The 115343-nt window shown below is 68.5% G+C and carries 96 protein-coding genes, 1 pseudogene and 1 riboswitch (2 of these 98 running past the window's edge); of the genes and pseudogenes, 47 read left to right on the top strand and 50 right to left on the bottom strand.

Going from position 1 to position 115343, the window contains the following annotated elements; genetic code table 11:
• The 5 genes from ACZ5PO_RS17300 to nikR all read right to left on the bottom strand — a co-directional run.
• On the bottom strand, positions 1–299 hold the start of the coding sequence (locus ACZ5PO_RS17300) for a FecCD family ABC transporter permease (protein WP_464195647.1). It extends 742 nt beyond the left edge of the window; only the first 299 of its 1041 coding nucleotides appear in the window; the start codon lies at positions 297–299; its stop codon lies off the left edge, out of view.
• Positions 296–1231: an ABC transporter substrate-binding protein gene (locus ACZ5PO_RS17295; protein WP_464195645.1), complete on the bottom strand. Its 936-nt coding sequence runs from the start codon at positions 1229–1231 to the stop codon at positions 296–298. The genes ACZ5PO_RS17300 and ACZ5PO_RS17295 overlap by 4 nt, the downstream gene beginning before the upstream one ends.
• Positions 1225–3234 carry a TonB-dependent receptor plug domain-containing protein gene (locus tag ACZ5PO_RS17290; RefSeq protein WP_464195643.1) on the bottom strand — a complete coding sequence of 670 codons (2010 nt, stop codon included), beginning with the start codon at positions 3232–3234 and terminating at the stop codon, positions 1225–1227. The genes ACZ5PO_RS17295 and ACZ5PO_RS17290 overlap by 7 nt, the downstream gene beginning before the upstream one ends.
• 110 nt (positions 3235–3344) lie before the next feature.
• A riboswitch (cobalamin riboswitch) is annotated at positions 3345–3540 on the bottom strand.
• Between the two features lie 27 nt (positions 3541–3567).
• Positions 3568–4065, bottom strand: a complete 498-nt coding sequence (locus tag ACZ5PO_RS17285) for a type II toxin-antitoxin system HicB family antitoxin (RefSeq protein ID WP_464195641.1) — start codon at positions 4063–4065, stop codon at positions 3568–3570.
• Between the two features lie 119 nt (positions 4066–4184).
• The gene (gene nikR, locus ACZ5PO_RS17280) at positions 4185–4643 is read right to left on the bottom strand and encodes a nickel-responsive transcriptional regulator NikR (protein WP_464195639.1); all 459 of its coding nucleotides are present in this window, start codon (positions 4641–4643) and stop codon (positions 4185–4187) included.
• Between the two features lie 191 nt (positions 4644–4834).
• Here nikR and ACZ5PO_RS17275 point away from each other — a divergent pair, with 191 nt between their 5' ends.
• Positions 4835–5884: a HoxN/HupN/NixA family nickel/cobalt transporter gene (locus ACZ5PO_RS17275; RefSeq protein WP_464195637.1), complete on the top strand. Its 1050-nt coding sequence runs from the start codon at positions 4835–4837 to the stop codon at positions 5882–5884.
• A 77-nt stretch (positions 5885–5961) separates the two neighbouring features.
• Here the strand turns inward: ACZ5PO_RS17275 and ACZ5PO_RS17270 are convergent, their stop codons facing one another.
• Genes ACZ5PO_RS17270 through ACZ5PO_RS17260 form a run of 3 tightly spaced genes read right to left on the bottom strand, consistent with a single transcriptional unit; the run spans position 5962 to position 9790 of the window.
• Positions 5962–6291 carry a phasin family protein gene (locus ACZ5PO_RS17270; protein WP_464195635.1) on the bottom strand — a complete coding sequence of 110 codons (330 nt, stop codon included), beginning with the start codon at positions 6289–6291 and terminating at the stop codon, positions 5962–5964.
• A gap of 56 nt (positions 6292–6347) precedes the next feature.
• Entirely contained in the window at positions 6348–9041 is a 2694-nt protein-coding gene (mgtA, locus tag ACZ5PO_RS17265) for a magnesium-translocating P-type ATPase (RefSeq protein WP_464195633.1), read from the bottom strand.
• Complete coding sequence (locus tag ACZ5PO_RS17260) at positions 9041–9790, bottom strand: CBS domain-containing protein (protein WP_464195631.1); 750 nt, start codon at positions 9788–9790, stop codon at positions 9041–9043. Before ACZ5PO_RS17260 ends, mgtA begins: the two co-directional genes overlap by 1 nt.
• A gap of 237 nt (positions 9791–10027) precedes the next feature.
• On the opposite strand from ACZ5PO_RS17260, the gene ACZ5PO_RS17255 reads away from it, so the two are divergent.
• The gene (locus ACZ5PO_RS17255) at positions 10028–10387 is read left to right on the top strand and encodes an Ig-like domain-containing protein (RefSeq protein ID WP_464195629.1); all 360 of its coding nucleotides are present in this window, start codon (positions 10028–10030) and stop codon (positions 10385–10387) included.
• Between the two features lie 113 nt (positions 10388–10500).
• Here ACZ5PO_RS17255 and ACZ5PO_RS17250 read toward each other — a convergent pair whose 3' ends face one another.
• Both ACZ5PO_RS17250 and ACZ5PO_RS17245 read right to left on the bottom strand, forming a co-directional pair.
• On the bottom strand, positions 10501–11535 hold the full coding sequence (locus ACZ5PO_RS17250; protein ID WP_464195627.1) for an aldo/keto reductase: 1035 nt from the start codon (positions 11533–11535) through the stop codon (positions 10501–10503).
• 45 nt (positions 11536–11580) lie between these two features.
• Positions 11581–12765 (bottom strand): MFS transporter, encoded by a 1185-nt coding sequence (locus ACZ5PO_RS17245; RefSeq protein ID WP_464195625.1) that lies wholly within the window; start codon positions 12763–12765, stop codon positions 11581–11583.
• A 102-nt stretch (positions 12766–12867) separates the two neighbouring features.
• On the opposite strand from ACZ5PO_RS17245, the gene ACZ5PO_RS17240 reads away from it, so the two are divergent.
• Entirely contained in the window at positions 12868–13773 is a 906-nt protein-coding gene (locus ACZ5PO_RS17240) for a LysR family transcriptional regulator (protein ID WP_464195623.1), read from the top strand.
• A gap of 29 nt (positions 13774–13802) precedes the next feature.
• Here the strand turns inward: ACZ5PO_RS17240 and ACZ5PO_RS17235 are convergent, their stop codons facing one another.
• Both ACZ5PO_RS17235 and ACZ5PO_RS17230 read right to left on the bottom strand, forming a co-directional pair.
• On the bottom strand, positions 13803–14795 hold the full coding sequence (locus tag ACZ5PO_RS17235; RefSeq protein WP_464195621.1) for a Dyp-type peroxidase: 993 nt from the start codon (positions 14793–14795) through the stop codon (positions 13803–13805).
• A 157-nt stretch (positions 14796–14952) separates the two neighbouring features.
• Positions 14953–15837 carry a helix-turn-helix domain-containing protein gene (locus ACZ5PO_RS17230; RefSeq protein ID WP_464195619.1) on the bottom strand — a complete coding sequence of 295 codons (885 nt, stop codon included), beginning with the start codon at positions 15835–15837 and terminating at the stop codon, positions 14953–14955.
• Between the two features lie 319 nt (positions 15838–16156).
• Here ACZ5PO_RS17230 and ACZ5PO_RS17225 point away from each other — a divergent pair, with 319 nt between their 5' ends.
• The 4 genes from ACZ5PO_RS17225 to ACZ5PO_RS17210 are packed head-to-tail and all read left to right on the top strand — an operon-like array spanning position 16157 to position 22378.
• A complete protein-coding gene (locus tag ACZ5PO_RS17225; protein ID WP_464195617.1) occupies positions 16157–18337 on the top strand; it encodes a TonB-dependent siderophore receptor in 2181 nt (726 codons plus the stop codon).
• Positions 18338–18364: 27 nt separating this feature from the next.
• Entirely contained in the window at positions 18365–19258 is an 894-nt protein-coding gene (locus ACZ5PO_RS17220) for an iron-siderophore ABC transporter substrate-binding protein (protein ID WP_464195615.1), read from the top strand.
• A complete protein-coding gene (gene fhuB / locus ACZ5PO_RS17215) occupies positions 19251–21281 on the top strand; it encodes a Fe(3+)-hydroxamate ABC transporter permease FhuB (RefSeq protein ID WP_464195612.1) in 2031 nt (676 codons plus the stop codon). Before ACZ5PO_RS17220 ends, fhuB begins: the two co-directional genes overlap by 8 nt.
• A gap of 5 nt (positions 21282–21286) precedes the next feature.
• Entirely contained in the window at positions 21287–22378 is a 1092-nt protein-coding gene (locus ACZ5PO_RS17210) for a DUF2218 domain-containing protein (protein WP_464195610.1), read from the top strand.
• On the opposite strand, the gene ACZ5PO_RS17205 is transcribed toward ACZ5PO_RS17210, so the two are convergent.
• A complete protein-coding gene (locus ACZ5PO_RS17205; RefSeq protein WP_464195608.1) occupies positions 22375–23373 on the bottom strand; it encodes a GlxA family transcriptional regulator in 999 nt (332 codons plus the stop codon). The genes ACZ5PO_RS17210 and ACZ5PO_RS17205 overlap by 4 nt on opposite strands.
• Before the next feature lie 128 nt (positions 23374–23501).
• Between ACZ5PO_RS17205 and ACZ5PO_RS17200 the strand changes: the two genes are divergently transcribed.
• The gene (locus ACZ5PO_RS17200) at positions 23502–24068 is read left to right on the top strand and encodes a cysteine hydrolase family protein (RefSeq protein ID WP_464195606.1); all 567 of its coding nucleotides are present in this window, start codon (positions 23502–23504) and stop codon (positions 24066–24068) included.
• A gap of 5 nt (positions 24069–24073) precedes the next feature.
• On the opposite strand, the gene ACZ5PO_RS17195 is transcribed toward ACZ5PO_RS17200, so the two are convergent.
• Positions 24074–24211: a hypothetical protein gene (locus ACZ5PO_RS17195; RefSeq protein ID WP_464195604.1), complete on the bottom strand. Its 138-nt coding sequence runs from the start codon at positions 24209–24211 to the stop codon at positions 24074–24076.
• Positions 24212–24421: 210 nt separating this feature from the next.
• Here ACZ5PO_RS17195 and ACZ5PO_RS17190 point away from each other — a divergent pair, with 210 nt between their 5' ends.
• The 6 genes from ACZ5PO_RS17190 to ACZ5PO_RS17165 all read left to right on the top strand — a co-directional run bounded on the left by ACZ5PO_RS17190 (position 24422) and on the right by ACZ5PO_RS17165 (position 30850).
• A complete protein-coding gene (locus ACZ5PO_RS17190) occupies positions 24422–24961 on the top strand; it encodes a FeoA family protein (protein WP_464195602.1) in 540 nt (179 codons plus the stop codon).
• Positions 24958–27330 carry a Fe(2+) transporter permease subunit FeoB gene (feoB, locus tag ACZ5PO_RS17185; RefSeq protein WP_464195600.1) on the top strand — a complete coding sequence of 791 codons (2373 nt, stop codon included), beginning with the start codon at positions 24958–24960 and terminating at the stop codon, positions 27328–27330. The genes ACZ5PO_RS17190 and feoB overlap by 4 nt, the downstream gene beginning before the upstream one ends.
• On the top strand, positions 27327–27671 hold the full coding sequence (locus tag ACZ5PO_RS17180) for a FeoC-like transcriptional regulator (RefSeq protein WP_464195598.1): 345 nt from the start codon (positions 27327–27329) through the stop codon (positions 27669–27671). The genes feoB and ACZ5PO_RS17180 overlap by 4 nt, the downstream gene beginning before the upstream one ends.
• Before the next feature lie 113 nt (positions 27672–27784).
• Complete coding sequence (locus tag ACZ5PO_RS17175; RefSeq protein WP_464195596.1) at positions 27785–28129, top strand: hypothetical protein; 345 nt, start codon at positions 27785–27787, stop codon at positions 28127–28129.
• A gap of 46 nt (positions 28130–28175) precedes the next feature.
• Entirely contained in the window at positions 28176–28673 is a 498-nt protein-coding gene (locus tag ACZ5PO_RS17170; protein ID WP_464195595.1) for a hypothetical protein, read from the top strand.
• An 8-nt stretch (positions 28674–28681) separates the two neighbouring features.
• Positions 28682–30850, top strand: coding sequence for a heavy metal translocating P-type ATPase (locus ACZ5PO_RS17165; RefSeq protein ID WP_464195593.1), 2169 nt, complete (start codon positions 28682–28684; stop codon positions 30848–30850).
• 5 nt (positions 30851–30855) lie between these two features.
• On the opposite strand, the gene ACZ5PO_RS17160 is transcribed toward ACZ5PO_RS17165, so the two are convergent.
• Positions 30856–31746, bottom strand: a complete 891-nt coding sequence (locus tag ACZ5PO_RS17160) for a LysR family transcriptional regulator (RefSeq protein WP_464196878.1) — start codon at positions 31744–31746, stop codon at positions 30856–30858.
• Positions 31747–31878: 132 nt separating this feature from the next.
• Between ACZ5PO_RS17160 and ACZ5PO_RS17155 the strand changes: the two genes are divergently transcribed.
• The 3 genes from ACZ5PO_RS17155 to ACZ5PO_RS17145 all read left to right on the top strand — a co-directional run bounded on the left by ACZ5PO_RS17155 (position 31879) and on the right by ACZ5PO_RS17145 (position 35853).
• Complete coding sequence (locus ACZ5PO_RS17155) at positions 31879–32862, top strand: NAD(P)H-dependent flavin oxidoreductase (protein WP_464195591.1); 984 nt, start codon at positions 31879–31881, stop codon at positions 32860–32862.
• A gap of 271 nt (positions 32863–33133) precedes the next feature.
• The gene (locus ACZ5PO_RS17150; RefSeq protein WP_464195589.1) at positions 33134–34330 is read left to right on the top strand and encodes an ABC transporter substrate-binding protein; all 1197 of its coding nucleotides are present in this window, start codon (positions 33134–33136) and stop codon (positions 34328–34330) included.
• 8 nt (positions 34331–34338) lie between these two features.
• Positions 34339–35853, top strand: a complete 1515-nt coding sequence (locus ACZ5PO_RS17145; RefSeq protein WP_464195587.1) for an acyl-CoA synthetase — start codon at positions 34339–34341, stop codon at positions 35851–35853.
• Between the two features lie 45 nt (positions 35854–35898).
• Here ACZ5PO_RS17145 and ACZ5PO_RS17140 read toward each other — a convergent pair whose 3' ends face one another.
• The gene (locus tag ACZ5PO_RS17140; protein ID WP_464195585.1) at positions 35899–36798 is read right to left on the bottom strand and encodes a LysR family transcriptional regulator; all 900 of its coding nucleotides are present in this window, start codon (positions 36796–36798) and stop codon (positions 35899–35901) included.
• A gap of 122 nt (positions 36799–36920) precedes the next feature.
• Between ACZ5PO_RS17140 and ACZ5PO_RS17135 the strand changes: the two genes are divergently transcribed.
• The 4 genes from ACZ5PO_RS17135 (at position 36921) to ACZ5PO_RS17120 (ending at position 41955) form a co-directional block, all read left to right on the top strand.
• Positions 36921–37646, top strand: coding sequence for an SDR family oxidoreductase (locus ACZ5PO_RS17135; RefSeq protein ID WP_464195583.1), 726 nt, complete (start codon positions 36921–36923; stop codon positions 37644–37646).
• Between the two features lie 69 nt (positions 37647–37715).
• A complete protein-coding gene (locus ACZ5PO_RS17130) occupies positions 37716–38132 on the top strand; it encodes a carboxymuconolactone decarboxylase family protein (protein WP_464196876.1) in 417 nt (138 codons plus the stop codon).
• Positions 38133–38158: 26 nt separating this feature from the next.
• Complete coding sequence (locus tag ACZ5PO_RS17125; RefSeq protein WP_464195581.1) at positions 38159–38497, top strand: Atu4866 domain-containing protein; 339 nt, start codon at positions 38159–38161, stop codon at positions 38495–38497.
• A gap of 473 nt (positions 38498–38970) precedes the next feature.
• Positions 38971–41955 carry a DNA translocase FtsK gene (locus ACZ5PO_RS17120; RefSeq protein ID WP_464195579.1) on the top strand — a complete coding sequence of 995 codons (2985 nt, stop codon included), beginning with the start codon at positions 38971–38973 and terminating at the stop codon, positions 41953–41955.
• A 116-nt stretch (positions 41956–42071) separates the two neighbouring features.
• On the opposite strand, the gene vapC is transcribed toward ACZ5PO_RS17120, so the two are convergent.
• The 3 genes from vapC to ACZ5PO_RS17105 all read right to left on the bottom strand — a co-directional run bounded on the left by vapC (position 42072) and on the right by ACZ5PO_RS17105 (position 43674).
• On the bottom strand, positions 42072–42461 hold the full coding sequence (vapC, locus tag ACZ5PO_RS17115; protein WP_464195577.1) for a type II toxin-antitoxin system VapC family toxin: 390 nt from the start codon (positions 42459–42461) through the stop codon (positions 42072–42074).
• A complete protein-coding gene (locus tag ACZ5PO_RS17110) occupies positions 42458–42667 on the bottom strand; it encodes a type II toxin-antitoxin system VapB family antitoxin (protein ID WP_464195575.1) in 210 nt (69 codons plus the stop codon). The genes vapC and ACZ5PO_RS17110 overlap by 4 nt, the downstream gene beginning before the upstream one ends.
• An 89-nt stretch (positions 42668–42756) precedes the next feature.
• The gene (locus tag ACZ5PO_RS17105) at positions 42757–43674 is read right to left on the bottom strand and encodes a LysR family transcriptional regulator (protein ID WP_464195573.1); all 918 of its coding nucleotides are present in this window, start codon (positions 43672–43674) and stop codon (positions 42757–42759) included.
• 214 nt (positions 43675–43888) lie between these two features.
• On the opposite strand from ACZ5PO_RS17105, the gene ACZ5PO_RS17100 reads away from it, so the two are divergent.
• From ACZ5PO_RS17100 to ACZ5PO_RS17085, 4 genes are all read left to right on the top strand, one after another.
• Entirely contained in the window at positions 43889–44368 is a 480-nt protein-coding gene (locus tag ACZ5PO_RS17100; protein WP_464195572.1) for a carboxymuconolactone decarboxylase family protein, read from the top strand.
• A gap of 81 nt (positions 44369–44449) precedes the next feature.
• Positions 44450–45205, top strand: coding sequence for an SDR family oxidoreductase (locus tag ACZ5PO_RS17095; RefSeq protein WP_464195570.1), 756 nt, complete (start codon positions 44450–44452; stop codon positions 45203–45205).
• 44 nt (positions 45206–45249) lie between these two features.
• A complete protein-coding gene (locus tag ACZ5PO_RS17090; RefSeq protein WP_464195568.1) occupies positions 45250–45666 on the top strand; it encodes a cupin domain-containing protein in 417 nt (138 codons plus the stop codon).
• 201 nt (positions 45667–45867) lie between these two features.
• Positions 45868–47373: a mechanosensitive ion channel domain-containing protein gene (locus tag ACZ5PO_RS17085; protein ID WP_464195566.1), complete on the top strand. Its 1506-nt coding sequence runs from the start codon at positions 45868–45870 to the stop codon at positions 47371–47373.
• Positions 47374–47692: 319 nt separating this feature from the next.
• Here ACZ5PO_RS17085 and ACZ5PO_RS17080 read toward each other — a convergent pair whose 3' ends face one another.
• The 3 genes from ACZ5PO_RS17080 to ACZ5PO_RS17070 all read right to left on the bottom strand — a co-directional run bounded on the left by ACZ5PO_RS17080 (position 47693) and on the right by ACZ5PO_RS17070 (position 50287).
• Positions 47693–48181 (bottom strand): RrF2 family transcriptional regulator, encoded by a 489-nt coding sequence (locus ACZ5PO_RS17080; protein WP_464195564.1) that lies wholly within the window; start codon positions 48179–48181, stop codon positions 47693–47695.
• A 153-nt stretch (positions 48182–48334) separates the two neighbouring features.
• On the bottom strand, positions 48335–49057 hold the full coding sequence (locus ACZ5PO_RS17075; RefSeq protein WP_464195562.1) for a DNA helicase: 723 nt from the start codon (positions 49055–49057) through the stop codon (positions 48335–48337).
• 231 nt (positions 49058–49288) lie between these two features.
• Positions 49289–50287: a helix-turn-helix transcriptional regulator gene (locus ACZ5PO_RS17070; protein WP_464195560.1), complete on the bottom strand. Its 999-nt coding sequence runs from the start codon at positions 50285–50287 to the stop codon at positions 49289–49291.
• Positions 50288–50467: 180 nt separating this feature from the next.
• Here ACZ5PO_RS17070 and ACZ5PO_RS17065 point away from each other — a divergent pair, with 180 nt between their 5' ends.
• Together ACZ5PO_RS17065 and ACZ5PO_RS17060 are read left to right on the top strand one after the other, a co-directional pair.
• Complete coding sequence (locus tag ACZ5PO_RS17065) at positions 50468–51301, top strand: acid phosphatase (RefSeq protein WP_464195558.1); 834 nt, start codon at positions 50468–50470, stop codon at positions 51299–51301.
• Positions 51302–51416: 115 nt separating this feature from the next.
• On the top strand, positions 51417–51908 hold the full coding sequence (locus tag ACZ5PO_RS17060; RefSeq protein ID WP_464195556.1) for an AAA family ATPase: 492 nt from the start codon (positions 51417–51419) through the stop codon (positions 51906–51908).
• 183 nt (positions 51909–52091) lie between these two features.
• On the opposite strand, the gene ACZ5PO_RS17055 is transcribed toward ACZ5PO_RS17060, so the two are convergent.
• Entirely contained in the window at positions 52092–52451 is a 360-nt protein-coding gene (locus tag ACZ5PO_RS17055) for a GatB/YqeY domain-containing protein (protein ID WP_464195554.1), read from the bottom strand.
• A 101-nt stretch (positions 52452–52552) separates the two neighbouring features.
• Between ACZ5PO_RS17055 and ACZ5PO_RS17050 the strand changes: the two genes are divergently transcribed.
• Both ACZ5PO_RS17050 and ACZ5PO_RS17045 read left to right on the top strand, forming a co-directional pair.
• On the top strand, positions 52553–52972 hold the full coding sequence (locus tag ACZ5PO_RS17050; protein WP_464195552.1) for a helix-turn-helix domain-containing protein: 420 nt from the start codon (positions 52553–52555) through the stop codon (positions 52970–52972).
• Positions 52972–53844, top strand: a complete 873-nt coding sequence (locus tag ACZ5PO_RS17045) for an alpha/beta fold hydrolase (protein WP_464195550.1) — start codon at positions 52972–52974, stop codon at positions 53842–53844. The genes ACZ5PO_RS17050 and ACZ5PO_RS17045 overlap by 1 nt, the downstream gene beginning before the upstream one ends.
• Positions 53845–53914: 70 nt before the next feature.
• Here ACZ5PO_RS17045 and clcA read toward each other — a convergent pair whose 3' ends face one another.
• Positions 53915–55288, bottom strand: a complete 1374-nt coding sequence (clcA, locus tag ACZ5PO_RS17040; RefSeq protein ID WP_464195548.1) for a H(+)/Cl(-) exchange transporter ClcA — start codon at positions 55286–55288, stop codon at positions 53915–53917.
• A gap of 256 nt (positions 55289–55544) precedes the next feature.
• A complete protein-coding gene (locus tag ACZ5PO_RS17035; protein WP_464195546.1) occupies positions 55545–56048 on the bottom strand; it encodes a hypothetical protein in 504 nt (167 codons plus the stop codon).
• A 629-nt stretch (positions 56049–56677) separates the two neighbouring features.
• On the opposite strand from ACZ5PO_RS17035, the gene ACZ5PO_RS17030 reads away from it, so the two are divergent.
• Positions 56678–57895: a DUF3644 domain-containing protein gene (locus ACZ5PO_RS17030; protein WP_464195544.1), complete on the top strand. Its 1218-nt coding sequence runs from the start codon at positions 56678–56680 to the stop codon at positions 57893–57895.
• 181 nt (positions 57896–58076) lie between these two features.
• Here ACZ5PO_RS17030 and ACZ5PO_RS17025 read toward each other — a convergent pair whose 3' ends face one another.
• The 3 genes from ACZ5PO_RS17025 to ACZ5PO_RS17015 all read right to left on the bottom strand — a co-directional run bounded on the left by ACZ5PO_RS17025 (position 58077) and on the right by ACZ5PO_RS17015 (position 63071).
• Positions 58077–59537 (bottom strand): hypothetical protein, encoded by a 1461-nt coding sequence (locus ACZ5PO_RS17025; protein ID WP_464195542.1) that lies wholly within the window; start codon positions 59535–59537, stop codon positions 58077–58079.
• A complete protein-coding gene (locus ACZ5PO_RS17020) occupies positions 59497–62046 on the bottom strand; it encodes a hypothetical protein (RefSeq protein WP_464195540.1) in 2550 nt (849 codons plus the stop codon). Before ACZ5PO_RS17020 ends, ACZ5PO_RS17025 begins: the two co-directional genes overlap by 41 nt.
• A 302-nt stretch (positions 62047–62348) precedes the next feature.
• Entirely contained in the window at positions 62349–63071 is a 723-nt protein-coding gene (locus tag ACZ5PO_RS17015) for an autotransporter outer membrane beta-barrel domain-containing protein (protein ID WP_464196874.1), read from the bottom strand.
• A 132-nt stretch (positions 63072–63203) separates the two neighbouring features.
• Here ACZ5PO_RS17015 and ACZ5PO_RS17010 point away from each other — a divergent pair, with 132 nt between their 5' ends.
• On the top strand, positions 63204–64484 hold the full coding sequence (locus tag ACZ5PO_RS17010) for a cystathionine gamma-synthase family protein (protein ID WP_464195538.1): 1281 nt from the start codon (positions 63204–63206) through the stop codon (positions 64482–64484).
• 176 nt (positions 64485–64660) lie between these two features.
• Here the strand turns inward: ACZ5PO_RS17010 and ACZ5PO_RS17005 are convergent, their stop codons facing one another.
• The 6 genes from ACZ5PO_RS17005 to ACZ5PO_RS16980 form a co-directional block, all read right to left on the bottom strand.
• Positions 64661–65545, bottom strand: coding sequence for a Hint domain-containing protein (locus ACZ5PO_RS17005; RefSeq protein WP_464195536.1), 885 nt, complete (start codon positions 65543–65545; stop codon positions 64661–64663).
• A 312-nt stretch (positions 65546–65857) separates the two neighbouring features.
• Complete coding sequence (locus ACZ5PO_RS17000; protein ID WP_464195534.1) at positions 65858–72106, bottom strand: hypothetical protein; 6249 nt, start codon at positions 72104–72106, stop codon at positions 65858–65860.
• Between the two features lie 439 nt (positions 72107–72545).
• Positions 72546–74477 carry an FAD-binding monooxygenase gene (locus ACZ5PO_RS16995; protein ID WP_464195532.1) on the bottom strand — a complete coding sequence of 644 codons (1932 nt, stop codon included), beginning with the start codon at positions 74475–74477 and terminating at the stop codon, positions 72546–72548.
• A 263-nt stretch (positions 74478–74740) separates the two neighbouring features.
• Complete coding sequence (locus ACZ5PO_RS16990) at positions 74741–75523, bottom strand: 3-hydroxybutyrate dehydrogenase (protein ID WP_464195530.1); 783 nt, start codon at positions 75521–75523, stop codon at positions 74741–74743.
• A 120-nt stretch (positions 75524–75643) separates the two neighbouring features.
• The gene (locus ACZ5PO_RS16985; RefSeq protein ID WP_464196872.1) at positions 75644–76321 is read right to left on the bottom strand and encodes a nitroreductase; all 678 of its coding nucleotides are present in this window, start codon (positions 76319–76321) and stop codon (positions 75644–75646) included.
• A 412-nt stretch (positions 76322–76733) separates the two neighbouring features.
• The gene (locus tag ACZ5PO_RS16980; RefSeq protein ID WP_464195528.1) at positions 76734–78344 is read right to left on the bottom strand and encodes an ABC transporter substrate-binding protein; all 1611 of its coding nucleotides are present in this window, start codon (positions 78342–78344) and stop codon (positions 76734–76736) included.
• A gap of 620 nt (positions 78345–78964) precedes the next feature.
• Between ACZ5PO_RS16980 and ACZ5PO_RS16975 the strand changes: the two genes are divergently transcribed.
• The 12 genes from ACZ5PO_RS16975 (at position 78965) to ACZ5PO_RS16920 (ending at position 92883) form a co-directional block, all read left to right on the top strand.
• Positions 78965–80770: a hydantoinase B/oxoprolinase family protein gene (locus ACZ5PO_RS16975; RefSeq protein WP_464195526.1), complete on the top strand. Its 1806-nt coding sequence runs from the start codon at positions 78965–78967 to the stop codon at positions 80768–80770.
• Entirely contained in the window at positions 80767–82851 is a 2085-nt protein-coding gene (locus ACZ5PO_RS16970; protein WP_464195524.1) for a hydantoinase/oxoprolinase family protein, read from the top strand. The genes ACZ5PO_RS16975 and ACZ5PO_RS16970 overlap by 4 nt, the downstream gene beginning before the upstream one ends.
• Positions 82848–84248: an amidase gene (locus ACZ5PO_RS16965; protein WP_464195522.1), complete on the top strand. Its 1401-nt coding sequence runs from the start codon at positions 82848–82850 to the stop codon at positions 84246–84248. Before ACZ5PO_RS16970 ends, ACZ5PO_RS16965 begins: the two co-directional genes overlap by 4 nt.
• The gene (locus tag ACZ5PO_RS16960) at positions 84245–85012 is read left to right on the top strand and encodes an SDR family NAD(P)-dependent oxidoreductase (protein ID WP_464195520.1); all 768 of its coding nucleotides are present in this window, start codon (positions 84245–84247) and stop codon (positions 85010–85012) included. Before ACZ5PO_RS16965 ends, ACZ5PO_RS16960 begins: the two co-directional genes overlap by 4 nt.
• Before the next feature lie 28 nt (positions 85013–85040).
• Positions 85041–85817 (top strand): SDR family NAD(P)-dependent oxidoreductase, encoded by a 777-nt coding sequence (locus ACZ5PO_RS16955; protein ID WP_464195518.1) that lies wholly within the window; start codon positions 85041–85043, stop codon positions 85815–85817.
• Positions 85818–85820: 3 nt separating this feature from the next.
• Positions 85821–86762 (top strand): ABC transporter permease, encoded by a 942-nt coding sequence (locus ACZ5PO_RS16950; RefSeq protein WP_464195516.1) that lies wholly within the window; start codon positions 85821–85823, stop codon positions 86760–86762.
• 3 nt (positions 86763–86765) lie between these two features.
• A complete protein-coding gene (locus tag ACZ5PO_RS16945) occupies positions 86766–87650 on the top strand; it encodes an ABC transporter permease (protein WP_464195514.1) in 885 nt (294 codons plus the stop codon).
• A 2-nt stretch (positions 87651–87652) separates the two neighbouring features.
• Positions 87653–88654, top strand: coding sequence for an ABC transporter ATP-binding protein (locus ACZ5PO_RS16940; RefSeq protein ID WP_464195512.1), 1002 nt, complete (start codon positions 87653–87655; stop codon positions 88652–88654).
• A complete protein-coding gene (locus ACZ5PO_RS16935; RefSeq protein ID WP_464195510.1) occupies positions 88651–89628 on the top strand; it encodes an ABC transporter ATP-binding protein in 978 nt (325 codons plus the stop codon). The genes ACZ5PO_RS16940 and ACZ5PO_RS16935 overlap by 4 nt, the downstream gene beginning before the upstream one ends.
• Before the next feature lie 72 nt (positions 89629–89700).
• A complete protein-coding gene (locus ACZ5PO_RS16930; protein WP_464195508.1) occupies positions 89701–90471 on the top strand; it encodes an SDR family NAD(P)-dependent oxidoreductase in 771 nt (256 codons plus the stop codon).
• Between the two features lie 43 nt (positions 90472–90514).
• On the top strand, positions 90515–91642 hold the full coding sequence (locus ACZ5PO_RS16925) for an LLM class flavin-dependent oxidoreductase (RefSeq protein WP_464195506.1): 1128 nt from the start codon (positions 90515–90517) through the stop codon (positions 91640–91642).
• A gap of 89 nt (positions 91643–91731) precedes the next feature.
• The gene (locus tag ACZ5PO_RS16920; RefSeq protein WP_464195504.1) at positions 91732–92883 is read left to right on the top strand and encodes an NADH:flavin oxidoreductase; all 1152 of its coding nucleotides are present in this window, start codon (positions 91732–91734) and stop codon (positions 92881–92883) included.
• Between the two features lie 160 nt (positions 92884–93043).
• Here the strand turns inward: ACZ5PO_RS16920 and ACZ5PO_RS16915 are convergent, their stop codons facing one another.
• The 10 genes and pseudogenes from ACZ5PO_RS16915 to ACZ5PO_RS16870 form a co-directional block, all read right to left on the bottom strand.
• Entirely contained in the window at positions 93044–93985 is a 942-nt protein-coding gene (locus tag ACZ5PO_RS16915; protein ID WP_464195502.1) for a LysR substrate-binding domain-containing protein, read from the bottom strand.
• Between the two features lie 963 nt (positions 93986–94948).
• A pseudogene (locus ACZ5PO_RS16910) lies at positions 94949–95443 on the bottom strand (ABC transporter ATP-binding protein); the annotation flags it as partial.
• The gene (locus tag ACZ5PO_RS16905; RefSeq protein WP_464195500.1) at positions 95440–97254 is read right to left on the bottom strand and encodes a branched-chain amino acid ABC transporter ATP-binding protein/permease; all 1815 of its coding nucleotides are present in this window, start codon (positions 97252–97254) and stop codon (positions 95440–95442) included. The pseudogene ACZ5PO_RS16910 and the gene ACZ5PO_RS16905, both read right to left, overlap by 4 nt.
• Positions 97251–98288, bottom strand: coding sequence for a branched-chain amino acid ABC transporter permease (locus ACZ5PO_RS16900; protein WP_464195498.1), 1038 nt, complete (start codon positions 98286–98288; stop codon positions 97251–97253). The genes ACZ5PO_RS16905 and ACZ5PO_RS16900 overlap by 4 nt, the downstream gene beginning before the upstream one ends.
• Before the next feature lie 301 nt (positions 98289–98589).
• The gene (locus ACZ5PO_RS16895; protein ID WP_464195496.1) at positions 98590–99747 is read right to left on the bottom strand and encodes an ABC transporter substrate-binding protein; all 1158 of its coding nucleotides are present in this window, start codon (positions 99745–99747) and stop codon (positions 98590–98592) included.
• Positions 99748–99922: 175 nt separating this feature from the next.
• Positions 99923–100699, bottom strand: coding sequence for an enoyl-CoA hydratase/isomerase family protein (locus ACZ5PO_RS16890; RefSeq protein ID WP_464195494.1), 777 nt, complete (start codon positions 100697–100699; stop codon positions 99923–99925).
• Positions 100696–101529 carry an SDR family NAD(P)-dependent oxidoreductase gene (locus ACZ5PO_RS16885; protein WP_464195492.1) on the bottom strand — a complete coding sequence of 278 codons (834 nt, stop codon included), beginning with the start codon at positions 101527–101529 and terminating at the stop codon, positions 100696–100698. The genes ACZ5PO_RS16890 and ACZ5PO_RS16885 overlap by 4 nt, the downstream gene beginning before the upstream one ends.
• Entirely contained in the window at positions 101522–101974 is a 453-nt protein-coding gene (locus ACZ5PO_RS16880) for a MaoC/PaaZ C-terminal domain-containing protein (protein ID WP_464195490.1), read from the bottom strand. Before ACZ5PO_RS16880 ends, ACZ5PO_RS16885 begins: the two co-directional genes overlap by 8 nt.
• On the bottom strand, positions 101971–102429 hold the full coding sequence (locus ACZ5PO_RS16875; RefSeq protein WP_464195488.1) for a MaoC family dehydratase N-terminal domain-containing protein: 459 nt from the start codon (positions 102427–102429) through the stop codon (positions 101971–101973). Before ACZ5PO_RS16875 ends, ACZ5PO_RS16880 begins: the two co-directional genes overlap by 4 nt.
• Before the next feature lie 4 nt (positions 102430–102433).
• Positions 102434–103615, bottom strand: coding sequence for a lipid-transfer protein (locus ACZ5PO_RS16870; protein WP_464195486.1), 1182 nt, complete (start codon positions 103613–103615; stop codon positions 102434–102436).
• Positions 103616–103723: 108 nt separating this feature from the next.
• Between ACZ5PO_RS16870 and ACZ5PO_RS16865 the strand changes: the two genes are divergently transcribed.
• From ACZ5PO_RS16865 to ACZ5PO_RS16850, 4 genes are all read left to right on the top strand, one after another.
• Positions 103724–104479 carry a TetR/AcrR family transcriptional regulator gene (locus ACZ5PO_RS16865; RefSeq protein ID WP_464195484.1) on the top strand — a complete coding sequence of 252 codons (756 nt, stop codon included), beginning with the start codon at positions 103724–103726 and terminating at the stop codon, positions 104477–104479.
• Between the two features lie 22 nt (positions 104480–104501).
• The gene (locus ACZ5PO_RS16860; protein ID WP_464195482.1) at positions 104502–106055 is read left to right on the top strand and encodes a long-chain-fatty-acid--CoA ligase; all 1554 of its coding nucleotides are present in this window, start codon (positions 104502–104504) and stop codon (positions 106053–106055) included.
• 267 nt (positions 106056–106322) lie between these two features.
• Positions 106323–106679 (top strand): DMT family protein, encoded by a 357-nt coding sequence (locus ACZ5PO_RS16855; RefSeq protein WP_464195480.1) that lies wholly within the window; start codon positions 106323–106325, stop codon positions 106677–106679.
• Positions 106680–106736: 57 nt separating this feature from the next.
• Complete coding sequence (locus ACZ5PO_RS16850; protein ID WP_464195478.1) at positions 106737–107384, top strand: TIGR02466 family protein; 648 nt, start codon at positions 106737–106739, stop codon at positions 107382–107384.
• 190 nt (positions 107385–107574) lie between these two features.
• Here the strand turns inward: ACZ5PO_RS16850 and ACZ5PO_RS16845 are convergent, their stop codons facing one another.
• The 6 genes from ACZ5PO_RS16845 to ACZ5PO_RS16820 form a co-directional block, all read right to left on the bottom strand.
• Entirely contained in the window at positions 107575–108489 is a 915-nt protein-coding gene (locus tag ACZ5PO_RS16845) for an aldose 1-epimerase family protein (protein WP_464195476.1), read from the bottom strand.
• Between the two features lie 50 nt (positions 108490–108539).
• Positions 108540–109763, bottom strand: a complete 1224-nt coding sequence (locus tag ACZ5PO_RS16840; RefSeq protein WP_464195474.1) for an MFS transporter — start codon at positions 109761–109763, stop codon at positions 108540–108542.
• Positions 109764–109845: 82 nt separating this feature from the next.
• Positions 109846–109992, bottom strand: a complete 147-nt coding sequence (locus ACZ5PO_RS16835; RefSeq protein WP_464195472.1) for a hypothetical protein — start codon at positions 109990–109992, stop codon at positions 109846–109848.
• Positions 109993–110090: 98 nt separating this feature from the next.
• Positions 110091–112094, bottom strand: coding sequence for an RNA polymerase sigma factor RpoD (rpoD, locus tag ACZ5PO_RS16830; protein ID WP_464195470.1), 2004 nt, complete (start codon positions 112092–112094; stop codon positions 110091–110093).
• Between the two features lie 637 nt (positions 112095–112731).
• On the bottom strand, positions 112732–114720 hold the full coding sequence (gene dnaG / locus ACZ5PO_RS16825) for a DNA primase (protein ID WP_464195468.1): 1989 nt from the start codon (positions 114718–114720) through the stop codon (positions 112732–112734).
• Positions 114721–115037: 317 nt separating this feature from the next.
• Positions 115038–115343: the 3' portion of a GatB/YqeY domain-containing protein gene (locus tag ACZ5PO_RS16820; protein ID WP_464196870.1), read on the bottom strand. Its footprint extends 153 nt past the window's final position; 306 of the gene's 459 nt are visible here — the last part of the coding sequence; its start codon lies beyond the right edge, outside the window — the gene reads right to left on this strand; the stop codon is at positions 115038–115040.

Genomic DNA, 115343 nt, shown 5'->3' with positions numbered 1-115343 from the left:
GGGTTGCGGAGCAGGCCCTGCATGGCCGCTCCGGTGATGCCGAGGCTGAAGCCGACGAGGGCGCCCAGGATGGCCCGCGGCAGCCTGAGCTCCAGCAGCACCAGGGCTGGCAGGGTGTCGCGTCCCGCAAGCAGGTCCGCGAAGGCGGCCGGCACATCGAGCGGCGCGTAGCCGGCGAGGAGGGACACGGCGGCGCAGCCGATCGTCGCCAGCGCAAGGGTCGCGACCAGCGCGGCATAACGCCCGCCGTCGGACCAGTCCCAGCGGCCGGTGGCCGCGACCGATGCCGGCGCGCTCATGACGACGAGCGGCCCGATGGCAGGGCGCGCAGGTCGCGCGTGGCCGCGGCCAGCTGCTCGATGGCGTCGACGACGGCGGGACCGGCGCAGGTCCACAGGCGCGACGGCAGCGAGACGATCCGGAGTCGGCCCGCGAGCTTGCGCACGACCGGGTGGTGCAGCACCTCGGTGGCGAGCGCCGGGCCGCTGCCCGGCTCGCCGTCGATGATCAGCACGTCGGCCCCCTCCAGCACCAGCGTTTCGAGCGGCACCTGGGCATAGGTGGTGGCGCCGAGCTCGGCGGCGAGGTTGACCAGGCCCGCCCTGCTGATGATGTCGTCGACGAGCGAGCCCTTGGCGGCAGTGAAGCCGTTGGGCCGCAGCACGATGGCCCGCGGCTTGCGGACGGGCGGCGCAACGGCGAGCCCGGCCAGCCGCCTGTCCATGTCGGCGATCAGCTCCTCGCCGCGCGTCGGCTCGCCCAGCAGCCGCGCCATCTGGCGGATGTTGTCACGCACCTCGCCGAGCGAGCGCGGCACGCCGAAGTCGACGACGCGAAGACCCACGTGCCGCAGCATGGCGACGGCGGCGCGCGACGTGTAGACGCCGGCGAGGACCAGATCGGGCCGGTAGGACAGCACCTCCTCGGCAAGCCCGTGATTGGCCGGATGCCGCCGCGCTTCGCCCGCCATATTGGCGTTGCGGGGATCCTGCGACAGCCAGGTGACCGAGGCGATGCGGTCCTTCTCGGCGAGCCGCAGCAGCAGCTCGTCGGTGCACATGTTCACCGACACGATGCGCTCGGGCCGCGGCGCGTCCGCGGCCCGATCCTGGCCCCGCGCCGTGACGGCGGCCAGGGCGACGACGGACGCGAGCGCCAGCCCGCCGACGAGTCGGACGCCGGCCGCCGCCTGCGGCCCGTTCCGCGCGAGCGACGGCCGCTGCGTCACCATGTGAACCTGGCACCGCCATAGGCCGCGAAGCCGCGGCCGAGGAAACCGGTCGGATCCTCGTAACGGCGGTCGAGAAGGTTATCGATGCGGGCGAAGACCATGATGGCATCGCTGTACTGGTAGTTCGCCGCCAGGTTGACGGTGGCGTAGCCCGGCGCCTTCAGCCGCGAGATGGAAAAGTCGCGGTTGCCGTCGACCCACGAGCCCAGCGCCACGGCGGTCGCCGACAGGGTGAGCTTCTCGACGGGCAGCCAGGTCAGCGTGGTGCTCACCTTGTTCTTGGGCCGGCGCAGCAGCTCCTGGTTGGCATCCTCGTCCTTGGCGATCGTGAAGGTGTAGTCCATGCGCGCCGAGAGCGTATCGGAGAAGGCGATCTCCAGGAAGGACTCCATGCCGCGGGTCCTGGCATGGCCGACGTTGGCATAGGACGTGCCCGTGGTGTTGGTGACGATCAGGTTGTCGATCTTGATGTCGAAGTAGGTCGCGCCGAAGCGCACCCTGTCGCCCACCGGCTGCTCGAAGCCGGCATCCCAGCCAATGCTTTCCTCCGGCTTCAAATTCGGGTTGCCGTAGAAGTTGAAGGCCGGAAAGTCCTGGTAGAGCTGGCTCAGGGACGGCGGCTTGAAGCCAGTGCCGACGCTGGCCTTCAGCTTGGTCTCGGAGCCCGGCACGATCACCGCGGGCGCGACACGCCAGGTGGTGTGGCCGCCGTACTGGTCGTTGTCGTCGTAGCGGATGTTGGAGACGATGAAGACGCGGTCAGCGAAGTTCGATTGCAGCTCGATGAAGCCGGCCTTGTTGCGGTTCTCCGCCGTGAGCGCGCTGGTGTCGATCCGGTTGGTCTTCTGCTCCAGGCCGAAGACCAGGGTCTGGCCGTGCATGAGGGCCAGCTCGCCGCGCCAGTCGAACTTCAGCTGCTCGCCCAGGCTGTCGCTCGGCATCGCCGGCCCCGTGATCGTCGGCGGCCCCTCGTTGCGGCTCCACAGATTGGTGTAATTCACGCCGAACACGTTGCGGAAGCGCCCGTCGAGCAGCGTCCACACCGCCTCGGCCCGGCCGTAGTAGTTGCGGTTGTCCTGCGTGCTGCGGAAGGCATTGGGCGTGCTGGGATAGCCACCGTCGCCGGTGAACAGCAGCCGCGAGTCGGTATAGCGGTTGATCAGGTTGATCTCGAGGTTGTCGGCGACGTTGACGCCGACGCGGCTCGACGCGGTCCAGTTGTCGTAGAAGTTGGGGTTGATGCGCCGGCCGGCCGGCACCAAGTCCTCCGGCGTCACCGGCGTCGCTTCGGCGCGGAAATGGGACACGTTGAAGGCGTAGTTGATGCGGTCGTTGCCGCCGCTGAGCGAGCCGGACTGGTTGAAGGTGCCGAAGGAGCCGCCTTCGACCAGCACCGATGCCCTGGGCGGACCTTCCCCGGCCTTGGTGGTGAGCGAGATCACCCCGCCGATGGCATCGGCGCCGTAGAGGCCGCTCTGCGGCCCGCGCAGCACCTCGACGCGCGCCAGGTCGTAGGTCAGCAGTTGGCCGAAGTCGAAGGCCCCGTTGGGGACCGACGGGTTGTTCGCCTCGATGCCATCGATCAAGACCTTGACGTGATTGGAATTGGTGCCGCGGATGAACACCGACGTCTGCCCGCCGGGCCCGCCGGTGGACACGACGTTGAGCCCGGGCACGACGGTCAGCACCTCCGGCAGCGTCCGCTGCTGGCGCTCGTCGATCTCCTGCGCCGTGATCACGGTGACGGAGTTCGGGATCAATCGCGCATCGGTCGGAATGCCCGTAGCGCTGACGACGATGGTGTCCAACGCCACTGCGGCGGTGGCCGGACCGGTCGACGCAGGGGCGGCGGCCTGCTGGGCCAAGGCCCCGCCGGACACGGCCGCCGTGCCGCCAAGGGCCAGAGCGGCGGCAAGGGCGCGGCGGCTGCAGGCAAGCGCGGTCGGCCGCGGACGAACGGAGAACGAGCTGCTCCCGGCAGCGGACGAAAGGGCAAGAATCAAAACAGCCTCGGGCGGTCACGGCAGTGGCACGTCACCGCGAACGAAGCCTCGTCGCGCAGCTCAGCTGCGCGACTCAACCACCATCGAGAATCCCCGCCCGATGTGTCCGCGTGTGACCACGGCTGACGGCAGGTCTCCTGGCTCGCGGGTCAGTGCCTCTGCGCCGCCTTCCCAGGACCCGAGATCCCAGTGGCATCGGTGCGCAAGGCTCGCCGCTTACAGTTGCGGGGGCAGCCGCAGCATCGGGTTGCCCCTCACTGCGTTCCCTTTTGATCCCCGAAGGGAACCGTCGGCGCGACCGTAGACTGGCGCCGCAGCCGACGTCAATCCACCTCACCGGGCCGGATGGGGCTCGATGGCCGCCAGGTGCGCGAACGATGCCGCGGCGGTCAGACGGACGTCCACACCCCGGCCGAGCGCCGCCAGGGCCGCCTCTACCTGATCGATGCGCGAGCGGTGGTCGAGATTGAGCAGGCGATCGACGGTCACCGGCTTGCAGCTCATGCGGCGGGCCAGCTCCGCGCGCCGGATGCCGGCGTTGCTGAGCGACACGTAGAGCAGCACCTTCAAGGCCGTCAGGAGCGGGAGCGCCAGGAACCGGTCGCCCGGCTCCTCGTCCCGCAGCGCGATGCTCGCCCCGTCGTCGATCATGCCGTCGAGAACGGACCTGATCGCATCCGCGGCGTCCCGGCGCGCGTCCTCCTCGGACCTGCCGAACGTCACCACCGCCGGCAGGTCCGGGCAGGTCAGGACCCAGAAGCCATCGTCGCCTGCCGTCAGTTCGATGCGGTGGCCGAGCATCACGTCCGTCCCGGTCGGCGGCGCCGCCACGCGCGGCGACGATCTTCGCGCATCCCCGATTATTGGCACGATGCCACGTATGAAGAAAGATACAAAAGATCCTACCGTCGGGAGCGGACGACGCGGCCCAGCCCGAGGCCGTCGGGAGGTCAGGGATGGTCGTGATCGTCGACGTGTGGATGGGTGTGGCCTGCCTCATCACCGTGGGCGTCGGCCGTTACGATGTGAAGGTTGCCGTGGCGGACGCCGCGCTGGGAGATGACGCCGTCGGCGAACGCCTTCACCTCCCCCACCGTCCCCTTCAGGACGGCGACCTCCAGGCAGTCGCGACTGCCGACATGCACGTGCAACGTCGAGACGGACAGGTCGTGGTGGTGATGCTGCACGGTCGTCAGCCGCCGCGCCAGGTCCCGCGTCTCGTGCTCGTAGACGTAGGAGAGCGCCGCGTAGCAGGGGGCGTCACCGGCTCCTGACACCTGTTCCCGGGTGATCGCCTCACGGACGATGTCGCGAAGGGCTTCGGATCGGCTCGTGTAGCCGCGCTGCTCGCTGAGCCGGTCGATCGTCTTGAGCAGGTCGTCGTCGATGCTGATGGTGATGCGCTGCATGCTCGGGCCTCGGATCGTCTCGCCTCGCCTGGCGCCGAATAGCTACACCAGATGGCGATCGCGCAACCGCTTGCGAGCCGATGGGCACGCAAAGCCGTGACCAAGGACCGCGCCTCGGCGGCCAGATCGGGCTATCGCTCCGTAATCACTTCCATGCAAACGTGATTACCAGCCAAGGCTGGGGCGAAGGCATGCTTCCCAATCCGTTCGATGATCGACCGCTCAAGGTGCGCACCAAGGCGGCGATCACCTACGCGCTCCTGATCGCCGCCAATGTCGGCGCCTGGATCTGGGCATGGATCGCCTTCGCCGACAAGCCCGCGCTGCTGGGGACGGCCTTCCTGGCCTACATGTTCGGGCTGCGGCACGCCTTCGACGCGGACCATATCGCGGCCATCGACAATGTCGTGCGCAAGCTGATGCAGGAGGGCAAGTCGCCCTATGCGGTGGGCTTCTTCTTCTCGCTCGGACATTCCACGATCGTCGTCCTCGCCTCGGTCGCCATCGCCGCCACCGCGGCCGCCATGCAGGGCAAGCTCGAGGCCTTCCACGACATCGGCGGCGTCATCGGCACGGCGGTGTCGGCGCTGTTCCTGCTCGTGATCGGCATCGCCAATCTGTTCATCCTGACCGGCGTATGGCGGGCCTTCGTCCGGGCCCGGCGCGGTGAACTGATCGTGGACGAGGATCTCGACGCGCTGCTCGCCGGAGGCGGCCTGCTGGCGCGCCTGTTCCGCCGGACCTTCAAGGTCGTCTCCCGATCCTGGCACATGTACCCGATCGGTTTCCTGTTCGGCCTCGGCTTCGACACGGCGACGGAGATCGGCCTGCTCGGGATATCCGCCACGCAGGCGGCCCAGGGCCTGTCGTTCTGGACGATCCTGGTCTTTCCGGCGCTCTTCACCGCCGCCATGTCGCTGATGGACACCACCGACAGCGTGCTGATGACCGGCGCCTATGGATGGGCCTTCGACAAGCCGATCCGCAAGCTGTGGTACAATTTGACGATCACTGCGGCGTCCGTGGTCGTCGCCATTTTCATCGGCGGCGTCGAAGCGCTCGGGCTGATCGGCGACAAGCTCGACCTGCGGGGCGGGTTCTGGAGCTTCATCGGTGCGCTCAACGACAACCTGGCCCATTTCGGCTACGCGGTCGTCGGCCTATTCCTGTTGAGCTGGGTCGTCTCGATCGCGATCTACCGCATCAAGGGGTACGATAATTTGCACGTCGAGCACGGATAATCGGGAATGCCCTGCCGCCCCGCCGTCGCAAAGACTTTTACGCGGGGCGGAAGGACGATCGCGTGTGGTGGCGTCCGTCAGGCCGCCTTGACCGATATCGCCTCGCGCACGTCGTGGGCGACCTTCTCGCCTTCGGCCTGATAATCCGAGACGGCGCGGCTGTTGAACTCCGCCTGTAGCTGGGCCGCTTCCGACACCGACGTGCAGCGTCCGAGCGCGCCGATGTAGTCCGCCTGCGCCTGCAGGCGCTTTCCGGCGAAGTTGAACGCCTCTGCCGTCAATGTCAGCGGCAGTTCGACGAAGACGGGCCGCCATCCCGCTGCCAACAGCGGGAACAACTCGAACGGCGTGGCCGGCGCGACCTTGCCCGGTGCGAATCTGGCCTGCTGGCTACCACCAGTGGTCATGGGGATCTCCTCTCGGCTTTGAACGACGTCCGACCCTGTAGCCGCCTTGAGCGCCGTCAGCGTTGATCTGAATCAGCCGAGCCTTGAGGTGCTCCGGTATCGGCTGATCGCGCCTGCGCCAGCACGAGCGGAGCGGCGCGGGCGGCGGGCACGGGCCGCCGCGCGAACCGCCCTGCCCCGTGGCGTGCCGATGCCCGCCGTTGATGCAGCCGGGCGGGCAGGCGCTTCACCGCCTCCGCGGCGAGCAGGTATCCGGCGCTGAGCAGCGCGACGGCGGCCCAGAGCTGCGGTTCGAGCGCGACGAAGCCGAGCGCGCGGCCGGCCGGCGAAGCGGCCAGCACCAGGGCCGCGGCGAGCGCTGCGAGCGACGTCGCGACCAGCATCGGATGCGGGCGGCTGCGCCAGGCCGGCAGCGCCGTGCGGATGGCGAAGATGACGAGGATCTGCGTCGCCATGGATTCCACGAACCAGGCCGTCCTGAAGGTGGCCGCATCCGCATCGAACCACAGGCGCAGGAGCGCGAATGTCGCGAGGTCGAAGACCGTGGACAGCGGCCCCATGACCAGGGTGAAGCGCAGCACGTCGCCCAGGTCCCAGCGCTGCGGCTCGGCCACCTCGGACGGTTCCACCCGGTCGAACGGAATCCCGGTTTCGGACAGGTCGTAGATGAAGTTGTTGACCAGCACCTGGATCGGCAGCAGCGGCAGGAAGGGGAGCAGCAACGCGGCGGCGGCCATCGACAGCATGTTGCCGAAGTTCGAGCTCGCCCCCATGCGCACGTACTTCATCACGTTGGCGAAGGTGCGCCGCCCTTCGTCGACGCCGTCGGCCACGACGCCGAGGTCCTGGGCGAGCAGGATCAGGTCGGCGGCTTCGCGGGCGACGTCGCTCGCGCCCTGCACGGACAGCCCGATGTCGGCGGCGTGGATCGCCGGGGCATCGTTGATGCCGTCGCCCAGAAAGCCGACGACGTGGCCTCGCGCCCGCAGCGCCTGGACGATGCGGCGCTTCTGGTCCGGAGAGACGCGGGCGAACAGGTCGGTGGTCGCGACCTTCCGCGCCAGCTGCGCGTCGGTGAGCGCGTCGATCTCCGGGCCGGTGGCCAAGCCGGCGGCCGGCAGTTGCAACGTGTCGACGAGGTGGCGGACGACGGCCGCAGCGTCGCCCGAAATGATCTTGACCCGGATGCCGGCGGCGCGGAGCCGCGCCACGGCAGAGGTCGCCGACGCCTTCGGCGGATCGAGGAATGCGCAGAAGCCGACGAAGGTCAGCCCGGCCTCGTCGCCGACGCCGACCGACGCGCGGTCGGCGGGCATCGCCCTGACGGCGACGCCGAGCAGCCGGAAGCCCTGGGCGGCCCGGCCCTCGTGCAGGGCGTCGAGCGCGGCGCGCGCCTCGCCGGTCAGCGGCGCCGGCGAACCATCCGGCCGCTCGACGGAGCTGCATTGCGACAGCACGTGCTCCGGTGCGCCCTTGACGATCAGCAGCCGAGCCGGCCCCTCGCCGACCAGCACCGAGGCCCGCCGCCGCTCGAAGTCGAACGGCGCAGCGTCGATCCTGGTCCAGGCGGCGAGCGCCGCCGGCGGGGCGCAGCTCAGCAGCGCCTCGTCGAGCGCGCTGCGGGCGCCGCCGCACAAGCGGCTGTTCATACCGGCCACCGCCGTGACGCGCGCCGACGGCGAGCCGTCGGGCGCGAGGCCGGCGGCGAGCTCCACCCGCGCCTCGGTCAGCGTGCCGGTCTTGTCCGTGCACAACACGTCCATCGCGCCGAAATCGTGAATCGCCGAGAGCCGCTTCACCACGACCTGCCGCGCCGCCATGCGCACGGCGCCGCGCGACAGGGTGACCGTCATGATCATCGGCAGCAGCTCGGGCGTGAGGCCTACCGCGAGCGCCACGGCGAACAGGAACGACTCGAGCGCCGGCCGGTGGAAGGCCAACTGTGCCAGCAGCACGAACAGGACGAGAAAGAGCGTGAGGCGCAGGATCAGCCCGCCGAGGCGCCGCAGGCCGAGCTCGAACGCGGTGGGCGGCGCCTCCGCAGCCAGCGCCGATGCGATACAGCCGATGCGCGTGCGGGCGCCCGTCTCCACCACCCACAGCCTGGCCTCGCCGCCGACCAGCGCGGTGCCGGCGAACAGGGCGCCGACGGTCTCGGCCGGGTCCGTCCCGCCCGCCTCCCAGGGCTGCTTCTCGACCGGATACGGCTCGCCCGTGAGCAGCGCCTCGTTCGCCTGGGTGTCGCGGGCGCTCAGCACCACCCCGTCGGCGGGGACGAGGTCACCGGCGGCCAGCACGACGACGTCGCCCGGAACGATGTCCTCGACCGGCACCGGCACGACGGCGCCGTCGCGCACGACGTTCGTCCGCACGGCGACCGATCGCTTGAGGGCCGCGGCCGCAGTCTCGGCCCGGTGTTCCTGCAGGGTTTCCAGCCCGATCGACAGCGCCACGACGGCAACGATGACACCGAAGCTCGCCCAGTCGCCGGCCAGCGCCGACACGAAGGCCGCCGCCAGCAGGATGGCGACGAGCGGCTCGAGCAGCTTGCGCCCGATCCGCGCCAGGATGCGGCGTCGCGTTTGCGGCACGGCTTGATTGGGCCCGAAGCGCGCCATCCGGGCGCCCACGTCGCCTGTCGACAGCCCGACGGGCTCGGTCTCCAGCGCCTCGGCCAGTTGCGCCCGCGATCGGGTCCAGAACGGCTGCTTGTCCGGCCCGGCAGCGCCCGGGCTGCCGGCCATGGTCATCAGGCGGCCGGGCGGGCGCTCGCGGCCTGCTCGGCGCGCTCATCCTCCGGCGAGGCGATGACCGTGCCGGACAGGGGCTCGATCCACAGCAGATGGTCGTGCACGCTGCGCACGCCGGGCACGTTCTCGACGGCCACCTTGATGGCGGCGCGCTCGCGCTCATCGGTGATCGAGCCGTTGAGCGCGACCTCGCCGTTGCGGACCGACACGGTGATCATGGGCGGCACGATCGACGCGGCCTTGTCGAAGGCGGCGCGGATGTCCGCTGCGATATCGGCGTCGCTGCGGGGGCCGGCGGCCTGGGGGCGGAGCCGGGCCGCCAACGCGCCGAGCACGTCGGCGCGCGAGACGAGGCCGACCGGACGTCCGTCGCGGACGACCGGGACGCGCTTGATGTGCTCGTCGAGCATCAATTGGACGATCTGCTCGAGCTCGGCGTCCTCGACGACGGTGTAGACCTCCGGGGTCATCACGTCCTCCACCTTGCGGCCGCGGGCATGGGTATACTCGTCCGCAAGCCGTCCGGGGCCGACGAGGAACTCGACCCAGCGGGATCGCTTGCGCTCCGTGCCGAGCTCTGCGCGGCGCAGCAGGTCGCCTTCGGTCAGCATGCCGACGAGGCGCCCCTCGCGGTCGACGACCGGCAGGCCGCTGAAGTTCCGCTCCAGCAGAAGCGTGACGGCCTCCTCGAGGCTCGCCGTCGAGCGGATGCTGACCACGTCCTTGGTCATGATGTCCCGGGCCTGCATGGCAATCTCCCTTGCGAACAAGGCCGCGCCGCAGCACGGTCATTGCACCGCTTTTAGGAGAGGCCGGGGCGCCGCTGCTTGATCTGGATCATCGGCAGCGGGATCGCGGGCGGCCGGGTGCTATTGCCACGACTTAGCCTTGACGGCACCTGTTGTGTACGCAATCTGCCGTCGCCGGGACCAGCCGAATGTGAGCCGGCTCAGTGCGGAGCAAGCCCGATGACAGCAATGCGTGGCATGAGTGCCCTCGTACTCGCCTTGGCGGCCGGCCTGGGCGCTGCCCCCGCCTACGCGGTCTGCGCCGCGGAGGAATGGTCGATCGCCTACTGGGGTATGAACGCCACCACCGCCGTCGCGGTCAGCAGCGGGGAGAGCTGCCAGCTGAACGGCAACACGGGCGGCACGGGCGTGATGAACTCCGTCTGGATCTCGACGCCGCCGCAGCAGGGCACCGCTAGAGTCGGCGACGACAACTCCGTCTGGTACCAGTCGAACCCCGGCTACGTGGGCCCGGACTCCTTCGCGTTCAGCATCAACGGGTCCGGCCCGGGCGGCTCCGGCACGTCGACGATCACGGCGGGCGTCACGGTCCAATAGGCCCAGCTGGTGTTTCCCAAGTCGCTGGATGGCCGGGTCAAGCACCAAGTCCCGGCCATCCATACGCTCAAAGACTCAAATGACCTGAAGCGACCAGCCAGAACGCCGCCGCTCTACACCACGGGCGGACTGAGACGGGCGAAGCCCTCCTGCCTGCGATACGGGAAGTAGGGATAGGGCGCCGTCACGGCGCTCGCCGCATCCAACGCCGCCATGTGGTCCGGACTCAGGCTCCAGCCCACGGCGCCCAGGTTCTGGCGCAGTTGCTCCTCGTTGCGGGCGCCGATGATCACCGACGCCACTGTCGGGCGTTGGAGCAGCCAGTTGATGGCGATCTGCGCCACGCTCCGGCCGGTGCCCCCGGCAACCTGTTCCAGTGCGTCGATGACGCGGAAGAGGTGCTCATCGTCGACCGGCGGGCCGAACTCGGCCGTCTGATGCAGGCGGCTGCCCTGCGGCAGCGGCTGGCCGCGCCGGATCCTGCCGGTGAGCCGGCCCCAGCCGAGCGGGCTCCAGACCAGCGCGCCGACGCCCTGGTCGAGCCCAAGCGGCATCAGCTCCCATTCGTAGTCGCGCCCGAGCAGGGAATAGTAGACTTGGTGCGCCGCGTAGCGCGGCCAGCCGTGCGCCTGCGCGGCGGCCAGCGACTTCATCAGCTGCCAGCCGGAGAAGTTCGAGACGCCGACGTAGCGCAGCTTGCCGGCCCGCACCAGGCTGTCGAGGGTGGCGAGCACCTCCTCGACGGGCGTCCCGGCATCGAAGGCGTGCAGCTGGAGCAGGTCGATGTAGTCGGTTCCGAGCCGCCGCAGCGCGTCCTCGACAGCGCGCACCAGCCGCAGGCGCGAGGAGCCGGCATCGTTCGGCCCGTCGCCCATGGGCAGGCTGGTCTTGGTCGAGATCAGCACGTCGCCGCGGCGGCCCTTGATCGCCGCGCCCAGCACCTCTTCCGACGCTCCGTTGGAATAGACGTCGGCGGTGTCGAACAGGGTCACGCCGGCGTCGAGGCAGATGTCGACGAGGCGCCGAGCCTCGTTGGCGTCCGTGGTGCCCCAGGCGCCGAACAGCGGGCCGGTTCCGCCGAAGGTGCCGGTGCCGAAGCTGAGCGCCGGCACCTTGAGGCCGGATGCGCCGAGACGTCGATAGTCCATTGCGATGCTCCTGTGTCAGAGACGGGATGCGAAAAGCGAGGCGCCTCAGCCCTCGCTGCCGACGGCGGCCAGGGCGACGGGGCGGCGCGGCTCCAGCCGTACCGCGAGGGTGACGGTGGCGATGGCGGCGAGCGGGAAGGCCGCCGCGGCAAGGGGCGCCCACGCCAGGCCCGGACCATGGTCGATCACCAGGCCGCCGACCCAGGCGCCGAGCGCGTTGCCGAGATTGAAGGCGGCGATGTTGAAGCTGGAGGCGAGGCTCTGGCCGGCGCCGTCGGCCTTCTCCAGCACCCACATCTGCAGCGGCGCCACGGTGGCGAAGCCCGCGGCCCCGAGCAGGCCCACGAAGGCGACGGCGGCGACCGGCTGATGCAGGGCGAAGGTCATCAGCCCGAGCACGGCGGCCAACACCGCCAGCGTGCCGAAGATGGTGGCGAGGAGGTTGCGGTCGGCCAGGCGGCCGCCGATGAGGTTGCCGACGATGAGGCCGCCGCCGAAGACCAGCAGGATGGGCGAGACGGCGCCTTCCGCGAACCCGGTGATGCGGGTGAGCGCCGGCGCGATATAGGTGAACACCGCGAACACGCCGGCGAAGCCGAGCACCGTGCTCAGAAGCCCGAGCAGCACCGGCCGGCGGGCGATGGCCTTGACGTCGTCGCGCCAGTCCGAGGCCTCGGGCGGCGCAGCATCGCGCGGCACCAGCCAGGCGATGACGGCGAGAGCGACAACGCCGACCAGGGCTACCGCCCAGAAGGTGGCGCGCCAGCCGAACTGCTGGCCGAGCCAGGTGCCGAACGGAACGCCGAGGATGTTGGCGACGGTGAGCCCGGTGAACATGATCGCGATGGCCGAGGCCTTGCGGTCCGGCGCCACCAGGCCCGTGGCGACGACCGAGCCGACGCCGAAGAAGGTGCCGTGGGCAAGCGCCGTCAGCACGCGGGCGGCCATGAGCAGGCCGTAGCTCGGCGCCAGCGCGCAGGCGGCGTTGCCGATCGTGAAAACGGCCATCAAGGCGAGCAGGATGGTCTTGCGCGGCCAGCGGCTGGTCGCCGCGGTGAGCAGCGGCGCGCCGGCGACGACGCCCAGCGCATAGCCGGAGATCAGCAATCCGGCCGTGGCGATGGAGACGCCGAGGTCGGTGCTGACCTCCAGCAGCAGCCCCATGATGACGAATTCGGTCACGCCGATGCCGAAGGCACCGGCAGTCAGCGCGTAGAGAGCGATCGGCATCGATATCCACCAACCCTGTGAAACCCCGGGGCGAGAGGTAGACGGTCCGCCGACGATGAATTAGATCACGGAACGGAATATCACTTGTGAATTGAGATCATCATGGCTCGTGTCGAGGTGAACCGGTCCGGCGAAATGGAGGTGTTCGTCCGGATCGTCGAACTGGGCGGCTTTTCCGCCGCCGCGCGCGCCTGCCGCATGACGCCTTCGGCCGTCAGCAAGCTGATGGGGCGGCTGGAACGTCGCCTCGGCACACGCCTCATCGGCCGCTCGACGCGGATGCTCCAGCTGACCCCGGAGGGCACCGCCTTCTACGAACGGGCGACCCGCATCCTGGCCGACCTCGACGAGGCGGAGCGCGTGGCCGCCTCTGGCGAAGTGCCCACGGGCCGTGTCCGCCTCAACACCAACGCCTCGTTCGGCACCCACATCCTGGCGCCGCTGGTGCCCGTCTTCCTGGCGCTCCACCCCGGCATCACGCTCAACGTGGTGCAGACCGACGCGGTGGTCGACCTGCTCCAGGAGCGCACCGACGTGGCCGTGCGCGCCGGCCCGCTGAAAAGCTCCAGCCTCGTCGCGCGCAAGCTCGGCGCCACGCCCATGACCATCGTCGCCTCGCCGCTCTATCTGGAACGCCACGGCACGCCCGTCGTGCCGGCCGATCTCGACCGCCATATCCGGCTGGGCTTCTGCTACACACGCGCCATCGAGGGCTGGCCGCTGCGCGACGGCAACGGCGTCACCGCCTGGCCGGTCGGCGCCCGGCTGCAGGCGAGCGACGGCGAGGCGCTGCGCCATCTCGCCGTCGCCGGCGCCGGCCTGGCGCGCCTTGCCGCCTTCACCGTGCGCGACGACATCCGTGCCGGCCGGCTGGTGCCCGTGCTGGAGGCCTACAATCCGGGCGACCTCGAAGAGGTGCACGCGGTCTACGTCGGCCAGGGCGGCCCCCTCCCCGCCCGCGTGCGCGCCCTTCTCGACTTCCTCGCCGAGCGGGCGCGGGTGGGCTGAGGCGGCGCGCGCCTCGGTTCGCTGTGACGTCAGCCGGTCGGGCCGGCCGCAAGCTTCTCCTGCGCCGCCTGAACGAGCGCTTGCAGCGCCGGGCGAGCCGGGGCGAAGAACGTGGTGCCGGTGTGCGGCGTCGAGAAGTCCAGTATCCGGTCGTAGGCGCCCGGCGGGTCGCCGACGTACATCCGTTGCAACATCTTCTCGATCACCCAGAGATATCTGGAATAGCCGATGAAATACGTTCCGAATTCCTGATGCCCGGGGCGGCCGAACGGCATGTTGTCGCGCAGGATGTCATATTCGTTGCCGGCCGCATCCACGATGGTCGCCAGTGACTTGTGCGACTTGCGCGGCGCATCGTCGTCATCGATTTCAACATTGTCTATTTTCGTGCGGCCGATGATCGCCTCCTGGAGCGGCGTCGGGACTTTCGCCCAGGCGCCGAGGTCGTGCAGATACTTCTGAACGACGACATAGCTGCCTCCCGCGAAGTCGGCATCTTCGTCGCCGACGAGCGCGGACGCGGGCAAATCGACGCCCGTCGGGTTGGCGGTGCCGTCGACGAAGCCCAGAAGATCGCGCGCATCGAAATAGCGAAAGCCGGTCACTTCGTCGACGACCGTCACGCTGGTGCCGAGGCTGTCGAGGAGCAGACGCTCGAACTCGAAGCACAGATCGGAGCGTTCGGCGCGGATGTGGAAGAGCAGATCGCCCGGTGTCGATGGGGCCGCATGGGCAGCTCCCTCGATCGGCGCGAACGGCTTCAATTCGTGCGGGCGCTTGTCGAAGCGGAGACGATCCCAGAGAGCGCGGCCGATCCCGACGATGCACGACAGCCGCCCGGCGAGATCGCGGAACCCGACGGTCTTGACGAGATCGTCGAGCCCGTCGAGCGCTGCGCAGACCTTGGCGAGAGCGGCCTGTTCGTTCGCGACGGTGACCACGAGAAAGACGGCTGCTCGCGACAGCGGTGCGTCGATGCTCTGGGCGTCGATCGGCACCCTGTCCCAACTCTTCCCTGACATCCCCAACACCCCCGGCCGTTTCCTGGAACGGTTATAAACGGGATGCCTGGACGGCCGCCAGGGTTTGGGCCGTCATGCTGGGTTGCGGGAGCCACGCTTGGCTCGCCACGGGCCATCTCTCTCGCCGTCATGGCCGGCCATGACGCGCACGTGTGAGCTATCGCCCCCGCAGCGCCCGGCGCCAGGCAGCGGGGGTCTCGCCGACGATGCGGCGAAAGACCCGCGTCAGGTGCGCCTGGTCGGCGAAGCCGGCCACGACGGCGATCTCGGTCAGCGGCAGGTCGGCGCTGAGCAGCATCTCCTGCACGCGGCGGATGCGCGCCTTCATATGCCATTGGTGCGGGGCCTGGCCGGTCGAGGCCTTGAAGGCGTGGCTGAAGTAGGATTGCGACAGGCCCGTCAGCGCCGCCAGTTCCTGGAGGCGGATGGTGCGCTGCCAGTTGTCCTCGATGAACGCCGTCGCCCGGCGCAACTGCCAGGCGGGGAGCGGCGGGCGACGGCGCGGCGTGTCGCGCCCGAGCCGCAGCAGGTCGATCACCAGCGCCACCGTCAGCGCATCGCCGTAGAGCTCGTCGCCGGGTGTCGGCCGCACGCAGGCGGCGGCGATGAGGTTGGCGAGGCCGAGCAGCCGTTCGTCCACGAACATCAGGCGCGGCCGGGCGAGCCGCTCGTCATCCAGATCCTCGCCCAGGCGCTCGCTCAGCGCCGCGACGTCGAAGTGCAGGTCGAGATGGCGCAGGCGCATCGGCGCGTCGATGCGCGACCAGAGCGGCAGCTCCGCCGGCACGAAGCTGATGTGCTGCGGGGCACGGCAGGGCGGCAGCTCCGCCCCCCGCCGGCTGAGGCACATATTGAAGGAGCCGCCCTCCCAATCAAGGACGACGAACAGGCGTGCGTCCGGCGAGACGTACTCGCCGCGCGCCCCGGCCGCGCAGGCGACGTTCCAGACATCCGCCGCCACGCCGTTCCATGACCGGCAGCGCAGCTCGTCGATCACCGCGATGCCGTCGAGCCGGCTGCTCATGCGTGGCTGAAACGACATCCCGCATCATTCCATGGGCGCGTCGCGCAGCGTCCGTCTCGCCGTCCGCTGCGGGCGGCTCCCGCGGCGCAGACGCCCGGCGCCGGACGCGACAACAGACCAAAAATGTTCAAAGCGCGACAGGAACACACAATCCAGACCACTACCAGATTGCTATGAGCCATCGCAACGCCTGCTGCCATCGATGCCGTAGTTTTTATTTTGACGAATTCTAATCAGCAGCAAGACAGACTGTAATTCCTCGGGGATTGCCATGATCCAGGCAAGACAATTGTGCGTTGTTCTTGGCAGCGGCCTCTCTCTTGTCTATGTGTCGCCGATGAGCGCCATCGCGCAACAGGCCGAATCGACGCGCCCGGTCCGTCTCGACGAGATCGTCGTGCAATCCGGCAGCGCCGTGCCGACGGCGGGCGAGGCCGGGGCGGACGGCGCCACGGCGGGCGCCCAGGCCCCGTCGGGCACGGCAACCGGGTGGAGCCGCATGGCACCGCAGCCGCAGACCGCCACCGGCCCGGTGGCCGGCTACGTCGCCACCCAGACGCTCACGGGATCGAAGACCGCGACCCCGATCCTGGAGGTGCCCCAGTCGGTATCCGTCGTCACCCGCGACCAGATGGAGGACCGCGCGGTCCAGACCGTCGGCCAGGCGCTGGACTATTCGGCCGGCGTGATCGCCGAGCCGTTCGGCAACGATCCCCGCTTCAACACCCCGATCATTCGCGGCTTCTCCGCCGCCGACTCGCAATACCTCAACAGCCTCAAGCTGATACGCAGCAACGGCGCGATCTCGATCGAGCCGTACGGGCTGGAGCGCATCGAGGTGCTGCGCGGCCCGGCCTCGGTGCTGTACGGCCAGGGCAACCCGGGCGGCCTGATCAACCTGGTCAGCAAGCGGCCGGTGTGGACGAGCTTCGGCGAGGTCAACGCCGAGGCGGCGACGTTCGGCCGCTACACCGGCAGCTTCGACTTCGGCGGCCCGACCTATCCCGGCTCCGACGTCGCCTACCGCCTGACCGGCCTGGTGCGCAACGGCGGCAGCCAGCAGGATTTCGTCGACGACAACCGCTACTTCTTCGCGCCGTCGCTGACCTGGCGGCCGTCCGACGCCACGTCGCTGACGATCCTGGCCAACATCCAGTACGACAAGTCCTATTCGCCGATCGGCGTGCCGGCCGACTACTCGCTCAAGGCGGTGAACGGCTACCGCATCCCGCGCAGCCTCTACCTGGGCGAGCCCTCGTTCGACGCCTCCAGCCGCACGCTGGCCAGCGTCGGCTACGAGTTCTCGCATGCGTTCGAGAACGGCTGGACCTTCCGCCAGAACGCCCGCTACCTGAAGCTCGACTGGAACTACCACAACCTCTACTTCACCGCGCTCGACCCTGCGAACCCGTTCGTCGCCAACCGCGGATCCTCGTTCAACCGCGAGAACCTGAACACGCTGACGATCGACAACCAGCTGCAGAAGGAGTTCGACACCGGGCCGTTCAAGCACACGCTGCTGATGGGGCTCGACGTGCGCAACCACCGGGTCGACACGTCGACCGCCTTCGGCAACGCACCGTCGATCTCGATCCTCACGCCGATCTACGGCATGGCGGTGCCCTATGACCTCACCTACACGGCCAACGTGCGCGGCACGCTGAACCAGGCCGGCCTCTACGCGCAGGATCAGATCAAGTTCGGCCGCTGGCTGCTGACGCTCGGGTTGCGGCACGATTGGGCCGACACCGACTCCACCACCTATTCCAGCCTCGGCACCACGCGGCAGGACCAGGCCGACAAGGCCCTGACGGGCCGCGCCGGGCTGACCTACCTGTTCGACAACGGCCTGGCGCCCTACGTCAGCTACTCGACCTCGTTCGAGCCGGTTCTCGGCAGCCTGCCGGTGGCGCTGGGCGGCGGCGCCTTCAAGCCCTCCAAGGGCGAGCAGTACGAGGCCGGCCTCAAGTATCAGCCGCTCGGCTCGAACATCCTGCTCACCGCCGCCGTCTACGACCTGCGCCAGACCAACGTGACCTCGAGCGAGCTGATCGGCGGCATCAGCTATACGACGCAGACCGGCGAGGTGCACGTCAAGGGCGTCGAGCTCTCGGCGGTGGCGACCCTGACGGACGGGCTGAAGGCCATTGCCAACTACACCTATACCGACGCCGAGATCACCGCCGGCGACAACATCGGCAACCGGCCGGCGAACGTGCCGATGCACGCGGCCAACGCCTGGCTCGACTACACGGTGCAGGGCGGCCCGCTGGCGGGCCTCGGCTTCGGCGGCGGCGTCCGCTTCGTCGGCAACCGCTACAACCTCGACACCGATGCCCTGCGCATTCCGTCGAACACGCTGTTCGACGCGGCCGTCCACTACGAGCGCGGCCCCTTCAAGGCGTCGCTCAACGTCAACAACATCGCCGACGAGCGCTACGTGGCCACCTGCGGCTTCTTCGGCTGCTTCTACGGTGACGGCCGCACGGTCACGGCGCGGCTCACCTATCGATGGTGAGTCGGTGAGCGCTCGCGCGGCCACGCCGTGACGGCAGTGCCAGCCCTGACGCGGCGCGCCCTGCTCGCCGCGCCGCTCGCGAGCATAGCCCTGGCATCGGCGCGGGCCGCCACGCCGCGCATCGCCGCCATCGACTGGGCCGCCCTGGAGACGCTGCTGGCGATCGGCGTCACGCCCGTCGCCGCCGCCGAGCTGATCCTCTATCGCGCCGTCGTCGTGGAACCGCCGCCGCCGGCGAGCGTGACCGACATCGGGCTGCGCGGCACGCCCAACTACGAAGCGCTGTGGCTCGCCCGCCCCGACCTGATCCTCAGCTCCGATTTCTATACCTGGGCGGAGCCGAAGCTGCGCCTCATCGCGCCGGTGGAGCGCCTCTCGATCTATGCGCGCGGCCACGCCCCCTATGCGGCCGCCGAGGCGGCGGCGCGCACCATCGGCCGCCTGGCCGGCCGCATCGACGCGGCCGAAGCACTGATCGCCGGCGCACGCGACCAACTCGACCGCTGGCGCCGCCACCTGGCCGGAGCCGACGGCCGCCGGCTGATCCCGGTCAATTTCGGCGATCCCCGCCACTTCCGGGTGTTCGGCGCCGACAGCATGTTCGGCGAGGTGCTGGAGCGCCTCGGCCTCGGCAACGCGTGGGGCGCGGGCACCAGCTATTCCGCCTCGGCGCCGATCGGACTCGAGGCGCTGGCCGGCATCGGCGATGCCTGGATCGTCATCGTGCCGCCCCTGCCGCCCGATGCCCGCGACGTCCTGCGGCAGAGCGCCTTCTGGGCTGCGCTGCCGAGCGTGCGCGCCGGGCGCGTCGTGTTGCTCGAGCCGATCAATCCCTTCGGCGGCCTGCCGGCGGCCCTGCGCTTCGGCCGGCTCGTCACCACCGCCCTCACCGCGCCGGACAAGGGCCGCGGCCTTGGCTGAGCTCGAGCATGATTGGAAGAAAGATCGTCCCGCTCTGGCGCTGGCGCCGCGGCAGGCCACCGGTCCCGCCGTGCTCTGGGGCTGCCTCGCCGCGGCCGCCGCAACCCTTTTCGCCGTTCGCCTGGCGCTGCCGCCCGCGATCCCGGGCGACGCCGCCACGGCACAGGCCCTGAGCCGGATTCTGCTGTGGCACAGCACCTTGCCGCGGGCGGCGACGGCGCTGCTGGCGGGCGCGACGCTCGGCCTCGCCGGCGCGATGCTGCAGCGCGTGCTGCGCAACCCGATCGCCGATCCCTCGACGCTCGGCGTCGCCTCCGGCGCCCAGCTGGCTCTGAGCGCCGCCATGGTTCTCGCGCCGTCCGCCCTCGCCTTGGGCCGCGAAGCCGTCGCCTTCGCTGGCGGCCTCGCAGCGGTCGCGGTCGTGCTCGCCCTGGCCTGGCCGAGCGGCCTCGCGCCGGTGACCGTCGCCATCGCCGGCATGACGCTGGCGCTGATGGCCTCGGCGCTCAGCGCCGCCATTGCGCTGGCGCACGGCGAGTACGTGCTGTCGCTGTTCGTCTGGGGCGCCGGGTCGCTGCACCAGCAGAGCTGGGGGCCGGCCGCGAGCCTGGCGCTCCACCTCGCCGCCGGCGGCCTCGCCGCGGCGCTGCTGCTGCGGCCGCTGCTGCTGCTCGGCCTCGACGACGCCAGCGCCCGCGGCCTCGGCCTGGCGCTGCGGACGAGCCGCGTCCTCGTCATCGTCGTCGCCGTCTGGCTGTCGGCCGGCGTCACCGCCGAGGTCGGCATCATCGGCTTCATCGGCCTGGCAGCGCCGGCGCTGGCGCGGCTGGGCGGCGTCAACTCCCTGCGCCGGCTGCTGCTCGCGGCGCCGCCCCTCGGCGCCGTGCTGCTGTGGCTGACCGACGGGCTGGTGCAGCTCACCGCGCGTGGCGCCAGCGACGCCATCCCCACCGGCGCCGCCGCGGGCCTGATCGGCGGCCCGCTGCTGCTATGGCTGCTGCCGCGACTGCCCATGGGCGGACGGCCGCTCGCCGATCAGGCGCCTCACCCGGCGCACCGCCTCGCCCGGCCCGGACCCGCGCTCGCCGGGCTCGCGGCGGGCGGCCTGCTGCTGGCGGCGATCACGCTCGTCGTGGGACGCACCTCCGACGGCTGGAGCCTCGCCAGCGGCGACCTGCTGGCCGGCCTGCTGCCGTTCCGCGCCCCACGGGTGCTGTCCGCCGCTGCGGCCGGCGCCCTGCTCGCCGCCGCGGGCGCTCTGATGCAACGGCTGACCGGCAATCCGCTCGCCGGACCGGAGGTGCTCGGCGTCAATGCCGGTGCCGGCGTCGGCCTGTGCGCCACGCTGATGCTGATCGTCGCCCCCGGCCCCGAGGTGCTGATGGCCGGCACGACGCTCGGGGCGCTCGCCGCCATCGCCGCCATTCTGCTGATCGCCGCCTGGACCGGTTTCGGCCCGGAGCGCCTGCTGCTCGCCGGCATCGCGCTCGGCGCCTTCTGCCTGTCGCTGCTGACCGCCGTGCTGGCGAGCGGCGACCGCAACGCCTTCACGCTGCTGGTCTGGATGTCCGGCTCCACCGACCGCACGACGCTCGCCATGACAGCGTTCGCCGCCGTCGCGGCTCTGGTGCTGATCGGCCCCCTGCCGCTGCTGGCACGCTGGCTGGATCTGCTGCCGCTCGGCACCCCGGTCAGCGGCGCCCTGGGCCTCTCGGTCCGCCGCAGCCGCGTCGTCCTGGCACTCGCCGCGGCCGCGATGGCGGCGCTGGCATCGCTCATCGTCGGCCCCCTGAGCCTGGTGGGCCTGGTCGGGCCGCACCTGGCGCGCCTGCTGGGCTTTGCCCGCGGCGGCGCGCAGCTCGTCGCGGCGGCGCTGATCGGCGCCATGCTCATGCTGGCGGTCGACTGGCTTGGCCGCACCATTGCATTTCCCTACCAGATCCCGACAGGCCTGCTCGCGTCCCTGGTCGGCGGCCCCTACCTTCTCTGGCTCCTGCGGCGCGGCAGGAGCAATCTTGCGTGAGATCCATGTCAGAGCAGCCCCTCCCGTCGCCCCTTCTCGAAGCTCAGGCGGCCATCCCCCTCCCCGACCCGTCCGGCCTGCTGAGCAAGCTCTGCAGCATTCTTGCCGAGCACGGCCTGGTCACGACGGCGGACGGCACGGCGACGATCGCGAGCCCGCTCGGCCGCGTCGAGCTGTCCGTCGCCGACGGCAGCCTCCGCGCACGGGCCGTGTGCAGGGACGAGGCCGGGCTCGCCCTGATCAAAAGCGCGCTGGCCGAGCACGTCTTCACGCTCGCGGGCGAGGACAAGCCCGTCTTCAGCTGGACCGGCCACCAGTCGGCCGGCGCCGACCTGCCCTATCTGCGCGAGATGACGGTGCTCGGGGCCTCGCAGGTGACGCCCCGCATGCGCCGGGTGGTGCTCGCCGGCGACGCATTGCACTTCGCTCAGGGCGGGCTGCACGTGCGCGTGCTGATCCCTCCGCACGGACGCGAGCCGGTGTATCCGCGCGCCGGCGCCGACGGCCGCATCGTCTGGCCGACGGGCGAGGACGAACTGGCGCCGCGCGTCTACACCGTCCGCACGGTCGATGTGGCGCGCGGTGAGATCGGCATCGACGTGGTGCTGCACGAGGGCAGCGCGCCGGGCTCCGACTGGGCGGCGGGCGCCACGCCCGGCGATCGCGTCGCCCTGCTCGGCCCGGGCGGCGCCGGGCTGGCAGAGGCCGACCGCTACATCATCGCCGGCGACGAGACGGCCCTGCCCGCCATCGCCCGCATGCTGGAGGCCATGCCCGCAGGGACGGCGGCGACGGTGCGCATCGAGGTCGCCGATGCCGCCGAGGAGCAGCCGCTGCCGACGGCGGCCGACGTCGACCTGGCGTGGCTGCACCGCGACGGCGCCGCCCCGGGCACCACCGACCTGCTCGAGCGAGCCGTCCGCGCCATCCCCTGGCCCGATGCGGCGACGCGCGTGTTCGCCTGGGCCGCGGCGGAGCAGATGACCGCCCGCACCCTGCGGGCCTACCTCGGCAAGGAGCGCGGCCTGGCGCCGACGCAGCGCTCCGTCGCCGCCTACTGGCGCCGCGGCCATGTCGGCGTGGACGTGCGCGATTAGAGCGGACCGGCCGCAGTCCGCTCGGCGCCGAAGCGGCGACGGTAGTCGCCGGGCGTGAGGCCCGTCGCCTTGATGAAGACCTTGCGGAACGACCCGGGATCCTCATAGCCCACGTCCCAGGCGATCTGGGCGACCGGCTGCCGCGTCCCCTCCAGCAGCTCGCGCGCCTTGCCGACGCGCAGATGCTGGCAGTATTCCGTGGGCCTGAGCCCCGTAGCCTTGCGGAAGCGGCGCAGGAAGGTGCGCTCCTCCAGCCCCGCCTTGGCCGCCATGGCACGGGTGGTCGCCTCACGGCCGGCGGTCTCCCGCAGCCAGTGCTGCACCTGCAGGACGGCGGCGTCGCCGTGGGCGAGCTTGGGCGAGAAGGCGCTGTAGGCGCGCTGCTCGCGGCCCGGCGGATCGACGAGCAGGAAGCGGGCCGTCTCGATCATCGCGGCCGGCCCGAGCAGGCGCTCGACGAACTTGAGGCCGAGATCGGTCCACGCCATCAGCCCGCCGGCCGTGATGATGTCGCCGTCGTCGATGAGGAGCTTGTCCACATCCACCCTAACGTCGCGGAACCGCTCGGCCAGCTCGTCGGCGCAGACCCAATGGGTGGTCGCCGTGCGCCCGTTCAGCAGCCCCGTCTCGGCGAGCAGGAAGGCGCCAGCGCACACGGAGGCGAGCGTCGCCCCCGCGGCATGGCGCGCCCTGAGGAACGCGACCAGTCCGGCGGCCGCCGGGCCGGACGGACGATCGTCCAGGGTGGGGGGCAGGATGATCACGGCGGGATCGCCGCCCGCGCCCGGCACGCTGTCGAAGCTGCGCACCACGGGCCCGCCGGCCTCGCTGGCGACGAGATGGCTGACGCGGATCAGCGGCTCGGTTCGGCCGAGACGCTGGCGCGCCAGCCGGTCGGCGACGGCAAACAGGTCGGTCAGGCCGTGCACGGCCGCGAGCTGCGCCTGCGGGTAGACCAGCAGCCCGATCTCCGGCGGAGACGCCGCGGTCATCATGGTCGGTTTCGCATTTGTCGGTTTTGCCCCGTTCTTTGTCGGCCGCGCCAATCCCCATGGTGCCCGTCGGCGGCTACACCGGCAACCGGACGGCGGCCGAGCCTCCGCCGCGCACCGAGGAGCCTGCCATGAGCAATCGCGCACTCGTCATCATCGACCTTCAGAACGATTATTTTCCGGGCGGCAAGTTCACGCTCTCCGGCATCGATGCCGCCGCCGCGAACGCGGCGCGCCTGCTCGACGCGTGGCGCGGCGCCGGCGATCCGGTGGTCCACGTTCGCCACGAGTTCCCGTCGGCCGAGGCGCCGTTCTTCGCGCCCGGCTCGGAGGGCGCCCGCATCAACGCCGTCGTGGCGAGCCGCGAAGGCGAGCCCGTGGTGCTCAAGCACCAGGTCAACGCCTTCCGCGACACCGACCTCAAGGAGATCCTCGACAGCAAGGGCGTCGAGGATGTCGTGATCGTCGGCGCCATGAGCCACATGTGCATCGACGCCGCCACCCGCGCCGCCGCCGACCTCGGCTACAAGGCGACGGTCGTGCACGACGCCGTCGCCACCCGCGACCTGGAGTTCAACGGCACGGTGGTGCCGGCGGCGCAGGTGCACGCCGCCCTCATGGCCTCCCTCGGCTTCGCCTATGCCGCGGTGCGCTCGACCGACGAACTGCTCGCCGAAGGCGCGGCGGCCGGCGCCTGAGGCGCTCACGCCCCGCCGCTCAGCAGCCCCGCGTCGGCCCTGGCCGGCGCGGCGACGAGGTCGATCATCGCAAGGAGCGCGGCCTTGCACCGGTGCACCGCTCCGGGCACCAGGGCGATCTCGGCGCGGATGCGCGTGATCAACGACCATCCGGATGGAAAAATCCTCCAGCTCCTCGAATCCGGGTCGTTTCTCTCCGGTCGGTCGTGCCCACCCGATCGGAGAAAAACACTCGAGCATGTCGCAAGACGTCTTTGATGCTGTATGAGACATCAAGGCACAAATTCAGTTCATAATTATACAAATTCTAAACTTGATACACGTCAAAGCCGTCGAATTCATGGTTCGTCATAGTGTTCTCGGTGGCGAGGGTGAGCGTGCGAGTTCCCCGGCCATTCGACGACGGCAATCGGCAGATGACGCAGCTTCCGCTCTTTCAGGTGACCAGTGGATCCGTGCGCATTGCCGCGCTGAACGGCAATGAAGCTGAACAGGTGCGCCTCAGCGAACTTGGCCTCCACCTGGGTGCCCGGCTCGACATCATCCAGAATGGCGGGGCGAGTGGGCTTCTTGTTGCCGTGAACCACGATGCCCGCGTTGTCGTCGATCCCGGGACGGCCCGCTCGGTGATCGTGCAGCGGCTCGAGGCAGCGCTTCCGCTGATGACCATGTCCGACCTCCAGCCGGGTGACCGGGCTCGCATCGTCCGCCTCGGAAAGGGCGTGCTCGACTATCGCCAGCGGCTCCTGTCCATGGGGCTCACGCCCGGCATCGAGTTCGAGATCACGCGCTTCGCGCCGCTCGGCGATCCGGTCGAGATCAAGGTGCGTGGCTTTGCCATGAGCCTGCGCAAGGCAGAGGCGGACCTGCTTGCGGTGGAGAAGCTGCCATGACGCGCAACACCGGCGGCGGCGCCGCGACGATCATTGTCGGCGTCGTCGGCAACCCGAATTGCGGCAAGAGCACCCTGTTCAATACGCTGACCAGCGCGCGGCAGGAGGTCGGCAACTGGCCGGGCGTGACGGTCGAAAAAAAATTCGGCTCCTACAGCAGCGGTTTACGTACCTACAAGGTCGTGGATCTGCCGGGCGTGTACTCGCTCGGCACCGCCGTCCAGCTCTCGGAAGATGAAAGGATTGCCCGTGATTTCGTGCTGTCCGGCGAGGCAGACGTCATCATCAACATCGTCGACGCGTCCAACCTGGAGCGGAACCTCTATCTGACGACGCAACTTCTCGACATGCGGGTGCCCCTTGTTGTTGCCCTCAACATGATGGACATCGCCGAGCGCCGGGGCCTGGCGATCGACACACGGCGGCTGTCGGAACAACTCGGTTGCCCGGTGGTGGAGCTCGTGGCCTCCCGCGGCACCGGGGTTGGCGTGCTCAAGGAGCTCGTCGCCGATCTGGCGGACCGGCCGCGGCCACCCGCCGTCGAGCCGGCGTATGGCCCCGTCATCGAGAAAAGTGTCTCGGCCATCGCTGAAAAGCTGGCCGGCATGGGCTTTCGCGACTGCCGCTGGCGCGCGCTGAAGCTGATCGAGGGCGGCTCCCAGCCGGGCGACGAGGCGGGAGCCGCCCTCGAACGCGATGTCGCCACGGCCCGGGCGGCCATTCAGACCCAGTTCGACGAGGACACGGACATCGTCATTGCCGATGCCCGCTTCGGCTTCGTGACCGGGATCATCGAGCAGGTCCTGACCCGCCCGCGCGAGGCCTCTCGCACCCTGTCGGACCGCATCGATCGGGTGGTGCTCAACCGGTTCCTCGGCATCCCGATCTTCCTCGTCATGATGTACCTGATGTTCGTGTTCACCATCAGCATCGGTGGCGCGTTCATCGATTTCTTCGACCAGGCGGCCGGCGCGGTGCTGGTGGACGGCGGCACGCGGGCGCTCGGCGCACTGCACTTGCCCGAATGGCTCGTGGTGCTGATCGCCGAAGGCATGGGCGGCGGCATTCAGACCGTGGCGACCTTCATCCCCGTCATCGCCTTTCTCTACCTCTTCCTCTCCCTGCTCGAGGATTCCGGCTACATGGCGCGCGCCGCCTTCGTGATGGATCGCGCCATGCGCGCGATCGGCCTGCCCGGAAAGTCCTTCGTGCCGCTCATCGTGGGCTTTGGCTGCAACGTGCCCGCCATCATGGCGACCCGCACCCTGGACACCCGGCACGACCGGGTGCTCACGATCATGATGGCGCCATTCATGTCGTGCGGCGCCCGGCTGCCGGTCTATGCGCTGTTCGCCGCCGCGTTCTTTCCCGCAAGCGGGCAGAACCTCGTCTTCGGCCTCTATCTCATCGGCATCCTGGCTGCGGTCGGCACCGGCCTTCTGCTGAAGAACACGGTTCTGAAGGGCACGGTGTCACCGTTCATCATGGAGCTTCCTCCCTACCATGTGCCGACCGCGCGGACCGTCCTGCTGCGGGCCTGGGATCGGCTGCGGTCCTTCGTCTTTCGCTGCGGGCGGGTGATCGTGCCGATCGTCGTCTTCCTGAGCTTCCTCAACGCGGTCGGGACCGACGGCAGCTTCGGCAATCAGAACAGCGAAAAGTCGGCTCTCTCCGCCGTGGGGCGGACCATCGTTCCGGTCTTCGAGCCCATGGGCATGCGCGAGGACAACTGGCCCGCTGCGGTCGGCGTGTTCACCGGCATTCTGGCCAAGGAGGCCGTCATTGGAACGCTCAATGCGCTCTACAGCCAGCTCGGCTCGGCCGAAGGGAGCGCGCCCAAGCCGGAGGCGACGACGACCATCGGCGAGAAGATCGCCGCCGCGTTCGCGACCATTCCCGCCAACCTCAAGGAGGCGGCAAGGCATCTCACCGACCCGTTGAAGCTCAACATGTCCTACACCCAGGCAGGTGCCGACGCCGCTGCCGAGCTCAAGGTGCTGCCGGAAGCCTTCCGGGCCATGGCGGCCCGCTTCGACGGGCAGGTCGGGGCCTTCGCCTACCTCCTCATGATCCTGCTCTACATGCCGTGCGTCGCGGCCGTCGGAGCCATCTACCAGGAGGTGGGCTGGCGCTGGACCGCGTTCGCGGCCACGTGGACCACGGGTCTCGGGTGGTGTGCCGCGGTCGTCTTCTACCAGGCCGCACGGTTCGATCGCCACCCGGCGGCTGCCGCGCTGTGGATCGCCTTCTGCCTGGGCGTGCTCACGGCCGCTGCCGTCGCGATGCATGCGGTCGGCAAGGCCGCAGCCCGCAAGCGCGACGCCGCGCCGGTCTTTCTCGGGAGCAAGCTTGGAGAGGTACGCCCATGACGACCCTGTCCGCCGTCAAGCACTACATGGAAGATCGCACCCGCGCGACAGTGGCAGATCTCGCCATCGGCCTCGAGACCACGCCCGACAATGCCCGCAGCCTGCTGGAAATGTGGCGGAGCAAGAACCGGGTACGCCTCATTCCAGGCGCCTGCGGCAGCTGCGGCAAGGGGCTTCTCGGCGGCTGCGCGTGTCCTGCCGCCGCACTCCTGCCCGACATCTACGAGTGGATGGAGCCGCAGCACGCCGACAGCCCGGCGCCGATCGACTCCGGTCCTTCGGCGGCGCCGGCCGTCGGCCCGGACGCCTCGGCCTCCGACCTGACGGGGCAGCCCTCGTGAAAAGTCTCCTCGCGGCGAGGCGTGCCGCCGATACGAGCATAGGTCGACCGAGTTCTTCCAATTACGCGAGGTATTCAGCCATCATCGGCTGAATGAGCCCAAAGGAAAACGACATGTCCTATGGTAACGACGGGTGGGGGCCCTCCGCGGGCGGCGGCTATCAAAGGGCCGGGGCCGGGCCCGGCTTCGGACAGCGGATCGATGCCTTCGACGTGCTGGAAGGCGTCCTCAAGGACGGCCTCAGCCTCACCAACGTCACGCGCATCGCCCGCGCCAGCGGCTCTAACTTCTGGCTCGGCGCGGCCATCGGCGCCGGCCTCGTCGTTCTGGTGAAGCGGCCGGATGTGCGCGCGGCCGTATCGAGCATCTTCACCCAGGCCAGGACTGCCAGGCCGGCGAGCGCGCAGCAGCCCGGCGCCGAGCCCGCTGCGGCGCCCTCCCAAACACCGCACGCCTGAGATGGCCGTCCCGCCTGTATCCGTCTGACCTTCGAGGAGCACGAGCATGTCGGAGCGCGCCGAGCAGGGCGTTCACTATCACTACCACTTCTACGGCTACGGCGCCGGTGCGGCGCCAGGCTACGGCCAGTCGGCACCGGGGGCGCCTCCGGGGCCGACGCCGGCGGGCGCGACACCGCCGCCGATGCCGCCCTTTCCGCCGCACGTGCCGTTCGGTGCGCCCGGCGCGGCCGCGGGTGCCGCACCTCCCGAGAGCGCTCCGTCCGGAAACTGGCATCGGCACCCGGCCGCGGACTCGCTGGTGAAGGGCCTCATCGTCGGCGCCGGCGCGGCCTATCTCCTGACCAGCGAATCCGCCCAGCGCACGATCATGCGCACGGCGCTCCAGGCCTGGGCGGTCGTGCAAGGCGGAATCGAGGAGCTCAAGGAGCGCCTGCGCGACGCGGAGGCGGAGGCCGCCGCGGCCGCGGCCGCCCACCAGCCGCAGGCCGCCGCTCCGCAGGCTGCTCCGGCGGCCGAGACGCCGGGCCGGCAGGCACCCTGAGCCCGGCCGTGCGGATCGGGATCGTCCACGAGACCGCGGGCCGCCTGCGGCTGAAGTTCGATGCGGACGCCGCCACGCTGGCACGCGCCGGCGCATCGGTCCGCGAGGTGCGCGGCGTCAAGGACGTGCGCATCAATGCGGGGTGCCGCTGCGTCGTGGTCTTGTACGACGGATCCGGCGCGGCGCGGAGCGAAGTGCTGGCGCGGGCGGCTGATCCGTCCCCGGACCTGCCGCCTCTGGTGCAGCCGCCGCGCGCCGACCCCTCCGGCGTGACGCTTGCCGCGGCCGCCCTGGCCGGCGCCGTTCTGCTGCCGCGGCCGGCCGCGGCGGCGCTGACCTATGTCAACGTGGTGGGCACGGTGGCGCGGGGAGCCGTCGCCGCCATGCGCCATGGGCTCAAGGTTGAGGTGCTCGACGCCATCGCGCTGGCGCTGCCGGCGACCCGGGGCGAATTCCTCACGGCCAACTTCACGCGCCTGCTGATGGAGCTTGCCGGCTATATCGAGGCGACCACCGTCGAGCGCTCCGACGAGCTGCTGCGCTCGCTGCTCCACCGTACGCCCGACGACGTCTGGATCACGACCGACGACGGCGCCATGCAGCGCGTCGCCTTCGCCTCGCTCCAGGGCGGCGAGCATGTGGTGGTGGGCCTCGGCGAGACCATCCCGGTCGATGGCACGGTCATCTCCGGTGACGCCTTCGTCGACCAGTCGGCGGTCACCGGCGAAAGCCTGCCCATTCCCCTCGCTCCCGGCGGTATCGCTCTCGCCGGCGGCATCCTCACCGACGGCCGCCTCGTGATCCGCGCCGACCGGGTGGGGCAGAGCACCACGACCGGGCGCATCACCCGCTACATCCAGGAGGCCCTCGAGCGGCCGGCGGAGATCCAGTCGGTGTCCGACGCGCTGGCCGACCGGCGCGTCGGCATCACCCTCGCCTCGGCCGCCGGCGTGTTTGCCCTGACGCGGAACTGGCGGCGCATGGAAGCCGTCTTCATGGTGGACTATTCCTGCACCGTGAAGCTGGGCACGCCGATCGCGCTCAAGAGCGCCATGTACCGCGCCGCCCGGCAGGGCTGCCTGGTCAAGAGCGGCCAGGCCATCGAGGCCCTGGCCGGCGTCGACACGGTGGTCTTCGACAAGACCGGCACGCTCACCCACAACACGTTGCAGGTCACCGACGTCTGCCCGCTGCACCCGGACGTGGACGAGGAAGCGGCGGTGGCGCTCATCGCCTCGCTCGGCGAGCACACCAACCACCCCATCGCACGCGCCGTGGTGCAGCTGGCCGCCCAGCGCCATCTCGCCCATGTGCCGCACGAGGAGGTCAGCTTCATCGTCGGCCACGGCGTGGAAGGCCACGTCCACGGCGATCTCATCTGCTTCGGCAGCCGCCATTATCTCGAGGACGACGAGCACGTCTCCTTCGAGCGGCAGCGGGCCCGGGTGATGCGCTTTCAGGCGGAGGGAAAGTCCATGCTCTACGCCTCCCGCAACCGGCGTCCGCTGGCCATGTTCGCCTTGCGCGACCGGCTGCGGGACGAGAGCGCATCCACGCTCGCGCGCCTGCGCGAGCTGGGCATCCGGCGCCTGGTCATGATCACCGGCGACCATCGGGCCAAGGCCCTGGCGTTCGGCGAGGCACTCGGCATGGACCAGGTGTTCTACGAGCAGCAGCCCGAGGACAAGGCACGCATCATCGCCGATCTCAAGGCGGCGGGGGCGCGGATCGCCTATGTGGGCGACGGCGTGAACGACGGGCCGGCCCTCATGGCCGCGGACGTCGGCATCGCCATGCCGCAGGCGGCGGACATCGCCCGCGCCACGGCGGACATCGTGCTCATGGATGACAGGCTCGATTCGCTGGCCACCGTGGTCGAGACCTCCCAAGCGACCATGCGCCTCATCCGTTCCAATTTCGGTGTCGCCGTGGGTGCCAATTCGGCGATCCTGGCGGCAGCCGTGCTGGGCTACCTCTCCCCCATCGCCACGGCGACGCTGCACAACGGCACGACCATCGGCGTTCTCATCCGCTCGCTGCTCGCCGGACAGGCACGAACCCAGCCGGCGGCGGATCGCGCCACAGCGCGACATGACGGGCCTGTCGGAAGCGGCGCCGCAGCGCTCCCGGCCAACGAACGCCTCGCCATCGGCGAGGCGCTCGCGGCCGGCGGCTGAAGCGCTCAGCGCGTGCCGCTCAGCAGCCCCGCGTCTGCCCTGGCCAGGCCGGTGACGAAGTCGATCACGGCGCGCATGGCCGGCTGCTCGACGAGGTCGGGGTGCGCCAGCAGGCGGATGTCGGCGAGCGCGAACAGCTTGGCCGGCGCCACCCGGACCAGATCGGGATAGGTATCGCCGACGAAGCACGACAGCGCGGCGATGCCGAGCCCGGCGCGGGCCGCGGCCAGCATGTCGGCCTGGGACGAGCAGCGCAGGGCGACCGCGGCGGGGCCGGTCACCCGATTGCTCCAGCGTCCCAGGCCCGGGTTCGCGGCCAGGCCGGCGAAGCCGATGACGCGGTGGTGGCGCCAGTCCTCCCGCCGCTCCGGCAGCGGGCCGCGGCGGGCGTAGTCGCGGGAGGCGTAGAGACCGGCGCCCAGCCGCGCGATCTTGCGGCCGACCAGGTTCTCGCCGCCGCCTTCGAGGCGCAGCACGAGGTCCGCCTCCCGCTTGAGGACGCTCACCGGAAAGGGATGGGTGACGAGCTCGAGCTCGATCGCCGGATATTGCTGCAGGAAGCCGCGCAGGCGCGGCATCAGCCAGTGGCTCGCCAGCGTCGGCCCGATGGACAGCCGCACCCGCCCGCTGGCCCGCGCCCCGCCGGCGGCCATGTCCGCCTGGGCCTGCAGCGCGGCGGCGGCCATGGCATCGGCGTGCTCGCGAAAGCGGTGGCCGGCCGCCGTGAGCTCGAGCCCGGCGCGCGACCGGGCGAACAGGCGAATGCCCAGGTGCGCCTCCAGCGCCGCGATCTGGCGCCCCACCGTCGGGTGGCTGCTGCGCAGCTCCCGGGCCGCGCCGAGATAGCTGCCGGCTTCCGCCACCGCCACGAAGGTACGGCAGAGGTTCCAGTCCAGCCCGTTCATGCCTGATTGAGTCATTGTTCAATCTTGAACATAGGCGGCCGGCAAACAAGCCTTATGGTGGCGGGCGAAGGGGCGAGGCCCGTCCCGAACCCGCGCCCAAGCCGCTCTACCCAGGATCGATCGATGCCAGCCACCGCCCCCCTTCCCGACAGGCTCGAGCTGCCGGTCGTCGGCTCGCCGCTGTTCATCGTCTCCGGGCCCGAGCTGGTCATCGCCCAGTGCCAGGCCGGCATCGTCGGCTCCTTCCCGGCGCTCAACGCGCGGCCGGCGCACGTGCTCGACGAGTGGCTCACGCGCATCCGCGGCGAGCTCGGCGAGTACGCGGCGCGCCACCCGGAGAGGAAGGTGGCGCCGTTCGCCGTCAACCAGATCTGCCACGCCTCCAACGACCGGTTGATGCAGGACATGGAGACCTGCGTGAAGCACGAGGTGCCGATCATCATCACCTCGCTCCGGCCGCCGGCGGAGATCGTCGAGGCCGCCCATTCCTACGGCGGCGTGGTGTTCCACGACGTCATCAACGTGAAGCATGCCCGCAAGGCGGCGGAGCAGGGCGTGGACGGGCTCATCCTCGTCTGCGCCGGCGCCGGCGGCCATGCCGGCACGCTGTCGCCGTTCGCGCTGGTGCGCGAGGTGAAGCAATGGTTCGACGGCACGGTGCTGCTGTCGGGCGCCATCTCCGACGGCTGGGGCATCGCCGCCGCCCTGGCGCTCGGCGCCGACCTCGCCTACATGGGCACTCGCTTCATCGCCACGCAGGAAGCCAATGCCGATGCCGCCTACAAGCAGGCGCTCATCGACTATGCCGCGCACGACACCGTCTACACCAACCTGTTCACCGGCGTGCACGGCAACTACCTCGGCCCGTCGATCGCCGCCACCGGGCTCGACCCGGACAACCTGCCGGTGGCCGACAAGACCAAGATGAACTTCGGCTCGGGCGGCAACATGAAGGTCAAGGCGTGGCGCGACATCTGGGGCTGCGGCCAGGGCATCGGCCAGATCGCCGACGCGCCGCCGGTGGCCGAGCTGGTGGAGCGGCTGAAGCGGGAGTTCACTGAAGCGAGCGACGGCTTCGTCCGCCGGAGCGGCGGGCGCGCAGCGTAGAATCGAGGCGTAGTGCCCTCGCAGTAGAGGTCGCTAGCGGTCCAGCCGCGCACCTCGCCCCGCGTGCGGGGAGAGGTCGGATCGCGCGCAGCGCGAGCCGGGTGAAGGGGCGTGCCAGAGCGGGGCTCATGGCCGGTCACGCCACGCGGCGGGCCCTCTCACCCTGCTCTCTCCCCGCAGGCGGGGAGAGGGGTGCACACCGGCTTCCGTCGGCGGCAATCATGCCGCTACGAATCCGGTTCAAGCGTGAGAAAAACAAGCGGAGGGAGTGATGACCATACGTGCGCGGCGCGTCTGTGCGGCCGTCCTGGCCACAGCCTGTGGTGCCGGAGCGGCGCTGGCCGAGCCCAGCTTCAAGGGCGAGATCCGCATCGGCCAGACCTTGCCCTACAGCGGCCCCCTGTCGGGCTTCGGCATCATCGGCCAGGCGGAAGCCGCCTATTTCAAGATGATCAACGACAGGGGCAGCATCAACGGCCGCAAGATCGTGTTCATCAGCCTGGACGACCAGTATTCGCCGCCCAAGACGGTGGAGCAGACGCGCAAGCTGGTGGAGCAGGAGAATGTCCAGCTCATGTTCGGCTCGCTCGGCACCGCCACCAACAACGCGGTGCACCGTTATCTCAACGGCAAGAAGGTGCCGCAGCTGTTCATCCTCAGCGGCGCCACCAAGTGGGCCGACCCGGAGACCTATCCGTGGACCATGCCCGGCATGGCCATCTACGCCTCCGAAGGAGCGATCTACGCCAAGTATATCCTGGCGCAGAAGCCCGACGCCCGCATCGCGGTGCTGTCCCAGAACGACGACTTCGGCCGCGACTACCTCGCCGGCTTCCGGCGCGGCCTCGGGGCGAAGGCGGACAGCATGATCGTGGCCCAGGCCACCTACGAGAGCACGGACCCGACCATCCATTCACAGCTCGCGGCGCTGAAGGCCTCGGGCGCCGACGTGGTGTTCGGCATCACGCTCGGCAAGTTCGCCAGCCAGTTCATCAAGGGCATCGCCGATATCGGCTGGAAGCCGGACATGGTGTTCGTGCCGACCTCCGCCGCATCGCTCACGTTCCTGAAGCCGGCGGGCCTGGAGAACGCCGTCGGGCTGCTGTCCGCCAGCACACAGAAGGACGTGAACGAGAAGCAATGGGCGGACGATACCGGCGTGACGGCCTTTCAGGCTTTTATGCGGGACTACATGCCGGGTGCCGACATCACCAATTCCAACTATGCCACGGGCTACCTCTACGCCTCGATACTAGTCGAAGTGCTCAAGGCCTGCGGCGACGACGTCAGCAGCGCCAACATCCTGAAGCAGGCGGCGTCGATGAAGGACGTGTCGCTGCCGCTGCTGCTGCCGGGGATCCTTATCTCCACCGGGCCCGACGACTACCTTCCCTTCCAGCAGATGCAGCTGCGCCGCTTCGACGGCACCAACTGGGTGCGCCTGGGCGAGCTAATCGACGACAGGTAGTGAGAGCCATGATCATCGCCGGTGACCGCACCCTCGACTACCCCACCCTGGACGAGCGCGTCGCGCGTGCCGCCAGCGGCTTCGCGAAGCTCGGTCTCGGCCCGGGCGCGCCGGTGGCGCTGATGCTGCGCAACGACTTCGCGTTCTTCGAGGCCGCGGCCGGCGCCTCCGCCCTCGGCGCCCCGTCGGTGCCGCTCAACTGGCACCTCAAGGCCGACGAGGCAGGCTACATCCTCGCCGACAGCGGCGCCCGGGCGCTGGTGTGCCATGCCGACCTGCTGCCGCAGATCCGCGCCGGCCTGCCGCCGGACCTGCCGCTCATGATTGTGCCGACGCCGCCGGAGGTGGCCGCCGCCTTCGGCGTTGACCCCGCCTCGACCGGCGTGCCCGACGGCCTCACCGATTGGAACACCTGGCGCGACGGCCAGCCGCCGCGGCCGGACGCGCCGCTGCGGGCCTCGGCAATCATCTACACCTCCGGCACCACCGGCCGCCCCAAGGGCGTGGTGCGCCAGCCGATGCGGCCCGAGCAGGCCGCCGTCGCCGAACGCGTCGGCGCCATCACCTACGGGATCGAGGCCGGCCAGAGCCAGGTCGTGCTGATGAACGGGCCGATGTACCATTCGGCGCCCAACAGCTACGGCAATCTGGCGGCGCGCCAGCGCTGCACCATCGTGCTCGAGCCGCGCTTCGATCCCGAGGACCTGCTGCGGCTGATCGAAACGCACCGGGTGACCCACATCCACATGGTGCCCACCATGTTCGTGCGGCTGCTGCGGCTGCCGGATGAGATCAAGGCGCGCTACGACCTCTCGTCACTGCGCTTCGTCGTGCACGGCGCCGCGCCCTGCCCGCCGGCGGTGAAGCGCGCCATGATCGACTGGTGGGGCCCGGTGATCAACGAGTACTTCGGCTCCACCGAGACAGGCATTCCGGTATGGCATTCGGCTGCTGAAGCATTGGCCAAGCCCGGCACCGTCGGCCGCGCCATCGAGGGCGGCATCGTCAAGATCTTCGGCCCCGCCGGGGAAGAGCTCGGTCCGAATGAGACCGGCGAGATCTACATGCGGCAGACCGCCATCTCCGATTTCGACTACCACCACAAGCCCGACGCGCGGGCCGAGGCCGGGCGGGAGGGCCTGATCAGCGTCGGCGACGTCGGCTATCTGGACGAGGACGGCTTCCTGTTCCTGCGCGACCGCAAGCGCGACATGGTGATCTCGGGCGGCGTCAACATCTATCCGGCAGAAATCGAGAACTCCCTGATCGGCATGGACGGCGTGCGCGACTGCGCGGTGTTCGGCATCCCGGATGAGGAGTTCGGCGAGCAGCTCTGCGCCGCGATCGAGGCCGACCCGGGCGCGGCGCTCACGGCGCCCGCGGTGCAGGCCTACTTGCGCGAACGGCTGGCCAACTACAAGGTGCCGAAGGTCGTCACCTTCCACGACGCGCTGCCGCGCGAGGCCACCGGCAAGATTTTCAAGCGCAAGCTGCGCGAGGCCTACTGGCCGAAGCAGGGGTGAGACGAGGCCCAGCGGCGACATCGTCGGCCAGCGCTCGCGCGTCTCCTAACGCATCGTCGGAAAGCGCTGCAGGTGATCGACGAGGGCGCGCATCTTCGGCGCGACGTTGCGGCGGCTCGGATAGTAGAGGTAGAAGCCGGCAAAGCGCGGACAATAATCCTCGAGAACGGACACGAGCTCGCCCCGCTCGATCCAGGGGCGAAAGCTCTCCTCCATGCCGAAGGTGATACCCGCCCCGGCGACAGCGAGCTTTATCATCAACGCCATGTCGTTCGTCGTGATCTCCGGCGCGACCGCGACGCTGAATTCCTCGCCGTCGGCGGCGAACTCCCACCGATAGGGCGCCACTTTGGGCGCGGGGCGCCAGCCGATGCAGCGATGGGCGGCGAGTTCGCCCGGGTGTGAAGGCGCCCCGCAACGATCGCGGTAGGCGGGTGCGCAAACGGCGAGCTGCCGCTCGTCTCCGGCAACGGAGACCGCGATCATGTCCTGTTCGATCACCTCGCCGAGCCTGACGCCGGCATCGTATCCCGCGGCGACGATATCGAACTCCCCGTCCGTCACGGTGATGTCGATCTGAATCTCCGGATTGGCCGCGGCGAAGGTCGCGAGGAACGGTCCTGACAGAAAACGCTCGGCGATCGACGAGACGGCCAGCCGCAACTGCCCGCGCGGGCGCCCGCGCAAGTTCCCGGTGGTCTCGATCGCGGCGCGTATGTCCGCCATGGCCGGCGCCACCTCGGCATGCAGGCGTTCGCCGGCCTCGGTCAAACTGACGCTGCGCGTCGTCCGGTGCACCAGCGCGATCCCCATCACCTCTTCCAGCCGCCGGATGGTCTGACTGACCGCCGAACGGGTGACGCCCATACGGCCGGCCGCGGCGCGAAAACTCCTTTCCTCGGCAACGAGCAGGAACACGGTGAGCGCGTTGAGATCTGGTGCCATTGGTTAGAAGTAGTTTCCATGGTGGCAAGGAATGGTCGCCTTATCGCAACAATGGGGCAAATCTATCTTCGTGGCGACCGCAGCAAGGCGGCCCCGAGATCAATCCACGACGAAAGACGCCCATGTCCCTCAACAAGGTCATCCTCATCACCGGCGCTTCGAGCGGCATCGGCGCCGCCATTGCCCGCGAGCTTGGCGCCGCCGGGGCCAAGGTCATGCTGGGCGCGCGCCGCAGCGATCGGCTGGACGCACTTGCCGAAGAGATCAATGCGAAGGGCGGCGAGGCACTGAGCCGCCGCCTGGACGTGACCAATCGTGCCGATGTCGCAGCCTTTGCCGAGGCGGCGCGTCAAGCCTTCGGGCGCGTCGACGTGATCGTCAACAACGCCGGCGTCATGCCGCTTTCGCTGATGGCCTCGACGAAGGTCGATGAGTGGGATCGGATGGTCGACGTCAACATCAAGGGCGTGCTCTACGGGGTCGCCGCCGTGCTGCCGGAGATGGTGGCGCGAGGCTCCGGCCATATCGTCAACATCGCCTCCATCGGCGCGCTGGCCGTCTCGCCGACGGCGGCCGTCTACTGCGCCACTAAATTTGCGGTGCGGGCCATCTCCGATGGCTTGCGGCAGGAGCACGACACCATTCGCGTCACCTGCATCCACCCGGGCGTCGTCGAAAGCGAGCTCGCCCATACGATCACCGACCCGGTGGCGGTGGAAGCGATGAAGACCTATCGCGCCATCGCGCTACAGCCGGACGCGATCGGCCGCGCCGTGCGCTTCGCCGTCGAGCAGCCGGATGATGTCGACGTCAGCGAGATCGTCGTTCGGCCGACGGCGAGCACATAGGAGGCATCGATGCGGTTTCGCCATCAGATCTCTGTCGGAGCTATCGCCGTCGCGCTCCTGCTCCATGCAATGCCGCCGGGAGCCATCGCGGAGACGACGGATGAGCGCCTGCTACGCGGCGATCAAGTCGTCCGGAGGCTGAATGACAGCAAGCCGCAGCCCACCCTGGAGCGCATGAGGCAGGAGTTTCCGTTCCTCGCCGAAGCAACCCAGGGCTATGCGCTCGGCGACGTATGGTCCCGCCCGGGCCTCGACGACCGCACGCGCCAGCTCGCCGCCGTCGCCGTGTTCGCGGCCTTGGGCGAGACCACCCTCATGAAAGTCCATGCCGGCTATGCGCTCAATGTCGGCGTGTCCGCGGATCAGCTGAAGGAAATCATCTACATGGTGACGGTTCCGGCCGGCTTCCCGCGGGCCATCGCGGCATCGCAAGCGCTGTCCGACCTGTTCGCCGAGCGCCGCGCCGCTCCCGGCAGGCAACCCTGACGGGTGGCCCCATGAAGCAGGCTTCGATGTTTGCCGCCGCCGCGCTGGTTGCCTGCGCGGCCGTCGTTCCGACCCAAGAAGGCCTCGCCCAGATGAACGCCAACCAGACATCCGCCGCACAGCCGGCGCAAAGCCATCCGTATGTCGGCATGTGGATCACCGCCGACGGCCTTGTCCGTCACAATTTGCTTCCGGGCGGCCGCTACGACGAGGCCCGCGGATCTCGCGAGAGCGCATACCAGGGACGCTACGACGTCCGAGGGAACGACATCTTCTACTGGGACGATACCGGCTTCACCGCCGACGGGCGGTTCATCGACGGCGTCCTGCATCATGGCGGCATGATCCTGTATCGGCGGGAGTAGCAGCTGCAGCGAAATGCCGGCAGTCCGCGGCTGCCATGAGCGGTGCGAGGTCTGTCCGCCTCACGCCGCTCGATGCGTGCCGCCGTCGACGGCGATGGTCCGGCCGGCACCCGAGGGCGACCGCTGCCTTGCTCACGCTCCCCCGTGACGGCGGGCCCCTTGCCACCGCGACGGGAGGGAGACGCTGTCTTGCAAGCGTGGAGAGTTAGGCGAGCCGGCGAACGACCTCCCCTCGTGGGGTCGCCGCCGCGAGCGAAGCCGAGGAACTGGCGGGCGGTGCTCCAGCCGCCGCAACGCCGGCCAGCCATACATTTCCCATCGAATTCCGCGCGTCGCGGCGACGCCACGGCGTGTGGAAAAGCGTGGCCGAACGCACCTGACGGCGGCCGTCCAAACCTCCCATTAACGACAACCGATTATTCCCTGAGACGAAGGTTGCCGGCCGGTGCCGGCCAGTGGGGTCATGCTCGCACATGTCGTCTTGGAATCGCCCTCCCTATCCGCTCGCCTCGGTGTTCACCCCCTCGGCCGGCTCCGGCGCCGAGACCCGCGTCAGCGTATCCACGTGGATGGAGCCCAGCCAGGCGCCGCGCTGGTTCAGCCCCTTCACCCTCGACAAGAACACCCGCTTCACCCGCACGCCGGACGTGTTCATGCGGCCACCTGGGCCGCAGCGGGACATGTCCGCCAGTGCCCTCCCCGCCGCACGCCCGGCGCCCACGCCGGATGAGGAAGCCGTGACCGACGCGGTCGAGGATGACGAGGCGTTCGTCGCCCCCATCGACGAGGTCGAGGAAGCCTTTGCCGCGCTCGCGGCGGCGGACGAGCGCTTCGGCTTCGACGAGCGGGAGGAGGCCGCCGCCGCGCTCGCCGCAGTGCCGGCCGCGCTCGCGCGCCCCCTGCCTGCCGCAGCTGAAGCCGCCGCGCCGGACACCCGCCACATCGCCGACGAGCTAGACGAGGCGGCCTTCGCCGACGGGGCGGCACCCGATGATGTGGCGGAAGCCGCTGCGCCGGCCGCCACCCGCGCCGCGGCACTGCTGGCCGACCTGCTCGAAAAGCCCCGCTCCGATCCGCACAACGAGCCCGCCGACCTCGACGACGAGATCCCGGTCGAAGCCCACGACGCATGGCTCGCCGAGGCGGACGAAACGCTGCCCGTCGACCCGGCCGAAGAGTTCGCGGCCGGTGCGCCCGACGAACTGCGGGCCGAGCCGCCCGAGCTGCTGGCCGACGCGCCCGAAGAGCTCTTCGGCGACCCGCGGCACGAGCTGCCCACCGATCAGGCGGAGGCGCTCGCGGCCGATTCGGACGACGAGTGGCTCGACGAGCCGACCGAGGAGCTCCCCGCCGTGCCGTGCGACAACCGGCTCGCCGAGCTGCCCGAGGCGATCCGCCGGCTCGCCGGCCTCATCGTCATCGCCCCGCCTGCGCCGCCCCTCGCGGCGGCGGAGCAGGACCTGGCCGAGACGCCGGAGGATGTCCCGGTCGAGGCGCTCGCCGTCGAGGCGGACGCCGACGACGGGCAGATGGTCGACTACACGGTGTATGCAGCGGACGGAGAGGACCAGGAGGTAGAGGACCAGTCCGTCGCGGCGCAGCCCGAGCCGGAGGCCGTCGCGGCATCGGCGGACGACGAGGCACCGGAGACCGCCGCCGAGACCGAGGAAGCCGCCGAGCCGGCGCAGGCCGCCGCGCCGATGCCGTTCCCGGCGCTCGACATGGGCTCCATGGTACGCGCCTCGTTCGGCTGGCCGGTCTTCGCCCTCGCGGCCGCCCTGCCCGCCGAGCTGCCGACCGCCCCAGTTGGCGAAACGGCCGCAGAGCCGGCAGGGGAGGCGGAGGCCGTCGAGGCCGCGGCGCTCGACGATTTCGACGGCATCGACGACGGCGAAGACTTGAACGACGAAGACTTGGACGACGACCTGGACGACGCGCCCGGCTACCAGCTGCCGCCGCTGCGGCTGCTGACCGAGCCGCCGCAGCTCGAGCCCGCCTTCGAGCTCTCGGAAGAATTCCTGGACCGCAACTCCGCCGCGCTCCAGCAGACCCTGTGGGATTTCGGCGTGCGCGGCCAGATCATCGACGCCAACCCCGGCCCGGTGGTCACGCTCTACGAGTTCGAGCCGGCGCCTGGCACCAAGTCGAGCCGCGTCATCGGCCTCTCGGCCGACATCGCCCGCTCCATGAGCGCCATCTCCACCCGTGTCGCCGTGGTCGAGGGCCGCAACGTCATCGGCATCGAGCTGCCCAACCAGCGCCGCGAGACCGTGTGGCTGCGCGAGCTCCTGGCCAGCCACGCCTTCGCCGAGGCGAGCGGCCGCCTCGGCATCTGCCTGGGCAAGACCATCGGCGGCGATCCTGTCATCGTCGACCTCGCCCGCATGCCGCACCTCTTGGTGGCCGGCACCACCGGCTCGGGCAAGTCGGTCGCCATCAACACCATGATCCTGTCGCTGCTCTACCGCCTGTCGCCGGAGCAGTGCCGGCTGATCATGATCGACCCCAAGATGCTGGAGCTCTCCGTCTACGAGGGCATCCCGCACCTGCTCACGCCGGTGGTTACCGACCCCAAGAAGGCGATCATCGCCCTGCAATGGGCGGTGCGCGAGATGGAGGAGCGCTACCGCAAGATGTCGCGCCTCAAGGTGCGCAACATCGAGGGCTTCAACGCCCGCGTCGCTGAGGCGCGCCGCACCGGCGAGGTGATCACCTCGACCGTGGAGAGCGGCTTCGACCGGGACACCGGCGAGCTGGTCTACGACGAGGTCACCATGGACCTCGCCTCGCTGCCCTACATCGTCATCATCGTCGACGAGATGGCCGACCTGATGATGGTCGCCGGCAAGGACATCGAGGGCGCCATCCAGCGCCTCGCCCAGATGGCGCGGGCCGCCGGCATCCACCTGGTGATGGCCACCCAGCGCCCGTCGGTCGACGTCATCACCGGCACCATCAAGGCCAACTTCCCCACCCGCATCTCCTTCCAGGTGACGTCGAAGATCGACAGCCGCACCATCCTGGGCGAGATGGGCGCCGAGACGCTGCTGGGCCAGGGCGACATGCTCTACATGGCCAACGGCGGCCGCATCACCCGCGTGCACGGCCCCTTCGTCTCCGACGGCGAGGTGGAGAAGGTGGTGGCCCACCTGAAGACGCAAGGGCGGCCCGAATACCTGGAGGCGGTCACCGCCGACGAGACGGACGAGGAGCCGGAAGAGGACACCGCCGTCTTCGACAAGAGCCCGCTCGCCGCCGACGACGGCGCCGACCACTACGACCAGGCCGTCGCCATCGTGCTGCGCGACCGTAAGGCCTCCACCTCCTACATCCAGCGCCGCCTCCAGATCGGTTACAACCGCGCGGCGAGCCTGATGGAGCGGATGGAGAACGAGGGCATCGTCGGCCCGGCCAACCACGCCGGGAAGCGGGAGATCTTGGCGAACCGGGCGGGGTGAGCGGCGGAGGCCATGGGCAGGTCAGCCCCGCCGGGCTGACCAAAGCTCCGTCGGCGTACGCATCTCAGCTCCCTGAGCGATGAGGCCGTCTTCCGTCCCCCGCGCCGGCCGCCGTCTTACGCGACCACAAGGCCGAGATGCTCTACCATCGGCGCGAAATCGCGGTCGTCGTGCAGCAGGGCGTGGCGATGCTCGATGCAGAACGTGCCGATGATGACGTCGGCTGTCTTGCGGACCGTGATGCCCTGCTCGCGTAGCTTGCGATAATTGCGGGCGGCGCGAGGGGCAAGCTCGGCATCGAGGAGCGGGACGACGGTATACTGGCGTAGACCCCGCTCAATGCGCGCCGCGTGGGCCTCATCGCGGGCGCCCTGAAGAACCTCGAGCAAGATGAGATCGCCGACCAGGAGCGGCTCTCGGCTGGCAGCGGCCTCCAATCTGGCGGTCGCTGCCGTTTGCTGGCCGCGCAGGTGCGCGATCCAGACGGAGCTGTCGACAAGGATCACTGCCGCTCCAGCGAGCGGCCCTGACGCATGTCGTCGAGGTCGCCGTCCCAGCCCAATCCCTTGAGATCCGCCAGCGCCACGGCCTGCTTGCGCACGCGGACGAGCAGCCGCAGGCCCTCTTCCACGGTGGCCCGCTTGGTCGACTGGCCGGACGCCTTCATGGCCTCGGACAACAGCTCGTCATCGATTTCGATGTTGGTTCTCATTCCACCGGCTCAATCGATGTGTATAAATTGAAATAGTATACACATCGCGGAGCTGTCGCAACGCCGGCGGCGGCCGCCGGCCGTTTCCTTCACGGGATCGACGACGCGCCGGCGCCCATGTGCGGATCCGCCCGGATGACGTCCTCGACGAAATCGAGCACGACCTTCACCCGGCTCGGCACGTTGCGCCGGGAGGGATAGACGAGCTGGATCGGCAGGCGCGCCGGCGGACAGGCGGGGAGGACGTTGACGAGACGGCCGGCCGCGATGTCCGGCAGGGCGATGAGGTGCGACAGGATCGCCAGGCCCCCGCCCGCCAGCGCCGCCCGGTGCACGCCCACGGCATTGTCGGCCGTCAGCCGCGGATTGATCCTGATGGCGACGTCCTCGGCGCCGGTGGACAGCGTCCATATCCGGCCGGCGCCGCCGCGGTCGTAGCAGATGCAGTCGTGAGCGGCGATGTCGGCCGGCTGGCCCGGGGCCCCGCGGCGCTCCAGATAGGCGGGCGCGGCGACGAGGAACGCCGTGGTCCAGCCGACGCGGCGGCAGATCAGGGCACTGTCGGCGACAGGCCCCAGCCGCACCTCGATGTCGATGCCCTCGCCCACGAGGTCGGACGCCTGCTCGCGGAAGAGCAGCTCGACGGCAAGCTGCGGATGGCGCGTGAGCAGCTCGCTGAGCCGTTCGCTGAGGTAGAGCCCAAGCACCGCCGGAACGCTCAGGCGGACCCGGCCGTTGGCGCCGTCGCCGTCGGAGCGGACGGCGTCGCCCAGTTGGTCCACGGCCTCGAGGATATGCCGCGCGAAGGGAACGGTGCGCTCGCCTTCCGCGGTGAGCGACAGCCCGCTCGTCGTGCGGTGCAACAGGCGGACGCTCAGGTGCGCCTCCAGGGCGGAGAGCTGGCGCGACACGGCCGACTGCGTGAGCTCCAGGTCAGCCGCCGCCGCAGAGAACGAGCCGGTTTCGGTGACCCGCAGAAAGCTCCTCAGCGCCGAAACCAGATCCATCGCTCTCCCCATGCGGTTTCATCATAAGCTCTATTCCGAACCCGACCAGTCTCGCCAGCGGATCGAAATTTTCTCGTCAAATCAATGGGCTGAACCGCGCGATGCAGCCTGTTCCGCGGTTCGGCGGCAGTCCGTGGGTCTTTACGGGCCCATGATTACGGACAATAAGAGTCCTTAAGGATATTAAATATCCTTATTAAAGAGAGAGACCGCCATGACCCAGCGATTGAACTACGCCCAGCTCTCGCCCGAGCTGTACAAGAAGCTCTCGGACTTCAGCCTCGCGCTCCGGGGCAGCGTCATCGAGCCGACGATCCATGATCTCGTGCAGATCCGCGCCTCGCAGATCAACGGCTGCGCCTTCTGCGTCGACATGCACGTCAAGGAGGCCAAGATCCACGGCGAGACGGAGCTGCGGCTCCATCACGTGGCGATCTGGCGGGAGTCCAACCTCTTCGCCCCCCGGGAGCGGGCCGCGCTCGCCTGGACGGAGGTGTTGACCCGGCTGCCCGAAGGCGGCGTGCCGGACGACGTCTACGAGCGTGTGCGCGGCCAGTTCTCGGAGAAGGAGATCTCGGACTTGACCTTCGCGGTCATGGCCATCAACGCCTGGAACCGCGCCGGCATCGCATTCAGGAGCGTTCCGGGATCGGCTGACAAGATGTTCGGCCTCGACAAGGCCGGGCTTAGCTAACCCAGCGCCACACTTTTACTTCACCGATCCGATTACATGCAGCAGACATCGATCGCGATGTCTGAACGGGGAGACGTTACCATGAAGATCGTCGTCATCGGCGGAACCGGGCTGATCGGTTCCAAGACCGTCGAGCGCCTGCGCAAGCGGGGCCACGAGGTGATCGCCGCCTCGCCCAACTCGGGCGTCGACACCGTCACCGGCGAAGGACTGGCGGCGGCCCTGGCGGGCGCCGAGGTGGTCGTCGATCTCGCCAATTCGCCGTCGTTCGCGGACCAGGCGGTGCTCGACTTCTTCGAGGCCTCGGGCCGCAACCTCGCGGCCGCCGAAAAAGCCGCCGGTGTCCGCCACCATGTGGCGCTCTCCGTCGTGGGCACGGAGCGCCTGCAGGAGAGCGGCTATTTCCGCGGCAAGCTGGTGCAGGAGAAGCTTATACGAGCCTCCGGCACCCCATACACGATTGTCCAGTCGACGCAGTTCATGGAATTCCTCCCGGGCATCGCCCAGTCCGGCACGGTCGGGCACACGGTGCGGCTGTCGCCGGCCGCCATCCAGCCCATCGCCTCCGACGACGTGGCCGACGCCATGACCGATGTGGCACTGGCGGCGCCGCGCAACGGCACCGTCGAGATCGCCGGGCCCGAGCGCGTGCGCCTGAGCGACCTCGTCGCCCGCTATCTCAGCGCCATCGGCGATCCCCGCACCGTCGAGCCCGATCCGGAGGCCCGCTACTTCGGGGCCCGGCTCGACGATGCCTCGCTGGTCCCGGCCGCCACGCCCCGGCTCGGCACCATCACCTTCGCGCAATGGCTTGCGACCGCCAGGCGGGCGGCCTGACGCCAGCGCGCACAACCCCGACCCACTCATTCCAGGAGGCCACGATGATCCGTTCCGCGATCCTTGCGCTGGCGATCGCCGCTGCCGGCGTCGGCACTGCCGGCGCCCACGACTCCAGCCATGCCGCCACCGTCACCCTCGTCTACGAGCACCAGCTGCCCAACGTGCCCGGCAAGAGCATCAAGGGCGTGCTCGTCGAATACGGGCCCGGCGGCTTCTCCGAGGCGCATACCCACCCGACCTCCGCCTTCATCTACGCGACCGTCCTCGAAGGCGCGATCCGCAGCCAGGTGAACGACGGGCCGGTCGGCACCTATCGGGCCGGCCAGAGCTTTTCGGAATTGCCGGGCGACCGCCACGGCGTCAGCGAGAACGCCAGCACGACCGAGCCCGCCAAGCTGCTGGCCGTCTTCGTCGTCGATACCGACCAGAAGGAACTGACCTACCCCTTGCGCAAATGAAGGGGCCAAGCCCTTCGATCCGGAGCCCTGCAATCCGGAGCGCTTCTCTCCGGTCGAGCAGTTCCCGCCGATCGGCAGGCGCTCCGGAGCCATTCGCCATGGGACAAGACCTATCCCTTGAGGTGATAACGCCCGATCGCGAAGCGTTCTAGATAGGGCTGGCGGTCCCGGCGGAGGGCCGGCTGCGGCACAGGAGCGACCATGACCACCGAAGCGTTCGGCACGCTTCTCACCCACCCGCTCGCCCAACTGAACCTGGTCGGGATCGCCGGCATCGTCGTCTGGCATCTCATCCCGAGCGCCTGGGCGACGACGCGGCTCCTGGTGCAGATCGCCTTCTTCGCCGTGATGACGGTGATCCTGATCGCCCACAACGTGGCGCCCCACCACTTCGAGGGGTTCGGCGCGGGCGGGGCGAGCGAGCTCGCCCTGGTCTCGGCCAAGCTCTTGTGGTGGCTTCATCTCGCCTGGGCCATCATTGGCTTCGTGCGGCTCTATCTGGTCATCGAAGGCTACCCGCGCGAAGCGCGCCTGTTGCAGGACCTGATCGTCGCCGTGATCTACCTCGGGGTGGCGCTGTCGGCGCTGGCCTTCGTCTTCGGCGTGCCGGTGGCGACCCTGGTGGCGACCTCGGGCGTCGTCGCCGTGATCCTGGGCCTGGCGCTGCAGAGCACGCTGAGCGACGTGTTCTCGGGCATCGCGCTGACGCTGGGCCGCCCCTATCGCCTCGGCGACTGGATCCGCCTCAACGACGGCACCGAGGGCCGGGTGGTCGAAAGCACCTGGCGCTCGACCCAGATCCAGACCTCGGCCCACAACATCGTCGTGCTGCCCAACAGTCTGCTGGCCAAGCTGGGGCTCTCCAACTACAGCCGGCCCGACGGCACCCATGCCCAGCGCCTCACCGTGCGCATCGCCCCCACGCGCATGCCGTCGGTGGTGGCCGAGGTGATGCGCACGGCGCTCGCCAGCTGCAGCTCGATCCTGCACGAGCCGCCGCCCGGCGTCTCGCTCAGGGGCGTCGATGCGCTCGCCATCGAGCTGGAGCTGGAATACCGCGTGGAGTCGCTGGCGCACCGCACGCCGGCGCGCAACGAGCTTCTCGATCTGGTCTATCGCCACTGCAAGGCGTCCGGGCTGATGCTGGCCCTGCCGCGCGAGGCGACCGTGATGGTGACGGAGCTGCCCAGCGAGGGGACGGCGCAACCGCCGCGCGTGACCCCGCTCGCGCTGATTCAGGCGATCCCGGTGTTCGCCGCCCTGACCGGGGACGAGAAGGAGACGCTGGCGGCGGGCGCGACCACGCGCACGCTGCGCGCCGACGAGGTGATCGTGCAGGCGGGCGACGTCCTCTCCGCCCTGATGATGGTGCGCCACGGCGTCGTCGCCGTCCGCGACGGCGAGCGCGAGGTGGGCCGCCTGGCACCGGGCGACTTCTTCGGCGAGACCGGCCTGCTCGCCGGCATGGGCGAGCCCCACACCCTCAAGGCGCTGACCCGGGTGACGCTCTACGAGATCGACCAGGCGGCGCTCGCCCCCCTGCTCGTGAGCCGCCCGGCCCTGGCCGAGGACTTGGCGACGGCGCTGGCGGCGCGGGCGCAGACGATCGCCCTGCCCGAGGATCACCAGCCCCACCACGCCCGCAGCGTCGCCGCCTTCCTCAAGGCGGTGCACGGCGTTTTCGGCGCCCGGGCCACGGCGCGGTGATATGGCCGTTGGGGCCAGGGCAACGCGTTGCGTCGTCAAGATGACGGATGGTCGGGTCACGCCGGACATGCCGTTGAAGATAAAGACTTCTCGCCCCCAGCCTCGTCATGGCCGGGCTTGACCCGGCCATCCATCAAAGCGAGCACGTCAGCCCGACAGGGCTGCCCGAATGCTGTTGTTTTTCAAGTGGATGGATGGCCGGGTCAAGCCCGGCCATGACGCGCACGAGATGCGTGAATCCGATCGCTGCAAAGGGGGCGAGGTCCGCGGTTGGCCGCCGGAGGTCGCGGCACCATGGCACGAGGCGGTGACGGCTCATCTACCCCGCCCGCTTCAGCGTCCACTCGAAGGTGTCCCGCCAGATCTTGGGATCGACCTCCGTCGTCAGGATGCCGATCAGGTCGGAGAGGCGCACCTCGCGCAGCTTCGCCCGCCAGGCCTCGTCGGCCTCCCACATGATGCGGGCGATGGCGCAGGGCTTGGTCTCGCAATGCCCCGCCGGCCGGCACGGGTTGTTGGCCCGGATCTCGCTGCAGGCGAACGACCGGGTCTTGCCCTCCACCGCCTCGACGATGTCGAGGAAGGTCACCTCCGCCGCCGACGTGCGCAGCCGGTAGCCGCCGCTCGGGCCGAGCGCCGTATCGACGATGCCGGCCTGCGACAGGCTTTGCAGGGCCTTGGAGAGATACTCCTTCGGCAGCCCGTGCAGCTCGGCCAGCGCCTTGGTCGAGAGGTACTTGCCGGCCGGAAGGCCGGCCAGGATGGCGCAGCAGTGGAGCGCCCACTCCACCTGGCTCTTCAGGATCATCCGGTATCCACACCGCCTATTGAGGATGTCATATATCCGTAAATAAGCCCGCCAGCAACGAGGGGGCATCGCTCGCCGCCGACGACGGCGCCGGTCATGACGACCAGGCCGTCGCCACCGCACACGCCCACGCGGCCGAGCTGCCCCGCCGCGCTATTGCCCCTCCCCCGCCGCTCGGAACGCGACCTCGCCATTGCTCAAGAAGCAGGTCTTGTCGAACAGCTGCAAATCCAACGGATTCGGCAGCCGGATGTCCCTCATGTCGGGATACGGCTTCGTCGCGGGATCGTAGGATCGGTCGACCTGCGAGATGAAGGCCATGATCAGCTCCCGGTCGCGGGCAAAGGCCTTGAGGGTGCGGACCTGATCCATCAATGCGGGCTTGTCGCGCCGCTGGTCGAGCAGCTGCAGATAGTCGATCACGGCAAAGGTGCCGCGGGGCGCTGTTGCCAGCCGGTCCATGACGTAACCGGCACTGATCTCGTCGGAGCAGTCGCAGTCGAACAGGCCGTCGAACGCCGCAGGGTTCGCGCCGATGGCCCGGAAGCGGTCGAGGACATCCTTCGCCGTATACTCGAGCGTGAAGAAGGCGGCCCGGTCGCCCCGCTTCATGGCCTCCACGGCGAGCTCCAGGCTCAGCAGCGTCTTGCCCTGGCCGGGACGCGCGGCCACCAGCAGGAGGTCGCCGGGCTCGAGACGCGACAACAGCCTTGCCGCCGGCTTCGATGCGGGTTGCCTGGCCACCAGCAGGCTCCAGCGCGCGTAGCCCTCCTGGCGCGCGATACGATCGAGCGCCGCGTTGAGCGGGATCTTCTCGCGGACTGACAAAAGCTTGGCGTTACGCCTCAGACGATAGATCGGCGCGGACAGCTTCACCGGCAACCTCCTATTGCGGGCGGTGTTCGCAATCCCTCCTCATGCCGATGCCCGAACAGTCGGTTCGATGATCCAAAGCGGCCCCGTATGCAGCATACTTTCCCGGCGGAGGGGGGAGGCGCGGGCCGCGCCGGGAGGAGGTATAGCCGATTCCCGCGGCGCCGACATGGTGCGCGCTAGCCCGGACCGGTGCCCCTTTTGGGGCGCCGGCGCTCATCTCGGCTGACGTCGTTAGGCGAGCCGCGATTGCGCGCGAAACTGACGCGGCGTGATGCCCGTCATCCGGCGGAAGGCGCGGCTGAAATGTGCCGGGTCCGTGTAGCCGGAGGAAAAGGCGACGTCGATGATCCGGCAATCGGTGTCGCGCAGAAGCCGGCTGGCATTCTCGTACCTGACGGTGTCGAGTATGTCCGAGTAAGACAGGCCTAAATGGGCGAGCTTGCGTTGAAGCGTCCGCGCGCTGACGCCCGCGATCTCGGCGACGTCGGCAAGGGCCGTGGTTCCCTCGTCGAGATAGGCCGGCAGCATCAGCTTGAGCAGATCGACGATGTCGTAGGCGGTCGGACCATCCTCGTTGTCGCGCGGCGGCGCGACCAACGTGCTCGACCGGTTGGGGAGGCCGAGGAGCGCGATCGGCAGGCTGATCCAGGCGGCATGCTGACCGGACAGGAACCGCACGTTCGGCCAGGAGGATCGCGTCGCAGGGCTCGGCGTATAAGATGATTCGAAGGCGACCGCCGTCGGCATCCAGCCGGGCCCCGCAAATTGACGGATGATGTGGATCGGGAAGATATTCTGGATCCACTGCGCGTATTTCAGATGCAGGAGCCCGGTTCCGGCGAGCCGGCTGCAGACCCGCACATGGTCCGCGTCATATTCGATCCACATGCTCAGAATGGTGTCTTCCCGCGACGCCCAATGGCAGGCGTGCCGGAGCGCGACGAGCAGCGTCGGTGAATGCGCGATCCGGGCCCGTGTCTTTTCCCTCAGATGGGAGAAGTGCAGGCGATCGGCGGCGAGAAAGCCGAAATCCGCGATGCCCTGGGTTCTCTGGGCGGTGTCCACGAAACGCAGCGCCGGCAGGAGCGGCAGATAGAGATCGCTCTTGTCGGCCAGAGACGATGGCAGCCGGAACCTCTCCAGGAGCGTCTCCGTCGGAGCGCCGATATCGTCGAGGATGCCGACGAAGGGCAGCAGGAACTGGCCGCGCGTCAAAGGGATATCAGCCATCGGGCCTCGTCGCGATCACCGCGTCCACGCTTCTCACAAGGCCGAATCCCGGGGGATTCGCGACCGACGAGGATGAGAATAGCCGGTGGTGATTGTCGCGAAATGGCAAGACGGGCGGGCTGTCCATGTACGACGTCCGACCGGGCCTCCATGTGCTTGGCAATGACGAAAGGAATGGGAATGTCGATGACCGCGACTGCGGTGCGGGCCGCGCATGTGTCCCTCGTTGCGCTGCTCGCGCTCTGCGGGCAGGCCCTGGCGCAGGTGGGCGAAGCGCAGCCCAAGGTCACCGACCCGCATTTCAAGATCGCGCCGGGTTATCTGAAGCGGTCCGACCTGCCGGACAGCCTGATGCTGCTCGGTCCGCCACCCGAGACGGCTTCGGCTGCCCTGGCCCGGGACGAGGAAGCACGCACGGCGACGATCCCGTTGCGAAACACCGAGCGCTGGAGGCTCGCCTACACCGACGCCGATCTCGCCTTTCCGCAGGCTGCCGACAATTTCTCCTGCGCGATGGGCGTCAAGATCGACAGCCAGCACACCCCGCGGCTCTATGCGATGATGCAGAAGATGCTGTCGGATTTCGGCCTCTCGACCTATGGCGTGAAGAACAAGTACAATCGGGTCCGCCCCTTCGTGGTCCACGACGAAGCGACCTGCCGGGCGGATCAGGAGGCCATTCTGCGGGGTGACGGCTCCTACCCGTCGGGCCACACCGCTGCCGGCTGGGGATGGGCCCTCGTCTTCGCGCAGATCAATCCCGAGCGCGCGGATGCCCTGCTCAAGCGCGGCATCGAGTTCGGGCAGAGCCGGGTGATCTGCGACGCACACTGGCAGAGCGACGTCGATGCGGGCCGGATCATGGGCGCGGCGACGGTCGCGCGGCTGCAAACCGACCCGGCATTCCTCGCTGACCTCAAAGCCGCGACAGCGGAGGTGAACGCTGCGAAAGCGAAACGGGTGCCCTCGGTCTCCGAATGCGCCGCGGAGGCTGCCGCACTGGCCTCGCGGTAACGGCGCCGGCGGGTCGCCGCCGATGTCGGCGCGCATCTGCGTCCGTTCTACGGCGAGATAGGCCGACCCTTGCGTTGCGGGTCTTGGGAATTTTGCGACAGCGGGACAATCGATCGTGAAGCGCATCCTTATCACAGGCATGTCGGGAACGGGCAAATCCGCCGTGATCGAAGAGCTGATGCAGCGGGGGCATCATGCGATCGATCTGGATTCGCCGGAGTGGTCGCACTGGATCGATGCAGCTCCAGGCGATGATCTGACACCCAAGGAGGGACAGGATTGGGTGTGGCGGGAAGACCGCGTCCGGGACCTCCTATCGCGGCATGTGGAACGAGAGCTGTTCGTCAGTGGCTGCGCGGAGAATATGGGCCAGCTGTTCGACGTGATCGACACGATCGTCCTTCTGTCCGCGCCGCTCGGGACGATCACGGCCCGGCTCCGGGGCCGGTCGGGCGACGGCTACGGTCAGACAGCTGAAGAACAGCGCAGGGTTGCCGAGCTGATCGAAGCGGTCGAGCCGCTGCTCCGACAATCGGCCCATATCGAGATCGACACGCGGCAGCCGGTCGCCCAGACGGTTGACCAGATATTAGCCAAGGTCGCGTGACCGACAGCACGGTCGGGGATCACGTGGGCTGGCCGGCCCGGAACTCGACGCGGAAGAGCGTATCGGCGGGGTCGCCCGGCTCCTTCCCTGCGCCGGGGAAGGCGGACGCGTGACATTCATTCACGGCACGGCGAATGCTCCCACCCACCGCCGCGTCTCCAGGCCCATCGCGGGCCTTCGCGTCTATGCCGCGACATATCGCTTTGCTGCCCGCGCGTCTGCACGCAGCGCCTCGGCAGTCTCCGCTTCACCTAAGCGGTCGAATTCGGCGGCGGCCTGCTCGCGCTCTTCGATCTCTCTCAACATGAGACCACGCACCTGATCCGTGCTCAGGACAAGCCGTTCCACTTCCGCCGAGCCGGCGTGGAAATCATGGCGGACCAGGGACACGCGCTCCGCGCGGGCGGGCGCAGCCTCGGCATTGTCGATCGCGGCGATCAGCTCTCGAACGAGCGCGGCTTCACGCTTCCGCCCGAGCTTCATCGCCGCGGCCAGATCTGCGCGCAGGCGGGACTTCATCTGTGTTGCAGCAGCGTCCGACATCGCCGGCCCCTCCATCGTACTCAAGGCTGGGTACCTTGCCCTATTGCCCTATATCGCCCCTTATCGTACCTTAAAATGGCGATTTAAGGAACAATGTGGACATGTCAGACGTACTTGTCACCGTCGAGCAGGCGGCGGAGCAGCTGAAGCTGCACCCCAAGACCGTGCTCCGCCACATCCGCAGCGGGCGCCTGCCGGCGACGCGGATCGGCAAGTCCTATCGCATCGACCAGGCCAGACTCGACGCCTTTGCCGGCGTCGTCAGCGGCCACGCCGAGTCGGCGGATGAGGCGCGTGCAACCTGCATCGTCGAGATCCCGCGCATGACGCTCGAGCGCGCCGAGCGGATGGCCACGTTCCTGAGTGCCGTTGCGATGACAGGCGACGGCCGCTCGTCGCCGCTGCATGTCAGCACGGCCTTCGATCCGCTCGCCAAGTTCCTGAAAGTCGTCGTCATCGGCAGTCCATCCGATGCAGCCAAGCTGCTGGAGATGCTGCACCTGCAACTGCGGCCGCGCTGATGAACGACGTGGTCTTTCGAAACGGCACGGCGGCCCGGAAGATCGCGTCGCAGTATCGGCAGGTTCTGGACCAATGGCCGGTGCCGAAATCCGAGCTGCACATCCCGACACGGCAGGGCTCGACATTCGTCGTCGCCTGCGGACCGGAGGACGCGCCCCCGATCGTGCTGCTTCACGGCGCCCAGGCCAACGCCGCAGCGTGGATGCCGGACATCCCGCTGTGGTCATCCAGGTTCCGGCTGCTTGCGGTCGACATGATCGGCGAAGCCGGGCTGAGCGCCCGGGTGAGGCCGGACCTCGCCGGGGACGCGCACGCCCTGTGGCTCGACGACGTCTTCAAGGGCTTGGGACTGCGAACGGCCGGCCTCGTCGGGATGTCGCTGGGCGGCTGGCTTGCGCTCGACTACGCGAGCCGACGGCCGTCAGCGGTTCGAGCGCTCGCCTTGATCTGCCCGGCCGGCATCGGGCGGCAGAAGAATTTTCTGCTGACGGCGGCGCCGCTCATGCTGCTCGGCGCGTGGGGCAGGCGCAAGGTCCGAGAGAAGGTGTTCGGTCCCGTTCCCAAGCAATGGCCGGCCGATGTGCGGCCGATGGTTGACCTGATGGAGGCGATCGGCCGGGCGATCAGGCCGCGAATCGTGACGATCCCGCGGCTGACGGACGACCAGCTCCGTCAGCTCCGCATGCCGATCCTCACGATCATCGGCGGGCAGGATGTCCTGCTCGATTCGCGCGATACGCGGGCCCGGCTGGAACGGGCAGCCCCGCAGGCGGAGATCTGCTTTATCGACGACGGCTACCACGTCCTGCCGAACCAGGGGTCCCGCGCCATGGCATTCCTGGAACGGAGCGCTCGGACGGCCAAGGGATAGCTGGAAGGCCCGCGAGCGACGTCGTGGACCAAGGCCGCCGCGAGGTGCGTCCGCCTCGCTTGAAGATGCTCTACCGCTGATCCCAGCCGCCGATCGGCAGCGCCTCGCTCGCGGCCGGGCGGGCGGCGGACGGGGCCTCTCCCGCCAGGCGCAGCGTGCGCTCGAGCAGCACCTCGTAGATCGGCCGCCCGCCCAGCGCATCGGCGACCAGATTGGCCAGCATGCAGGTGATGAGCGTCGGCAGCAGCAGCGTGTAGGCGCCGGTGAGCTCCGCGATCAGCACCACGCCGACGAGGGGGGCCCGGATCGTCGATGAGAACAGGCCGCCCATGGCGGCGACGGCGAGCGCCCCCGCGGCACCGGCGGGCAGCGGCATCACCAGCTCCAGGCAGAGCCCGAACAGCAGGCCGAGCGCCGTCGCCAGGGCGAGGATCGGCGCGAAGATGCCGCCGGGCACGCCGGTGGCGTAGCTGGCCAGGGTCATCACGAAGCGGATCAGCACCACGGCCGCAATGGTCGCGAGCGGCAGGTTCTCGCGCACCAGCGTGATCGCCAGCATGTCGCCGCCCTTCGTCGCCTCCGGCTGCACGACGAGCAGCACGCCGATGACGCACCCCACCACCGCCGGCAGGAGATAGAACGACGTGCGCTTGCCCATCGCCAGCGCCGTGTCCAGCGACCAGACCAGGCACCGGTTGAACACCACGCCGGCCACCCCCAGCAGCAGGCCGAGCAGAACGAAGGCCGGCAGGAACGACAGCCCGAGGTCGGGCACCGCCATGGCCATGAACGGCCGGCGGCCGGCGAGGGCCTCGACGACGATGCCGCTGACCACGGAGGCGGCCATGACGCCCGTGTAGGTCTTCAGCGAATAGGGAAACTGCCGGCGCGTCTCCTCGATCACGAACAGCACGGAGGCGAGCGGCGCGCTGAAGGCCGCGGCGAGGCCGGCGGCGGCGCCGGCGGCGAGGAGCCCGCGGCTCTCCATGGTCGGCAGCCTGAGACCCTGGGCCGCGGCCTGGGCGACCGAGGCGCCCATGTGGATGGTCGGCCCCTCCCGGCCGAGCACCAGCCCGGAGCCGAGCGACAGCAGCCCGCCGACGAACTTGACGGGCAGGACGCGGGACCAGCGGACGGTGCGGCGCCCTTCCATGGCCCCTTCGATCTCCTGCACGCCGGAGCCGCCGGCTTCGGGAGCGAAGGTGCGCACCAGCCAGACGGAGACGAGCACGAGGAGAGCGCAGACGCCGCCGGTCAGCAGCAGGACATGAGGCCCGTCGAGCTGCACGTGCGCCCGCAGCACCTCCGGCCACGCCAGCGCGCGGTCGACGCCCAGGTGAAGCGCGGTGCCGATGAGGCCGGTGCAGGCGCCGACAAGGATCGCGGCGAGGTAATAGAGCGCCGTGCCGGCAGCGCCCGACGGCGTCTCGCCGGTCGAGCTCAAGGCCGCCCCTCCCGGCCGGCCCATCGCGCCGGATGGCTCATGCGGCCTGTCCGCAGCGGGTGCCAGGCGGCCACCGACGGGCGGACGGTGCATTTTTCCTCGGCGCCACGCGCTGCAGTCACCGGCCGGCAACGCCGCACCGCGCCACGTAGCGGCCGCGGCGAGCCGCCGCCGATCGCCCATCGGCCGGCAGCCGACGCGGGACCGCTCCGACCATCCATTGCGAACACGGATGGTCGAGGCACCCCGACGCGCATCACTGCGCCGTCTGCAGGGCGGCGCTCACGGCGTTGGCGATCCAGGTATCCGGCGTCACGCCGACCGCCTGCGCCTTAGCATTGACCTTGTTCGCCACGCTCGGCGCCAGGGGCACGGTAAGCAGGATCGCCTCGGCATCCTGGGGCGCATAGACGATGCCGGACACCCGCATGGCGTAGCGCTGCACCTTCGTCGCCTTCTGCGCCGCGCTGAGCGCGCTGTCGTCCGCGACCACGGGGCAATAGGCGGCGACGAGGCTGTCGACGATGACCGCCTCGCGGACCTTGCGCTGGCGCAGCGCGGAGACCGCGTTGGCCAGGTTGTCCGCATCGTTCAGCGCCTCGCCGCGCGGCAGCAGGGGCTTCAGGTCGGCGCCCAGCGCATCCCCGCCCTCGAGCGGCCGGAACGCGCATTCGAACCCGGCGTTGGCCGCCTGCACCGGAACCGCCACCAGGCCCCCGAACAGGACCAGCGTGAACGCGCGGATGACGTGCTTGTGCATGCGCCTGGCTCGCTCCCCCGACGGCTGCGCCGCCCGGGGAGGCCATATCAGATCGTTCATGGGCGTTAAAGCAGGGCCGCGGCAGCAGCGCGCGGAGACGGCGCGGGCGACCGGCGCCGGAAAGCTTGTCTGGCGGCGGCCGCGCCACGCCGCCCCGTGCAGGTGGGGCGGCGGCGGCGCCCGGCGGTCGGCAACAGCCCGCCGACGTGCGCCATCTCCGTCAGTGCCGGACAACTACGGCCCATAACTGGCCATCATGCTGTCAGACCTCAATTCTGCAGACTGTCGCCGTAACCGAATGCAGGGAATCGCCACTTCAGAACATTCTTACGATATTTGTTTAATATGTTATATTTTTACGTAATTTACATAGACATCAATGCTATATTCAGCACTTTTCTCCAATATATATTCATGTATGACTTAAGCCGCCATGCGGCGACGTTGACTCACTGTTCAGAAGCCGCCCTCTGCGTGGCGCCAGATCCGGTCGTTCGCGAGGCCGCGCTTCGGATTATTTTGTGATCTTGTAGAAGTAGGCATGCTCAGTTGCGCGCAACTATTTCATAATCTAAGCTTCCCAAAATGGCTTTGAGGAAGCAATGGCAAGAGGGCGTTCAGGAAACTCGTTGGAGAAATGGGAGATCGCCCTGGTCAAGGCGATCCTCGACAGAGGGCCGATCACCGATCAGGACGTGTTGGCGTACTTCACGCGGCCGACGCGTTCAATCAACCACCGGGCCATCGGCGAAATCAGGACCAACCGGAAGCACCAGAACGTCGAGAAGGCCTCGTCCGAGACCCTCGACGCGTTCCTTGCCTCATGGCCCGAGATCGACCACACGACCGGGCTCAGCCTTCGGGGCGATGAGCTCCTGATCAAGGCGCGCGAAGCGATGATCGCCGCCGTCCACACGTTCAACGGCGCCGGCCTGCACTTCCGGGCCGAACTGTTCATCGTTACATCTGTGATCGCATGGACGTACCTCCACCATGCGTACTATCGGCGCGAGCGCGTTGATTACCGGTTCAAGAAGCGTGCCCCGGACGGCTCCATGGAGGTCGTCAAGACCGAGAACGGCGCCGACAAATACTGGGAACTCGCCAAGTGCCTGCGGGCGAAGGAGTGCCCTGTCGACAAGGCGGTCAAGGACAACCTCGAATTCTTACTGGAGCTCAGACACGAGATCGAGCACCGATCGACGAACCGGATCGACGACGCGATTAGTTCCAAACTCCAGTCCTGCGCGATCAACTTCAACGATGTCATCAAAAAGCTATTCGGACCGCAATTCGGGCTTGAGCGCCGCCTTCCTATCGCACTGCAGTTCGTCACCTTCAGCCCTGATCAGCGCGAGGTCCTGAAGCGGGCGGGCGGCCTGCCCGACAACGTAGCGACGATGATGGACGCGTTCCACGCCAAGCTCTCGCCCGATGAGGTGGCTGACTCACGGTTCGCATTCCGCGTCGCCTTCGTGCCGCTCACCGTAAGCCGACCCAAGAATGCCGACGCGGCCTACCACTTGGTGCAACCTGGGACTGAGGAGGCGCAGAACATCGCGCAGGTCATCCTCAAGGACCTGCGGAAGCATCGGCCCGGGCACATCGTCCGCATGATGCAGGACGAAGGGTACATTCTCTTCAACGCAACCCGGCACGCGGAACTCTGGAGGGAGATGGGCGCAAAGTCGCCTGCGAAAGGCTATGGCGCCCCAGTTGTAGCCGGTGGCGAGTGGGGCTGGTATGATAAATGGATCCCCATCGTTCGAAAGCACTGCGAAGAGAACGCCAGTCGTTACGGCAAGGCAGCGCCCCGCCTCGATGACGAGCCGCCACCGGCTCCGTAGCCGTCTTTCGTCAGATCGCGAAACGGCCCCCACCTGAACCGAGGCCAGATCCCGTCATCAAAACGGGTCAGCTTCTATCGGCTGGCAGCGTCGCGCCAGTTGCAGGCAACAGCTTGCTGCCCAATAGCGGACATTTCGGGATGGCGTAAGTGCTGCCATTCCGGACATCAGAGGTGCGGTCTTAAGTGCCGATTAGGCGTCCATCACCTGCGGGTCGTCGTGAGAGGTCGCTGGGACGCGCGAGATTGCCTTGGAGGACAAACGCGATCACGTAGATGGGCCGGTCGCCCGGCTGGACCGGAATCACCCTTACTGCTTCCGTCATCGGTATAGGCGGGCCCTTCTTTTCTGAACCGTCGAGGATACAGAGAATCGCGACCGTCTTGTCCGAGCTGGCCGCATAAGCCGCCGCCTGGAGCGCGAACCGGCTCAAATCGTCCTGTGTCAACGGCGCATCATTCTTGACCTTCAGCTCAATGCGGATCTGCCGGAACGAGAGATCGGTGCGCCCGCCTCCCGACTGTGCCTGGACCTCTAGTTCGATGCCGATCTCGGGATGGCGGCGTAGATGCTCGGTGACGCGTCTTTCGAGCGTGGCTTCGTCAATGGGTTGGGGGAAGCTATTATCCTGCACCGCCTGGCCGACGAGATTGGCGAGCGGCTTGGCCAGCCTCAGTGCAATGCCGGTCTCGCGCTCGGAGATGCGCGGTTCGGCGCGGAGATCATCACGCAGCGCGACGAGGCGCTCGTCAAGCGACGGATAGCCGGTCGCGAGATGATCGCTCGCGTCCGAGCTGTCGAGCCTGAGGCTTCGTTGCCCGGCGACCGCGACGGGCTGCTCGGCGCTGACCGGCACAAATTCCGCGGAATAGAGGAATTCGAGTGGTCGCGCGCCGAGCGCGGTCGGCATCTTGATCGACAGGCGCCCGTGCGCTTGGAGCGTGAACGGTGCGCTTCCTAAAGGTCGATCGAATGCGAATTCCGGCAGGTCCCATAAGTCCTCCGGCTCGACCGACACCGGTTTCAGCACCAGCCGCTCGGCTTCCTCCGCCCAGCGCGAGACGCGCAACGTTAGCTCGAGATCGTGAAGCTGGTTGGCCGGCAGGCGGTGGATCGCCGCCGCCTCCTGGCCATTGATCCGGAACTCGAGAAAAGCGACGGCGAGCTCGGGCTTGGCCTTGGTCTCATCGGACTGCCGGCGCGACAGCCCACTCGCCTCGTCGGTAAAGATCGCCACCGGAAAAGGCACGCGGGCGAGCTTTTCCAGCAAGGCACCGACATCGCTTGGCGAAAGCTCGCCGTCGATCACGCCGAGGATGGTTTTGAGCTCATCGCCATAGCCGTTGTCCGCCGTCTGCCATTCGGAGCACTGGAGCCGCGCGGCTTTCAAAAACCTGTCGGCATCAGCTTCGCCCTCTCGCACGGCCTGGTGCCACCGGCGAAGCTTGGCGGCGATGCTGAGCGATTCCGCTAAAGCCTGCCAGTTGGTCTGGCCGTCCTCGTCATGGACACGGGCCAGCGCGGCTCGGGCCGCCTCGGCGGCTTCATTGAGCGCTTTCGTCGCATCAAGGCCGCCAGGCGCGAGAAGCGCCCGCACCGCCCTAATGCGGGAAGGAAAAACGGCTTCGAGAATCGCGTGCACGGCGGTCCTCCAGCATCGCTTTTTGTTGAGCGACGGCTTCGTCCCATTCATCGGCAAATCTTGCCCAAGCAGCATTGTCGCCACCGGCGAGCGCTTGCTCCATTTTATGGGCGAGCAATGGAAAGCCGACGAACAAGGCGCGGCCCTGGTCTTTGACCGTGCTACCGAATGCGGTCGCCATATGCTCGAGCAGGCCAACCGCTTCGCTGCGCGCGCCGGCGCGGTACAGGGCATCTGTGATCAGCGCCGAAAGCCATATTGAGGATTCCGCCAGCCTTTCCCCGACCTCAACTAGGCGTGCTCTATGCTTGAGGATACCTGCCGGCGTCATCGCGCCGACAAGATCCCCCTCGACGTCGCGCTGGTTCATATTATCCGCATATTGCGGAAGCACATGTGCAACGACCAAGGGAAAATCGTCGCTTTGCTTCAGCGAGTAAAGAAGACTCCGCATCTCCGAGCGGACGTAGAGCGGCTGGGCTTTGAGCGCCGCGCGGCACAGAGAGTCGCGGATCCTGTCGGGATTGGGGAGATGATCGGCGAGCCGGGACAGCTCGTCGATGCAGTCCACTAGGAAGTCGTCGTCCTTTTCGCTATCAGAATAAACTGAGATCAAGTTGCACAAGGCGAAACCCGCGCGCGGTTTCAAGTCCTTGGGCAGTGAAATCCGCCCGAGCGTCCGCACCGCCGACTTATGCACCGCGACAAACTGGTCGAGCAGCAACACGCAAAAGGCTTCGTAGACGAGTGTGGGCAGGTTCTGGCGGCCACGCGCCGGAATTTCGGAGAGGGCCGTCGCCGCATAAGCTCGGCCCAAGACGTCGGCGCCGACCAGTCCTGAATAAAGCGTAGGCAGCACGGCCTTTAAGCCCTCTACGTCCTCGGCCATCTTCATCGCCGCTTTGGCGGCAAGGCCGCGGAGCAAAGCTCGCTCTTCGGGAACCGCCCGAATCGCGGCGATGAAGCGCGCCTTGGCTTCGCTCGTTTTCGCGGACTTTGCCGCGGCTTTGAGGAAATGCTCCGCGACATCGTAGGCCGCCGAGCGCAGACTCTGCCATTCCATCTGGACGAGAAAATCAGCGTCTTTGTTCTGTCCGCGCTCCTTGTCAGCGATGATGTCGTCAAGCAGTAAGGCTGCGCCGATGAGCTTGTCGGCTTCTTTCTCAATGAGTGGCCAGACCTCGTCGGGCGGATGGTGGAACGCTCCCGAGACCTTGTGGAGCACATCGCTGTCGAACATCTGCGTCGGCAGCCACATCAGCCGGTCGATTCCGAGCTTAAGCCTGCTTACCGGGTGCGCCTTCTCCTCGCCATTTTGATAATGCGCACGCCACGCCTCAGCATAGATGTTGGCAATATTTCGCTTGGCTTCGATGTTGGCGCCGACCGCTAAGTCTTGCAGGATGGCATCGAGCACTTGCGGCTCCAGGCTCAGGATTAAATCGAGCGCCTGGGCGATGTCGCCCAAACTCTCATAGTCGCCGAGATCGGGCAGAAGTTGCTTGGCGCGAACATAGCGCGACGCCGCTGCACGCACGAAAATCCCAGCGGCCGCGGGATCGATTTTAATAATAAGTTGCATAGCTCGGCCCGCCAACTGCGAGGTGACAGCCGTCTTGCAGTCCAGCAATCTGTCGACGCCAGCTTTGACCGCCTCCGGGCTTCCTTTCCACATCGCCAGCAAGAGCTTGGGCGAGGGGCGTGGGCCCTCGCCGCCGAGGAACTGGCGGCGGTCGGGGCTGGCGAGATTGGCCGCCGCGGGCACAAGCTCCGTGATGTCGCCGTCCTTCATCGCGCTTAGGTTGGCTATCAAAATTTCGGGCGCGAGCCGGGTCTCCACGTGGCTGCGGAACAGGCGCTGGGCAAGGAGCAGAGTACGCCGCTCATTTGGCTCGACCTGCGCCGCGACGTCGAGCGCCACCAATGCCAACAAGGTGGAGGCGCTCGCTTGGTCGAACAGCAGGTCGACTAGCTTCTTGTTGATGCGCTCGGGCGCAAGCCGCGCCGCTTCGGACAGCCGTTTGCGATCGACCTCGGCGTGCTTGCGATCGTAGGCATCAAGATCGTCGAGTAACGCTTGGTTAACTGCGTCCAGATCCTTGCGAAGCACAGCCCGAGCATCGCTGCGTACTTTCAGAGCTTGTTCGGCCTTGAGCTGCTCGATCTGATCCCGCGCGGCGGCGACCCTGCGCTGTTCCTGGCGTTCACTCACAAGCTTGGAAAGATTGGGGAGACCGACGGGCTTGCGCATGACACAGGTCGCGCAATTGCGGTCGTAGAAATCGAGCACGGATTCGCCAAAGTCGAAAGCGGCCATGCCACCTGCAGGCGCATGGTCGCATTCCATCGAAAAATGGCTGATCGGAAGACCTGTCATCTGCTCAATCATGCCGACCCCGCCCGAGCGCCGGGTGCGGGCATGCGCGCACCAATTGCGCATGAGCTCTATTACCTCGGCGTTGCGTTTGCCGGCGGCGATGGCCGCCTCGATCTGATCGTCCCTGCGCATCGATTCCAAATATAGCATGGACACGACAGTTGGCGTAGGTCGGCTGGAAACTCCGCTACGGCCGCAGCTACTCGCGGCCCCTCTGTTGCCCCCACCGCTGACGCAATGGACGTTCGCGGTTAAGCCGAGCGCGTACGGTCTGTATTCGGCCGCGACGGGCCGGCCCCTACATTAGATCACCCAGAACCGGACCTCGATAAGGTCCGCTCAGAGTCGAAGCCGCTAAGCTTCTGCGGGGTTGTTCCACCCTCGGCTGAGAACCGCTGCCGCCGGCCGAACCGCATCGCCCCCACCTCCCCCCCTCAAAAATGATACGCAAACCGCAAGCTCCCCCGCTGCACCAGGAACGCCTCCCCCGCCGACAGCGTGTATTCCGCCTTCGCCTTGAAGCCGTTCGCCGCGTAGACCGTGAGGCCGGCCGAGACGTTGCCGATCACCGCGGGGGAGTTCAGGTCGGTCTGGAAGGCACCATTCTCCCACCCAGCCCCCACGATGCGCGACTTCACCACGCGCGCGTCGTTGGAGTTGAAGCACATCCCGGCGCTCACGAACGGGCGCAGGATGGCCTCGTCGAGGGTGAAGCGGCCGCCGATCTCCACTGTGGGCGAGACGATCGCGCTGGTGTGGGTGCTGCCCTGCGCCGCGAGGGCGTAGCTCGCGGCGCCCTGCTCCCGGTAGCCGGGCGCGTTGGCGTAGACGAGGTAGAGGTCGACCTGGGGCCGGACGTACCAGCTCGGGAAGGCGAACTCGTAGCCCGCCCGCAGGCGGCCGGCGACGAAGGTCATGCTGCTGTCGCTGTCGAACACGCCCGCGCCCATCCCGGCCCCGGGCAGCGCGACGAGCCGGCTGTTGTCGTAGCTGCCGTGGGCCACGGCGAAGGAGCCGGCTAACAGCCACAGCCCCGCCACGTGCTTCAGCGAGACGCTGCCGTCGACTGAGAAGCCGTGGCCGCTGGAGCCGCTGTTGGCCGAGGTCCAGCTCTGGCCGGCACCGAACGAGCCGCCGAGGTACCAGCCCGGCGCCAGCTCCTTCTAGGCCCCCAGCCGGTACATCACGCCGGCGGCGCGAAAACCCTGTATGTCGCGGGTCTGTCCCTGGCCCGGCGCGGGGTGCGGCCTACATCATCAGTGATCGGCCCTCCACGCGGGAGCTTGCACATGAAGTCGAAAAGCTACAGGCAGCGCGACATCGGCGGCCACCAGCTCAGCCCCGAGACGCTGATGATGGGCTACGGCTACGCGCCGGCCTTCTCGGAAGGCGCGCTGAAGCCGCCGATCTTCCTCACCTCCACCTTCGTGTTCGAGAGCGCGCAGCAGGGCAAGGACCTGTTCGACATCACCGCCGGCCGCCGCGAGGCGCGCGCCGGCGAAACCGCGGGCCTGGTCTACTCGCGCTTCAACAACCCCAATTTCGAGATCCTCGAGGATCGCCTGGCGATCTGGGACGGGGCCGAGCGCGGGGCGGTGTTCGCCTCCGGCATGGCGGCGATCGCCACCACCCTGCTCACCTTCCTGCGGCCCGGCGACGTGGTGCTGCACTCGCGCCCCCTCTACGGCGGCACCGAAACGCTGCTGCGCAACACGCTGGCCGGCTTCGGCATCGCCGCCAGCGGCTTCGTCGACGGCATCGACGGCGCGGCGGTGCGGGCCGCCGCCGAAGCGGCCCTGAGCAAGGGCCAAGTCGGCCTGATCTTCGTGGAGACGCCGGCCAACCCGACCAGCGGGCTGACCGATCTGCGCCTCATGCGGCAGGTGGCCGAGGAGATCGGCGCCCGCCAGGACGGCCGCAGGCCGCTGGTGGCCGTCGACAACACCCTGCTCGGGCCGCTGTTCCAGCAGCCGCTCAAGCATGGCGCCGACCTGGCGCTCTACTCGCTCACCAAATACGCCGGCGGCCACAGCGACCTGATCGCCGGCGGCGTGACCGGCGACCTCGCCCACGTGCGCCGCATCATGCAGATGCGTGGCGCCATCGGCACCCAGCTCGATCCCCATTCCTGCTGGATGCTGATGCGCTCGCTGGAGACCTTGCAGATCCGCATGGAGCGCGCCGCCGACAATGCGCGCCGGCTAGCCGAATACCTGCGCGGCCACCCCAGGATCGCCAAGGTCGACTACCTCGGCTTCCTGGCCGACGGCGACCCGCGCAAGGCGGTGTTCGACCGGCAGGCGACGGATGCGGGCTCCACCTTCTCCTTCGACGTCAAGGGCGGCGAGGCGGAAGCCTTCGCCTTCCTCGACAAGCTGGCGGTGTGCAAGCTGGCGGTGAGCCTGGGCGGCACCGAGACCCTGGTCTGCCACCCCTCCTCCACCACCCATTCGGGCGTGCCCAAGGAGCTGCGCGAGGAGATCGGCCAGACGGACGCGCTGATCCGCATCTCCGTCGGCATCGAGCGCATCGACGACCTGATCGCCGACGTCGCGCAGGCGCTCGACTAAAGCGGAGAGCGTAGCGGTGGAGGGGTTCCCGGCTCCCGGCGCGCGTCGGGCAGGGCGGACGCCGTTTCGTGACCATACAGTATGGTCGATTTGTAACGGACGGTGTCCCGCAGCACCACAACCCGAGCCGAACTGGTCGCCGGCTGGCTTCTCCAACATGCTCGGGGGGCTGGCGTCTAGGCCGCTGCTTCGCCGGGGGGCACCCGTGCGGCGAGCCGCTCGCGAATGCGCGCCGGCAACTGCCGGACCGACTTCACGCGAGGCTTGTCCATTTCCTCGACAATCCCGGAGACCACGCCATAGAGGGCCACGAACTCGGCATAGTTGTCGAAGCGACTGCGCGTCACGTTGTCCACGAAGGTCTCGGCTGGCACACCATTGGCAAGGATCAGTGAATGGTCCTCGAGCTCGACATGGTAGTACACGAACATCTTCGGCATGTCGGTGCGGCGCACAATGGTGCTGCCGTTCACAAGCGCCCCGGCCTGAACAAGTATACCATTCAGCTCCAGCGAGTGGTCGGCGGAGACATGGAGGTCGTGGGTCGGCAGATGATCACCCAGCGCGCCGGCCGAGATGCAAATCGGCATCACCCGCATCGGGTCGGAAATGGCGGTAGAGACGGTCTGACGGGCGAGCCAGCGAACAGGCTTGGCGATGCCCTCGGACGTGAGCACGAGATCACCGGTCTTCAGCGTCTCGATGGCGGCTTGTCCGAAGGGCGTGGCGATCATTGTGCCGGCCAGAAAGCAGACGACGAAGATGTCGCCCGTAATCGTCGTGCTCTCTCCGGCTGGAACTGGGGCAGGGCCCACAATCAAGTACGGGTTCGCGGGGTCTGGGGCGCCATCGACGTAAATGACAAATGACGAGCCGTCGGTTCCTGAATAGGTACCGAAGTATGACTGAGAATTGTACGTGATTTCTACGAAATCACCGAGTTCGAAGAAATCCACGATCGAGAATTTTTCAATCGTTACGTCTGCAGAAGAACCGCTGCTTTCAAATGTATCAGGACCGGTCTCTGCCGCCGTCGTCCCCTGTCCCACGTAAGTTGTCATGCCGCACCCGAGGTTGAGCGAAGTCGCGCCTGAAACGCGCCGAACTTACAGGAAATTCGATCAACGACTAGTGTGGCGAATCCGAAATTCGCACCACCTCGGGGCAGCGCTGGGAGCGAATTTCGGATTCCTAAGCCACACTAGTAACTCTATGATTCTAGTGTGGTTTAATGGATCTGAAGTTCCTCCCCGCGGATGCCATGTAAATGGCAGGAACTTCAGATCCACCACACTAGTGGCCCGCAATTCCATTTCGCCGGGCAACAGGCTGCCTGTGATGCACTGATGGGTGCAGGGCCCGTCGATGAGTTCTCAAAAATGATACGCAAACCGCAAGCTCCCGCGCTGCACCAGGAACGCGTCGCCCGCCGACAGCGTGTACTCCGCCTTCGCCTCGAAGCCGTTCGCCGCGTAGACCGTGAGGCCGGCCGAGACGTTGCCAACCACGGCGGGGGAGTTCAGGTAGGTCTGGAAGGTGCCATCCTGCACTCCCGCCCCGACGAAGCGCGACTTCACCACGCGCGCGTCGTTGGAGTTGAAGCTCATCCCGGCGCTCACGAACGGGCGCAGGATCGCGTCGTCGAGCGTGAAGCGGCCGCCGATCTCCAGCGTGGGCGAGACGATCACGCTGGTGTGGGTGCTGCCCTGCACCGCGAGGGCGTAGCTCGCGCTGCCCTGCTCCCGGTAGCCCGGCGCGTTGGCGTAGACGAGGTCGAGGTCGACCTGGGGCCGGATGTACCAGCTCGGGAAGGCGAATTCGTAGCCCGCACGCAGGCGGCCGGCGACGAAGGTCATGCTGCTGTCGCTGTCGAACACGCCCGCGCCCATGCCGGCCCCGGGCAGCGAGACGAACCGGCTGTTGTCGTAGCTGCCGTGGGCCACGGCGAACGAGCCGGCGAACAGCCACGGGCCCGCCACGTGCTTGAGCGAGACGCTGCCGTCGAGCGAGAAGCCGTGGCCGCTGGAGCCGTTGTTGGCCGAGGCCCAGCTCTGGCCGGCGCCGAACGAGCCGCCGAGATACCAGCCCGGCGCCAGCTCCTTCTGGGCCCCCAGCCGGTACATCACGTCGGAGACGCGAAAACCCTGGGTGTCACTGGTCTGGCCCTGGCTCGCCCAGCCGCCCGTCACCTTGGCCCAGGCGCACTCGTCCTCGCCGAGCTGGGTGCCTGCGTTGACGAACACCGGGCAGCTCAGCGCCGCGCCCAGCACCGTGCCGGCATTGGCGAGCAAAGCGGTGGCCTGGGCGTGCGACGCCTCGGGCGAGAGGGAGCGGAGCGCTGTGGTGTAGGAGCTGGCGCTGCCCATCTGCGAGAGATAGCCGAAGAAGGGCGCGAGGAACGGATCCGCGTTGCCCCAGGCCTTGGTGAGGTAGCCGGCGAAAGAGGCCTCGCTGCGCGACAGCGACACGCCGGCCGGCGTGAAATGCGCGGTCGGCGTGAGCGAAGCCGTGTTCGTGCTGGCGTCGGTGCTGACGCTCCAGTCGAACAGCAGGGTGGACGGCACGGTCGACGTCACGCCCATCGGGCTGCCGCTTGCCACCGACAGGAATTGATAGGATCCCGGCAGCAGGGCCTTCGCCGTGGGGATGATCGTGCCGTCGAGCGAGGCGAGGCCGTCCACCCAGAGCAGGTCCGCCTTCTGCGCCGCGCGGCTGTCGATGTCGATGGCAAGGGTGCCGGTCGAGATCAGCACGCCGGTGATGGTCGTCGTCGCGATGTTCCCGACGCCGCCGACATTGATCCTCCCCGCATCCTGAACGCTGCCGACGTCGATGATCGATCCGGTGTTGAGCGTGCCGTTGTTCCACAGGGTGCCGGACGCGCCGCCGAGCTCGATCCGGCCGGTGATGGTGCCGTTGTTGGTGAGGTTGGTTGCGCCACCGGTGGCGTAGATGGCGGTGCCGTTCACGCCGTCGACGGTGCCGAGCGAGCCGGTGGCGCCGATGGTGACCTGGTTTGCGGTGTCCCACTGGCCGTAGCCGCCGCCGGAGAGGACGAGGCCGGCCACCGTGCAGCCGCTGCAGCCGGCCGCGGCGCCACCGACGACGGTGCCGTTGATGTTGACGATGATCGGCGAATAATCGTTGTCGCCGTGGATGACGCCGGTGCTCTGGGCGAGGATGCCGATGGAGCCGGCGCCCGTCGCCCGGATCGACGCGCCGGGCTCCACGGTCACCGTCACGGTGCCGGCGGTCGCGGTATACTGGCCCTCGGAGCTGGTGTTGCCTAGGAAATCGACGCTGTTGCCGAAGGAGAGCATGCCTCCGGTCGTGGCGATGCCGCCGCCGCCGCCCACTGATTGAGCGACGACGCCATGGGCGTTGGCCCCGGTCGTGGCAATGCTGCCGAAGAGATCGACGGTGACGTTGCCGGCGCTGGCGTTCACCTTGCTCGAGCTCTTGACCGCGTTGGCGGTGAGCGACCCGATCGGCAAGGACGGGTCGCCGGCGAAGCCGCCGCCGCCATAGATGCTCTGCGCCAGGATGCCCCAGCCGCCGGCGCCCGACGTGGTGAGGCTGGCGCCCGCGGCTTGGGTGACGGAGACCGTCCCGGCGGCGCCGTTGTTCTGGCCGGCCGCGGCGGCCAGAACGACCGACGCGGTGTTGGCGGCCGACAGGGTGGCGAGGCCGCCGCCGCCGCCGATCGACTGCGCGATCACGCCGATGGCGCGGGCGCCGCTGGTGGACAGGGCGCCGTCGAGCGCAACGGTGACGGCGCCGCCGGCCCCGCTGGCTCCGGCGCCGCCGCCCATCTGGATGGAGACGGAGGAGGCGTCGTTCCACGGCGCGACATTGCCGGTGAGGCCGGCGGTGTTGCCGTAGCACAGGGTGGTGGCGATGCCGCCCGCCGAAGCCTGGGTGGAATTGGTGCAGCCCGCGCTGCCGAGGCCGCCGCCGCCGCCGATCGATTGCGCGACGATGGCGTGCGCGTCGTCGCCGAGCGTCGTCACCCCGCCCGCGGTGACGTTGACGGCAGCGCCGTCGCCGGCGGCGCCGCCGCTGCCGCTCCAGCCAGCGCCGATGCCGAGGGTGGTGGCGGTGGCGACGCTGCCCTCCGCGCCCACGCCGCCGCCGCCGCCGATGGACTGCGCGAGGATGCCGATGGCGCCGTAGCCGGCGGTGAGCACGCTGCCGCCGCCCTGCACCGTCACGCTGCCGCCGCCACCGCCCACGCCGCCGGTGCCGGCGATCGACACGTTGGCCGAATAGGTGCCCGACTTGCCGTCGGTGCCCGGCCCGCCGAGCACGGAGCTCGCCGCCGCGGTCGCCGTGCCGCCGACGCCGCCACCGCCGCCGATCGACTGGGCGAGGATGCCGTAGGCACGCTCTCCGAGGGTGGTGACGGTGCCGGTGTTGGTGACCTGCACCGTGCCACCGCTGCCGCCCTTGCCGCCCTTGCCGCCGACGGCGAGGGTGGCGTCGTAGCTCTTGCTCGGCGCGTTCAGCAGGTCCTCGATCTGGGTGAGGCCGCCGATGGTGGCCGCCGCGTCCGAGGAGCCCGCGGTGCCGCCGCCGCCGCCGATGGACTGGGCGAGGATGCCCACCGCATCGCCGCCGGTGGTGGTGCTGCCGCCGGTCTGCTGCACCAGCCGGCCGGTGCTGATGGTGCCGGCGTTGGTCACCGTCACGAGCTGGCCGCTGCCGCCGCCGCCGCCGGATCCGCCGACCGCCACGTTCATCTGGACGCTGTCGCCGCTGGCCCCGGCGACGCCGCCGCCGGCATTGCCGCCGCCGCCGCCGATGGACTGGGCGAGGATCCCCTGGGAGCCCGAGCCGCTGGTCTGGATGAGGCTGCCGGAGGCGTTGGTGACCGTGACCCCGGTGCCGCCGCCGGCGCTGCCGCCGGTGCCGCCGCTGCCGCCCACGGCCAGGGCCAGATCGATGGCCGTGCCGGTGTCGACGCCGACATTCTGGCTGCTGACGCTGCCGTTGCCGGCGCCGCCATTGCCGCCGCTGCCGCCGATCGACTGGGCCAGGATGCCGGCGGCGTTGTTGCCCTGGGTGACGATGGTGCCGAGGCAGGCCGTCGTGCATCCGGCCGGGCCGCCGTTGGTCACGGTGACGATGCCGCCGTCGCCGCCGCTGCTGCCCGCGCCCGCGTCGCCGATGCCGATCTTGATCGTCGGTGTCGTCCCCTCCAGGGCGCGGCCCAGCGCGCTGGCATCGCCGCCGTTGCCGCCGCCGCCGCCGATGGACTGGGCGAGGATGCCGATGCTGCCGTCGCCGACGGTGCTGATGGAACCGGTGCTGACATTGACGCTGGCGCCGGTGTTGGTCACCGCCACGGCGCTGGTCACCGTGCCGGCATTGGTCACCGTGACGGAGCCGCCCGCCCCGCCCGCCCCGCCCGTGCCGCCGACGGTGGTGGTGATGTTGATGGTCGGCGTTTCGCCGGCGGGCAGGGCTTCCGAGCGCGCCAGCGCCGAGCCGCCATTGCCGCCGCCGCCGCCGATGCTCTGGGCGAGGATGCCGATGGAATCGAGGCCGGTGGTGGCGAAGCTGGCGCCGGTGCCGGTGACGGTGACGGCGCCACCGCCGCCGCCGTTGCCGGCGCTGCCGCCGACGGCGGTGGTCACCGTCAGCACGGCGCTGGCCGAGTAGACGGCGGCGGCGCCGCCGTTGCCGCCGCCACCACCGATCGATTGCGCCAGCACCGCCGGCGCATGCACCCCGGTGGTGGAGATGGCGCTGTCGGTGGCCGTGATCTGGATCGCGCCGCCCGCGCCGCCCGCGTCGCCGCCGCCGCCGATGGCCGTGCTGGCGGGCGCGACGACGGAATAGGTCTTGGCGTAGCCGCCGTTGCCGCCGCCGCCGCCGACGGACTGGGCGCCGATGCCCGGCGCGAAGTCGCCGGCGGTCGAGACGCTCGCTGATTGCAGGGTGACCGCCGCCGTGCTGCCGTAGCCGGAGGCTCCGCCCTTGCCGCCGACGGAGGTCCAGAGGCCGGACGCGTTGGCGCCGTTGCCGCCGCCGCCGCCGATCGACTGGACAAGGATGCCGAAGGCGCCGTCGCCCTGGGTGGTGATGGAGCCGCCGAGCTTGTTCACGGTGGCGTCGGCGCCGATGCCCCCGCTGCCGCCGTTGGTGCCGACGGCGACGATGCCCTCGGTGCCGGTCGCGGTGCCGCCGCCGCCGCCGATGGACTGGGCGAGGATGCCCATGGCAGCGATGCCGGTGGTGGCGATGGTGCCGGTGTCGGTGATCTCCACCACATTGCCGTCGGCGCCGCTGCCGGCGGTGCTGCTGCCGAGGATGTTGAGCAGGCCCGGCTTGCTGTCCATCACGCCGCCGGAGCCACCGAGGCTCAAGCCCAGGATGCCGATGGCGCCCACGCCGCTGGTGGAGATGGCCGCCGAATTGGTGACCGTCACCGTGCCGGGCGTGCCCGCGCCCGAGCCCACCTGCCCCACCTGGTCGATCACGTAGGTCTGGTCGGACGCCTGCTCCAGGAGCTGCCCGGCGCCGCGGCCGCCGGTGGCGCTGACGGCGGCGATGCCGACGGCGACGTTGCCCGCCGTGGTGATGCTCGCCTGGTTGTTCACGATCACGGTGCCGGCATTGCCGGGCGGCGCGTAATCGGTGGGCTTGGCGTTGTCGCCGTTGTCCTGGAGGCTGGGCGGCGGCGTCTGGGTCGTCGTCGAATTGCCGCCGGTGCTCAGGGCGAGGATGCCGATGCCCAGCTCGCCCGATGTGGTGATGGCGACGTTGGAGCCGGCGGTGACGGTGACGGCTTTGCCATCGCCGTTCTGATGCCCGCCATAGGTGCCGCCATCGGCATACCACGACAGGCCGCCGACGCTGGCCGCGAAGACGGCGATCGAATTGTCGCCGGACATGGTGATCCGCGTGCCCGGGTTGAGCGTCACGTTGACGATCGCCGCGTCGCCGCCCGACACCGAATACTTGCTGTCGGTCGCGCCCGACGCGCCGCCCACCGACAGCGCATAGATGCCGAAGGCATCGTTGGCGCCCTGCCCGTTGATGGTGCCGGTGAAGTTGACGGTCACCGTCCCCGCCGTGCCGCCCGGGCCGATGTTGTGGTTGGCGTCATAGGTGTAGCCGGCGCCCTGTCCCCCGGCGCTGACGGCATAGATCCCCGCGACGTTCGAGCTGAGGTTGATCACCGTGCCCGCGTTGGCGGTGACGGTGACCGCGCCCCCTTGGCCGCCGGCGCCAGCGGCGTTGCCGGTCGCGACGTTGGCGCAGCCGCCCACCGACTGGGCCCAGACGGCCGCGCCCGCGGGGTAGATCAGCCCACCGGGGCCCTGCTGGCCGCTCGTGCCGAGGCTGAGCCCGGACGTGGACAGGGTACCGGCCGTGGTGACGGTCACCGCGCCGGCATTGCCGCCGTCCACGCCACCGTCGTTGCCGCCGTTGGCGCCGAGGGATTGCGCGAACACCGTCGCGTTCGAGGCGCCGGAGGCATTGCCGGGAGAACTGAGCGAGACCCCGCTCGTGTTGATGCCGTATCGGGCGCTGCCCTGCACGAGGCACGTCACCGTCGGAGTGGCCTGGGCATGGGCGGGCGTGGGAGAGGCCAGCAGCACTGCCGCTGGAAGCATGAAGGCCAGACCGGGCCCGCCCGCGCGCACGGCCCCAAAGCGCACACGTCCCACGGCGAACGCCCCCCTTCGTGCCCGGCTCGCGGCCGGACCTTGCCCGTGCCGATCGGATTGGCGCCGATCGTCGGCAAGACCCCACGGCTCAGGTATAGATGCCTATGGGGAGTGGGGCAAATGCAGGTTGCGCGGTATCGCCCGCCCCCATCGCCTCCAGACGAATGGATAGCCGGGTCAAGCCCGGCTATGACGGCGAGGATAAGCCACCTTCCGCCACCGCCGCGTCATGGCCGGGCTTGACCCGGCCATCCATCCACTTGAAAAACAACACCATTCGGACAGCCCTCGCGGGCTGACGTGGCTCGCTTTGATGGATGGCCGGGTCAAGCCCGGCCATGACGGCGAGGGAGATGGACCGTGGTGGGCGCGCGGCGCATCGACGTCACACCATCACCCCGGCGAAAAACGCCGCGATCTCGCCATGCGCGCCGAGCGGCAGCACGTCCGCCACATACTGGTCCGGCCGGACGATGACGACGCAGCCGCTCTCCCGGGCGATGCCGCGCATGTCGAAGATGTCGCCGGCAGCCGGGTCGGCGCAGAAGGCCTTCTCGTAGTCGATCAGGCCGTGGCGGCCCTTGCGCGGCAGCAGCAGCGGCGGCAGCGCGCTGAGCGGGATGTCGCGGTGGCCGCGCTGGTAGACGGCGCGCACGTCGATGTCGGCGTCGATGTCGGCACCATCAGGCGTGTGGCGGCGCAGCGGCGAGTCCGCCGCGTCGGCGAGGAAAGCGCAGAGCGTCCGCACGGCGGAAGCCGGATCGGCCGGGTCCTTATCGTCGGCGAACAGGAACAGGCGCCAGCGGCCGTCGGCCGTCACCGTGTGGCCGAGCTGCATGGGCCTGGCGTCGGCGAGCCGGATCACCGGGGCCGAGTGGAAGCGCATGCCGATGGGAAAGCCCGTGGCGAGGTGCTGGTGGCGCGGCTCGGCCGTGATGGCCGACGGGGCGTAGCGCGTCGCCGTGCCGGCGGTGAAGCGCCCCTGCATGACGAAGTAGCGCTGGAACTCGGCCGGATCGATGCCGTCGCCGCCGGCAGCGCCGTGGCGCTTCGGCGCCGCGCTGAACATTTTTGCGAATTCGCGATCGAAGTCGATGAGCTCCTTGGCGATGGCGCGGCGCTCGGTCGAATAGGTGGCGAGCAGGGCGGCCGGGCTGCGGCTGCGCAGCACGGCGGCGAGCTTCCAGCCCAGGTTGAAGGCGTCCTGCATGGAGACGTTCATGCCCTGCCCGGCCTTGGGGCTGTGGGTGTGGCAGGCGTCGCCGGCGATGAACACCCGCGGCGCGCGGGGCGCCTCCCCCTCCTCCGCGCCGTCGTCGAAACGGTCGCACAGCCGCTGGCCGATCTCGTAGACCGACCACCACGCCACCTCCTTCACCGCGAGGCTGTAGGGCCTGATGATGCGCCGGGCTGTGGCGATCAACCGGTCGACGGTGATGGCGCGCCCGGCGACACGCTCGCCCGCCTCGAGCTTGTCGAGCTCGATATAGAGCCGCACGAGGTAGCCGCCCTCGCGCGGGATGACGAGCAGGCTGCCGTCGTGCGCCGAATGGATGGCGGCCTTGAGGCGGATGTCGGGGAAGTCGGTGACGGCAAGGACGTCCATCACGCCCCAGGCCTGGTTGGCGGAATCGCCGTGCAGGGTGTTGCCGAGGGCCGTGCGCACGGCGCTGCGGGCGCCGTCGCAGCCGACGACGTAGCGGGCCCGCACCGTCTCCACCTCGGGGCTGCCGGCGCCGTCCTGGCGCTCCAGCCGCACGGTGACGGGATAGGCCTCCTCCGCGCCGCCGGCGTCGGCGGACGCCACCGCGAGGTCGATGACGCGGCGGCCGTAGCTCGGCACGAGCCGCGTCGGGGCGTTGCGCATCACGTCGAGGTAGAAGTCGTGCACGCGCGCCTGGTTGAGGATGACGTGCGGGAACTCCGAAAGCCCGTCCTCGGTGTCCTGCACCTTGCCGCCGCGCACGATGTGCTCGGGCCTGGTGTCGTCGGGCTGCCAGAACGAGGTCTCGTTGACGTAGTAGGCCTCGCGCAGCACCCGCTCGCTGAAGCCGAAGGCCTCGAACATCTCCATGGTGCGGCAGGCGACGCCGTCGGCCTGGCCGAGCAGCAGCGGGCCCGTCTTCTGCTCGACGATGCGGGTGGTGATGTCGGGGAAAGCGGCGAGCTGCGCCGCCAGCGTCAACCCGGCAGGCCCGCAGCCGACGATCAGCACGTCGACGGCGGCGGGCAGCGGATCCGCCGGCTGCATGGCGTCGGGCGCGGGCACGGCCACATGCGGATCGCCGGCCCGGAAGCCATCGAGATGGAACTGCATGGGCGCGCCTCCCCGCTGCTTGCCGCTCTGTTCACGCTAGAGCATTTCGCCATTGGATGGACCCATCCAATGGCAGAGAAATGCTCATAACTTTTTGAATCTGGAGCGCTTCTCTTGCGATTGGGTGTGTCCACCCAATCGCGAAGCGCTCTAGCATCGCGCGGCACCGCGGCGCCGTCATCATTCGATTGGCGCGGCGCGCGCCAGGGGGCGCCGATCACCCCGGCCCGACCGAGGCGGCGGGATCGCGGGCGGCACACCGCCTACTGCGCGGTCCAGCCGCCGTCGACGGAGATCGCCGTGCCGGTGATCTGGCTCGCCGCGTCCGAGCACAGGAAGGCGACGGTGCCGCCGAGCTGCGCCGCCGAGACAAACTCCAGCGACGGCTGCTTGCCCGCCAGCAGCGCCTTGGCTGCCTCCTCCTGGCCGACATGCTGCGCGGCGGCGAAGTCGTCGATCTGCTTCTCGACCAGGGGCGTGCGCACCCAGCCGGGGCAGACGGCGTTGCAGGTCACGCCGGTGCCGGCGGTCTCCAGGCCCACCACCTTGGTCAGGCCGACCAGGCCGTGCTTGGCCGCCACATAGGCCGCCTTGTGGGTGGAGGCGACGAGGCCATGGGCGGAGGCGATGTTGACGATGCGGCCCCAGCGCTGCTGCTTCATCTGCGGAACGGCCACCGCGATGCTGTGGAAGGCGGCCGACAGGTTGATGGCGAGGATGGCATCCCATTTGGCGGCCGGGAACGCCTCCACCGGCGCGGTGAACTGGATGCCGGCATTGTTCACGAGGATGTCGAGGCGGCCGAAGGTCTGGATCGTCCGGGTGACGAGCCCGCGCACGGCCTCGCCCACCGCCATGTCGGCGCCGTCGTAGACGGCGCGCACGCCGTGCTCGCGCTCGATCTTGCTGCGGATCGCCTCGATCTCGTCGGCCGGGCCGAAGCCGTTCAGGACCACGGCGGCGCCCAGGCGGGCGAGCTCGGTGGCGATGCCGAGGCCGATGCCGCTGGTCGAGCCGGTGACGATGGCGACCTTACCTTTCAACATGGAAGCTCTCCCAGATCGTGCGCAGGTGCTCGCGTGCTCAGCCTCCGGCGAGCCGGCGATGATAGCGGCGTCGAGCGCGACGATCGAGATGCCCGCCACCGCTGGGCCGGGGCCCCGCCCTCAGTCCTCGAAACCGACGAACACCGCCGCCTCGTCCACCGACTTGCGGCGCGAGACCACCGCGTTGGCCGGGAAGCTGTCGTCGGGATAGCCCATGGCGATGCAGGTCATGATGACCTGGTCGTCGGGAATGCCGGCGTGCTCGCGCACGACGGGGGACTGCATGATCCCCTGGCTGTTGATCACGCAGCCGAGGCCTCGCGACCAGGCCGCGTTGACCATGGCATTGGCCACGGCGCCGCAATCGAAGGGGGCGATATCGCCGCCGTGGATCGACTTGTCGTAGGTCACCACGATCGAGACCGGCGCGTCGAACTGGCGGAAGCCGCGCAGCACCCAGTCCTTGCGCTTCTCCTGGTCGTGCCGTTCGATGCCCATGGCGGCGAACAGCTGCTTGGCGATCTCGATCTGCCGCTCCCGGTGCGCGCCGACATACTCGCCATGCATCCGGAACTCGCGCGAGTGGGGGACGCCCGCCAGGTTGCGCTCGGTGTTGCCGGCGCGGATACGGTCGAGCGGGGCACCGGTGAGCACGTAAAAGTTCCAGGGCTGCGTGTTCAGCGACGACGGCGCGCGCATCGCCGTCTCGATGACCTCCCTGATCAGGGCCTTGGGCACGGGATCGGGCTTGTAGCCGCGGATACTGCGGCGGCCGCGGACGACCTCCTCGTAGGTCATGGCAGGCTCTGGGGCTGTCGTCATGGGGGCGTGTCCTCTCCTTGCCGCGGCGTCACGGCCGGGCCGAGGCGGGCGCGCCCCGAGGCCTGCGCCAGGCGGTTCGGGCGGCTGTGTAGCGCATGCGCGGCTGGCGCGTAAACGCATCCGGCCGGACGACGGGCGGGCCGAGCGCGGGGTCAGCCCGGTCGCCGCGCGGTGATCCGACCGACGACGCATCACGGGTCTGCCGGCTGACGCCAGGGAGCCGGTCGCAACCGCCGTACTGCCGCGGTTGCCGATCGCGCCTCCAGCGGATCGACCCATATCATTCCGCCGAGGCAGACGTCACCCGCGCATGGCGTAAGCGCACCTCCGCCTCGGCCGAACCGACATGCAACGCGGGTCGCGCTGGCGAACTGCCGCGCCCGGGAGCTTACTTGCTGACGCTCCAGAAGATCGGCACACCCAGACTGATGAAGTTCTTCAGCTCCTTGCGCCAGGCGCTCGGGATCGCGAACTGGCCCCAGCTGAGCGACGTCGCCTGACCATACAGGTCGGTCTGCATTGCTCTGGCCAGAGCCTTGCCTTTCTCCGGATCGGATTCCCCCAGGAATGCCTTGAAATCGTCGGCCGCCGTCTGCACGCAGATCTTGCCCGGATAGGTTCCACTGCAATTGCTGGTCAGGAAGAAATTGTTGAGCGGGCTCGCCACGTCGTTGCGGTTGACGTGCATGACGAGCATCGACCAGCCGCCCTTGTCCACGGGCTCGTTGTTGTACCACCGGCTGAAGACGGTATTGAACTCGCCCGCGGCCACATCGATCTTGAAGCCGACCTGCCGCAACTGATCCTCGATCACCGAGACCGGCGTCGAGATCGTGGCTATGTTGGTCGTGTGGAGCGAAAGGATCGGCGTTCCGTCGTAACCGGCTTCGGCAAGCAGCGCCTTCGCCTTTGCCGGGTCATATGCGATGACGCCGCCCTCGTTGGCATAGATGCTGTCACAGGTGAAGATCGTCCGGCAGTCCGGCCGCGCCATGTCAGCCGGGATCCCCATCGCAGCCATGATCTCCTTGACGTTGATCGCGTGGGCGGCCGCCCGCCGAATGCGCGGGTCGTTGAACGGCGGGTGCGCGTTCTGCAGCGAAATCCAGCCGAGTTTGATCGCGTTGCCTGCGGGCTTGGAGACGGTGATGTTCGAATCCGACTGGATCAGCGGCAGCAGGTCGAGCGGAATACGCTCGACGTAGTCGACTTCGCCCGCCTGCAGCGCCGCCAGGCGCGTCGCCGGATCCTGGATAGTCCGAAAGACGACTTTATCGACGTTCACCACCTTGCCGCCGGCGAAGGCGTCGGCGGGCTCGCTGCGCGGCTTGTATTCCTTGAACTTGTTGAAGACGACCTTGCTGCCCGGCACCCACTCGGCCTTGTTGAACACGAACGGCCCGGAGCCGATCGGTTCCGTGACGGGCTGGTTGGGATTCTGCCTGGCCAGCCGCGCCGGCATGACGAAGATCGGATTTGCGAGCGTCGCGATCACATGGCCAAAAGGCTCCTTCAGCGTGAGCCGGAACGTGTCGCTTCCCGTCACGGCCAGCTCCTTGCTGAAGCCGGCCAGCATCTTGCCCGCCGGCATGCGGGCCTGGAAGCGCTGGATGCTTGCGACGGCGTCTTCTGCCGTGACCGGGCTGCCGTCATGGAAGATCAGAGCGGGGCGAAGCTTGAAGTCATAAGTCATGCCGTCCGCGCTGACGGTCCACCCCTCCAGCATCTGCGGCTTGAATTCACCGGCGGCATTCACGTCGAGAAGCGTATCGTAGTAGAGGTATGAGGCGTTGCGCGTGATGTAGGCGTTGGTCGCGTATGGGTCCAGAACCTTGAGATCACCTTCCAGCACGGCATTCACGGTCTGCGCATGAAGCGGCGCCGCGGCTGCAAGCAGCATGGTTGCAGCAGCCACGGCTCCAAGTCGACGTCTAAGCATATCCGCTCCTCTCCATTGGACATTTCTTCGAATTACCGTGCGGCCATCCGCGATGGCCATACTCAGCCGGTGCCATGGACCTCGCGAAGACAGCTTGTGTCGTCTCGAGCTTGCTTGCCGCGATCGCTTGCTTGCCGCGATCGCCCAGCCCGTCCTGAGCACTCCATCGAGCCCTGCATTCAGGAATTGCGTTGGCATGCGAACCTGTTGCCGGCCGCGCCACACCGGAAAGCTCCACGACGCAGACGCCCCGCCCCGCCGTCCTCCCGTCCAATCTTGCATGCCGGATCGGACCTCGGACCATTCAAGGGGCCGGCAACGAGTGCAGCAAATTACATTTTCTCATCAAGCGATGCATTGCCGGATGCATTCCAATAACGCATCGACTCCATGCAATCGTTCGACCAGAGCAGCGCAGAATAGTTCGATCAAAGGCTCGGCGAAAACGGAAGCAAGATATTAAGCCCGATTGACGGCACGCGCGCGAAGCCTGCACGCCCGCGCAACTGCCGTCACTCGAAATATCATCGTGCCATGAGAATTTGGAAGTTCCTCAGTCCCATTGGGCGAATCTAGGTTTTCCGGATCGCGGCGGCGGGCGCACAATAGTCTACTCAGCCAAATCCTCGCCGGACGAATTCCGCTCTTCGGAAAACTGGAACGTGTCTGGAGAAATCCTCGTGCAGCCCAGCGCAACCATCGCAACAAGAAGCACATCCGAACGCCTCGTCGATCCGGTCTCGCTCGAGATCGTCAAAGGTGCTTTGACGGCGACGGTCCGGGAAATGGAAGTCCTGATCGAGAGGACGGCCATGTCGGCCTTCATTCGCGAAAAGAAGGACTTCCATACGGGCATCTATTCGGGCAGCGGCAAGGCCATCGCCAGCTCGGGAGTTGGCAGCTTCGGCGATCTGGTCGGCACTGTGTGGAAGTTCTATCCGCCGGAAACGATGCGCGACGGCGACATCTACTGGTATAATGACTGCTACGAATCGGACGGCGTCGTCAGCCACACGCCCGATCAAGTCTTCATCATACCCGTGTTCTGCGGCGAAGGGATCGTCGCCTACGTCGAAAGCTGGGCCCATTTCAACGACGTCGGCGGCATGCGTCCGGGCTCGCTGTCGTCCGACTGTACGGAAATATTCCAAGAAGGCATCATCATTCCGCCGGTCCGGGTTGCCCGCGACGGGCAAGTCAGCGACGAGCTCCTGCGCGTCTTCTGTCGGAACTCGCGCTTTCCGGACATGGTGCGGGGCGACATGCGCGCGCTCATGGCCGCCATCGCACTCGGCAAGCGACGCATCGAGGAGTTGATCGCGCGCTTCGGTCCTCTCGTGCTGGAGGATGCCTTCGAACGGTTGATCGAGGCGGTGGCCGAAGCCTCGCGGGCTCGGGCCCGCGAGGTGTTCAGGGACGGCGTCTACCGCGTGGCCGAGACGCTGGACAATGACGGCCAAGGCAACGGGCCGTTCCGCATACGCTACAGCCTCGACGTCAAAGATGGCGTGCTGTCTCTGGACGCCACCGAGACGGACGATCAGGCGCCCGGCTCCATCAATCTGCTCATGAACCCGAAAATGCCGGGCGTGATGTTGAGCAGCTATCTGATGGGCGACACGCTCGGCTTCATGAACAACGACGGCCTGGGCGCAATGCTGCCGAAAGCGAAGCTGCGCGACGGCTCGCTGCTGCATCCGCGGTTTCCGGCAGCGCTGGGCTCTCGCGGCGTCACGCTGATGCGCCAGATGGTGGCCTGCATGGGCCTCGTGGCCGTCGCCACCGAGGGCAACGCCAACGCGTCGCACAGCGCCTACGTGATCTACTATCTCCGCGGCAGGGACAGATCAGGCGAATACTTCCTGCTGTCCGACGGCGTCGGGGTTGGATACGGCGGGCGCCCGACCGCCGACGGGAACGACGCGATCTATCTCGTCGCCAACGAGAACTATCCTTGCGAGTTCGTCGAGCTCAACTATCCGATGCGCATCAGGGAATACGCGATCAACCGGGATACCGGAGGACCCGGCCGCTGGCGCGGCGGCTGCGGCGTCATCCGCGAGATCGAGGTGCTCGCCGACGAGGCGATGCTGTCGGTCCGTATCGACAGCGTCGAGACACCGCCCTGGGGCGTGAACGGCGGCCAGGCCGGCCGGCCCGGGGGCTGCATCATCAATCCCGGCCTGCCGGGCGAACGCGTGGTGCCGGCCTTCAGCGACGGCACGATCGTGCGCCGCGGCGACATCGTGCGGGTGATGACGGGAGGCGGCGGGGGCTGGGGGCATCCCTATGACCGCGAGGTCGAGCGTGTCCTGCAAGACGTTCTGGGCGGCTTCGTCAGCGCGGCCAGGGCGAGCGAGGACTACGGCGTCGTGCTGGACGCTTCGGGTGGTGCGGTGGACGGCGCAGCGACCGAACGCCTGCGCGCCGACCGCCCCGAAGCCAAGCTCTTCCATCAGAACGGATACAAGGACGAGATCGCGTGAGCCACCAGGTGGATACGATCGCCCAGGGGGCCGTGATCGGCGTCGACACCGGCGGCACCTTCACCGATGTGACCATGGTCGATCCGCGGACCGGGCAGGTCTGGACGGCCAAGACGCCCTCCACGCCCGAAAACCCTTCGCTCGGCTTTTCGGACGGGATCTCACAGGTGCTCACGCTCTCCGGCAAGCCGCCGGAGGCGGTGGGCCGTGTGCTCCACGGGACCACGGTCGCCACCAACCTCATCCTCGAGTCCAAGGGCGCCCCGACGGCGATGCTGGTGACCAAGGGCTTCCGGTTCGTGGTCGAAATCGGTCGTCAGGATGTTCCGCGAGGTCATAACCTGCACAGCTGGGTGAAGCCGACTCGGCCGGTGAAGCCTCAGCACATCTGGGAAATCGGTGGCCGCCTCGGCATTCACGGCGAGGAGCTGGCGCCGCTTGACGAAGAGGCCGTTCGCCGCGCCGCCAACCAGATCGCGGCGACCGGCATCAAGGCCGTCGCCGTCGTATTCATCAACAGCTACACCAGCGCCGCTCACGAACGCCGCGCTGCCGAGATCCTGCGTGAAGAGCAGCCGGATCTGCTGGTGTCCGTCTCCAGCGAGATCATGCCGGTGTTTCGCGAATACGAACGCAGCATGACGACGAACCTGAACGCCTATGTGATGGCGGCAGTCTCGACCTATGTCGGGCAGCTGGAACAGCGGATCTCCGACCGGGCGTTGAATGCGCCGCTGCTGCTGATGAAGTCGTCCGGCGGCGTGGCCTCGGCCAGGGTGGTGCGGGCGCGGCCGGTCGAAACGGTGCTGTCGGGCCCGGCCGCCGGAGTCGTCGGGGCGATCTATACCGGCGGACTGGCCGGCGAGCGCAACCTCATCGGCGTGGACATCGGCGGGACCTCGGCCGATATCAGCCTCATCCACCAGGGCGAGCTCGGCCTGACCGGCCGCGGCCAGGTCGGCAACTGGCCGGTCGGCGTGCCGATGGTCGACCTGACCACTGTGGGGGCGGGCGGCGGCTCGATTGCGCGTGTCGGCGTGGCCGGCGCGCTGACGGTCGGACCGGAAAGCGCGGGCGCGCGCCCGGGGCCGGTCTGCTACCGCCGTGGCGGGACCGATCCGACGGTCACCGACGCCCATGCCGCCCTCGGCCATCTGCCGCCATACCTGTTGAACGGCGCCTTCGAGCTGGACATCGAGGCGGCGCGAGAGGCCATCCGCGTCAAGATCGCCGACCCCTTGAGCATGAGCGTCGAGGATGCCGCGCGCGGCATCCTCCAGATCGCCGACAACAATATGGTCGGCGCCATCCGCGTCGTCAGCATCGAGCGCGGCTTCGATCCCCGCGACTTCGTGCTGGTGCCCTTCGGCGGGGCGGGACCGCTGCACGGCGGTTCGCTGGCGCGCGCCATGGGTATCGGACGCGTTCTCGTGCCACCCGCTCCCGGCGTGCTGTCGGCAATCGGCCTCCTGACGTCCGACCTCAAGGCCGAGTTCACGCGCACCTCGCTGCAACGGTCGGATGCGGTCGACTACGGTGCGCTCGCCGGCGTGTTCGACGATCTGCGCAGTTCCGCCATCGCCTGGATGGACGACGAGCGGGTGCCCGCCGCCGCGCGGGAGACGCGGCGCATGGCCAACCTCCGTTACCGCAACCAAGGCTACGAGCTGACGGTGCCGTGGCGAGGGGACGGTTCCGGAGCGGCCGAAGTGGAGGCGACGGTCGAGGCCTTCCACGAAGCGCACGAGCGCATGTACGGCTTCGCCCAGCGCGACACGGTGGTCGAGATCACGACGCTTCGGGTCGACGCCGTCGGCAAGTTCCCACCGCCAAAGCTTCCTCCGGCGCCGTCTCAGGGCTCCGTGACAGAGGCCATGACCACGCGCAGCCGTATGCGGCTGGCGAGTGGCGACGTCGATGCCCCCGTCTACGACCGGGCCCTCCTGCCCTCCGGATCGCGGTTCGAAGGGCCGTGCATCGTGACCCAGCTCGACGCCACGACGCTGGTCCTGGACGGGCAAACGGTCGAGGTGCTGCCGTCCGGCGGCCTTCTCATTCAGGAGCGGAGCCGGAACGGATGAAACAGACCGCCTACCATCCCGACCGCTGGACGCCTCTGACCTTTCACGACGCCGCAGCGGCCTTCGCCAAGGGCGAGGACAGCCCAGCCGCGTATCTGGAGCGCTGCCTGGCGACGATCGCGGAACGCGAGCCCGAGGTGAAGGCCTGGAAGGCGACGCGCTTCGACGCCGCCCGGCAAGATGCCGCCGCCTCGGCCGCGCGCTGGATATCCGGCAAGCCTCTCTCGCCGATCGACGGCATGCCGGTCGCGATCAAAGACCTGATCGAGACCAAGGACATGCCGACGGGCCAGGGTATCGCCGGCAACGACGACGCGACGTCGGGGCTCGATTCCGCCTGCGTCCAGGCGCTCCGCGACGCCGGCGCCGTCGTCATGGGAAAAGTCGTGACCACCGAGCTGGGTGGCGCCCATCCCGGCGCGACCGTCAATCCCTTCGACGCCCGGCGCACCCCCGGCGGCTCGTCCAGCGGCTCGGCCGCCGCAGTCGGTGCAAACATGGTTCCGGTCGCCATCGGCACGCAGGTCGGCGGCTCGATCCTGCGGCCTGCCTCCTACTGCGCGAACGTCGCGATCAAGCCGACCTTCGGCGCGATTCACCGTGGCGAGCGGCAGGGCTACAGCCAGAGCTGCTACGGGGTCCACGCCAACGCGATCGAGGATATGTGGCTCGTCGCCATCGAGATCGCCAATCGCACCGGCGGCGACCCCGGGCATCCGGGACTGTTCGGTGGCGCCGAGCCGCCGTTTCCGGTGATGCCCGGCCGCCTGATCATGATGGAGAGCGCCGGCTGGGCGGTGACCGATGAGAGCACCCGCGACGGGTTCCAGGCCATCCTGGACCAGCTCCGTGCGAGCGGCGTGACGGTTCTGCGGCGAGGCGATCACCCGTTCATCGAGGAGTTCGAGGCATCGATCGCCGATACGCTGGCAATCGTCGCGCCGCTCCTCGCATTCGAGAACCGGTGGCTGCTCGAAAACCTCGTCCGCCTCTATCCCCACCAGCTCAGCGACAGCCCGCGCAATCAGCTGGCGATGGCGCGGACGATGAGCGTGGACGACTACCGGCGGCTTCTGCTCCTGCGCAGCCATGCCCAGCGCATGCACGCACGGTTGGCGCCCCTGGCGGACGCCGTCATCAGCCTCACCACGCCCGGGCCCGCGCCGCTCAGCGACGTCTCGAGCGATCAGGCCGGGCGGAAACGACCGCTGCCGACGGGCGATCCATCCTACAACCTGCCGACGTCGATGCTCTGGGCCCCCACGGTGCAGATCCCGATGATGGCGGCCGAAGGAATGCCGGTCGGCGTGCAGATCATGGGTCAGTTGCACGAAGACTACCGCATGACGGCGTATGCCAGGTGGATACTCGAGAATATTCGCAAGGTGGCCACATGACGCCGCGCCGGTTGGAGGGCAAAGTCGCGGCGGTCACCGGCGCGGCGAATGGAATTGGCCGCGGCGTCGCTGTCCGGCTTGCCCAGGAAGGAGCGTCCGTCGCGCTGTTCGACGTCGACGAGACGGGGCTCGGCGGGACCGCTGACGTCATCAAAGGCGGGGGAGCAGCTTGCTACCTCGGCGCCGGCGACGTCACGGACGAAGCATCGGTCGGTCACCTCTTCGCGGCGGCGGCGGCAGTGCTCGGACCGGTCGACATCCTCGTCAACAATGTCGGCGGAGGCTTCTCCGGCCGGATTTGGGAGGCCAAGGTCGACGATTGGGACGCCTGCATCCGGCTCAATTTGCGCTCGATGTTCCTGTGCACCCGCGCCGTCGCCCCCGCCATGATGCAGCGGCGCAGCGGACGCATCATCTCCATGAGTTCGGGCGCCCGCAACGGCACGCCCTGGACCGCGCTCTATTCCGGCAACGCCGCCTACGGCGCATCCAAGGCCGGTGTCCACGGGTTCACGCGGCACGTCGCGCTGGAACTGGCTGCTTACAACATCACGGTCAATGCGGTGTCGCCGGGGCCGATCCGGACCGAACGACTGGAGCCATTCTTCGCAGCGCTCGAAGAGAAGGACCACTCGCCGCTCAAGCTGGTGCCGCTCGGACGGCTCGGCGAGGTCACGGATATCGCCGCTGCCGTTGCCTATCTCGCCTCCGACGAGGCCGGTTACGTCTCCGGCGCGACGATCGACGTGCATGGGGGGCGCTGATGTCGCGCTTTGACGGGGGGCATGCAGCATGACCGAACTTGCTGGGCAATTGGCAGTCGTGACGGGGGCTGCGAGCGGCATCGGCGCAGCCTGCGCCAGGGCGCTGCTCGAAGCCGGGGCCAGCTTGGCGGCCGTCGACATCGCGCCGATCGATATCACCTCGCTCGGCTCTCCGATCGAGGGGGCATCGGCGAAGGCGTATTCGTGCGACGTGGTCGATCCGGCGGCCGTCACGGCGACCTGCGCCGCCATCCGCACGGACATGGGCCATCCCGACATCCTCGTGAACAATGCCGGGGGCTCCGGATCGACGCCGACGCCCGCCATCGAGCAGGTCACCGACGAGATCTGGCAGTTCGTCATGGACCTGAACGTCACCTCATCCATGCGCTTCTGCCGCGAGTTCGCCCAGGGCATGCGCGACAAGGGAAGCGGCCGCATCGTCAACATGTCTTCGTCGGTGCGCACCGGCGTGCCGGGCCCGCTGACCACGATCTCCGGCCGTCTGCCCTACGTGGTCGCCAAGACCGCGATCGTCGGGCTCACCATCCAGCTCTCCAAGGAGCTGGCGCCATTCGGGATCTGCGTCAACGCGGTTGCTCCCGGCATGATCCTGCCGGGCGAGAATGCGCGCCTGACGAAGAAGTTCAATTCGCTCGACGAGCCCCTCCAGAAGCTGATCCTGAACCAGATCGTCATGGGCCGCGTCGGGAGTGGCGAGGAGGTCGCGTCGGTCGTTCGGTTTCTGAGCGGGCCCGGCGCCTCCTACGTGTCCGGCACTGTCGTGGACGTCCGAGGGGGCTGAGGCATGCTGAGCTACATCGTACGCCGGCTTCTATCCACCATCCCCGTGCTGATCATCGTCGCGGTGGTCGTATTCGCGCTGTTCGTCGTGATGCCCGGCGACCCGGCCATCAACATGGCAGGAGAAAACGCCACTCCGGAACAGATTGCCGCGACGCGCGAGGCCCTCGGCCTGAACGAGCCTTTCCATGTCCGCTTCCGGCTCTGGGCGGGGGCGCTGGCCCAAGGGGATCTTGGCCGCTCCGTCTTCACCGGTCTGCCGGTCGTCGACCTGATAGGCCAGCGCCTCGAGCCCACGATCTCGCTGGCGCTCCTCTCGCTCATCGTCTCCGTGACGATCGCGGTGCCGCTCGGGGTGGCGGCGGCCTGGAAAGCCGGCTCTCGTCTCGACCGGTTTGTCATCGGCGGCGCCGTCTTTGCCTTCTCGGTGCCGGGCTTCGTCATCGGCTATTTTCTGATGCTGATCTTTGCCGTGCAGCTGCGCTGGCTGCCTGTGCAAGGCTTTACGTCGATCCGAGATGGGGTTTGGCCATTTCTGGAGCGCATGATCTTGCCCACGGCAACCGTCAGCCTCGTCCTGATCGCGCTGTTCGCACGCGTGACGCGGGCGGCGATGATCGAAGTCCTGACGCAGGATTACATCAGAACGGCGCGCGCTAAGGGCTTGCCGCCGTGGGAGGTCCTGGGGGTCCACTCGCTGAAGAATGCCGCGATTCCGATCGTGACGGTGATAGGTCTTTCGGTGGCGCTCTTGATCGGCGGCCTGATCGTGACCGAAACCGTATTCGCACTCCCAGGTTTGGGAACGATGACGGTCGATGCGATTACGCGGCGTGACTATCCCGTCATCCAGGGGCTCGTGCTCCTGTTCTCCCTGATCTACATCATCGTCAACCTCCTGGTCGATCTCAGCTATCCCCTCCTCGATCCGCGGATCCGGTACTGAGCGATGGCGGTTACCCAGGAGACACCCGCCCAGGCGCCGGCCGGTGGCCGCGCGTTCGGCAACTTCGGAACCGCGCTACGCGAGCACAAGTCGATCGTGGCCGGCGGCGTCATTCTGCTGCTGGTCTTCCTCATGTCGCTGCTGGCGCCCTGGCTCGGAACGGTCGATCCGCTGAAGATGGCCCCGGCGCTGCGCCTGCGGCCGCCTAGCCCTGAACATTGGTTCGGCACGGATGCCCTCGGCCGCGACGTCTACAGCCGGGTTGTCTACGGCTCCCGCATCTCGCTCGTCGTGGGCGCCTCGGTGGCGATCGTTTCGATCTCGCTGGGACTTGCGATCGGGCTCGTCACCGGCTTCCTGCGGCACGTCGACAACGTGGTCATGCGCATCATGGACGGGTTCATGTCGATCCCGCCGGTCATGCTCGCGATCGCCCTGATGGCCCTCGCCGGCCCGTCCGTGATCAACGTCATTGCCGCCATCACGGCCGCCGAACTGCCTCGAACGGCCCGCCTGGTGCGGGGAATCGTGCTGTCGTTGCGCGACCAACCCTTCGTCGAGGCGGCCATCGTGTCGGGCGCGCCGCTGCCACGGCTGCTCGTCAAGCACGTGCTTCCGAACACGATCGCGCCGCTTGTCGTGCAGGCGACCTACATCTGGGCGTCAGCGATGATCATCGAAGCCATTCTCAACTTCGTTGGTGCAGGCACGCCGCCCAACGTCCCGAGCTGGGGTGGAATGATCTCCGACGGCCGGGCGTTGTTTCAGATCGCCTACCACACGGTCATCTTCCCCGGCCTGTTCCTGTCGATCACCGTTCTGGCCGTGAACCTCCTTGGCGACGGTCTGCGCGACGTCCTGGACCCCAAGGCGGCGAACCGGAGATAGGCATGCTTCAAGCCGACCGAAAAGCTGTGCTGGAAGTGGACGGCCTCGTCACCGAGTTCGTCAAGGGCAACAGCAAGCTCCGCGCCCTGGACAGGGTCTCCTTCGGCCTCCACGCCAACGAAACGCTTGGCATCGTCGGAGAAAGCGGCTGCGGAAAGAGCCTGACCTCGCTGTCGATCATGCAGCTGTTGCCGCAACCGCATGGCCGCATCACCGCCGGCTCGATCCGTCTCAAGGGCCGCGAGCTCATCGGGCTGGCGGAACGCGAGATGCGGCAGATCCGCGGTGCCGAGATCGCGATGATCTTCCAGGAGCCGCTGACGGCCCTCAATCCGGCCCTGAAGATCGGGCGCCAGCTTGCCGAGCCGCTGCGGCAGCATAGCGGGATGGATCGGACCGGCCGCCGACGGCGCGTCATCGAGATGCTCGACCTCGTCCGCATTCCCGACGCGGCGAGGCGGTTGAATGACTATCCGCACCAGCTGTCGGGCGGCATGCGCCAGCGCGTGATGATCGCCATGGCGCTCATATGCAATCCCGCAGTGCTCATCGCGGACGAGCCCACCACGGCGCTCGATGTGACCACCCAGGCGCAGATCCTCAGGCTCATGCGCGACCTGAAGGACACGACGGGAGCCTCCATCATGCTGATCACACACGATCTGGGCGTGATCGCCGGCATGGCGCAGCGTGTCATCGTGATGTACGCGGGGCGGCAGGTCGAGCAGGCGCCGGTCGCCGATCTCTACAGTCGGCCGCTCCATCCCTACACACAGGGCCTGCTGCGCTCGATCCCCAGGATGGGCGGCTCGATAGGCACCGACGGCAAGCGAGAAAGGCTGGCCGAGATCGCGGGCGTGGTGCCGCCGCTCGGCGAAGAGCGGCGCGGCTGCACCTTTGCGGACCGATGCCAGATCGCCAAGCCTCGCTGCCGGACGGCGACACCAGAACTGCGCGACTTCGGCAACGGCCACCTGGCTGCGTGTCACGAGGCGGGGCGATGATGCCGAACCAAGAACCGCTCCTGCGCGTCGATGCCGTCAGCAAGGAATTCCCTGCCGGAACGAACTGGCTGGGCCGCCCGACCGGGTCCGTCAAGGCGGTCGACAACATCTCCTTCGTCATCAACCGGGGCGAGACGCTCGGCCTGGTCGGCGAATCCGGCTGCGGCAAGTCGACCACGGCGCGCATCGTCCTCGGGCTCGAACGCCCGACCCGCGGCGAAGTCTATCTGGACGGCAACCGGATCAGCCATCTCGGCCGCGGCCAGATGCGTCGGCACTACCGCGATCTGCAAGTCGTATTCCAGGACCCCTATTCATCACTGAACCCGCGGATGACGGCCGCGGACAACGTCGCCGAGCCGTTGCGGAACTTCGGCCTGCGGGACGGCGAGGACATCGACAGGCGGCTGCGCGAGCTGTTCCAGCTCGTCGGCCTGCGCCCCGACCAGATGTCCCGCTATCCGCACGAGTTCTCGGGCGGTCAGCGGCAGCGCATCGGCATTGCGCGCGCGCTCGCCATACGGCCCAAGCTGATCATCTGCGACGAGGCGGTGTCGGCGCTGGATGTGTCGGTGCAGGCGCAGGTCGTCAACCTGCTGATGGATCTCAAGTCGGAACTGGGCGTGAGCCTGCTGTTCGTCGCGCACGACCTGGCGGTGGTCGAGTATATCTCCGATCGCGTCGCGGTGATGTATCTCGGCGAGATCGTCGAAATCGGCGAGCGGTCTCAGGTCTACCTCACGCCGCGGCACCCCTATACCGAGGCCCTCCTGGAAGCGGCGCCGAAGGCGGACCCTTCCATCGACCAGGATCGACCGCTGCTCGAAGGAGAGGTTCCGAGCCCGCTCGATCCTCCGCCCGGCTGCAAGTTTCACACGCGCTGTCCCATCGCATTGGACCGCTGCCTGGGCGAGCGTCCGCAGCTACGCGAGGTGGAGCACGGTCATGCCGTGTCCTGCCACGTTCGCGGCTGATCAGCGCGTGCTCTGACCGGCCGACCGGCATCGGTAAGAGCCGCTCCCCATGCCCCGACAGGAGTTCTTCAGATGTCCGGCAAAGACCAAGTATGTATCGTGACCGGCGCCGCGCAGGGCCTTGGCCGTGCAATCGCCGAAGCCTTTCTCGGTGCGGGCGCGAAAGTGGTCCTCGTTGACGTCAACAAGGACAAGGTCGTGACGACGGCTGCGTCGCTCGACCCTCAGGGACAGAACACCTTGGCCATAGGCGCGGACCTTACCGCTTCTGCAAGCGCGGACGCGATGGTGGCGCAAACGCTGAAGACCTTCGGACGGGTCGATGTCCTCGTCAACAACGCCGGCGGCAGCGGCAATGTCGGCATTCGCGACATCGAAGACGTCACTGACGAGCTTTGGGACTCGGTGGTGAACCAGAATCTCAAGACGACCTTCTACTGCTGCCGCGCAGTTGTTCCGGCAATGAGGGCCCAGAAGGGCGGTCGGATCATCAATTTTTCGTCTCGCACCTATCTCGGCTCGCCCGGTCCCCTGGGCACGTCGGCGGTCCGCCTGGCTTACTGCGCGGCCAAGGGCGGCATCCATGGCCTGACAAACCAGCTGAGCCAGGACCTGGCGCCCCACGGGATCACCGTCAACATCGTCATGCCCGGCTTCATCCTGACTGAGGATGGCGCACGCGTACGCGAGCGATACGAGGCTCTCGATGCGGACCAGCGGGCGATGATGGAGCGGTACATGCAGGACCGCCCCGGCACACCGGCGGACATCGCCAGCGCTGTCGTCTTCCTCGCCTCGTTCGGCGCCAGAATGGTCAACGGACAGACGATCTCCGTCTCATGACAGTCGCTCGACGTATTCATCCTTCTTATGATGGGGATCTGCAATGACTAGCGATCGTTCCACGAATCCGATGTTTGGCCCGCAGCCGTTCAAGATCGGTCTCTTCTGCTACCTGCACGACGGCGCCATGACCATGACGACGGCGCCGGGACGTTGGCAGGCGCGCTGGAAGGACGTCGTCAAGCTGGCCAAGATGGCGGACGAGGCGGGCCTCGATTTCATGCTGCCCATCTCCTCCTGGCGTGGCTGGAAGGGCGAGATCGACCATCGCGTTTGGTGCTACGAGACATTGACGCATGCGGCCGCCCTGAGCGGCGTGACGGAACGGATCGCGCTGTTTTCGACCGTTCACGCGCCGCTCGTTCATCCGGTCTTCGCCGCCAAGGCTCTGGCCACCATCGACCACGCCTCGGGCGGCCGGGCAGGCCTGAACATCGTCTGCGGCTGGCAGACAGGCGACTTCAAGATGTTCGGCGTCGAGCAGCTGGAGCACGATCGCCGCTACGACCATGGCCTGGAATGGTTCGAAATCCTGAAGGGGCTGCTGGCCGGCCCCGGCGATCCCTATGACTATGAGGGGGAGTTCTTCAATCTCGAGGGGCTGATGGGGCAGCCCGGATCGCTCCAGCAGCCCCATCCAGCCATCTTCTCGGCCGCCTATTCGGCGGCGGGCCGCAACTATGCGATCAAGACTTCGGATTATCTCCTGACGGTGTTCTCGAACTTCGAGAAGGCGGCAGACGAGGTGACCGATGTCCGCAATCGCGAGAAAGAACTTGGCCGCAATAAGCCGCTCGGAGTCATCGGCACGGCGGCCGTCGTCTGCCGCGAGACCCGCAAGGAGGCGGAGGACTTCAATCGCTACTACGCTCTGGAGAAGGCGGACCGCAAGGCGGTGGAAATGTTTACCGACATCCGTTCCAAGATGGCGGCACTGCCGTCCGCCGGTTCGGCGGAGAAGGAGTTCATGCGCACCGCCGGCGGCGGCAGCCTCGTCGGCACGCCGGAGGATATCGTCGAGGGCTTCGTGAAGATGCACAAGGCCGGCTTTGCCGGCTCGACCATGCAGTTCTTCAATTTCACCGAGGAGCTTCCCTTCGTGATCGAGCGGGTGCTGCCGCTGATGAAGCAGGCGGGACTGCGCACGGAGGTCACTCTCGAGGCCGCCTGAGCCAGCAGTCCGCCGCCGGCGGCGCTGCCGACGGCAGACCCTGCAAACGATGCTCGCACGAACAGCCCCGATCTGCGGAGGCCTGGAGAATGCCTTTGAATATGCTGCATAATGAGATCTCTGCGGCGCGGACCGAAGCAGCGAGGACGGCAGCGCCGCTGTTCCATCCATTCTTCCACGGCACTCTGAGACTGAAGTCGCGCATCGTCATGGCGCCGATGACGCGCGGGTTCAGCCCGGGGGGCGTCCCCACAAGGGAGGTCGCCGAGTACTATGCCCGCCGCGCCCGAAACGCCGTCGGGTTGATCATCACCGAAGGAACCATCATCGACCATCCTTCGGCCTCTCCCGGTTCCAGCATTCCAAACTTCTTCGGCGACGCGGCGCTGGAGGGGTGGCGGCGTGTGCGCGAGTACGTCCACGCCGAGGGCGGCCGTATCATGCCGCAGCTCTGGCATGCCGGCATCGGCCGCGACCCGCACGGCGACGTGCCGAACCGCGGCCTGCCAAGCTCGGCCCCGTCCGGCATCGGCTCGGAGGGCCAGCGGGTTTCCGAGCCGATGACGGACGCCGAGATCGCGGACGTGATCGACGCCTTCGCTCGCGCAGCGGCGGAGGCGCAACGGCTCGGCTTCGATGGCGTCGAGATACACGCCGCCCATGGCTACCTGATCGACGCGTTCTTCTGGCGGCGTACCAACCTGCGTTCGGATCGCTTTGGCGGGGACATGCGTGAGCGCACGCGCTTTGCCGTTGAGATCCTACGCGCGGTCCGCGCGCGCGTGGGGCCGGAGTTCCCGGTCCTCATTCGCCTTTCACAGTGGAAGAGTGGCCAGTATGACGCAATGCTCTGGAACAGCCCGGTTGAGCTCAGCGCCTTCCTGAACGAGCTGACGGATGCCGGGGCGGACATGTTTCACATGTCGACGCGCCGCTTCTGGCAGCCTGCCTTCGAGGGGTCCTCGCTGCCGCTCGCGGCCTGGGTCAAGAAGGTCACCGACAAGCCCGTCGTCACGGTCGGCAGTGTCGGTCTATCCGGCGTGTTCAGCCGTGGCGCGCTGGAAGCTTCGGCGCCGATGTCTGTCGACGCATTGGTGGAGAGGCTGGAACAGAACGAATTCGATCTGGTCGCGGTCGGACGGGCGCTGCTGGGAGATCCGGAATGGGCGCTCAAGTTGCGCGAGGGCCGCGAGAGCGACCTGATCGGCTATTCACCGGCGGCACAAAACGTTCTCTGGTAGCGGCTCGGTCCGCATGCATCGGACTTGAGCTGGCAACGGCGGGATGAGGACGCTCGGCCGGACCTCGAACCGGAAAAGGTCGTGATCTGTTGACAATATTTCATTTATCCCGCCGCCCAGCGGGATGATGCCGAAATTCACATCGCAATACTGCAATTTCTCAGGATGCCTGGGCCCTCCTCGGGGTTGGATGGGCGCTCATGAACCACTCGGACGACTTGGCGGCCTCGTCCTTGAGCCACTGCCGAAAGGCGGCAACGGAGGTCAGATTGACGCTGCGTGGCGAATAGGCCGTGTAAAGAAGGGGTTCCAGGACGATCGAGCGGTCGAAGATCTGCACGAGATCGCCGCGCTCGATCTCGCGCTGGATCAATGGAAGCTGGCCCATCGCGAGCCCGAGATCTTCCTTCGCTGCGACGTAGATCATGGACGAACTTTCGAAGGTGAGGAGTTTTCGCAGCGGAATGTCGGGAGCGCCCATATGGGTCAACCAGGCACCCCAGTCCCCTCCCCGATAGGAGGCGTCGAGGATCGTATGTTTCGACAAGTCCTCCAGCGAGGTGATCGGCCCGTGCCGTTCGAGATAGCCGGGGCTGCACACGGGGGCGATACGGTTCGGCATGAGCGGTTCCAGGTGCAGGCCCGCCTGATCATCGGTCGGCGGCCCCTGGATCGAAATGTCGATCCGCTCCCAGTCGACGTGGACAAAATTCATCGACGTACTGAAGTTGAGGCCGACGTTGGGATTCATTGCGCGAAAGCCTCCGATCCGAGGCAGCAGCCAGGTGTGCAGAACACCCGGCAAGGCGCGGATGTTGATTGCACGCCGCCTCGGCAGGTTCGGCAGGTTTTCAGTCGCGGTCGAAATAATGTTGAAGGCTCGCGTGAGCTCTGGCTCATAGCGAAGCCCCGCCGGGGTGAGCATCACCTCGCCGCGCTCCCGCGTAAAGAGCTGGATGCCCAGGTAGCTCTCCAAGACCCCGATCTGGCGGCTGACGGCCGACTGAGAGACACCGAGTTCTTCTGCTGCACGTGTGAAATTGCCATGCCTTGCGGCTGCCTCGAACGCACGGAGAGGATTGAGAGGAGGCAGTTTCTTCATATTCCTTCCGGATGCCTTTTAGGTCGTTTTGGGGGAGGCCCGTGAATGCGAGCCGCGCAATCAAAGAGCCTTGATCTAAAGACGTCAAGACGATCAAATGCACGTCAGTAGCGCGAAATATAGTATGATGGAGGTGTCTCGGCAGATCACATTACCCTGAGTTGCAATGCTCGCCCATCTCTCGGGCACACGCTTCCAGCACCACCGCGTATTCTGTTGCAGCGGCTGAGCACTGCCTGCAGGAGGGCCTTTGCAACTTTGTCTGTCCGCTTGAGCGGACGTTCGACGAGGTGGAGCGCACCCCGAGCGGATGGAGCCGTCAGATCGGAGAGAAACGCCCAGATTCAAAGATGCGGAGCATATCCAGCAGATAAGCTTATCCGATCGAGAAATGCTCGAGCACAGGCATCAGCGACGGCAGCTTAAGCTTGGTCAAATTTCCGCGAGTCGCCGCAATGCGCCGTCCTACAGGCTGGCGAGTGCGACCTCCGTCCGCCCCCGGTTCGGCGCTTGGGGCGAGCATGATCGACGATCAGACCCCTACGATCGGGGCTTGATCAAAAATGTCCGACGATTGCCAAAAACGACGCGAATTCCGATCGCGCCCAATGAGCATTCGGCCACGCCGAAGCCGGATCCGGGATCTTACTGCGAGCCTTGGGTCGTCGGTCCTCTGCTCGGCTGTGCGGCGGCCGGTTCATCTTGATGGCGCGGCTCGCGGACCAGCCCGTCCTGGTGCCCGCCGCCGAGCCCGAGATACGTCGCCACCACGCGCGGATCGTTCGCCAGCTCCGCCGCCGGGCCCGCCAGCGCCACGCGGCCGAGCTCCAGCACGTAGGCGTGGTCGGCGACAGCGAGTGCGGCGCGGGCGTTCTGTTCGACCAGCAGGATGGCGACGCCGCGGTCGCGCAATTCGGCGATGATGCGGAAGACGTCGCGCACGATGAGCGGCGCCAGGCCGAGGCTCGGCTCGTCGAGCATGAGGAGGCGCGGGCGGCCCATCAGCGCGCGCGCCAGCGCCAGCATCTGCCGCTCGCCGCCGGAGAGCGTGGCGGCGAGCTGGCGGCGCCGCTCCTTCAGGCGCGGGAACAGGGCGAACATCTCGTCCAACGCCGTCTCGCGCTCGCCGCCATCACGGCGGAAGGCGCCGAGCGCCAGATTGTCGGCGACGCTCATGGAACCGAACAGCGCCCGCTGCTCCGGCACCAGGCTCAGGCCGCGCGCCACGCGCTCGCCGATGGCGAACGTCGCCAGGTCCTCGCCGGCGAAGCGGATGCCGCCGCGGGACGGCAGGATGCCCATGATGGCCGACAGCAGCGTGGTCTTGCCGGCGCCGTTGCGGCCGATGACGGTGACGATCTCGCCTTCACCGACGCCGATGGCAGCCTCGCTCACCGCCTCCACCTGGCCGTAGGCCACCGAGAGGCCGCTCACCTCGAGGAGCCGCGGCGGCGTCATGCGTCCGCTCCGAGGTAGGCTTCCAGCACGGCCGGGTCGGCCTGCACCTCCGCGGGCGCGCCTTGCGCGATCTCCTGCCCGAAGTCCATGACGAAGACGCGGTCGGCGAGCCCCATGACGAAGTCCATGTCGTGCTCCACCAGCAGCACCGCCATGCCCTCGCCGCGCAGCCGGTCGATGAGGCCGGCAAGCTCGCGCTTCTCCTGGAAGCGCAGGCCGGCGGCCGGCTCGTCGAGCAGCAGCAGGCACGGGTCGGCGGCGACGGCGCGGGCGATCTCCAGGAGCCGCTGCTGGCCGAGCGGCAGGCTGCCGGCCCTGTCGTCGCAGCGGGCGGCGAGCCCCACGCGATCGAGCTGGCGCCGGGCTTCCGCCAGCAGTTGCGCCTCCTCGCGGCGGTCGAGGCGAAGCATCGCAGCGAAGAGGCCCTTGCGGCCCCTGAGGTGCGCCCCGATGGCCGCGTTCTCCAGCACGGTCAGCTCCGGCAGCAGGCGCACGTGCTGAAAGGTGCGGGCTAGGCCGAGGCGCGCCATCGCCCGCGGGCTCAAGCCGGCGACGGGCTCGCCGCGGAAGACGATGCTGCCCGCCGTCGGCCGGTCGACGCCGGAGAGCTGGTTGAACAGCGTCGACTTGCCGGCGCCGTTCGGCCCGATCACTGCGAGGACCTCGCCGGCGCGCACCGAGAGGCTGACGTCGTCGTTGGCGGCAAGGCCGCCGAAGCGGCGCGTGACGCCGCGCGCCTCGAGGATCACCTCGCCGGGCCGCGGCCGGGCACGGACCGGCAGGGCCGGCTCGTCACCGTCCACCGCCGGCGGCTCCGGGCGCGTCCGGCGGCTGCCGCCGAGATAGCGGGCGGCGGCGATGCGCAGGGCGCTGGCGATGCCGTCGGGCATATTCTGCATCAGCACGATGACGATCAGGCCGAAGACGACGGCCTCGAAGTTGCCGGTGCGGCCCAGGAGGTGGGGCAGCAGGTCCTGCAGCCACTCCTTGCTGAGGATGAAGACGGCCGCGCCGACGATGGCGCCCCAGATGGAGGCGGCCCCGCCGATGAGCGCCATGAACAGGTACTCGATGCCTGCGCCGAGGCTGAACGGCGCCGGGCTGACGAAGCGCTGGGTGTAGGCGTAGAGCCAGCCGGCGATGGCGGCGAAGGCGGCGGCGATGAGGAACGCCGCCATCTTGGCGCGGACCACGTCGACGCCCATGGAGCGCGCCATGAGCTGGCCACCCTTCAGCGCCCGGATGGCCCTGCCCGGGCGCGAATCGAGCAGGTTCGCCGTGAGCAGCAGCGCCACCAGCAGCACGCCCCAGATCAGCCAGAACAGCCGCTCGCCGCTGTCGAAGCGGACCCCGAACAGGGCGAGCACCGGGATACCCGAGAGGCCGGTGTAGCCGCCCAGGCTGTCCATGGTGCCGAACAGGAAGGCGATGGCGAGGCCCCAGGCGATGGTGCCGAGCGGCAGGTAGTGGCCGGAGAGCCGGAAGGTGACGCCGCCCAGCACGGTGGCGACGGCGAGCGTCAAGGTGAGGCCCAGCGCCAGGCCGCCCCAGGGCGAGCCGCCGAGCCAGGCGAGCGCCGGCGGCAGCTCGGCCGCGGTGGCGAGATAGGCGGTGGCATAGGCGCCGATGCCGACGAAGGCGGCCTGGCCGAAGCTGGTGAGGCCGGCGATGCCGGTGAGCAGCACGAGGCCCAGCGTCACCAGCGCCGCAATGCCGATGTTGTTGGCGAGCGTGATCTGGAAGGACGGCAGCAGCAGCGGCGCCAGCACGACGGCGGCGATCGCGGCTGCGCCGAGGCCCAGGCGCCTCACTCCTCGTCCTCCACGCCGCTGCGGGCAAGCGAGCGCCACATGAGCACCGGCAGCAGCAGGGTGAAGACGATGACTTCCTTGTAGGCGGAGGCCCAGAACGTGGCGAAGGATTCCGCCTGGCCGACCAGCAGCGCGCCGGCTGCCGCAAGCGGATAGCTGGCGAGGCCGCCGACGAGGGCGCCGACGAAGCCCTTCAGGCTGATGATGAAGCCGGAGTCGAAATAGATGGTGATGATCGGCGCGATGAGCACGCCGGAGAGCGCGCCGATGAAGGCAGCCACCGCCAGGCTCACCCGGCCGGCGAGCTCGGGCGAGATGCCGACGAGCTCGGCACCCAGGCGGTCGACGGCGGTGGCGCGCAGCGCCTTGCCGTAGAGGTGGCGCTCGAAGCCGACGTACAGCAGGCCCACCAGCAGCAGCGACACGGCGACGACCCACAGCGTCTGGCTCTGGATCAGCGCCGGCCCGACCATGAACACCGCGTCGGAGAACGGCTCGGTGCGCGCCCCTTCCGGTCCGAAGATGAACAGGGCAATGCCGACGAGGGCGACGTGGGCGGCAATCGAGATGACCAGCAGCACCAGCGCATGGGCGGCGGCCACCGGCTGGAAGCACACGCGGTAGAGCAGCGGCCCGAGCGGCACGATGAGCGCGATGGTGACCAGCGCCTGCACGCCCATGCCTAGCGCCGCGAGCGGCAGCAGCACGGAGAGCGCCGTGACGGCGGCCACCCACGCCGACAGCCACAGCGTCGACCGGCTCAGCGCCGGGCGGCCACGCGTCCGCCAGCTCCCCACCAAGTCCATCGCCGCCGCCACCAGGCAGAGGCCGGCGAGCAGCCACCCGAGGCGGACCGGTTGGCCCGCCTGCATGGCCGCCATGGTCAGCGCCGCGAAGGAGACGAACTCGCCCTGCGGGATCAGCAGGATGCGGGTAACGGAGAAGACCAGCAGGATGCTGAGGGCGAGCAGGGCGTAGACGGCACCGCTGGTGATGCCGCTCTGCCCAAGCAGCATGGCCACCTGCAGGTTCAAGCTCGCGCCTCCGGGCGGTGAGGCGGTCCGGCGCGGCGTGGGCCGCCTGCGGCGCAGCCGCACACCTCGCCCCGCTTGCGGGGAGAGGTCGCCCTGCGCGAAGCGAAGCGCCACGCTGGGCGGGTGAGGGGGCGCGGGGGCGGAGGCTCGACGCCGGTCACGCCGCGCGGCAGGGCCCCCTCACCCTTCCCTCTCCCCGCTGGCGGGGAGAGGAGTGCAAGCTGCTCCGTCGACGCTTTCCCGTCCAGGATATCGTGCGCGGCTGCTGGGGTGGCTCGGCCCGCGCCGCCACCCCCATGCCTCACTTCACCAGGGCCCACTTGCCGTCCTTGACGGTGATGATGTGCAGGCCGCGCCGGTCGAAGCCGCTGTGGTCGGCGGGCGTCATGTTGTAGACGCCCTGGGTGCCCGGCAGCTCCTTCACCTCCTCCAGCGCGGTGCGCAGCGCCGCGCGGAACTCGGGCGTGCCCGGCTTGCCGGCCTTGAGCGCCTCCGGGATGGCGCGCTCGAGCAGGAGGCCGGCATCGAACACGTTGGCGCCGAAGGTCGCCGGCACCGTGCCGTAGAGCTTCTTGTAGCGGGCGATGTAATCGGCGGCGATGGGCTTCGAGACGTCGCTGTCCGGCAGTTCGTCGATGACCAGCATGCCGCCGGCGGCGAGGATGGTGCCCTCGACCTTCTTGCCGCCGAGCTTGAGGAAATCCGGCAGCGCCGCGCCGTGGGTCTGGTAGTACTTGCCGCGATAGCCGAGGTCGTACAGCGTCGTCTGCGGCAGCACCGAGGAGCTGCCGGGAGCGGCGATCAGCACCGCGTCGGGCTTGGCGGCGATGAGCTTGAGGCCCTGGGCGGTCAGCGACGTGTCCTGGCGCTGGAAGCGCTCGCTGGCGACGACCTGGATGCCCTTCTTCTCGGCGCCCTCGGTGAACACCTTGAGCCAGTTGCCGCCGTAGGGGTCGGCGGTGCCGATGAAGCCCACGGTCTTGACGCCGCTCTCGGCCATCTGGTCGAGCAGCGCCGACGCCACCAGCTCATCGTTCTGGGTCGGCTTGAACACCCACTTCTTCTTGTCGTCCATGGGCAGGATGACCGCCGCCGTGCCGACCGGCGCGAGCATCGGCACGCCCGCCTCGGCGACGAAGGGGATCACGCCGAGCGCGTTGGGCGAGCCGGGCGGGCCGATGATGGCGTCGACCTTGTCCTCGCTGATCAGCTTCTTGAACGCGGTGACCGAGGCGGTAGGGTCGCTGGCGTCGTCGAAGAGGATGTAGTCGATGGTCTGCCCGGCGACCTTCGTCGGCAGCAGCGCCACCGTGTTCTTCTGCGGGATGCCGACCAGGGCGATCGGCCCGGACGCCGAGGTGACGACGCCGACCTTGACTTGAGCCTGGGCTTGGGCCTGGGCGGCGGCGACGGCGAGCACGCTGGCGAGCAGCGACAGAACGAGGCGATGCGCGGACAACCGGGCTCTCCCTTGCGAAACGAACCACATCAAGCCGCTATAGTTTGCCGCCTGCCGCAGGTCCATCCAAGGGATGTTTGGTCCAGGAAGATGGATGGCCGGGTCAAGCCCGGCCATCCATCATGCGAGCCAAGCCTATCCCGCCGACTTCGTGAGACGACCTGCCCGCAAACCGTCAGCCCTTCGTCTTGCTCAGGAAGCTTTCGACGTTGGCACGGAAGGCGGGGGTCGCCATGCAGCGCACCATCTGCTCCAGCTCGGCGTCGAGCTGATCCGCGAAGGGGGTGCGTGCCGATTGCTGGATGAGCGCCTTGGTGGCGGCGATCGCCGTGGGCGCGATGCGCGCCACGCGCTCGGCGAGCGCCCGCGTCGCCGCTTCCAGCTCGGTCGCCGGCACCACCTTGTTGACGAGGCCTGCCTCGAAGGCCTGCTCGGCGGTGAGCCCGTCCTCGGCCAGGAACAGCGCGAGCGCCCGGCGGGGGCCGATGCGCTCGACCACGCCGATGCTGCCACCGCCGTCGGGCGAGACGCCGAGCTTGGCGTAGGCGGGCACGAAGCGGGCGTCGGCCGCCGCGATGCAGAGATCGCCCAGCAGCGCCAGCGAGAAGCCGGCGCCAGCGGCCGAGCCGTGCACGCTGGTGATGACCAGCCGCGGCCCTTCGCGCAGCGCGATGAGGAAGCGGTGCAGCTTGCCCAGGAGGCCGCGCGCCATCGGCTCAAGCGCGTCGATGTTGGCGGCGAAGGTGCGGATGTCGCCGCCGGCACAGAACGTGGGGCCGGCGCCGCGCAGGATGACGACGCGGACATCGTCGCTCGCCACGACGCGCTCACCGATATCGGCCAGCGCCTCGGCCAGGGTGGCGTCGACGGCGTTGTAGGCTTCGGGCCGGTTGAGCGTGACCGTGGCGATCCGCCCGTCGACCTCGAGCAAGGCGGGCGCAGCACCCGTCATATCAGCAGCCCTCCGCCGCACACCACGACCTGGCCGCTAATGTAATCGGATTCCGGCGAGCAGAACAGATAGACGGCGTTGGCCGCCTCCTCGGGCTTGCCGGCACGGCCGAGCGGGATCATCCGCGCCATGGTGTCCAGCATCTGCGACTGCACGCCCACCTTGATCTCGCGCCCGTCGACGTCGATGGTCTTCTGCGGCTGCTGCTGCTCGATCGCCTGGGTCAGCCGCGTCTCGATCAGGCCGAAGGCGACGCAATTGACGTTGACCTTGTAGCGCCCCCACTCCTTGCACATCGTCCGCGTCAGGCCCACCAGCGAGGCCTTGGCCGAGGAATAGCTCGCCTGGCCGGCGTTGCCGTAGAGCCCGGCGATGGAGGAGATGTTGACGACCTTGCGGAACACCTCCTGGCCGGCCTCCGCCTCCTTGCGCGAGAACGCCCGGATCGGCTCGGAGGCGGCCCGCATGATGCGGAACGGCGCCACCAGGTGCACGTCGAGCATGGCCTGGAACATCTCGTCGGTCATCTTCTGGACCGTGGCATCCCAGGTGTAGCCAGCATTGTTGACGATGATGTCGAGGCCGCCGAAGGCCTCGATGCCGGTGTTGACGAAACGGTCGGCGAAGCCCGCCTCGGTGACGCTGCCGTTGACGGCGACGGCCTTGCCGCCGCCCGCCTTGATCTCGGCGGCGACCGCGTCGCCCGGCTCGGCGTCGAGGTCGTTGACGACGACGCTGGCGCCCTCGGACGCGAGCTTGAGCGCGATGGAGCGGCCGATGCCGCGCCCGGATCCGGTGACGAGGGCGACCTTGCCCGCAAGCTTAGACATGCGCCTTCTCCCATCCGTCGAGCGCAGCGGTCGCCTCGCCCTGCAGTTTCACGTCGCCGTTCTGGTCCTTGGCGGTGAGCGCGATGCGGACGCGCCGCTCGCCTCCATCCTCGACGATGCCGACGACCTCGCCCTCGGCGGAGATCTCCGCTCCGACCTGGGTGATGGCGACGAAGCGCACGTTATAGGACCGCACCGAGGCCTGCGGCACCACGTTGGTCAGTGCGCGGCCGAGCCGCGACATCACCAGCATGCCGTGCGAGAACACATCGGGAAAGCCGAACGCCTTGGCGAAATCGACGTCGACGTGCATCGGGTTGTGGTCGCCGGAGGCGCCGCAATAGAGCGCCAGCGTGTGGCGGGTGATCGGGGCGAAGCGCTCGTCGATGATGCGCTTGCCGACGAGGCCCGCAGCGGCAGGCTCGGCTTGAACGGAGGCGCTCATTTGCCCACTCCCGGGTTGCGCACGACGGTGGTGCCGGTCAGGTCGGCTACGTGCTCGCCGGCGGCGTTCTCGACCCTCGTCTCCTGGACGATCACCGTCATGGCGCCGCCCTTCTTGTCGGCCATGTCGACGATGCGGCTGGTGAAGGTGAGCTCATCGCCCACGTAGACGGGCTTGTGGTAGCGGAAGCCCTGCTCGCCGTGCAGCAGCCGGCCGACGTCGATGCCGAGGTCCTCGGTCAGCGCGAACGGCCGCTCCGCGTCCATCATCTGCAGGCAGAACAGGTAGGTCGGCGGGATCGGGATGTCGCGGAAGCCGGCGGCCTGTGCCGCCGCCTTGTCGTGGTAGACGGCCCCCTCCTCGCCGATGGCCTTGAGGAAGAAGCGCAGGCGCTTCGGCTCCACGGTGGCGTGGGTCGCAGGCCGCGCCTGGCCGATGATCGATCTGTCGAGCATGGGATCAGGCCTTCTCGTAGAGCGTCACGACGCAGGCGCCGCCGAGGCCGAGGTTGTGCTGCAAGGCGATGCGGGCGTTCTCGACCTGGCGGGGGCCGCCCTGGCCGCGCAACTGCCAGACCAGCTCGGCGCATTGGGCGAGGCCGGTGGCGCCGAGCGGATGGCCCTTCGACAGGAGGCCGCCGGACGGGTTGGTGACGACGCGGCCGCCGTAGGTGTTGTCGCCGTCCCAGATGAACTTCTCGGCGGTGCCTTCCGGCGTAAGGCGCAGGCCCTCGTAGGTGAGGATCTCGTTGGCGGTGAAGCAATCGTGCAGCTCGACCACGTCGACGTCCTCGGGGGCGATGCCCGACGCGGCATAGACCTTGTCGGCCGCCGCGGCCGTCAGGTCGAAGCCCACCACCTTCATCATGCTCTTTTCAGTGAAGGTGGACGGAAAGTCGGTGGTCATGGCCTGGGCGCGGATCACCACGTCGGCCTTGAGGCCGCGGCGCTTGGCGAACTCCTCCGAGACCAGGATCGCCGCGGCGGCGCCGCAGGTCGGCGGGCAGCACTGGAGGCGGGTGAGCGGCCCGTACATCGGGGTCGACGCCATCACCTCCTCGACGGTCACGGGCTTGCGGAAGATCGCCTTGTCATTGTGCTCGGCGTGACGGCGGGCCTTCACAGAGATCTTGGCGAAAGTCTCGGTCTTGGCGCCGTAGCGCTGCTGATATTCGGCGCCGGCGCCGCCGAACACCTTGATCGCCATCGGCGCGTCGGTGTTGTGCGAGCCCTCGTCGGCGGCCGCGACGAAGCGCACGAGCGGGCTCGGCCGATCGCTGTAGATATCGCCGAGCGCGCCCGGCACCATCTGCTCGAAGCCGAGCGCGATGGCGCAGTCGACGATGCCGGCCTCGATCGCCTGGCGCGCCAGGAAGAGCGCGCTCGAGCCGGTCGAGCAGTTGTTGTTGACGTTGACCACCGGAATGCCGGTCATGCCGACGTGGTAGAGCGCCGCCTGGCCGCTGGTGGAATCGCCGTAGACGAAGCCGACGTAAGCCTGCTCGACATCGGCATACGAGAGGCCGGCGTCCTCCAGCGCCATGCGGGCGGCGATGGCGCCCATCTCGTCGTAGCTGGCGCTGGTGCCCGGCTTGACGAAGGGGATCATGCCGACCCCCGCGACTTTGACCCGTTGAGCCATCTCATCCTCCCTGTCGGCCGGTGCGGCGCTTTACAAACGCTTTCCGATCGGTCAGTCTTGCAATGACTCATCGGTAACTTTAGCGTCGCGACGCGTCAAGAGGCAGGGATGCGAGGAGGTTCCGGATCGGCCCGCAAGCTGGCGCAGCCGGCGGACGCCGATTCACCGTGGAAGCCGTTCGAGGACCGCCGGCGCGACCGCGACCTGAAGCGCGACGCGGTGCTGCGGACGGCCGCACAACTGTTCCTCGAGCTCGGCTACGACCGCACCTCGCTGGCGGAGGTGGCCGAGCGGCTGAACATCACCAAGCCCGCACTCTACAACTACTTCCACAGCAAGGAAGAGATCCTGGCCGAATGCTACCGGCTCGGCCAGGAGATGAGCGAGGCGAGCCTCACGGCCATCGCCGCCATGCCCGGTACCGGGCTCGACCGCGTGCGGGCGCTGATCCGCGACTACGCCGAGATCATGACGCGGGACTTCGGTCAGTGCCTGGTGCGCGTCGACGATCGGGTGCTGTCGCCCGATGCCCGGCGCCACGTGCGCGCGGGCAAGCGCATGATCGATCTGGGCTTCCGCCGCTTCATCGGCGAGGGCGTGGACGACGGCTCGATCCTGCCGTGCGACGTCAAGGTGGCCGCCTTCGCGGTGGCCGGGTCGCTCAACTGGATCGGCCACTGGTACCGGCCGGGCGGCGACCTCGACCCGCAGCGGCTGGGCGACGAATTCGCCCGGCGGCTGACGGAGGGGCTCGCCGCCGGCGCCCCGACTGAGCCCGCACCGTCCGGGCGACGACGCCGGCCGCCAGGCGCCCCGACCGGGCCCGGCGGACCGGCCACCAACAAGAGGCGCAAAGCCCTTTGAAGTCGAAACCAGGGAGGAACCGATGAACATCACGCAAGGACTGCGACGGGCGCTGCAGATGAAGGCGGGCGGCACCGCCGTGCTGGAAGACGACAAGGCCTGGACCTGGGCCGAGGTCGGCGCGCGTGTCGCGCGCCTGGCCGGCGCATTGCGCGGGCTCGGCATCGGCGACGGCGACCGCGTCGCCGTGCTGGCGCTCAACAGCGCCCGCTACCTGGAGCTCTATCTCGCCACCGCCTGGGCAGGCGGGGTGATCGTGCCGCTCAACATCCGCTGGAGCGTGCTGGAGAATACCGACGCGCTCCAGGACAGCGGCGCCACGGTGCTGTTCGTCGACAAGGCGTTCGCCGAAGCGGGCCACGCCCTGGCGCAGGCGCTGCCGGACGTGCGCCTCGTCTACGCCGACGACGGCGACGCCCCCGCCGGCATGGCCGACTACGAAGCGCTGATGGCCGCGGCGACGCCGGTCCCCGACGCCATGCGCGGCCGGGACGATCTCGCCGGCATCTTCTACACCGGCGGCACCACCGGCCGCTCCAAGGGGGTGATGCTGAGCCACGGCAACCTGGTGATCGATTCCCTGCATGCCCTGGCGGAGGGAATGTTCACGCCGACGGCCACCTATCTGCACGCGGCCCCCATGTTCCACCTGGCCAACGGCGCGGCCATGTATGCCATGCTGGCAGGCGCGGGCACGAACGTCGTCGTCCGCGCTTTCAGCCCGGAAGGGGTGATGGACGCCATTGCGCGCCACCGGGTGACGCACGTGCTGCTGGTGCCGACGATGATCCAGATGCTGGTCGACCATCCGGCCATGGGCACGCGGGACCTCTCATCGCTGAAGCGCATCCTCTATGGTGCCTCGCCGATCTCGGAGGCGGTGCTCGACCGGGCGGTGGCGGCCCTGCCGCACGTGGAGTTCATGCAGGCCTACGGCATGACCGAGCTGTCGCCCATCGCCACGCTGCTGCCGCCTGAGGAGCACGTGGCCGGGCGCGCCAAGGGGCGGCACCGCTCGGCTGGACGCGCCGCGATCGGTGTCGACGTGCGCATCGTCGACGAGAACGACAACGAGGTGCCGCGCGGCACCATCGGCGAGATCGTCGCGCACGGCGCCAACGTGATGATGGGCTACTGGAACCGCCCCGAGGAGACCGCCAAGGCCGTGGTCAACGGCTGGATGCACACCGGCGACGGCGGCTACATGGACGAGGACGGCTTCGTCTATGTGGTCGACCGCATCAAGGACATGATCATCTCGGGCGGCGAGAACATCTACTCGACCGAGGTGGAGAACACCGTGGCGCAATACCCGGGCGTGCTGCAATGCGCCGTCATCGGCATCCCGGACGAGCGCTGGGGCGAGGCGGTGCACGCCATCGTCGTGGTTCGCCCCGACGCGGAGATCGATCCGGCCCACGTGATCGCCTTCTGCAAAGAGCGAATCGCCGGCTACAAATGCCCGCGCAGCGTCGACGTCCGGACCGAGCCGCTGCCCATGTCCGGCGCCGGCAAGATCCTGAAGCGCGACCTGCGCCAGCCGTTCTGGGAGAACCGGGCGCGCCACGTCGCCTGATTTCCGGGACGGCGCCAGAGCATTTCGCCATTGGATGGACCCATCCAATGGCGGAGAAATGCTCATAACCTTTTGAATCTGGAGCGCTTCTCTTGCGATTGGGTAGTTCCACCCAATCGCAAAGCGCTCTAGGCGACGCGCGTGGCTCGCAGCGGCGTCGCTGAGCGTCTTGATCCGGCGGCCCCACCGCCCCTGCCGCAACGCAACGGCGCTTTGCAAGTCGTGCTCCATCTGGCAAAGGCTCCGCGCCAACGGAGCTCAGGTTCAATGGATCGCACCACGGCGCTCGTGCTGCCCATCGTCATGCTGATGGCGTCGAACGTGTTCATGACGTTCGCCTGGTACGGCCATCTTCGCTTCACCGACCGTCCGCTGTGGCTCGTGATCTTGGTGAGCTGGGCGATCGCCTTCGCCGAGTATTGCCTCGCGGTGCCCGCCAACCGCATCGGCCACGGCGTCTACAGCGCCGCCGAGCTGAAGACGATGCAGGAGGTCATCACCCTGGTCGTCTTCGCCGGGTTTTCCGTCCTCTTCCTCAAGGAGAGCCTCACCATCAACCACGCGATCGGCTTCGGCCTCATCGTGCTCGGCGCCTTCTTCGTGTTCAAAGGGCCGCTCGGCTGACGCCCGCGGCGAGCGGCCGTCGTTCCACCGCAGCCGAAAGCGCTCTATAGGCCCTCCATGTCCATCATCGAGCACGTCTTCGCCACGCCGATCTATCGCGCCGAGCTCGCCGGCGACGGCGGCCCGTCCACGATCGTGGCCGAGATCGACGCCGCCTGCCGGTCCATCGCCGTGGACGACGAGGCGGGCCAACGCTGGTGCGCCCGCAACGGCTACCCCGGCTACACGTCCTATGCCTCGCTCGACGATCTGCCGTGGCGGTTTCCGGTCTTCGGCCGTCTCGTCAAGCAGATCGACAGGCACGCCGCCGCCTTCGCCAAGGCGCTCGAGTTCGATCTCGCCGGCGGCAAGCTCATCTGCGACTCGCTCTGGATCAACGTGCTGCCGCCGGGCGGCGTGCACACCTCCCACATCCACCCGCACGCGGTGGTGAGCGGCACGTTCTATGTAGCCGTTCCGCCCGGCGCCAGCGCGCTGAAGTTCGAGGATCCGCGGCTCGGCTTCATGATGGCGGCGCCGCCGAAGAAGCGGAAGGCGACGCAACAGAACCGCCAGTTCGTCTCGATCGACCCGACGCCCGGCACCTTGCTGTTGTGGGAGAGCTGGCTGCGCCACGAGGTGCCGCTCAACGAGGCGGACGAGGAGCGCATCAGCGTGAGCTTCAACTATGCCTGGAAGGACGGCGGTGAACGCCGGCGCGGCTAGTGTGGCGAATCCGAAATTCGCACCACCTCGGGGCATCGCTTGGAGCGAATTTCGGATTCCTAAGCCACACTAGCAACTCTATGATTCTAGTGTGGTTTAATGGATCTGAAGGTCCTGGACGTGGATGCCATGTGGGGAGCAGGAACTTCAGATCCACCACACTAGGCGACCTGACACCGCCCGCCTGCCGTCACGTCCCCGGCTCCAGCGTCACCGAGAAGCCGAAGCTGCGGCTCTGGGTCGGCGCGACCTCGACGATGCCGGGCTTGGCGAACAGGTCGACGGGCTTCTGATCCGCGCCCGCGGGCCGGGCATCGTCGGCATAGCCCTGCCATGGCTCGATGCAGACGTAGGGGGCCCCCGCGCCGGGCTTGGTCCAGATGCCGAGGCTCGTCATCTCCGGGAACGCGACGACGAGGGACGGGGACCCCGGCGCGCCGTAGACGACGCGGCGGCTCGCCGGCTGCTTGAAGACGATGGCACCGGCGGCCAGCAGCGCATCGGACAGCGGCAGCGTGCGGTCCTTGACCGGATTGGGCTCGGGCGTCGTCAGCAGACCATCCGCATCGGGCCGGACGACCGGCGCCGTCTCGTCCTTGTCGAAGGCGAGCGTGTAGGTGTCGCGCGGGGCGCCGTAAGGCAGCGGCCAGCGGAACGCGGGGTGGAAGCCGAGCGAAAACGGCAGCGGCTTGCGGCCGGTGTTGGTCACGCTCGCCGTCACGGTGAGCGTCGCACCGCTCAGCGCATAGGTGACATCGAGTCGGAACGGGAACGGGTACGCAGCCCGCGTCGCCTCGCTCTCGGTCAGCCGCAGGGTGGCCTGGTCGGCCCGGCGCTCGACCAGGCTGAACTCGCTGCGGCGGGCGAAGCCATGCTGCGGCAGCCGGTAGACCTCACGGCCGATGCGGTAGGCGCCGCCGGCCAGCGCGCCGACGATGGGAAACAGCAGCGGCGCGCGCCCGCTCCAGACGGCAGGGTCCCCATCCCACAGGAGATCACGGCCCTCGCCGTCGCGGAGCACGACCAGTTCGGCTCCGAGCGTAGCGATCTGTGCGAAGAGCCCGTCGGATTGGATCGAGATGCGATCGTCGTTGCTCGCCTGCATCGCCATGTCACTCGCAGTGTTGGTTGGCAGTGTTGGTTGAATGTCGTCGATCACTCCGCGTCGGCGGTGAGCGCCGGCAGCGCCCCCGGCGTGCGCCTGAGCGCCGCCGTGGCGGCCAGCACGATCAGCCCGCCGGCGAGCAGCAGCCCCCAGATCGGCAGCGAGAAGCTGAGCAAGGCTGCGGCCAGACCGGCGACGAAAAACGCCAGCGCCGTCATCGCCGCACCGATACCGAGGGCCCAGCCCTGCTCATCGGCGGACGCCGACCCGCTGATCAGGGCGAGCAGGCCGACGAAGGCGGGCAGGTTGCTGGCGGCGACGATGAAGGCCGCCACCCATTGCAGATAGGCCGGCAGCGGCGCCGCGGCGACGAGGATGCCGATGCCGCAGGCCCAGCAGCCGACGGCGGCGACCCTCCTGTCGTCCTTCAGCCGCGCCGCGAGAGCGCTGTAGACGACGGACGTGCCGAAGACGAAGCCCAGGCCCATGGTCGCCGAGAACAGGCCGAGCTCGAGCGACGAGAGGCCGTACACCTGCTGCATGATGACCAGGATGTAGATGTAGTAGAGCGCAAACCCCAGCTGAAACAGCAGGAACGTCAACGCCAGCCCGCCGATGACCGGATGGCGAAGCGCCTGCACGAACAGGTCGACAGGCCGGCGCCAGCTCAGCTGTAGCGGCCACCGCGCCCCGTCCCCCAGCGATGCCCGGGCGATGAGGGCGAGCGCCACGAGGCAGAGGACGAGCGCGAAGGCGAGCGGCGCGCGCAGGTCGATGTGGCTCAGCACGCCGCCGGCCATCGGGCCGGCAACCAGGCCCACGCAGTTGATGAACACCACGGTCGACAGATCGTGGCCGCGCTGCTCGTCCGTCGACCTGTCCATCATCGCCGCCTGGGCGATGGGGCCGGTCCCCGCCATCAGCCCGGAGAGCAGGCGGCCGACGAGAAACACCACCAGATCGCGCGTTTCGACCGCCAGCCACATCAGCGCATAGGCGACGGCCAGGCCCGCCATGCAGATCGTCAGCGTGCGCTTGCGCCCCAGCGCGTCGGAGAGGTCGCCGAGCAGGCTGGCGCCGAAGAACATGCCGAGCGGAAACAGCGAGAAGGCGAGCGACAGGTAGAGCTCGCGCACGCCCGGCCGATAGGCGCCGACCACGGCGGGGTCATGAAACAGCGCCACGATGACCGGGTACATCAGGCCGAACGAAAAGATGTCGATGAAGACCGCCGCGAACAGCGGCAGCATGGCCTTGAGACGCGGATCGATCATGTCGTGGCCCCCGCCGGTGGCGTGCAAAGTGCCTGTTCCGGAGGGCGGCGTCAAAGAGGTTCGGGGCGGCGGCGGCCGGCGATCAGCCGGCCCCGACATCGGGGACGGTGAACAGGCGCCACGGTGCGGCGAAGCCGCGCAGCGCGAACGCACCGAACTGCATGAGCTGCTCCGGCACACGCAGGGCAAACTCGCTGGAGGCGAGCATCGGCTGGCCGACGCCGTGCAACGACGGTCTCCCCAGAGCAATCCCGATCAGATGTAACCCTCTGATCGGGATTGGAGCGCTTCTCCTGCGATCCAGGCCGGACCCGCCGGCCCTTGGTATCAGTTGTCGAGGAAGCTGCGCAGCTTGCGCGACCGGCTCGGGTGCTTGAGCTTGCGCAGCGCCTTGGCCTCGATCTGGCGGATGCGTTCGCGCGTCACCGAGAACTGCTGCCCCACCTCCTCGAGCGTGTGGTCGGTGTTCATGCCGATGCCGAAGCGCATGCGCAGCACGCGCTCCTCGCGCGGCGTCAGCGAGGCGAGCACGCGCGTCGTCGTCTCGCGCAGGTTCGACTGGATCGCCGCGTCGATCGGCAGGATGGCGTTCTTGTCCTCGATGAAGTCGCCGAGGTGGCTGTCCTCCTCGTCGCCGATCGGCGTCTCGAGCGAGATCGGCTCCTTGGCGATCTTGAGGACCTTGCGCACCTTCTCCAGCGGCATGGCGAGCTTCTCGGCCAGCTCCTCCGGCGTCGGCTCGCGACCGATCTCGTGCAGCATCTGCCGCGACGTGCGCACGATCTTGTTGATCGTCTCGATCATGTGCACGGGGATGCGGATGGTGCGTGCCTGGTCAGCGATCGAGCGCGTGATCGCCTGCCGGATCCACCACGTGGCGTAGGTGGAGAACTTGTAGCCGCGCCGGTACTCGAACTTGTCCACCGCCTTCATCAGCCCGATGTTGCCCTCCTGGATCAGGTCCAGGAACTGCAGGCCGCGATTGGTGTATTTCTTGGCGATGGAGATGACGAGCCGCAGGTTCGCCTCGATCATCTCCTTCTTGGCCTGGCGGGCTTCGCGCTCGCCCTTCTGCACCATCATCACGATCTTGCGGAACTCGATAATCTCGAGCCCGGTCTCGGCCGCCAGCGTCTGGATGTCCTGGCGGATGGCGCGGATGCGGTCCTTCTCCTGGGCGACGAAGTTCTTCCAGCCGCGGGTGCCGAGCTTGGAGACACGCAGGATCCACTTGGGATCGAGCTCGGCCCCCTGCGACTGGCGCAGGAAGTCCTCGCGCGCCACGCCGTAGCTCTCGCCCAGGCGCAGCAGTCGGCTCTCCATGCCGATCAGGCGCTTGTTGATGTCGTAGAGCTGCTCGACCAGCGCCTCGATGCGGTTGGCATTGAGCGACAGCGACTTGACGTCGGCGACGATCTCGTCCTTGAGCTTGCGGTACTTGCGCTCCTGGGCAGGCGACAGGCGCAGGCTCTGCAGACGGTTCTCGATGTCCTGGTCCTGCAGGCGGCGCAGGCGCTTGTAGGCGTCGGCGATCTTGTCGAACGTCTCCAGCACGCGGGGCTTGATCTCGGCTTCCATGGCCGACAGGGAGATGTTGTTCTCCATGTCGTCCTCGTCGAGGTCGCCCGGCAGCTCCGGCTCCGGCATGTCGGGGCCGCTGCTGGCCTCGCCTTCGGCGGCCGCCTCGCCGCCCAGCCCGTCGCCCATCTCGGCCGGCGAGTTCTTGGCGTCGGGGCCGGCGTAGGTCGCCTCCAGATCGATGATGTCGCGCAGCAGCACCTTGCCTTCGACGAGCTCGTCGCGCCAGATGATGATGGCCTGGAAGGTCAGCGGGCTCTCGCACAGGCCGGCGATCATGGCCTCCCGGCCGGCCTCGATCCGCTTGGCGATGGCGATCTCGCCCTCGCGCGACAGGAGCTCGACCGAGCCCATTTCGCGCAGGTACATGCGGACGGGATCGTCGGTGCGCTCGGACGGCTCGCTCTTGGTCTCGGTCTTGACCACGACGACGCGCGGCTGGGCCTCGACCAGCTCGCCGCCCTCGGCCTCCTCCTCTTCGGACTCGCCCTCCGGCGTCTCTTCACCCTCGTCCGATTCGACGACGTTGATGCCCATCTCGGACAGCTGGGACAGCACGTCCTCGATCTGCTCGGAGTTGAACTCCTCCGGCGGCAGAACCTCGTTCAGCTCGTCGTAGGTGACGTAGCCACGCTTCTTGGCAAGCTTGATCATCCGGCGGACGCCGGCGTCGGTCAGATCGAGGAGCGGTCCGTCCGCCTGCGGCTCGGCGGCCTCCGGGGCGTCTTCCCGCTCTGTCGTCTTCGTTGCCATTCGCTCACGCTCCAACTTCAGCCGCAGTGCGCCTGCGGCATCGGGCGCTTTCGCGTCCCTCTGAATCAGGATGCATTTGGAGCGCACCGCCCCAAATGCATCCCGACCGATGCAAAACCCATACGCATGACGCCATTCGGCGCATGCCCCCCACGCCAACGGCGGACCATGGATCCCACCGCAGGCCCCGATCTCGCCCCCCGCGGTCGGACCGCGATGCCGGTTTCGACCACACCCGGCCGGCGACCGGACGCGCCGTCACCATGCAAGGCGGGGCAGCGCAGGCCCCCTTGCCCGGCCACCCGATCCATGCTCGATACGCGAACGGATGTCGAATCGTGCGGGAGCATGAGGCGCCCGCCGATACGTCCCGGCGTTCCCGGCGTTCCCGGCGGCAAGCCGGCCTTGCGGCCATCGGCTCCGTCCCGAGCGAACCACGCGGCCATCCGTCCCCTGCCCGATTGCCAGCGGACGCTTGCGGAGCATCCCCCGATCAGATCGACGATCTGGCCGGGCCATCTCCAGCTCCTCGAATCCGTGGCGTTTCGGTCCGGCCGGATGCTGCCACCCGGCCGCGAAGCGCTCTAGCCGCAAGGGAGTTAACCCCTCCTTGCGACAGTGTGCCACCGAATCTCCTTCATATGCGCAGATGGCCGTGGTGACCGAAGCCGTCAATATCGGCTTCCATCCCCTCCAGGGAGGTAAGCTGCATCTTCACGTCCCGCAGCCAGGCGAGATTCGCCTCACTCTCGTCTTCGGCGAGCGCACGCTCGGCCGCTCGCAGCTCGCTATTTAGCGCGCCGGCGCGGCGATGCAAGACCATGACTTGCCGCAGCATTTCCTCCACGACGGTCGGATCAGCCTCCGGATCGAGCGCCCAGGTGTCGCCCGGGCGCAGCAGCGACCGCAACCGCGTCACCGCGTCCTCGAGGCCGGCGCGCCGCACCTGCGCCCGCAACCGCTCCGCCAAGCCCTCGGCCGGATCGAGCCCGTCCACGTCATCGTAGGAGGCCGCACAGTCGATCAGCTGCTGTGCCAGCTTGCGGGTCTCGACACCGGCAAACTCGATCTCGGCCAGCCCTTCGCAGTCGCGGGCGAGCAAGCGCGGATGAGCCAGCAGCACGAGCAGAATCAGCGCTTCCCGCGGCTGGTCGGCCGATTTCGCCTGGCGGAACAGCGGGTGGCGGGCAAGGGCCGGGCTGGCACGCAGGGGCCCGCCGGCGGCGCTTTGTGCCCCCGGGCCGCGGCCGAAGCCGCCGGCGGCAAGACGTTGATCCCGGCCAGCACGGCCCTGACCGTAGCCGCCGGCCGACCGGCGTGCCGACGCTCGCGATTCGGGTATCAGGGTGGCGATGCGGCCGCTGATTTCGGCGCGGTAGTGGCGCCGCACGGTTTCGTCCTGGATGGAGTTGACGATCTCGCGCAGGCGATGCTCCAGCGCCGCTCTCTGGTCGGGGGTGTCGAGCGGCGTCGCCTCCGCCTCGCGAGCCCACAGCAGCTCGGCAAGGGGCCGCGCCGCCGCCACCACGGCGCGGACCGCAGCCGCGCCGCCGTCGCGGAGCAGATCGTCCGGATCCTGCCCTTCCGGCAGCAGGGCGAAGTTCACCGATTTGCCCGGGGTCAGCAGCGGCAACGCCAGATCGATGGCCCGATAGGCGGCGCGACGCCCCGCCTTGTCGCCGTCGAAGCAGAGCGTCGGCGCATCGGCGGCGCGCCAGAGCAGACCCAGTTGCTCCTGCGTCAATGCGGTTCCCAGCGGCGCGACCGATTGCGGAAACCCCGCCCTGGTCATGGCGATGACGTCGACGTAGCCCTCGACGACGATGATACCCCCGGCCGCCTCGGCGGGGCTCGCCTGCCCGCCGTGCGCGGCCTTGCGGGCCTGATGAAAATTGTAGAGCAGCGCCCCCTTGTGAAAGAGCGGCGTCTCGGGGCTGTTGAGATACTTGGGTTGAACGTCGGCGGCCATGGCCCGTCCGCCGAAGGCGACGGTTCGGCCGCGCGCATCGGCGATGGGGAACATGACGCGGTCGCGAAACCGATCGTAGGGCACGGCGATATCGTCGCCGCTCACCAGCAGCCCTGCCTCGATCATCTGCTCGCGGCCAATGCCCTTGCTGGCGAGGTAATCGCGCAACGCGAAGCGGTCGGCGGGGGCGTAGCCCAGGCGGAAACGGCGCCGCACCTCCAGCCCGAGCTCGCGGCGGTCGAGATAGGCGCGGGCCCGTCCGCCACGGCTGCCGGCGAGCTCGGCCTCGAAGAAGGCCGCGGCCAGCTCGAGCGCTTCATGCAGACCTTGGCGGCGTTCCTCGCGCCTGGCGTCGTCGGCGGTCGCCTGCGGCAGCGCGATGCCCGCTTCGGCCGCCAGCCGCTCCACCGCCTCGTTGAAGCTCAAGCCCTCCGTTTCCATGACGAAGGTGAAGATGTCGCCGTTCTTGCCCGACGAAAAATCGAAATAGCGCTGCTTGTCGTCGTTGACGAAGAACGACGGCGTCTTCTCGGCATTGAACGGCGACAGGCCCTTCCACTCGCGCCCGGCCTTGATCAGCCGCACGCGCTTGCCGACCACCGCCGTCACCGGCAGCCGCATCTTGATCTCGTCGAGAATGGACGGTGGGAAGCGCATGGGCTGTTTGCTGTGGCCACCCGACGGCGTGATCGCCGGAGCATCTCGACGCGATCGGATGGGGTCATCCGATCGGGAAACACACCGGAGCATGTCCCGACCAGATATAATCACTCGATCGCGTCGAAATGCTTATTTTTTCGGTTTCGGAGCGCTTCAGGCGTCCGAACCGACAGCGCGTCGACGACCACGCAGGATATCCACCGGGTTTTCCGAGTTATCCACAGCCGTCACGCGTTCGTCGCAGTCGGCAACCCGCGGACCAGCAACGACTACGGTCCGCGGCACAGCTCGTCCGTTCGCCTCGGCGGGCCCGGTCAGCCGGCCCCCAGCTCGCTCTTGACCACGGCGCTCGCCTTGGCGAAGTCCATCTGGCCGGCATAGCTGCCCTTCAGGCTGGCGATGACCTTGCCCATGTCCTTGATCGAGGCCGCGCCGGTGGCGGCGATGGCGGCCTTGACGGCGGCGCGGATCGCGGCCTCGTCCAGCTGCGCCGGAAGGAAGCTCTCGACCACGACGATCTCCTCGCGCTCCTGCTGCTCCAGCTCGCCGCGGCCGGCCTTGGCGTAGATGTCGGCCGATTCCTGGCGCTGCTTAATCATCTTCTGCAGCAGGGCGAGGAT

It is taken from the genome of Chelatococcus sp. KU-N122 (assembly GCF_055391085.1).
Note: the sequence above shows the minus strand (reverse complement) of the source record. Positions and strands in the feature narration are given on the sequence as shown.

Excerpts from the sequence above, each read along its gene's own strand:
- ACZ5PO_RS16920 (WP_464195504.1), top strand. The coding sequence starts at position 91,732 with ATGCCTTTGAATATGCTGCATAATGAGATCTCTGCGGCGCGGACCGAA.
- ACZ5PO_RS16995 (WP_464195532.1), bottom strand. The coding sequence starts at position 74,477 with ATGCAGTTCCATCTCGATGGCTTCCGGGCCGGCGATCCGCATGTGGCC.
- ACZ5PO_RS17210 (WP_464195610.1), top strand. The coding sequence starts at position 21,287 with ATGTCAGAGCAGCCCCTCCCGTCGCCCCTTCTCGAAGCTCAGGCGGCC.
- ACZ5PO_RS17000 (WP_464195534.1), bottom strand. The coding sequence starts at position 72,106 with ATGCTTCCAGCGGCAGTGCTGCTGGCCTCTCCCACGCCCGCCCATGCC.
- ACZ5PO_RS17045 (WP_464195550.1), top strand. The coding sequence starts at position 52,972 with ATGAACGACGTGGTCTTTCGAAACGGCACGGCGGCCCGGAAGATCGCG.
- dnaG (WP_464195468.1), bottom strand. The coding sequence starts at position 114,720 with ATGCGCTTCCCACCGTCCATTCTCGACGAGATCAAGATGCGGCTGCCG.
- ACZ5PO_RS16935 (WP_464195510.1), top strand. The coding sequence starts at position 88,651 with ATGATGCCGAACCAAGAACCGCTCCTGCGCGTCGATGCCGTCAGCAAG.
- ACZ5PO_RS16890 (WP_464195494.1), bottom strand. The coding sequence starts at position 100,699 with ATGACGGGTGCTGCGCCCGCCTTGCTCGAGGTCGACGGGCGGATCGCC.
- ACZ5PO_RS17155 (WP_464195591.1), top strand. The coding sequence starts at position 31,879 with ATGCCAGCCACCGCCCCCCTTCCCGACAGGCTCGAGCTGCCGGTCGTC.
- ACZ5PO_RS17135 (WP_464195583.1), top strand. The coding sequence starts at position 36,921 with ATGTCCCTCAACAAGGTCATCCTCATCACCGGCGCTTCGAGCGGCATC.
- ACZ5PO_RS16940 (WP_464195512.1), top strand. The coding sequence starts at position 87,653 with ATGCTTCAAGCCGACCGAAAAGCTGTGCTGGAAGTGGACGGCCTCGTC.
- ACZ5PO_RS17070 (WP_464195560.1), bottom strand. The coding sequence starts at position 50,287 with ATGGCTGATATCCCTTTGACGCGCGGCCAGTTCCTGCTGCCCTTCGTC.
- ACZ5PO_RS17230 (WP_464195619.1), bottom strand. The coding sequence starts at position 15,837 with ATGTCGTTTCAGCCACGCATGAGCAGCCGGCTCGACGGCATCGCGGTG.
- ACZ5PO_RS17120 (WP_464195579.1), top strand. The coding sequence starts at position 38,971 with ATGTCGTCTTGGAATCGCCCTCCCTATCCGCTCGCCTCGGTGTTCACC.
- ACZ5PO_RS17105 (WP_464195573.1), bottom strand. The coding sequence starts at position 43,674 with ATGGATCTGGTTTCGGCGCTGAGGAGCTTTCTGCGGGTCACCGAAACC.
- ACZ5PO_RS16960 (WP_464195520.1), top strand. The coding sequence starts at position 84,245 with ATGACGCCGCGCCGGTTGGAGGGCAAAGTCGCGGCGGTCACCGGCGCG.
- ACZ5PO_RS17005 (WP_464195536.1), bottom strand. The coding sequence starts at position 65,545 with ATGACAACTTACGTGGGACAGGGGACGACGGCGGCAGAGACCGGTCCT.
- ACZ5PO_RS17140 (WP_464195585.1), bottom strand. The coding sequence starts at position 36,798 with ATGGCACCAGATCTCAACGCGCTCACCGTGTTCCTGCTCGTTGCCGAG.
- ACZ5PO_RS16850 (WP_464195478.1), top strand. The coding sequence starts at position 106,737 with ATGTCCATCATCGAGCACGTCTTCGCCACGCCGATCTATCGCGCCGAG.
- ACZ5PO_RS17275 (WP_464195637.1), top strand. The coding sequence starts at position 4,835 with ATGCTTCCCAATCCGTTCGATGATCGACCGCTCAAGGTGCGCACCAAG.
- ACZ5PO_RS17170 (WP_464195595.1), top strand. The coding sequence starts at position 28,176 with ATGTCGGAGCGCGCCGAGCAGGGCGTTCACTATCACTACCACTTCTAC.
- ACZ5PO_RS17225 (WP_464195617.1), top strand. The coding sequence starts at position 16,157 with ATGAGCGCCATCGCGCAACAGGCCGAATCGACGCGCCCGGTCCGTCTC.
- ACZ5PO_RS16885 (WP_464195492.1), bottom strand. The coding sequence starts at position 101,529 with ATGTCTAAGCTTGCGGGCAAGGTCGCCCTCGTCACCGGATCCGGGCGC.
- ACZ5PO_RS16845 (WP_464195476.1), bottom strand. The coding sequence starts at position 108,489 with ATGCAGGCGAGCAACGACGATCGCATCTCGATCCAATCCGACGGGCTC.
- ACZ5PO_RS17050 (WP_464195552.1), top strand. The coding sequence starts at position 52,553 with ATGTCAGACGTACTTGTCACCGTCGAGCAGGCGGCGGAGCAGCTGAAG.
- ACZ5PO_RS16880 (WP_464195490.1), bottom strand. The coding sequence starts at position 101,974 with ATGAGCGCCTCCGTTCAAGCCGAGCCTGCCGCTGCGGGCCTCGTCGGC.
- ACZ5PO_RS16870 (WP_464195486.1), bottom strand. The coding sequence starts at position 103,615 with ATGGCTCAACGGGTCAAAGTCGCGGGGGTCGGCATGATCCCCTTCGTC.
- ACZ5PO_RS17295 (WP_464195645.1), bottom strand. The coding sequence starts at position 1,231 with ATGGTGACGCAGCGGCCGTCGCTCGCGCGGAACGGGCCGCAGGCGGCG.
- ACZ5PO_RS17085 (WP_464195566.1), top strand. The coding sequence starts at position 45,868 with ATGACCACCGAAGCGTTCGGCACGCTTCTCACCCACCCGCTCGCCCAA.
- mgtA (WP_464195633.1), bottom strand. The coding sequence starts at position 9,041 with ATGACCATGGCCGGCAGCCCGGGCGCTGCCGGGCCGGACAAGCAGCCG.
- ACZ5PO_RS16990 (WP_464195530.1), bottom strand. The coding sequence starts at position 75,523 with ATGTTGAAAGGTAAGGTCGCCATCGTCACCGGCTCGACCAGCGGCATC.
- ACZ5PO_RS17055 (WP_464195554.1), bottom strand. The coding sequence starts at position 52,451 with ATGTCGGACGCTGCTGCAACACAGATGAAGTCCCGCCTGCGCGCAGAT.
- ACZ5PO_RS16875 (WP_464195488.1), bottom strand. The coding sequence starts at position 102,429 with ATGCTCGACAGATCGATCATCGGCCAGGCGCGGCCTGCGACCCACGCC.
- feoB (WP_464195600.1), top strand. The coding sequence starts at position 24,958 with ATGACGCGCAACACCGGCGGCGGCGCCGCGACGATCATTGTCGGCGTC.
- ACZ5PO_RS17010 (WP_464195538.1), top strand. The coding sequence starts at position 63,204 with ATGAAGTCGAAAAGCTACAGGCAGCGCGACATCGGCGGCCACCAGCTC.
- ACZ5PO_RS17110 (WP_464195575.1), bottom strand. The coding sequence starts at position 42,667 with ATGAGAACCAACATCGAAATCGATGACGAGCTGTTGTCCGAGGCCATG.
- ACZ5PO_RS17205 (WP_464195608.1), bottom strand. The coding sequence starts at position 23,373 with ATGATGACCGCGGCGTCTCCGCCGGAGATCGGGCTGCTGGTCTACCCG.
- ACZ5PO_RS17125 (WP_464195581.1), top strand. The coding sequence starts at position 38,159 with ATGTTTGCCGCCGCCGCGCTGGTTGCCTGCGCGGCCGTCGTTCCGACC.
- ACZ5PO_RS17020 (WP_464195540.1), bottom strand. The coding sequence starts at position 62,046 with ATGCGCAGGGACGATCAGATCGAGGCGGCCATCGCCGCCGGCAAACGC.
- ACZ5PO_RS17240 (WP_464195623.1), top strand. The coding sequence starts at position 12,868 with ATGGCTCGTGTCGAGGTGAACCGGTCCGGCGAAATGGAGGTGTTCGTC.
- ACZ5PO_RS17260 (WP_464195631.1), bottom strand. The coding sequence starts at position 9,790 with ATGCAGGCCCGGGACATCATGACCAAGGACGTGGTCAGCATCCGCTCG.
- ACZ5PO_RS17095 (WP_464195570.1), top strand. The coding sequence starts at position 44,450 with ATGAAGATCGTCGTCATCGGCGGAACCGGGCTGATCGGTTCCAAGACC.
- ACZ5PO_RS17245 (WP_464195625.1), bottom strand. The coding sequence starts at position 12,765 with ATGCCGATCGCTCTCTACGCGCTGACTGCCGGTGCCTTCGGCATCGGC.
- nikR (WP_464195639.1), bottom strand. The coding sequence starts at position 4,643 with ATGCAGCGCATCACCATCAGCATCGACGACGACCTGCTCAAGACGATC.
- ACZ5PO_RS16985 (WP_464196872.1), bottom strand. The coding sequence starts at position 76,321 with ATGACCTACGAGGAGGTCGTCCGCGGCCGCCGCAGTATCCGCGGCTAC.
- ACZ5PO_RS16925 (WP_464195506.1), top strand. The coding sequence starts at position 90,515 with ATGACTAGCGATCGTTCCACGAATCCGATGTTTGGCCCGCAGCCGTTC.
- ACZ5PO_RS17065 (WP_464195558.1), top strand. The coding sequence starts at position 50,468 with ATGTCGATGACCGCGACTGCGGTGCGGGCCGCGCATGTGTCCCTCGTT.
- ACZ5PO_RS16980 (WP_464195528.1), bottom strand. The coding sequence starts at position 78,344 with ATGGCCATCGCGGATGGCCGCACGGTAATTCGAAGAAATGTCCAATGG.
- ACZ5PO_RS16915 (WP_464195502.1), bottom strand. The coding sequence starts at position 93,985 with ATGAAGAAACTGCCTCCTCTCAATCCTCTCCGTGCGTTCGAGGCAGCC.
- ACZ5PO_RS17090 (WP_464195568.1), top strand. The coding sequence starts at position 45,250 with ATGATCCGTTCCGCGATCCTTGCGCTGGCGATCGCCGCTGCCGGCGTC.
- ACZ5PO_RS17255 (WP_464195629.1), top strand. The coding sequence starts at position 10,028 with ATGAGTGCCCTCGTACTCGCCTTGGCGGCCGGCCTGGGCGCTGCCCCC.
- ACZ5PO_RS17145 (WP_464195587.1), top strand. The coding sequence starts at position 34,339 with ATGATCATCGCCGGTGACCGCACCCTCGACTACCCCACCCTGGACGAG.
- ACZ5PO_RS16955 (WP_464195518.1), top strand. The coding sequence starts at position 85,041 with ATGACCGAACTTGCTGGGCAATTGGCAGTCGTGACGGGGGCTGCGAGC.
- ACZ5PO_RS17150 (WP_464195589.1), top strand. The coding sequence starts at position 33,134 with ATGACCATACGTGCGCGGCGCGTCTGTGCGGCCGTCCTGGCCACAGCC.
- ACZ5PO_RS16855 (WP_464195480.1), top strand. The coding sequence starts at position 106,323 with ATGGATCGCACCACGGCGCTCGTGCTGCCCATCGTCATGCTGATGGCG.
- ACZ5PO_RS16965 (WP_464195522.1), top strand. The coding sequence starts at position 82,848 with ATGAAACAGACCGCCTACCATCCCGACCGCTGGACGCCTCTGACCTTT.
- ACZ5PO_RS16860 (WP_464195482.1), top strand. The coding sequence starts at position 104,502 with ATGAACATCACGCAAGGACTGCGACGGGCGCTGCAGATGAAGGCGGGC.
- ACZ5PO_RS16840 (WP_464195474.1), bottom strand. The coding sequence starts at position 109,763 with ATGATCGATCCGCGTCTCAAGGCCATGCTGCCGCTGTTCGCGGCGGTC.
- ACZ5PO_RS17035 (WP_464195546.1), bottom strand. The coding sequence starts at position 56,048 with ATGCACAAGCACGTCATCCGCGCGTTCACGCTGGTCCTGTTCGGGGGC.
- ACZ5PO_RS17100 (WP_464195572.1), top strand. The coding sequence starts at position 43,889 with ATGACCCAGCGATTGAACTACGCCCAGCTCTCGCCCGAGCTGTACAAG.
- ACZ5PO_RS16950 (WP_464195516.1), top strand. The coding sequence starts at position 85,821 with ATGCTGAGCTACATCGTACGCCGGCTTCTATCCACCATCCCCGTGCTG.
- ACZ5PO_RS17180 (WP_464195598.1), top strand. The coding sequence starts at position 27,327 with ATGACGACCCTGTCCGCCGTCAAGCACTACATGGAAGATCGCACCCGC.
- ACZ5PO_RS17235 (WP_464195621.1), bottom strand. The coding sequence starts at position 14,795 with ATGTCAGGGAAGAGTTGGGACAGGGTGCCGATCGACGCCCAGAGCATC.
- rpoD (WP_464195470.1), bottom strand. The coding sequence starts at position 112,094 with ATGGCAACGAAGACGACAGAGCGGGAAGACGCCCCGGAGGCCGCCGAG.
- ACZ5PO_RS17080 (WP_464195564.1), bottom strand. The coding sequence starts at position 48,181 with ATGATCCTGAAGAGCCAGGTGGAGTGGGCGCTCCACTGCTGCGCCATC.
- ACZ5PO_RS17270 (WP_464195635.1), bottom strand. The coding sequence starts at position 6,291 with ATGACCACTGGTGGTAGCCAGCAGGCCAGATTCGCACCGGGCAAGGTC.
- ACZ5PO_RS17200 (WP_464195606.1), top strand. The coding sequence starts at position 23,502 with ATGAGCAATCGCGCACTCGTCATCATCGACCTTCAGAACGATTATTTT.
- ACZ5PO_RS17130 (WP_464196876.1), top strand. The coding sequence starts at position 37,716 with ATGCCGCCGGGAGCCATCGCGGAGACGACGGATGAGCGCCTGCTACGC.
- ACZ5PO_RS17250 (WP_464195627.1), bottom strand. The coding sequence starts at position 11,535 with ATGGACTATCGACGTCTCGGCGCATCCGGCCTCAAGGTGCCGGCGCTC.
- ACZ5PO_RS16930 (WP_464195508.1), top strand. The coding sequence starts at position 89,701 with ATGTCCGGCAAAGACCAAGTATGTATCGTGACCGGCGCCGCGCAGGGC.
- ACZ5PO_RS16865 (WP_464195484.1), top strand. The coding sequence starts at position 103,724 with ATGCGAGGAGGTTCCGGATCGGCCCGCAAGCTGGCGCAGCCGGCGGAC.
- ACZ5PO_RS16945 (WP_464195514.1), top strand. The coding sequence starts at position 86,766 with ATGGCGGTTACCCAGGAGACACCCGCCCAGGCGCCGGCCGGTGGCCGC.
- ACZ5PO_RS17175 (WP_464195596.1), top strand. The coding sequence starts at position 27,785 with ATGTCCTATGGTAACGACGGGTGGGGGCCCTCCGCGGGCGGCGGCTAT.